The organism is Bacillus sp. D7-8 (assembly GCF_052055895.1).
GTDB classification, from domain to species: Bacteria; Bacillota; Bacilli; order Bacillales; family Bacillaceae; genus Bacillus; species Bacillus velezensis.
In genome coordinates this window covers 2,079,942-2,192,508 of record NZ_CP179922.1, presented here as the reverse complement: position 1 = coordinate 2,192,508, position 112,567 = coordinate 2,079,942, and the positions used below count along the sequence as shown (strand labels likewise).

The 112,567-nt window shown below is 45.0% G+C and carries 123 protein-coding genes, 1 other RNA gene, 11 pseudogenes and 1 riboswitch (2 of these 136 only partly in view); of the genes and pseudogenes, 108 read left to right on the top strand and 27 right to left on the bottom strand.

Annotated features, from left to right (window positions below; all coding sequences use genetic code 11):
* From ACKTRM_RS10700 to ACKTRM_RS10540, 33 genes are all read left to right on the top strand, one after another.
* On the top strand, positions 1–242 hold the 3' end of the coding sequence (locus ACKTRM_RS10700) for an NAD(P)H-dependent glycerol-3-phosphate dehydrogenase (RefSeq protein WP_003153434.1). 796 nt of this gene lie to the left of the window's left edge; only the last 242 of its 1,038 coding nucleotides appear in the window; its start codon lies off the left edge, out of view; the stop codon is at positions 240–242.
* Between the two features lie 320 nt (positions 243–562).
* A complete protein-coding gene (locus ACKTRM_RS10695; RefSeq protein ID WP_003153435.1) occupies positions 563–766 on the top strand; it encodes a DUF2768 domain-containing protein in 204 nt (67 codons plus the stop codon).
* A gap of 19 nt (positions 767–785) precedes the next feature.
* On the top strand, positions 786–1,520 hold the full coding sequence (locus tag ACKTRM_RS10690) for a hypothetical protein (protein ID WP_012117868.1): 735 nt from the start codon (positions 786–788) through the stop codon (positions 1,518–1,520).
* A gap of 185 nt (positions 1,521–1,705) precedes the next feature.
* Positions 1,706–3,184: a stage IV sporulation protein A gene (gene spoIVA / locus ACKTRM_RS10685; RefSeq protein WP_007409454.1), complete on the top strand. Its 1,479-nt coding sequence runs from the start codon at positions 1,706–1,708 to the stop codon at positions 3,182–3,184.
* Between the two features lie 374 nt (positions 3,185–3,558).
* Positions 3,559–3,837, top strand: coding sequence for a non-specific DNA-binding protein Hbs (hbs, locus tag ACKTRM_RS10680; RefSeq protein ID WP_003153447.1), 279 nt, complete (start codon positions 3,559–3,561; stop codon positions 3,835–3,837).
* 186 nt (positions 3,838–4,023) lie between these two features.
* On the top strand, positions 4,024–4,596 hold the full coding sequence (gene folE / locus ACKTRM_RS10675; RefSeq protein ID WP_003153448.1) for a GTP cyclohydrolase I FolE: 573 nt from the start codon (positions 4,024–4,026) through the stop codon (positions 4,594–4,596).
* A gap of 20 nt (positions 4,597–4,616) precedes the next feature.
* Positions 4,617–4,844, top strand: a complete 228-nt coding sequence (mtrB, locus tag ACKTRM_RS10670) for a trp RNA-binding attenuation protein MtrB (protein WP_003153449.1) — start codon at positions 4,617–4,619, stop codon at positions 4,842–4,844.
* A gap of 156 nt (positions 4,845–5,000) precedes the next feature.
* Entirely contained in the window at positions 5,001–5,756 is a 756-nt protein-coding gene (hepS, locus tag ACKTRM_RS10665) for a heptaprenyl diphosphate synthase component 1 (RefSeq protein ID WP_015240105.1), read from the top strand.
* Positions 5,757–5,761: 5 nt separating this feature from the next.
* Entirely contained in the window at positions 5,762–6,463 is a 702-nt protein-coding gene (gene menG, locus ACKTRM_RS10660; protein WP_003153453.1) for a demethylmenaquinone methyltransferase, read from the top strand.
* Between the two features lie 28 nt (positions 6,464–6,491).
* The gene (gene hepT / locus ACKTRM_RS10655; protein ID WP_003153454.1) at positions 6,492–7,454 is read left to right on the top strand and encodes a heptaprenyl diphosphate synthase component II; all 963 of its coding nucleotides are present in this window, start codon (positions 6,492–6,494) and stop codon (positions 7,452–7,454) included.
* Positions 7,455–7,575: 121 nt separating this feature from the next.
* Complete coding sequence (ndk, locus tag ACKTRM_RS10650) at positions 7,576–8,022, top strand: nucleoside-diphosphate kinase (protein WP_012117865.1); 447 nt, start codon at positions 7,576–7,578, stop codon at positions 8,020–8,022.
* Positions 8,023–8,211: 189 nt separating this feature from the next.
* Positions 8,212–8,982: a protein-glutamate O-methyltransferase gene (locus ACKTRM_RS10645; RefSeq protein ID WP_012117864.1), complete on the top strand. Its 771-nt coding sequence runs from the start codon at positions 8,212–8,214 to the stop codon at positions 8,980–8,982.
* Positions 8,983–9,053: 71 nt separating this feature from the next.
* A complete protein-coding gene (gene aroC / locus ACKTRM_RS10640; protein ID WP_003153459.1) occupies positions 9,054–10,226 on the top strand; it encodes a chorismate synthase in 1,173 nt (390 codons plus the stop codon).
* Entirely contained in the window at positions 10,226–11,314 is a 1,089-nt protein-coding gene (aroB, locus tag ACKTRM_RS10635) for a 3-dehydroquinate synthase (RefSeq protein WP_012117863.1), read from the top strand. The genes aroC and aroB overlap by 1 nt, the downstream gene beginning before the upstream one ends.
* Positions 11,311–11,694, top strand: coding sequence for a chorismate mutase (aroH, locus tag ACKTRM_RS10630; RefSeq protein WP_003153463.1), 384 nt, complete (start codon positions 11,311–11,313; stop codon positions 11,692–11,694). The genes aroB and aroH overlap by 4 nt, the downstream gene beginning before the upstream one ends.
* 223 nt (positions 11,695–11,917) lie before the next feature.
* The gene (gene trpE / locus ACKTRM_RS10625) at positions 11,918–13,465 is read left to right on the top strand and encodes an anthranilate synthase component I (protein ID WP_012117861.1); all 1,548 of its coding nucleotides are present in this window, start codon (positions 11,918–11,920) and stop codon (positions 13,463–13,465) included.
* Positions 13,437–14,453, top strand: a complete 1,017-nt coding sequence (gene trpD, locus ACKTRM_RS10620; protein ID WP_012117860.1) for an anthranilate phosphoribosyltransferase — start codon at positions 13,437–13,439, stop codon at positions 14,451–14,453. Before trpE ends, trpD begins: the two co-directional genes overlap by 29 nt.
* Positions 14,446–15,198 carry an indole-3-glycerol phosphate synthase TrpC gene (gene trpC, locus ACKTRM_RS10615; protein WP_012117859.1) on the top strand — a complete coding sequence of 251 codons (753 nt, stop codon included), beginning with the start codon at positions 14,446–14,448 and terminating at the stop codon, positions 15,196–15,198. Before trpD ends, trpC begins: the two co-directional genes overlap by 8 nt.
* A gap of 4 nt (positions 15,199–15,202) precedes the next feature.
* Positions 15,203–15,856 carry a phosphoribosylanthranilate isomerase gene (locus ACKTRM_RS10610; protein ID WP_012117858.1) on the top strand — a complete coding sequence of 218 codons (654 nt, stop codon included), beginning with the start codon at positions 15,203–15,205 and terminating at the stop codon, positions 15,854–15,856.
* Positions 15,837–17,039 (top strand): tryptophan synthase subunit beta, encoded by a 1,203-nt coding sequence (gene trpB / locus ACKTRM_RS10605; RefSeq protein ID WP_012117857.1) that lies wholly within the window; start codon positions 15,837–15,839, stop codon positions 17,037–17,039. The genes ACKTRM_RS10610 and trpB overlap by 20 nt, the downstream gene beginning before the upstream one ends.
* A complete protein-coding gene (trpA, locus tag ACKTRM_RS10600) occupies positions 17,032–17,829 on the top strand; it encodes a tryptophan synthase subunit alpha (protein WP_012117856.1) in 798 nt (265 codons plus the stop codon). Before trpB ends, trpA begins: the two co-directional genes overlap by 8 nt.
* 11 nt (positions 17,830–17,840) lie before the next feature.
* The gene (hisC, locus tag ACKTRM_RS10595) at positions 17,841–18,923 is read left to right on the top strand and encodes a histidinol-phosphate transaminase (protein WP_007409465.1); all 1,083 of its coding nucleotides are present in this window, start codon (positions 17,841–17,843) and stop codon (positions 18,921–18,923) included.
* Positions 18,924–18,974: 51 nt separating this feature from the next.
* The gene (locus ACKTRM_RS10590; RefSeq protein WP_041482260.1) at positions 18,975–20,090 is read left to right on the top strand and encodes a prephenate dehydrogenase; all 1,116 of its coding nucleotides are present in this window, start codon (positions 18,975–18,977) and stop codon (positions 20,088–20,090) included.
* 11 nt (positions 20,091–20,101) lie between these two features.
* Positions 20,102–21,388 (top strand): 3-phosphoshikimate 1-carboxyvinyltransferase, encoded by a 1,287-nt coding sequence (gene aroA, locus ACKTRM_RS10585; RefSeq protein WP_012117854.1) that lies wholly within the window; start codon positions 20,102–20,104, stop codon positions 21,386–21,388.
* 315 nt (positions 21,389–21,703) lie between these two features.
* A complete protein-coding gene (locus ACKTRM_RS10580; RefSeq protein WP_012117853.1) occupies positions 21,704–22,975 on the top strand; it encodes a tetratricopeptide repeat protein in 1,272 nt (423 codons plus the stop codon).
* A 73-nt stretch (positions 22,976–23,048) separates the two neighbouring features.
* Positions 23,049–23,588, top strand: coding sequence for a ReoY family proteolytic degradation factor (locus tag ACKTRM_RS10575; protein ID WP_003153482.1), 540 nt, complete (start codon positions 23,049–23,051; stop codon positions 23,586–23,588).
* Positions 23,589–23,642: 54 nt separating this feature from the next.
* Entirely contained in the window at positions 23,643–24,089 is a 447-nt protein-coding gene (locus ACKTRM_RS10570) for a YpiF family protein (protein WP_012117852.1), read from the top strand.
* A gap of 137 nt (positions 24,090–24,226) precedes the next feature.
* Positions 24,227–24,730: a ubiquinol-cytochrome c reductase iron-sulfur subunit gene (locus ACKTRM_RS10565; RefSeq protein WP_003153484.1), complete on the top strand. Its 504-nt coding sequence runs from the start codon at positions 24,227–24,229 to the stop codon at positions 24,728–24,730.
* A gap of 1 nt (position 24,731) precedes the next feature.
* Complete coding sequence (gene qcrB / locus ACKTRM_RS10560) at positions 24,732–25,406, top strand: menaquinol-cytochrome c reductase cytochrome b subunit (RefSeq protein WP_003153485.1); 675 nt, start codon at positions 24,732–24,734, stop codon at positions 25,404–25,406.
* A gap of 31 nt (positions 25,407–25,437) precedes the next feature.
* Positions 25,438–26,205, top strand: a complete 768-nt coding sequence (locus ACKTRM_RS10555; protein ID WP_007409471.1) for a menaquinol-cytochrome c reductase cytochrome b/c subunit — start codon at positions 25,438–25,440, stop codon at positions 26,203–26,205.
* Positions 26,206–26,312: 107 nt separating this feature from the next.
* Entirely contained in the window at positions 26,313–26,906 is a 594-nt protein-coding gene (locus ACKTRM_RS10550; RefSeq protein WP_015240097.1) for a DUF1405 domain-containing protein, read from the top strand.
* 67 nt (positions 26,907–26,973) lie between these two features.
* Positions 26,974–27,756, top strand: a complete 783-nt coding sequence (ypjB, locus tag ACKTRM_RS10545; RefSeq protein ID WP_007612217.1) for a sporulation protein YpjB — start codon at positions 26,974–26,976, stop codon at positions 27,754–27,756.
* Positions 27,757–27,785: 29 nt separating this feature from the next.
* Positions 27,786–28,961, top strand: a complete 1,176-nt coding sequence (locus ACKTRM_RS10540) for an oxalate decarboxylase family bicupin (protein ID WP_012117850.1) — start codon at positions 27,786–27,788, stop codon at positions 28,959–28,961.
* Between the two features lie 23 nt (positions 28,962–28,984).
* Here ACKTRM_RS10540 and ACKTRM_RS10535 read toward each other — a convergent pair whose 3' ends face one another.
* Positions 28,985–29,857, bottom strand: a complete 873-nt coding sequence (locus tag ACKTRM_RS10535) for a YitT family protein (protein WP_003153493.1) — start codon at positions 29,855–29,857, stop codon at positions 28,985–28,987.
* A 142-nt stretch (positions 29,858–29,999) separates the two neighbouring features.
* Between ACKTRM_RS10535 and ACKTRM_RS10530 the strand changes: the two genes are divergently transcribed.
* The 18 genes from ACKTRM_RS10530 to ACKTRM_RS10445 all read left to right on the top strand — a co-directional run bounded on the left by ACKTRM_RS10530 (position 30,000) and on the right by ACKTRM_RS10445 (position 46,215).
* On the top strand, positions 30,000–30,335 hold the full coding sequence (locus tag ACKTRM_RS10530; RefSeq protein ID WP_003153495.1) for a nucleotide pyrophosphohydrolase: 336 nt from the start codon (positions 30,000–30,002) through the stop codon (positions 30,333–30,335).
* 8 nt (positions 30,336–30,343) lie between these two features.
* The gene (gene dapB / locus ACKTRM_RS10525; protein WP_003153497.1) at positions 30,344–31,147 is read left to right on the top strand and encodes a 4-hydroxy-tetrahydrodipicolinate reductase; all 804 of its coding nucleotides are present in this window, start codon (positions 30,344–30,346) and stop codon (positions 31,145–31,147) included.
* 23 nt (positions 31,148–31,170) lie between these two features.
* Complete coding sequence (gene mgsA / locus ACKTRM_RS10520) at positions 31,171–31,584, top strand: methylglyoxal synthase (protein WP_003153499.1); 414 nt, start codon at positions 31,171–31,173, stop codon at positions 31,582–31,584.
* On the top strand, positions 31,577–32,290 hold the full coding sequence (bshB1, locus tag ACKTRM_RS10515) for a bacillithiol biosynthesis deacetylase BshB1 (protein ID WP_012117849.1): 714 nt from the start codon (positions 31,577–31,579) through the stop codon (positions 32,288–32,290). The genes mgsA and bshB1 overlap by 8 nt, the downstream gene beginning before the upstream one ends.
* Positions 32,287–33,420, top strand: a complete 1,134-nt coding sequence (gene bshA, locus ACKTRM_RS10510; protein ID WP_012117848.1) for an N-acetyl-alpha-D-glucosaminyl L-malate synthase BshA — start codon at positions 32,287–32,289, stop codon at positions 33,418–33,420. The genes bshB1 and bshA overlap by 4 nt, the downstream gene beginning before the upstream one ends.
* A gap of 4 nt (positions 33,421–33,424) precedes the next feature.
* Positions 33,425–34,615, top strand: coding sequence for a CCA tRNA nucleotidyltransferase (locus ACKTRM_RS10505; protein ID WP_012117847.1), 1,191 nt, complete (start codon positions 33,425–33,427; stop codon positions 34,613–34,615).
* Positions 34,600–35,577: a bifunctional biotin--[acetyl-CoA-carboxylase] synthetase/biotin operon repressor gene (locus ACKTRM_RS10500; RefSeq protein ID WP_012117846.1), complete on the top strand. Its 978-nt coding sequence runs from the start codon at positions 34,600–34,602 to the stop codon at positions 35,575–35,577. Before ACKTRM_RS10505 ends, ACKTRM_RS10500 begins: the two co-directional genes overlap by 16 nt.
* A gap of 244 nt (positions 35,578–35,821) precedes the next feature.
* Positions 35,822–36,655 (top strand): 3-methyl-2-oxobutanoate hydroxymethyltransferase, encoded by an 834-nt coding sequence (gene panB / locus ACKTRM_RS10495; RefSeq protein ID WP_012117845.1) that lies wholly within the window; start codon positions 35,822–35,824, stop codon positions 36,653–36,655.
* 3 nt (positions 36,656–36,658) lie between these two features.
* Positions 36,659–37,519: a pantoate--beta-alanine ligase gene (gene panC / locus ACKTRM_RS10490; protein ID WP_012117844.1), complete on the top strand. Its 861-nt coding sequence runs from the start codon at positions 36,659–36,661 to the stop codon at positions 37,517–37,519.
* 1 nt (position 37,520) lies between these two features.
* Positions 37,521–37,904 carry an aspartate 1-decarboxylase gene (gene panD / locus ACKTRM_RS10485; RefSeq protein ID WP_003153510.1) on the top strand — a complete coding sequence of 128 codons (384 nt, stop codon included), beginning with the start codon at positions 37,521–37,523 and terminating at the stop codon, positions 37,902–37,904.
* 121 nt (positions 37,905–38,025) lie between these two features.
* Complete coding sequence (dinG, locus tag ACKTRM_RS10480) at positions 38,026–40,812, top strand: ATP-dependent DNA helicase DinG (protein ID WP_012117843.1); 2,787 nt, start codon at positions 38,026–38,028, stop codon at positions 40,810–40,812.
* Between the two features lie 147 nt (positions 40,813–40,959).
* Entirely contained in the window at positions 40,960–41,130 is a 171-nt protein-coding gene (locus ACKTRM_RS10475; protein WP_003153512.1) for a YpmA family protein, read from the top strand.
* Between the two features lie 9 nt (positions 41,131–41,139).
* Positions 41,140–41,625 (top strand): cell wall elongation/penicillin-binding protein regulator TseB, encoded by a 486-nt coding sequence (gene tseB / locus ACKTRM_RS10470; protein WP_012117842.1) that lies wholly within the window; start codon positions 41,140–41,142, stop codon positions 41,623–41,625.
* Between the two features lie 22 nt (positions 41,626–41,647).
* Positions 41,648–42,829, top strand: coding sequence for a pyridoxal phosphate-dependent aminotransferase (locus ACKTRM_RS10465; protein WP_012117841.1), 1,182 nt, complete (start codon positions 41,648–41,650; stop codon positions 42,827–42,829).
* A gap of 134 nt (positions 42,830–42,963) precedes the next feature.
* Positions 42,964–44,256, top strand: coding sequence for an asparagine--tRNA ligase (gene asnS, locus ACKTRM_RS10460; protein ID WP_012117840.1), 1,293 nt, complete (start codon positions 42,964–42,966; stop codon positions 44,254–44,256).
* A 94-nt stretch (positions 44,257–44,350) separates the two neighbouring features.
* The gene (gene dnaD / locus ACKTRM_RS10455; protein ID WP_003153516.1) at positions 44,351–45,049 is read left to right on the top strand and encodes a DNA replication protein DnaD; all 699 of its coding nucleotides are present in this window, start codon (positions 44,351–44,353) and stop codon (positions 45,047–45,049) included.
* 18 nt (positions 45,050–45,067) lie between these two features.
* Positions 45,068–45,727, top strand: a complete 660-nt coding sequence (gene nth, locus ACKTRM_RS10450) for an endonuclease III (RefSeq protein WP_007612187.1) — start codon at positions 45,068–45,070, stop codon at positions 45,725–45,727.
* Positions 45,724–46,215: a YpoC family protein gene (locus ACKTRM_RS10445; protein ID WP_012117839.1), complete on the top strand. Its 492-nt coding sequence runs from the start codon at positions 45,724–45,726 to the stop codon at positions 46,213–46,215. Before nth ends, ACKTRM_RS10445 begins: the two co-directional genes overlap by 4 nt.
* Positions 46,216–46,292: 77 nt before the next feature.
* Here the strand turns inward: ACKTRM_RS10445 and ACKTRM_RS10440 are convergent, their stop codons facing one another.
* Both ACKTRM_RS10440 and recU read right to left on the bottom strand, forming a co-directional pair.
* Complete coding sequence (locus ACKTRM_RS10440) at positions 46,293–49,076, bottom strand: PBP1A family penicillin-binding protein (protein ID WP_023356988.1); 2,784 nt, start codon at positions 49,074–49,076, stop codon at positions 46,293–46,295.
* Positions 49,077–49,114: 38 nt separating this feature from the next.
* Positions 49,115–49,723: a Holliday junction resolvase RecU gene (gene recU / locus ACKTRM_RS10435; protein ID WP_012117837.1), complete on the bottom strand. Its 609-nt coding sequence runs from the start codon at positions 49,721–49,723 to the stop codon at positions 49,115–49,117.
* Positions 49,724–49,764: 41 nt separating this feature from the next.
* Between recU and ACKTRM_RS10430 the strand changes: the two genes are divergently transcribed.
* A complete protein-coding gene (locus ACKTRM_RS10430) occupies positions 49,765–50,727 on the top strand; it encodes a DUF2515 domain-containing protein (protein ID WP_014305287.1) in 963 nt (320 codons plus the stop codon).
* A 43-nt stretch (positions 50,728–50,770) separates the two neighbouring features.
* On the opposite strand, the gene sspM is transcribed toward ACKTRM_RS10430, so the two are convergent.
* Positions 50,771–50,875, bottom strand: a complete 105-nt coding sequence (sspM, locus tag ACKTRM_RS10425) for an acid-soluble spore protein SspM (protein ID WP_003153525.1) — start codon at positions 50,873–50,875, stop codon at positions 50,771–50,773.
* Between the two features lie 205 nt (positions 50,876–51,080).
* Between sspM and ACKTRM_RS10420 the strand changes: the two genes are divergently transcribed.
* Positions 51,081–51,326 carry a DUF5446 family protein gene (locus ACKTRM_RS10420; protein ID WP_440898455.1) on the top strand — a complete coding sequence of 82 codons (246 nt, stop codon included), beginning with the start codon at positions 51,081–51,083 and terminating at the stop codon, positions 51,324–51,326.
* Between the two features lie 45 nt (positions 51,327–51,371).
* Positions 51,372–51,740 (top strand): YppE family protein, encoded by a 369-nt coding sequence (locus tag ACKTRM_RS10415; RefSeq protein ID WP_007409492.1) that lies wholly within the window; start codon positions 51,372–51,374, stop codon positions 51,738–51,740.
* A gap of 38 nt (positions 51,741–51,778) precedes the next feature.
* On the opposite strand, the gene ACKTRM_RS10410 is transcribed toward ACKTRM_RS10415, so the two are convergent.
* Positions 51,779–51,961: a YppF family protein gene (locus ACKTRM_RS10410; protein WP_003153532.1), complete on the bottom strand. Its 183-nt coding sequence runs from the start codon at positions 51,959–51,961 to the stop codon at positions 51,779–51,781.
* A gap of 186 nt (positions 51,962–52,147) precedes the next feature.
* Between ACKTRM_RS10410 and ACKTRM_RS10405 the strand changes: the two genes are divergently transcribed.
* Positions 52,148–52,582, top strand: coding sequence for a YppG family protein (locus ACKTRM_RS10405; protein ID WP_012117835.1), 435 nt, complete (start codon positions 52,148–52,150; stop codon positions 52,580–52,582).
* A 29-nt stretch (positions 52,583–52,611) separates the two neighbouring features.
* Here the strand turns inward: ACKTRM_RS10405 and ACKTRM_RS10400 are convergent, their stop codons facing one another.
* Positions 52,612–53,025 (bottom strand): Hsp20/alpha crystallin family protein, encoded by a 414-nt coding sequence (locus ACKTRM_RS10400; protein ID WP_012117834.1) that lies wholly within the window; start codon positions 53,023–53,025, stop codon positions 52,612–52,614.
* Between the two features lie 138 nt (positions 53,026–53,163).
* Here ACKTRM_RS10400 and ACKTRM_RS10395 point away from each other — a divergent pair, with 138 nt between their 5' ends.
* The 10 genes and pseudogenes from ACKTRM_RS10395 to ACKTRM_RS10350 all read left to right on the top strand — a co-directional run bounded on the left by ACKTRM_RS10395 (position 53,164) and on the right by ACKTRM_RS10350 (position 61,299).
* Positions 53,164–53,670: a PTS sugar transporter subunit IIA gene (locus ACKTRM_RS10395; RefSeq protein WP_012117833.1), complete on the top strand. Its 507-nt coding sequence runs from the start codon at positions 53,164–53,166 to the stop codon at positions 53,668–53,670.
* A 98-nt stretch (positions 53,671–53,768) separates the two neighbouring features.
* Positions 53,769–56,015 carry a DEAD/DEAH box helicase gene (locus ACKTRM_RS10390; protein WP_012117832.1) on the top strand — a complete coding sequence of 749 codons (2,247 nt, stop codon included), beginning with the start codon at positions 53,769–53,771 and terminating at the stop codon, positions 56,013–56,015.
* Positions 56,016–56,034: 19 nt separating this feature from the next.
* Positions 56,035–57,273: a ribonuclease H-like domain-containing protein gene (locus ACKTRM_RS10385; RefSeq protein WP_012117831.1), complete on the top strand. Its 1,239-nt coding sequence runs from the start codon at positions 56,035–56,037 to the stop codon at positions 57,271–57,273.
* A 121-nt stretch (positions 57,274–57,394) separates the two neighbouring features.
* Positions 57,395–57,502: pseudogene (locus ACKTRM_RS10380) on the top strand (hypothetical protein); the annotation flags it as partial.
* An 83-nt stretch (positions 57,503–57,585) separates the two neighbouring features.
* Positions 57,586–57,822 (top strand): spore coat protein CotD, encoded by a 237-nt coding sequence (gene cotD, locus ACKTRM_RS10375; RefSeq protein WP_003153539.1) that lies wholly within the window; start codon positions 57,586–57,588, stop codon positions 57,820–57,822.
* Between the two features lie 88 nt (positions 57,823–57,910).
* Positions 57,911–58,459 (top strand): DUF1273 domain-containing protein, encoded by a 549-nt coding sequence (locus ACKTRM_RS10370; protein ID WP_012117830.1) that lies wholly within the window; start codon positions 57,911–57,913, stop codon positions 58,457–58,459.
* Positions 58,460–58,538: 79 nt separating this feature from the next.
* Positions 58,539–58,838: a cell division regulator GpsB gene (gene gpsB / locus ACKTRM_RS10365; protein WP_003153541.1), complete on the top strand. Its 300-nt coding sequence runs from the start codon at positions 58,539–58,541 to the stop codon at positions 58,836–58,838.
* 55 nt (positions 58,839–58,893) lie between these two features.
* Positions 58,894–59,275: RNase P RNA component class B (rnpB, locus tag ACKTRM_RS10360), an RNA gene on the top strand.
* 96 nt (positions 59,276–59,371) lie between these two features.
* The gene (locus ACKTRM_RS10355; protein WP_012117829.1) at positions 59,372–60,520 is read left to right on the top strand and encodes a THUMP domain-containing class I SAM-dependent RNA methyltransferase; all 1,149 of its coding nucleotides are present in this window, start codon (positions 59,372–59,374) and stop codon (positions 60,518–60,520) included.
* A gap of 332 nt (positions 60,521–60,852) precedes the next feature.
* On the top strand, positions 60,853–61,299 hold the full coding sequence (locus tag ACKTRM_RS10350; protein ID WP_041482202.1) for a hypothetical protein: 447 nt from the start codon (positions 60,853–60,855) through the stop codon (positions 61,297–61,299).
* A gap of 84 nt (positions 61,300–61,383) precedes the next feature.
* Here ACKTRM_RS10350 and ACKTRM_RS10345 read toward each other — a convergent pair whose 3' ends face one another.
* Positions 61,384–61,536, bottom strand: coding sequence for a YpzG family protein (locus tag ACKTRM_RS10345; protein WP_003153548.1), 153 nt, complete (start codon positions 61,534–61,536; stop codon positions 61,384–61,386).
* A gap of 165 nt (positions 61,537–61,701) precedes the next feature.
* On the opposite strand from ACKTRM_RS10345, the gene ACKTRM_RS10340 reads away from it, so the two are divergent.
* The 5 genes from ACKTRM_RS10340 (at position 61,702) to pbuX (ending at position 67,747) form a co-directional block, all read left to right on the top strand.
* Positions 61,702–61,893, top strand: coding sequence for a hypothetical protein (locus ACKTRM_RS10340; protein WP_003153550.1), 192 nt, complete (start codon positions 61,702–61,704; stop codon positions 61,891–61,893).
* Between the two features lie 103 nt (positions 61,894–61,996).
* Positions 61,997–63,916 carry an ATP-dependent DNA helicase gene (locus ACKTRM_RS10335; RefSeq protein ID WP_012117827.1) on the top strand — a complete coding sequence of 640 codons (1,920 nt, stop codon included), beginning with the start codon at positions 61,997–61,999 and terminating at the stop codon, positions 63,914–63,916.
* A gap of 111 nt (positions 63,917–64,027) precedes the next feature.
* Positions 64,028–65,530: a carboxypeptidase M32 gene (locus ACKTRM_RS10330; protein WP_012117826.1), complete on the top strand. Its 1,503-nt coding sequence runs from the start codon at positions 64,028–64,030 to the stop codon at positions 65,528–65,530.
* Between the two features lie 132 nt (positions 65,531–65,662).
* Positions 65,663–65,762, top strand: a riboswitch (purine riboswitch).
* A gap of 99 nt (positions 65,763–65,861) precedes the next feature.
* Entirely contained in the window at positions 65,862–66,446 is a 585-nt protein-coding gene (gene xpt, locus ACKTRM_RS10325) for a xanthine phosphoribosyltransferase (protein WP_012117825.1), read from the top strand.
* A complete protein-coding gene (pbuX, locus tag ACKTRM_RS10320) occupies positions 66,443–67,747 on the top strand; it encodes a xanthine permease PbuX (RefSeq protein WP_012117824.1) in 1,305 nt (434 codons plus the stop codon). Before xpt ends, pbuX begins: the two co-directional genes overlap by 4 nt.
* Before the next feature lie 244 nt (positions 67,748–67,991).
* On the opposite strand, the gene ACKTRM_RS10315 is transcribed toward pbuX, so the two are convergent.
* A complete protein-coding gene (locus ACKTRM_RS10315) occupies positions 67,992–68,267 on the bottom strand; it encodes a hypothetical protein (RefSeq protein ID WP_007612144.1) in 276 nt (91 codons plus the stop codon).
* 365 nt (positions 68,268–68,632) lie between these two features.
* On the opposite strand from ACKTRM_RS10315, the gene ACKTRM_RS10310 reads away from it, so the two are divergent.
* Positions 68,633–69,199, top strand: a complete 567-nt coding sequence (locus ACKTRM_RS10310; RefSeq protein ID WP_012117823.1) for a cysteine hydrolase family protein — start codon at positions 68,633–68,635, stop codon at positions 69,197–69,199.
* 250 nt (positions 69,200–69,449) lie between these two features.
* Here ACKTRM_RS10310 and ACKTRM_RS10305 read toward each other — a convergent pair whose 3' ends face one another.
* Positions 69,450–70,034, bottom strand: coding sequence for a DUF421 domain-containing protein (locus ACKTRM_RS10305; protein ID WP_012117822.1), 585 nt, complete (start codon positions 70,032–70,034; stop codon positions 69,450–69,452).
* Positions 70,035–70,546: 512 nt separating this feature from the next.
* The gene (locus ACKTRM_RS10300; protein WP_015240073.1) at positions 70,547–70,816 is read right to left on the bottom strand and encodes a hypothetical protein; all 270 of its coding nucleotides are present in this window, start codon (positions 70,814–70,816) and stop codon (positions 70,547–70,549) included.
* Between the two features lie 230 nt (positions 70,817–71,046).
* On the opposite strand from ACKTRM_RS10300, the gene ACKTRM_RS10295 reads away from it, so the two are divergent.
* A complete protein-coding gene (locus ACKTRM_RS10295) occupies positions 71,047–71,355 on the top strand; it encodes an MGMT family protein (RefSeq protein ID WP_007612133.1) in 309 nt (102 codons plus the stop codon).
* A gap of 27 nt (positions 71,356–71,382) precedes the next feature.
* Here ACKTRM_RS10295 and ACKTRM_RS10290 read toward each other — a convergent pair whose 3' ends face one another.
* Complete coding sequence (locus ACKTRM_RS10290; RefSeq protein WP_012117821.1) at positions 71,383–71,991, bottom strand: GNAT family N-acetyltransferase; 609 nt, start codon at positions 71,989–71,991, stop codon at positions 71,383–71,385.
* A gap of 163 nt (positions 71,992–72,154) precedes the next feature.
* Here ACKTRM_RS10290 and ACKTRM_RS10285 point away from each other — a divergent pair, with 163 nt between their 5' ends.
* The 7 genes from ACKTRM_RS10285 to ACKTRM_RS10255 all read left to right on the top strand — a co-directional run bounded on the left by ACKTRM_RS10285 (position 72,155) and on the right by ACKTRM_RS10255 (position 79,219).
* Entirely contained in the window at positions 72,155–73,255 is a 1,101-nt protein-coding gene (locus ACKTRM_RS10285; RefSeq protein ID WP_012117820.1) for a type III polyketide synthase, read from the top strand.
* Positions 73,255–73,761, top strand: a complete 507-nt coding sequence (locus ACKTRM_RS10280) for an isoprenylcysteine carboxyl methyltransferase family protein (protein ID WP_003153565.1) — start codon at positions 73,255–73,257, stop codon at positions 73,759–73,761. The genes ACKTRM_RS10285 and ACKTRM_RS10280 overlap by 1 nt, the downstream gene beginning before the upstream one ends.
* Before the next feature lie 72 nt (positions 73,762–73,833).
* Positions 73,834–73,929 (top strand): Fur-regulated basic protein FbpC, encoded by a 96-nt coding sequence (gene fbpC / locus ACKTRM_RS10275; protein WP_025284905.1) that lies wholly within the window; start codon positions 73,834–73,836, stop codon positions 73,927–73,929.
* Between the two features lie 183 nt (positions 73,930–74,112).
* Positions 74,113–77,691: a dynamin family protein gene (locus ACKTRM_RS10270; RefSeq protein ID WP_012117819.1), complete on the top strand. Its 3,579-nt coding sequence runs from the start codon at positions 74,113–74,115 to the stop codon at positions 77,689–77,691.
* A gap of 68 nt (positions 77,692–77,759) precedes the next feature.
* Positions 77,760–78,017 (top strand): YpbS family protein, encoded by a 258-nt coding sequence (locus ACKTRM_RS10265; protein WP_012117818.1) that lies wholly within the window; start codon positions 77,760–77,762, stop codon positions 78,015–78,017.
* A gap of 76 nt (positions 78,018–78,093) precedes the next feature.
* Positions 78,094–78,237, top strand: coding sequence for a hypothetical protein (locus ACKTRM_RS10260; RefSeq protein ID WP_003153570.1), 144 nt, complete (start codon positions 78,094–78,096; stop codon positions 78,235–78,237).
* Positions 78,238–78,331: 94 nt separating this feature from the next.
* A complete protein-coding gene (locus tag ACKTRM_RS10255) occupies positions 78,332–79,219 on the top strand; it encodes a 5'-3' exonuclease (RefSeq protein WP_012117817.1) in 888 nt (295 codons plus the stop codon).
* A 5-nt stretch (positions 79,220–79,224) separates the two neighbouring features.
* Here ACKTRM_RS10255 and sspL read toward each other — a convergent pair whose 3' ends face one another.
* The 3 genes from sspL to ACKTRM_RS10240 are packed head-to-tail and all read right to left on the bottom strand — an operon-like array spanning position 79,225 to position 80,484.
* On the bottom strand, positions 79,225–79,353 hold the full coding sequence (gene sspL, locus ACKTRM_RS10250; protein ID WP_003153575.1) for a small, acid-soluble spore protein L: 129 nt from the start codon (positions 79,351–79,353) through the stop codon (positions 79,225–79,227).
* 51 nt (positions 79,354–79,404) lie between these two features.
* Positions 79,405–79,797 carry a reverse transcriptase-like protein gene (locus ACKTRM_RS10245; protein ID WP_032873511.1) on the bottom strand — a complete coding sequence of 131 codons (393 nt, stop codon included), beginning with the start codon at positions 79,795–79,797 and terminating at the stop codon, positions 79,405–79,407.
* Positions 79,798–79,803: 6 nt separating this feature from the next.
* Entirely contained in the window at positions 79,804–80,484 is a 681-nt protein-coding gene (locus tag ACKTRM_RS10240) for a queuosine precursor transporter (RefSeq protein WP_012117815.1), read from the bottom strand.
* An 81-nt stretch (positions 80,485–80,565) separates the two neighbouring features.
* On the opposite strand from ACKTRM_RS10240, the gene ACKTRM_RS10235 reads away from it, so the two are divergent.
* Positions 80,566–81,237, top strand: coding sequence for a ribonuclease H family protein (locus ACKTRM_RS10235; RefSeq protein WP_012117814.1), 672 nt, complete (start codon positions 80,566–80,568; stop codon positions 81,235–81,237).
* A gap of 2 nt (positions 81,238–81,239) precedes the next feature.
* Entirely contained in the window at positions 81,240–81,422 is a 183-nt protein-coding gene (locus tag ACKTRM_RS10230) for a zinc-finger domain-containing protein (RefSeq protein WP_003153581.1), read from the top strand.
* A 26-nt stretch (positions 81,423–81,448) separates the two neighbouring features.
* Here ACKTRM_RS10230 and ACKTRM_RS10225 read toward each other — a convergent pair whose 3' ends face one another.
* Positions 81,449–81,706, bottom strand: coding sequence for a DUF2564 family protein (locus tag ACKTRM_RS10225; RefSeq protein ID WP_012117813.1), 258 nt, complete (start codon positions 81,704–81,706; stop codon positions 81,449–81,451).
* A gap of 162 nt (positions 81,707–81,868) precedes the next feature.
* Between ACKTRM_RS10225 and ACKTRM_RS10220 the strand changes: the two genes are divergently transcribed.
* Positions 81,869–82,051 (top strand): hypothetical protein, encoded by a 183-nt coding sequence (locus ACKTRM_RS10220; protein ID WP_012117812.1) that lies wholly within the window; start codon positions 81,869–81,871, stop codon positions 82,049–82,051.
* Between the two features lie 51 nt (positions 82,052–82,102).
* Here ACKTRM_RS10220 and cspD read toward each other — a convergent pair whose 3' ends face one another.
* The 4 genes and pseudogenes from cspD to metA form a co-directional block, all read right to left on the bottom strand.
* A complete protein-coding gene (gene cspD, locus ACKTRM_RS10215; RefSeq protein WP_003153604.1) occupies positions 82,103–82,303 on the bottom strand; it encodes a cold-shock protein CspD in 201 nt (66 codons plus the stop codon).
* A 15-nt stretch (positions 82,304–82,318) separates the two neighbouring features.
* Positions 82,319–82,430: pseudogene (locus tag ACKTRM_RS10210) on the bottom strand (hypothetical protein); the annotation flags it as partial.
* Positions 82,431–82,523: 93 nt separating this feature from the next.
* Positions 82,524–83,666, bottom strand: a complete 1,143-nt coding sequence (locus ACKTRM_RS10205) for a diglucosyl diacylglycerol synthase (protein ID WP_007409520.1) — start codon at positions 83,664–83,666, stop codon at positions 82,524–82,526.
* Between the two features lie 224 nt (positions 83,667–83,890).
* Positions 83,891–84,796: a homoserine O-acetyltransferase MetA gene (gene metA, locus ACKTRM_RS10200; protein WP_003153608.1), complete on the bottom strand. Its 906-nt coding sequence runs from the start codon at positions 84,794–84,796 to the stop codon at positions 83,891–83,893.
* Positions 84,797–85,079: 283 nt separating this feature from the next.
* Between metA and ACKTRM_RS10195 the strand changes: the two genes are divergently transcribed.
* The 10 genes from ACKTRM_RS10195 to ACKTRM_RS10150 all read left to right on the top strand — a co-directional run bounded on the left by ACKTRM_RS10195 (position 85,080) and on the right by ACKTRM_RS10150 (position 93,529).
* Entirely contained in the window at positions 85,080–85,568 is a 489-nt protein-coding gene (locus tag ACKTRM_RS10195) for a glutathione peroxidase (RefSeq protein ID WP_012117811.1), read from the top strand.
* Positions 85,569–85,572: 4 nt separating this feature from the next.
* Positions 85,573–86,181: an HD domain-containing protein gene (locus ACKTRM_RS10190; protein ID WP_023356977.1), complete on the top strand. Its 609-nt coding sequence runs from the start codon at positions 85,573–85,575 to the stop codon at positions 86,179–86,181.
* Between the two features lie 68 nt (positions 86,182–86,249).
* Positions 86,250–87,383 carry a conserved virulence factor C family protein gene (locus ACKTRM_RS10185; protein ID WP_012117809.1) on the top strand — a complete coding sequence of 378 codons (1,134 nt, stop codon included), beginning with the start codon at positions 86,250–86,252 and terminating at the stop codon, positions 87,381–87,383.
* 252 nt (positions 87,384–87,635) lie between these two features.
* Positions 87,636–89,312 (top strand): dihydroxy-acid dehydratase, encoded by a 1,677-nt coding sequence (ilvD, locus tag ACKTRM_RS10180; RefSeq protein ID WP_007409524.1) that lies wholly within the window; start codon positions 87,636–87,638, stop codon positions 89,310–89,312.
* Positions 89,313–89,393: 81 nt separating this feature from the next.
* The gene (locus ACKTRM_RS10175; protein WP_003153619.1) at positions 89,394–89,828 is read left to right on the top strand and encodes a BrxA/BrxB family bacilliredoxin; all 435 of its coding nucleotides are present in this window, start codon (positions 89,394–89,396) and stop codon (positions 89,826–89,828) included.
* Between the two features lie 38 nt (positions 89,829–89,866).
* Positions 89,867–90,637 carry a class I SAM-dependent methyltransferase gene (locus ACKTRM_RS10170; RefSeq protein WP_012117808.1) on the top strand — a complete coding sequence of 257 codons (771 nt, stop codon included), beginning with the start codon at positions 89,867–89,869 and terminating at the stop codon, positions 90,635–90,637.
* Between the two features lie 262 nt (positions 90,638–90,899).
* Positions 90,900–91,508 (top strand): YpjP family protein, encoded by a 609-nt coding sequence (locus ACKTRM_RS10165; protein ID WP_007409526.1) that lies wholly within the window; start codon positions 90,900–90,902, stop codon positions 91,506–91,508.
* A gap of 99 nt (positions 91,509–91,607) precedes the next feature.
* Positions 91,608–92,402: a thymidylate synthase gene (locus tag ACKTRM_RS10160; RefSeq protein ID WP_003153622.1), complete on the top strand. Its 795-nt coding sequence runs from the start codon at positions 91,608–91,610 to the stop codon at positions 92,400–92,402.
* On the top strand, positions 92,399–92,884 hold the full coding sequence (locus tag ACKTRM_RS10155; RefSeq protein WP_012117807.1) for a dihydrofolate reductase: 486 nt from the start codon (positions 92,399–92,401) through the stop codon (positions 92,882–92,884). The genes ACKTRM_RS10160 and ACKTRM_RS10155 overlap by 4 nt, the downstream gene beginning before the upstream one ends.
* Positions 92,885–92,905: 21 nt before the next feature.
* Positions 92,906–93,529, top strand: a complete 624-nt coding sequence (locus ACKTRM_RS10150; protein ID WP_012117806.1) for a lysophospholipid acyltransferase family protein — start codon at positions 92,906–92,908, stop codon at positions 93,527–93,529.
* 40 nt (positions 93,530–93,569) lie between these two features.
* On the opposite strand, the gene trhA is transcribed toward ACKTRM_RS10150, so the two are convergent.
* Both trhA and ACKTRM_RS10140 read right to left on the bottom strand, forming a co-directional pair.
* A complete protein-coding gene (gene trhA, locus ACKTRM_RS10145; RefSeq protein WP_007409529.1) occupies positions 93,570–94,208 on the bottom strand; it encodes a PAQR family membrane homeostasis protein TrhA in 639 nt (212 codons plus the stop codon).
* 16 nt (positions 94,209–94,224) lie between these two features.
* Positions 94,225–95,217: a sigma-54-dependent transcriptional regulator gene (locus ACKTRM_RS10140; RefSeq protein WP_012117805.1), complete on the bottom strand. Its 993-nt coding sequence runs from the start codon at positions 95,215–95,217 to the stop codon at positions 94,225–94,227.
* Between the two features lie 184 nt (positions 95,218–95,401).
* Between ACKTRM_RS10140 and ilvA the strand changes: the two genes are divergently transcribed.
* The 5 genes from ilvA (at position 95,402) to ACKTRM_RS10115 (ending at position 99,099) form a co-directional block, all read left to right on the top strand.
* Positions 95,402–96,670 (top strand): threonine ammonia-lyase IlvA, encoded by a 1,269-nt coding sequence (gene ilvA, locus ACKTRM_RS10135; protein ID WP_007612085.1) that lies wholly within the window; start codon positions 95,402–95,404, stop codon positions 96,668–96,670.
* 91 nt (positions 96,671–96,761) lie between these two features.
* Positions 96,762–97,013 carry a DUF2535 family protein gene (locus ACKTRM_RS10130; RefSeq protein ID WP_007409532.1) on the top strand — a complete coding sequence of 84 codons (252 nt, stop codon included), beginning with the start codon at positions 96,762–96,764 and terminating at the stop codon, positions 97,011–97,013.
* Between the two features lie 98 nt (positions 97,014–97,111).
* Entirely contained in the window at positions 97,112–97,693 is a 582-nt protein-coding gene (locus ACKTRM_RS10125; protein ID WP_041482259.1) for an SCO family protein, read from the top strand.
* A gap of 77 nt (positions 97,694–97,770) precedes the next feature.
* The gene (locus ACKTRM_RS10120) at positions 97,771–98,526 is read left to right on the top strand and encodes an SGNH/GDSL hydrolase family protein (protein WP_003153635.1); all 756 of its coding nucleotides are present in this window, start codon (positions 97,771–97,773) and stop codon (positions 98,524–98,526) included.
* Positions 98,527–98,535: 9 nt separating this feature from the next.
* Positions 98,536–99,099 carry a YpmS family protein gene (locus tag ACKTRM_RS10115; RefSeq protein ID WP_007409535.1) on the top strand — a complete coding sequence of 188 codons (564 nt, stop codon included), beginning with the start codon at positions 98,536–98,538 and terminating at the stop codon, positions 99,097–99,099.
* 50 nt (positions 99,100–99,149) lie between these two features.
* Here ACKTRM_RS10115 and ACKTRM_RS10110 read toward each other — a convergent pair whose 3' ends face one another.
* On the bottom strand, positions 99,150–99,575 hold the full coding sequence (locus ACKTRM_RS10110) for a MarR family transcriptional regulator (RefSeq protein WP_012117803.1): 426 nt from the start codon (positions 99,573–99,575) through the stop codon (positions 99,150–99,152).
* A gap of 128 nt (positions 99,576–99,703) precedes the next feature.
* Between ACKTRM_RS10110 and msrA the strand changes: the two genes are divergently transcribed.
* The gene (gene msrA, locus ACKTRM_RS10105) at positions 99,704–100,237 is read left to right on the top strand and encodes a peptide-methionine (S)-S-oxide reductase MsrA (RefSeq protein ID WP_003153641.1); all 534 of its coding nucleotides are present in this window, start codon (positions 99,704–99,706) and stop codon (positions 100,235–100,237) included.
* Between the two features lies 1 nt (position 100,238).
* On the top strand, positions 100,239–100,673 hold the full coding sequence (msrB, locus tag ACKTRM_RS10100) for a peptide-methionine (R)-S-oxide reductase MsrB (RefSeq protein ID WP_007409536.1): 435 nt from the start codon (positions 100,239–100,241) through the stop codon (positions 100,671–100,673).
* A gap of 40 nt (positions 100,674–100,713) precedes the next feature.
* Here msrB and ACKTRM_RS10095 read toward each other — a convergent pair.
* From ACKTRM_RS10095 to ACKTRM_RS10085, 3 pseudogenes are all read right to left on the bottom strand, one after another.
* Positions 100,714–101,334, bottom strand: a pseudogene (locus ACKTRM_RS10095) (polysaccharide biosynthesis protein); the annotation flags it as partial.
* Positions 101,310–102,994 (bottom strand): annotated as a pseudogene (locus ACKTRM_RS10090) (recombinase family protein). The pseudogenes ACKTRM_RS10095 and ACKTRM_RS10090, both read right to left, overlap by 25 nt.
* A gap of 215 nt (positions 102,995–103,209) precedes the next feature.
* Positions 103,210–103,353 (bottom strand): annotated as a pseudogene (locus tag ACKTRM_RS10085) (excalibur calcium-binding domain-containing protein); the annotation flags it as partial.
* Between the two features lie 94 nt (positions 103,354–103,447).
* Between ACKTRM_RS10085 and ACKTRM_RS10080 the strand changes: the two are divergent.
* Both ACKTRM_RS10080 and ACKTRM_RS10075 read left to right on the top strand, forming a co-directional pair.
* A pseudogene (locus ACKTRM_RS10080) lies at positions 103,448–104,299 on the top strand (HNH endonuclease); the annotation flags it as partial.
* On the top strand, positions 104,300–104,860 hold the full coding sequence (locus tag ACKTRM_RS10075) for an SMI1/KNR4 family protein (protein WP_012117799.1): 561 nt from the start codon (positions 104,300–104,302) through the stop codon (positions 104,858–104,860). It abuts the pseudogene before it with no gap.
* 308 nt (positions 104,861–105,168) lie between these two features.
* On the opposite strand, the gene ACKTRM_RS10070 is transcribed toward ACKTRM_RS10075, so the two are convergent.
* On the bottom strand, positions 105,169–105,252 hold the full coding sequence (locus ACKTRM_RS10070) for a putative holin-like toxin (RefSeq protein WP_082786706.1): 84 nt from the start codon (positions 105,250–105,252) through the stop codon (positions 105,169–105,171).
* 331 nt (positions 105,253–105,583) lie between these two features.
* On the opposite strand from ACKTRM_RS10070, the pseudogene ACKTRM_RS10065 reads away from it, so the two are divergent.
* Positions 105,584–105,866 (top strand): annotated as a pseudogene (locus tag ACKTRM_RS10065) (hypothetical protein).
* Between the two features lie 576 nt (positions 105,867–106,442).
* On the opposite strand, the pseudogene ACKTRM_RS10060 reads toward ACKTRM_RS10065, so the two are convergent.
* Positions 106,443–106,574: pseudogene (locus ACKTRM_RS10060) on the bottom strand (hypothetical protein); the annotation flags it as partial.
* Between ACKTRM_RS10060 and ACKTRM_RS10055 the strand changes: the two are divergent.
* The 6 genes and pseudogenes from ACKTRM_RS10055 to ACKTRM_RS10030 all read left to right on the top strand — a co-directional run.
* Positions 106,547–107,161: pseudogene (locus ACKTRM_RS10055) on the top strand (sulfite exporter TauE/SafE family protein); the annotation flags it as partial. The pseudogenes ACKTRM_RS10060 and ACKTRM_RS10055 overlap by 28 nt on opposite strands.
* A gap of 446 nt (positions 107,162–107,607) precedes the next feature.
* On the top strand, positions 107,608–108,681 hold the full coding sequence (locus ACKTRM_RS10050; RefSeq protein ID WP_012117796.1) for a sensor histidine kinase: 1,074 nt from the start codon (positions 107,608–107,610) through the stop codon (positions 108,679–108,681).
* Positions 108,674–109,320 (top strand): annotated as a pseudogene (locus tag ACKTRM_RS10045) (response regulator). Before ACKTRM_RS10050 ends, ACKTRM_RS10045 begins: the two are co-directional and overlap by 8 nt.
* 178 nt (positions 109,321–109,498) lie before the next feature.
* Positions 109,499–110,698 carry an FAD/NAD(P)-binding oxidoreductase gene (locus tag ACKTRM_RS10040; RefSeq protein ID WP_012117794.1) on the top strand — a complete coding sequence of 400 codons (1,200 nt, stop codon included), beginning with the start codon at positions 109,499–109,501 and terminating at the stop codon, positions 110,696–110,698.
* Positions 110,699–110,856: 158 nt separating this feature from the next.
* The gene (locus ACKTRM_RS10035) at positions 110,857–112,269 is read left to right on the top strand and encodes an MBL fold metallo-hydrolase (protein WP_012117793.1); all 1,413 of its coding nucleotides are present in this window, start codon (positions 110,857–110,859) and stop codon (positions 112,267–112,269) included.
* A 62-nt stretch (positions 112,270–112,331) separates the two neighbouring features.
* Positions 112,332–112,567, top strand: a pseudogene (locus ACKTRM_RS10030) (DinB/UmuC family translesion DNA polymerase); its annotated part runs 394 nt beyond the window's last position; the annotation flags it as partial.

Sequence of the window (112,567 nt, the reverse complement as noted above, 5' to 3'; positions counted from 1 at the left end):
AAGGATATAAGCTGGAAGCTGTCCTGGATAAGATGGGGATGGTTGTTGAAGGCGTGCGGACGACGAAAGCTGCGTATCAGCTGTCTCAAAAATACCAAGTGAAAATGCCGATCACAGAGGCGCTTCACCAAGTATTATTTAACGGGCAGAAGGTAGAAACGGCCGTAGAATCCTTAATGGCCAGAGTGAAAACCCATGAGATGGAAGACTTGGTCAACACATTCGAAAACCGGGTGAAGTGACAATAACATGCCGTCAGCATATTCTGAAGTGACGAAAGTCCAAAACGCAGAACTCTCCGGCTGAAATCGCTTAAAACATTTGCTGATTTAGGCAGAAGAGGATGCAGACGTATGCATCTGCGCATACTATAGCATCGAAGTCCAAGAGAGTGTATCTCAGACGTACAGGTGAATATAGTCAACTTGACTGAAGCAAAGTCCCCCTCTTTGCTTCAGTTTTTTTTTGTTTTTTCAATAGATGGAAAACCTGTTGATCTTTTCAACATTTGTATATTAAAATGAAATATAACGCTTACAATGATGGGACGGGGGGCACGAACGTGAGTGTGGCATTGATGAAAATGTGGTTTGCGCTTGGTGCTATGGGATTAATGTTTGTTGCGGTGGCCTCTATTTATGTCAGCAGGTACAAAGTGAAAAACAAACTGATAAAAGCAGCGGTTTCTTCACTCGCTTATGCCTGCATGGTCATCTCGGGATTGATCGTGTTAATGGTCGTTTTCAGCGGGCCTGTCAATGAATAAAGCAAAAAGGGGGCGCGGAATGCATAAGTTAAAAATGGCCGTCATAACGGCAATGGCGGTGCTCCTGCTGTCCGGCTGTCTGTACCCTGAAGCGGAAAAAACTGAAAATAAAGTATCTTACAAACATCAGCTTCAGCAGGTGCAAGCGGCAGTGGATGAATTTAAAAAGGCGAACGGCGGACTTCTGCCGATTCAGACAAAAGATATGAAAACACCGCTCTATCAAAAATATCCGATAGATTTTAAGCGGCTCGCGCCCAGATACATAGAGGAGCCGCCGGCCTCAGCTTATGAAAGCGGGGGAATGTACCAATACGTGCTTGTCGATGTGGAACATAAGCCGACCGTCAAGCTGGTCGATCTCCAAATGGCGGAAGCAATCCGCGACATGAAGCTGCGTGTCAAAATGTATCAGGAAAAGCATACATATCCTCCCTATGAGGACGCCGTTTCAAAAGGGCTGTTCACTTTAAATAAAAAAAAGCTCGGCATGAAAGACTCTCCTTCAGTCAAAAGTCCGGTTTCAGGCACGTCTCTGCCGCTTTTAATCGGTGCTGACGGAGAAATCTATGCCGACTATCGCGTCGATCTCGCCCGCTGCCTGAAGGAAAACAAAAAGAAAATCAAACCGGGCGCGGAAATTCAAGATATTTTATGGAAAGAGACTCCTTTCGTCCCGGCCTTTTCAGTCACATACACCGTAAATGAAAAACAGGAACCCGTTTTTTTAGAAAGTCAAACGAAACAGGAATGAACCTTTTTCCCGCGCATACAAATAGGGAGAAAGGTTTTTTTGATTTTGATAGAAAAGACTGCCTGAAAATTTTCTAAAGATGTCATATTGAAATAGGACAACGTCATACACATATAGTGTCCTGTATTTGATTGGAGAATGGTGAATGAAAAATGATAAGGATAGGAAGTCCGGGAGGGGATCACTTGGAAAAGGTCGATATTTTCAAGGATATCGCTGAACGAACAGGGGGCGATATATACTTAGGAGTCGTTGGCGCTGTCCGTACAGGGAAATCTACATTCATTAAAAAATTTATGGAGCTCGTGGTGCTCCCGAATATCAGCAATGAGGCCGATCGAGCGCGGGCGCAGGATGAGCTTCCGCAAAGCGCAGCAGGAAAAACGATAATGACCACAGAACCAAAATTTGTCCCGAATCAAGCCATGTCCGTTCATGTCGCGGAAGGACTTGATGTCAACATCCGTCTTGTGGATTGTGTGGGATATACGGTTCCCGGGGCGAAGGGATATGAGGATGAAAACGGCCCGAGAATGATCAATACACCTTGGTACGAAGAACCGATTCCCTTTCATGAGGCAGCGGAAATCGGTACGAGAAAAGTCATCCAGGAACACTCCACAATCGGGGTCGTCATTACGACAGACGGCTCAATCGGCGATATTGCGCGGGGCGATTACGTGGAAGCGGAAGAAAGAGTCATCGACGAGCTGAAGGAAGTCGGCAAACCGTTTATTATGGTCATCAACTCGGTAAAACCGTACCACCCGGAAACAGAAGCGCTCAGAGCTGAATTAAGCGCGAAATATGATATTCCCGTCCTCGCCATGAGTGTTGAAAGCATGCGGGAAACAGATGTGTTAAGCGTCCTCAGAGAAGCGCTTTACGAGTTCCCTGTGCTGGAAGTCAATGTCAACCTTCCGAGCTGGGTCATGGTGCTGAAAGAAAATCACTGGCTCAGAGAGAGCTACCAGGAATCAGTGAAAGAAACCGTAAAAGATATTAAACGCCTGCGCGATGTCGACCGGGTTGTCGGCCACTTCAGTGAATTTGAGTTTATTGAAAGCGCCGGTCTGGCCGGAATCGAACTTGGCCAGGGTGTCGCAGAAATTGATTTGTATGCGCCGGATCATTTATATGACCAGATTTTAAAAGAAGTTGTCGGTGTTGAAATCCGCGGGAAAGACCACCTGCTTGAATTAATGCAGGACTTCGCCCACGCGAAAAAAGAATATGATCAGGTATCAGATGCGCTGAAAATGGTGAAACAGACCGGCTACGGCATTGCCGCCCCGGCCTTAGCCGATATGAGCCTTGATGAACCGGAAATCATCAGACAGGGATCAAGGTTCGGAGTAAGGCTCAAAGCGGTCGCTCCGTCCATTCATATGATCAAAGTGGATGTGGAAAGTGAATTCGCGCCGATCATCGGGACGGAAAAACAAAGTGAAGAACTTGTCCGTTACTTAATGCAGGACTTTGAAGATGATCCGCTTTCTATCTGGAACTCCGATATTTTCGGCAGATCATTGAGCTCTATCGTAAGAGAAGGAATCTCCGCAAAACTGTCACTCATGCCGGAAAATGCGAGATATAAACTGAAAGAAACGCTGGAGAGAATTATTAACGAAGGCTCAGGCGGCCTGATCGCCATTATTTTGTAAGCTGAAGGACCTCTTCCTGAAACGGGGGGTCTTTTTTTATTCTTTTTAGATACTGGAAATCAATCAAGGATTAGGAGGAAAAAAGCAAAAAAAGGAATATTTGTTCGGTAAAACACGTGAAAACCTTGACGAGCAAGGGATTGAGGCTTTAAAATGCTTGATATGGCTTTTTATATGTGTTACTCTACATACAGAAAATCTTCACTTTGTTGGACAAACATTCCTCAAAGTGTCTGTTTTCTTTTGAAAAGCCGTTTACTTGTCTGTTCTTCCCTGCTTTGATTTTTTATCAGACAGGTTTAGAATCAGGCTGAACTGTGAAGAAATGATAATAAACTGCTGATTTGATACCCTTTTGGGAGGAGGTGAAAGGCATGAACAAGACAGAACTAATCAATGCGGTTGCTGAAGCAAGCGAATTGTCTAAAAAAGACGCTACAAAAGCAGTTGATTCTGTTTTTGATACGATTTTAGATGCACTTAAAAACGGTGATAAAATCCAACTGATCGGTTTCGGTAACTTTGAGGTGCGCGAGCGCTCTGCACGTAAAGGACGTAACCCGCAAACAGGTGAAGAAATCGAAATCCCTGCAAGCAAGGTACCTGCTTTCAAACCAGGTAAAGCTCTTAAAGACGCTGTTGCAGGAAAATAATTGTGAATATAGATCGTGTATGCATCTGATACATACACTTTGTTTCTTCACAGAAAAGCCCCTTGATAAAGGGGCTTTTCATATTTAAGCAGCCTCGGTCACCGGGCAGGACTTTCGTTTTGCTTTTGGCGCGGCAAATGTGCTAGAATCGAAATTAAATGTATTCAATGGTGGAGGACACAGACAATGAAAGAAGTTAATAAAGAACAGATTGAACAGGCGGTTCGCCAGATTTTAGAGGCGATTGGAGAAGACCCGGACCGGGAAGGGCTTTTAGATACGCCGAAACGCGTGGCAAAAATGTACGCGGAAGTATTCTCGGGATTAAATGAAGACCCGAAAGAACACTTTAAAACCGTTTTCGGAGAAGACCATGAGGAGCTTGTTCTTGTAAAAGATATCGCGTTTCATTCCATGTGTGAACATCACCTTGTTCCTTTTTACGGAAAAGCGCATATTGCCTACATTCCGCGCGGCGGAAAAGTGACGGGCCTGAGTAAATTGGCGCGGGCGGTGGAAGCCGTCTCAAAACGCCCGCAGCTGCAGGAGCGCATCACTTCAACGATTGCAGAAAGCATCGTAGAGACCTTAGATCCCCACGGCGTCATGGTTGTCGTCGAAGCTGAGCATATGTGCATGACGATGAGGGGCGTAAGAAAGCCGGGTGCAAAAACAGTGACTTCCGCTGTAAGAGGTATTTTTAAAGATGACGCAGCGGCGCGTTCCGAAGTGTTAGAACATATTAAACGTGCGGATTAATAATGATAGAGGGTGCAGATATGAATTCAAAGCATTCAAGTGATTTTGTCGTCATTAAAGCGGTCGAGGACGGCGTGAACGTCATCGGTTTAACGAGAGGAACGGATACGAAATTTCACCATTCCGAAAAACTGGACAAAGGCGAAGTGATTATCGCTCAGTTTACTGAGCATACCTCTGCCATCAAAGTGAGAGGCAACGCCCTCATCCAGACCGCTTACGGAGAAATGAACAGCGAAAAAAAATAAGCCGGCTGTTTCCCGCTTTTGCCAAATGCCCGCAAACGGCGGGAGAATACAGCCAATTTCTTTTTTTTATGCTATAATGATACCTGCGTATAATAATGACGAGTAAATCTCATACATATTAGAATAAATGTGAATTTGGGGACAAGGGTGATATTTTTGCAAGACATCTACGGAACTTTAGCGAATCTAAATATGAAATTAAAACAAAAGCTGTCTCATCCTTATTTAGCGAAACATATTTCTGCGCCTAAAATCGATGAGGATAAGCTTCTTCTTTTTCACGCTTTGTTTGAAGAGGCGGACATTAAGAACAACGACAGAGAAAATTACATAGTAACTGCGATGCTTGTCCAAAGCGCCCTTGATACCCACGATGAAGTGACAACAGCCAGAGCGTTAAAGCGAGACGAAAATAAAAACCGGCAGCTCACCGTGCTTGCCGGCGACTATTTCAGCGGACTGTATTATTCGCTTTTATCTGAAATGAAGGATATCTATATGATTCGGACGCTCGCTACGGCAATTAAAGAAATCAATGAGCATAAAATCCGTCTGTACGATCGGTCTGTTAATGACTTGAATCAATTGATCGAAAGCATGGCGATTGTGGAAGCGGCCCTGTTTCACAGAGTGTCAGACCACTTTAATCTTCCGCGCTGGAAAGAGCTGGCGAGTGATTTTTTTGTATATAAGCGGCTGATGAACGGCAATGCTATATTTCTCGATGTCATCGGCAATATTGTAAAGTCAGGGAAATCAAAGGCTGACATAATGGAAGATAGCTTCCGAAAGGCAAAGCAAAGCATTGAAACGCTGCTGCCGCTCAATTCACCAATCCAAAACCTAATGCTGAACCGGCTTAAAGCGATCAGCCAGGACAAAACATATCATCAGAAAGTGGAAGAAGGGTAATCAACATGCAGGAGTCAAAAGAACAGCGCGTACACGGCGTGTTTGAAAAAATCTATAAAAATTATGACCAAATGAACTCTGTTATCAGTTTTCAGCAGCATAAAAAATGGCGCGATAAAACGATGCAGATCATGAATGTAAAAGAAGGCGCAAAAGCGCTTGATGTCTGCTGCGGAACGGCTGACTGGACGATTGCCCTCGCAGAAGCGGCCGGAAAAAGCGGCGAAATCAAAGGACTGGATTTCAGCAAAAATATGCTGAGCATCGGTGAGAAAAAAGTGAAAGAGGGCGGTTACAGCCAAATTGAGCTTTTGCACGGAAATGCGATGGAGCTTCCTTTCGCTGATGATTCTTTTGATTTTGTCACCATCGGCTTCGGGCTGCGGAACGTTCCCGACTATCTGACCGTGCTGAAAGAAATGCGGCGGGTCGTCAAACCGGGCGGGCAGGTTGTATGTCTGGAAACATCCCAGCCGGAAATGTTCGGATTCAGACAGGCATATTTTCTTTATTTTAAATACATCATGCCTTTCTTCGGAAAAATGTTTGCGAAGAGCTATAAAGAATATTCTTGGCTTCAAGAATCGGCAAGAGAATTTCCCGGTATGAAAGAGCTTGCGCGTCTGTTTGAAGAAGCGGGCCTGACGAATGTCAAATACCATTCGTTTACCGGCGGAGTGGCCGCTACGCATATCGGTTGGAAATGATGAATATACAGATGTTTGGGTGAATGATATGAAATTTAAAATGGCCTATTCTTTTTTAAATGACGATATTGATGTGATCGAAAGGGAGCTTGAGCAAACGGTGCGGTCAGACTATCCTTTGCTGAGTGAAGCCGGGCTCCATCTGCTCCAGGCGGGCGGCAAGCGGATCCGCCCTGTTTTCGTATTGCTTTCCGGCATGTTCGGCGACTATGACATTAATAAAATAAAATATGTTGCGGTGACGCTGGAAATGATTCATATGGCGTCCCTCGTGCATGACGACGTCATTGATGACGCCGAGCTGCGGAGGGGAAAACCGACCATCAAAGCCAAGTGGGACAACCGCATCGCCATGTATACCGGTGATTATATGCTTGCGGGCTCACTTGAGATGATGACGAGATTGGATGAGCCGAAAGCCCACCGGATCCTGTCCAAAACCATCGTAGAAGTATGCCTCGGAGAAATTGAACAGATCAGAGATAAATACAATATGGAACAAAACCTCAGAACCTATTTGCGCCGCATCAAACGGAAAACGGCTCTTCTCATTGCCGTCAGCTGCCAGCTCGGCGCCATCGCTTCGGGAGCTGATGAGAAGATTCACAAAGCATTATATTGGTTCGGTTATTACGTGGGCATGTCCTATCAGATTATTGACGACATTCTTGATTTCACTTCAACGGAAGAGGAACTGGGAAAACCGGTCGGAGGGGATCTGCTGCAAGGAAATGTCACTCTGCCCGTTTTGTACGCGCTCCGTCAGCCTGAATTGAAAAATCAGCTGAAATTAATTAACAGTGAAACAACACAGGAGCAGCTCGCCCCCATTATTGAAAATATTAAACGCACAGACGCGATTGAAAAATCAATGGCCGTCAGTGACAGGTACTTAAAAAAAGCGTTTGAAAAACTGAATACACTGCCGAGAGGACGTGCGCGCTCATCATTGGCCGCCATCGCCAAATATATCGGCAAACGGAAATTTTAAATTCCTTTTTACGAACAAGATGTGAACATTCTCCGCCCTGGATTGATTAATTGTCAGAAAGATGTTACGATTTCGGTGTGCAACTTGAAAGCCTATACATAATGATGGGGTGGAGAATCTTATGGAAAAAACTTTTATCATGGTAAAACCGGACGGCGTACAGCGCCAGCTGATCGGAGAGATTTTATCCAGATTTGAGCGTAAGGGCTTACAATTGGCAGGAGCCAAGCTAATGCAAGTTTCAGAACAGATGGCTGAAACCCATTATGCTGAACATAAAGGGAAGCCGTTTTTCGGCGAGCTTGTGGAATTCATTACATCAGGACCCGTATTTGCAATGGTATGGGAAGGGGAAAATGTAGTAGAGATCACAAGACAGCTGATCGGAAAAACGAACCCGAAAGATGCACTGCCGGGCACAATCCGCGGTGACTACGGCATGTTTGTCGGCAAAAATATCATTCACGGTTCAGACTCCTTAGAAAGCGCTGAGCGGGAAATTCACATTTTCTTTAAACAGGAAGAGCTTGTACCGTATCAAAAATTAATGGCCGACTGGGTGTACTAAGCCGTCAGCCTTTCTTTTTCTCGTATTATGAAAAGGTTTACATCATTTATGAAAGACAGAGGCTGCGCTGCCCTGTCTTTTCGTTTCTCACAAATCAGCCCGCGGGCTGATTTTTTTATTGAAATCGTACAATTTCGACAGAAAACAGGCTATACTAGGACAAAAGACAGCGAGATTGGGAGAGAAGCAATGGAGCCTTACGACATTTTTATCACCAAGTGGAAACAAATAACCGGCGTTGATTTATCTTTATACAAAGAAGCACAGATGAAAAGGCGGCTGACGTCCCTTTATGAAAAGAAGGGGTTCAGAGATTTTCAGGAATTTGCCGCCGCTTTGGAAAAGGACAAGCTTTTATTAAATGAAACATTGGACAGAATGACGATCAATGTTTCTGAATTTTACCGAAATTATAAACGGTGGGAAGTTCTTGAAACCTCAATTCTCCCATTAATAAAGCATAACAAACCGTTAAAAATATGGAGTGCGGCCTGTTCAACGGGAGAGGAGCCCTATACTTTGGCGATGATTCTCAATCAGCAGACGGGACTGGCCGGATTTGATATATTGGCGACAGATATTGATGAAAAGGCGCTGAGCAAAGCCAAGCGGGGCATCTATCAGGAACGCTCGCTTCAAGAGGTGCCGGCTTCCGTGAAAAGCCGTTATTTCACTAAGCAGGCTGACAACAGTTATCAAGTAAAACAAGAGATTCAGAACAACATCCGGTTTAAGCGGCACAACCTGCTTGCCGACAGCTATGAACAGGATTTTGATCTGATCGTCTGCCGCAACGTCTTTATTTATTTTACTGAAAAAGCAAAAGAAGAGCTGTATGTGAAAATGGCGGGCAGTCTGAAAAAGAACGGAATTCTGTTTGTCGGCAGTACAGAACAAATTTTCAGCCCGGAAAAATTCGGCCTTGAGAGCACTGATACATTTTTTTATCAAAAAAGATAGAAGACATTTAATGAAAACTTGTGGTATAGTTTTACTTAAAAGCGTTAATGCGATGAAGGGAGAAGAAAGAAATGAGATACTTAACAGCCGGAGAATCACACGGTCCGCAGCTGACGACAATTATAGAAGGTGTGCCTGCGGGGCTTTATATAACTGAAGAAGACATTAATTTTGAGCTTGCCAGACGTCAAAAAGGGCACGGCCGCGGACGCCGCATGCAGATTGAAACGGACAGAGCGAAGATCACAAGCGGCGTGCGGCATGCCCGGACACTCGGTTCACCGATCGCGCTCGTTGTAGAAAATAAAGACTGGACTCACTGGACAAAAATCATGGGCGCCGCACCGATTACAGAAGAAGAAGAAAGTGAAATGAAACGCCAGATTTCAAGACCGAGACCGGGACACGCAGATTTGAACGGTGCTATTAAGTATAATCACCGTGATATGAGAAATGTGTTAGAACGATCTTCCGCGCGTGAGACAACGGTTCGCGTGGCTGCCGGAGCCGTCGCTAAAAAGATTTTAGCTGAGCTTGGCATTAAAGTCGCCGGACATGTCCTGCAAATCGGCAGCGTAAAAGCAGAGAAAACCGATTACACATCCATTGAGGATCTCAAACGGGTAACGGAAGAATCACCGGTCAGATGCTACGATGAAGAAGCAGGCCGTCAAATGATGGCAGCCATTGATGAAGCGAAGGCAAACGGCGACTCGATCGGCGGAATCGTTGAAGTGATCGTCGAAGGTATGCCGGTCGGTGTCGGAAGCTATGTCCACTATGACCGTAAGCTGGACAGCAAGCTCGCTGCTGCCGTTCTGTCGATTAACGCGTTTAAAGGCGTAGAGTTCGGCATCGGTTTTGAAGCGGCCGGCAAAAACGGCAGTGAAGTTCATGATGAAATCGTATGGGATGAAGAGAAAGGCTATACACGCGCCACAAACAGGCTCGGAGGATTAGAAGGCGGTATGACGACGGGAATGCCGATTGTCGTCCGCGGCGTTATGAAACCGATCCCTACTTTGTACAAGCCGCTGAAAAGCGTCGACATTGAAACGAAAGAACCGTTTACAGCGAGCATTGAACGTTCAGACAGCTGTGCGGTTCCGGCAGCAAGTGTAGTGGCTGAAGCAGCAGTGGCCTGGGAAATCGCAAATGCCGTCGTAGAACAATTCGGGCTTGACCAGATCGACCGAATTAAAGAAAATGTTGAAAACATGAAAAAATTATCGAGGGAATTCTGATGAAAGAGCTTGAGGTTCGGACAGCTTCCTCCGCATATCCCGTGTATATCGGTGAAGGTATAAGGAAACAGGCCGCTGCCCTTTTGTCTTCACTGAACAGGCCGCTGACAAAGATCCTTCTCATCATCGATGCTGAAGTTGACCGGCTTTACGGTGATGAGATGTTCCGGCTTTTAAACGAAACATGGCCCGTGAAAAAAGTGATCGTTCCAAGCGGAGAAGAAGCGAAATCTCTAAAAGAGTATGAACGGATTCAAACGGAAGCGATCGCTTTCCATATGGACCGCTCCTCATGTATGATCGCCTTCGGAGGCGGCGTGACGGGTGATTTGGCCGGCTTTTGCGCAGCAACTTTTATGCGCGGAATTGATTTCATTCAAATGCCGACAACACTGCTTGCCCATGACAGCGCGGTCGGCGGCAAGGTGGCCGTCAACCATAAACTCGGAAAGAACTTAATCGGCGCGTTTTATCAGCCGAAAGCGGTGATTTACGATACGGAGCTTCTGAAAACCCTGCCGGAACAAGAGCTGAGATCGGGCATGGCTGAAGTGATCAAACACGCGTTTATCGCCGATCATGCTTTTTTAGAAAAACTTCTCACGTTTGACACGTTGCAAGGACTGACAAGCGCTGAGCTGAATGAAATGATTTATAAAGGAATTTCAATCAAATCGGCCGTCGTGCGTGAGGACGAAAAGGAAGAGGGGATAAGAGCTTTTCTGAATTTCGGCCATACGCTCGGCCATGCCGTTGAGGCGGAATACGGCTACGGACGGATTACACATGGAGATGCGGTCGCCCTCGGCATGCAGTTTGCCCTTTACGTGAGTGAACAGGTTGCACGTTGCAAGATGAACAGGAAAGAACTCACACAATGGCTGATTGGGCTCGGCTACCCGGGAAGCATCAGACAAGATATTGAAACGCCGGTTCTCTCCGCCCGGATGATGAATGATAAAAAAACGCGCGGAGGCATGACACAGTTCATCGTGTTAAAGGAATTAGGCGAAGCGCGGGACTGCATGCTTTCAAAAGATGAGCTCGAAAATTTGCTGAACAAATGGCGAATGGAGGAAACAGCATGATGATACGCGGCATTCGCGGAGCAACAACGGTGGAACAAGACACCGAACAAGAAATTTTAGAAAAAACACAGCAGCTGCTTGAAAAAATCATTGAACAAAATGGATGCAAGCCGGAAGACGTTGTACAGATCCTGTTATCCGCCACGCCTGATATCCATTCCGTATTTCCGGCAAAAGCGGTCCGCCGCCTTTCCGGGTGGCAGTACGTCCCGGTGACGTGCATGCAGGAAATGGATGTCACCGGCGCTCTGCAAAAGTGTATCCGTGTCCTGATGACGGTTCAGACGGATACGCCTCAGGATGAAATCAAGCATGTCTATTTAGAAAAAGCCGTTGTGTTAAGGCCGGATTTATCATTGACAAAAAATACTGACATGTAATACGATAAACAAAGCTTAGAAATACACAAGAGTGTGTATAGAGCTGGTAAGTAAGATATTGAACAGTTGAGTTTAGAATAGGGTAGCAGAGAATGAGTTTAGCTGAGCTGAGATAAACACGTTTTTATTCTGCCCAAAAGAAGCCTTTCTTTTGGGTTTATTTCTTATACGCAAGACTCCTCTCACTCTTCATCTCATTCTCCTTACCGTAAGGAGGAGAATCATGAATTTACAATCGGATGTTTCTTTATTTTTAAAGGACAGTCTGACACACCGCACCATTCCAATCGCAGAGACTTTTACGGTCGACACGATCACACCCATTCAGATGGTTGAAAAACTGGACAGAAACATTACGTATCTTTTAGAAAGCAAGGATGAGTCGTCAAGCTGGTCGAGATACTCTTTTATCGGCCTCGATCCTTTTATCACGATTAAAGAGAGTCATAACACATTCACTGCCGCTGATCCAAACGGGCATACGCTGTTTGAAGCCGGAGAATTAAAAGCCGTGCTTGACTGGATGAATGAGAGCTTCCGCATTAAAACACCCGAGCTTGATATCCCATTTTCGGGAGGGGCGGTCGGTTATCTGAGCTATGACATGATTCCTTTGATTGAGCCTTCCGTGCCAAGCCACGCGAAAGTAACAGATTTCGAAAAATGCATGCTGTTTGTCTGCCGGAAAATCATCGCGTACGACCACGAAACGAAACAAGTGCATTTCATTCAATATGCGGAGCTTAACGGCCGGGAGACGGAGGAAGAAAAGCGGGCCGTTTTTAAAGAAAATTGCGCGGAGCTTCGTAAGCTTATCGGTATTTTGACAGAATCGAAAGATATGAAAGAGCCGTTTTTTTCTAAAGAAACGTTTGACACGCCAAGTTTTGCCGCTGTGACATCAAATTATACGAAAGAAGAGTTTATGGCCGGCGTTAATAAACTGAAAGAATATATAAAAGCGGGAGACATTTTTCAAGGGGTGCTTTCGCAAAAGTTTGACATTCCGGTATCCAGACATTCATTTGAGCTGTACAGGGTGCTCCGCATCGTCAATCCTTCACCTTATATGTACTATATCAAACTGCCTGACAGAGACATTGTCGGGAGTTCGCCTGAACGTCTGATCCGCGTGCATGACAGGCACCTGGAAATTCATCCGATTGCCGGAACGAGAAGAAGGGGCGCCGGAAAAGAAGAGGACGAACGCCTGAAAAAAGAGCTGATGAATGACGAAAAAGAAAAAGCTGAACATTACATGCTCGTCGATCTTGCGCGCAATGACATCGGCAGAGTTGCGGAGTACGGTTCCGTAGCCGTTCCGGAATTCACAAAGGTCGTTTCTTTTTCACATGTGATGCACATCATCTCTGTTGTAACCGGCCGTTTAAAGCAGGGCATCCATCCCGTTGACGCGCTGATGTCGGCATTCCCGGCAGGAACACTCACGGGCGCTCCGAAAATCCGCGCGATGCAGCTTTTAAATGAATTAGAACCGACTTCCAGAGAAACCTACGGCGGATGTATCGCTTATATCGGATTTGACGGGTCAATTGATTCGTGTATTACCATCCGCACCATGAGTGTCAAAAACGGTACGGCATCGGTGCAGGCGGGCGCGGGAATAGTCGCCGATTCCGTCCCGGAAGCCGAATATGAAGAAAGCTGTAACAAAGCGGGGGCGCTTTTAAAAACGATTCAAATCGCAGAAGACATCTTTTCTGGCGGGGAGGAGAAGACGGATGAACAAATTTCTGCAATCGTGCGTTAATGGCCGTACGCTGAAAACCGGAGAAGCCGAAAAGCTGATGGAGATGATGATGAACGGGGACATGTCGCAGTCTGAGATCGGCGGGATTTTATCGGTGTTAGCCCACCGAGGTGAAACGGCGGAGGAGCTTGCCGGATTTGTAAAAGTGATGCGGGCGCGGGCACAGACATCAGGTGGCTTGGCGGATGTCGTTGATACGTGCGGAACAGGCGGAGACGGGATTTCTACGTTTAACATATCCACGGCAGCGGCGATTACAGCTTCTGCTGCCGGAGCTAAAGTTGCCAAGCACGGAAATCGCTCCGTTTCGTCTAAAAGCGGCAGCGCGGATGTGCTGGAAAAACTGGGGGTTTCCATTCAAGCCACTCCAGAAAGCGTTAAACGCAGCATTGAAATGAAACAAATGGGGTTTTTGTTTGCGCCGCTGTTTCATTCGTCAATGAAGCACGTCGCCGCCGCAAGAAAAGAGCTTGGCTTCCGAACCGTATTTAATCTGCTGGGCCCGCTCAGCAACCCGCTGCAGGTGAAGCGGCAGGTGATCGGCGTCTATTCATTTGATAAAGCGCGCCTGATGGCAAGCGCGTTGGAACAATTTGATGTCAGACACGTCATGCTTGTGTCGGCCCGTGACGGATTAGATGAACTGTCCATCACAGCACCGACCGATATTATTGAACTGAAAAACGGTGAACGTCTGGAATATTCCGTTTCACCTGAACAATTCGGTTTTGCAGAAGGTTCACTAAAGGATATTCAAGTGAGTTCATCGGAAGAAAGCGCGCTCCTCATTCAGAATATTTTTGCAAATAAAGCTCCGTCATCCGCTCTGCATATTACCGCCTTAAATGCGGGCGCGGCCATTTATACGGCAGGTCTTGCAAACGATCTGAAAGAAGGAACGAAAACCGCCTTAGAAGCGATTCAAAACGGAGATGCCAAAAGGCAGCTCGAACGTCTGAAACAGAAAGAGGAAGAAATGTATGCTTGATCAAATCATTCAGCAGAAAAAAGAAGAAATCAAATCCATCGTGCTGCCGGAAACCTGTCAAATTGAACGGAGATCCTTTAAAAAAGCGCTCCAGAACCCGAACCGTTTTATCGGGCTGATTGCCGAAGTGAAAAAAGCTTCGCCGTCTAAAGGATTGATTAAAGAGCATTTTGTTCCGGAAACGATTGCGGCGGATTATGAAGCGGCTAAAGCCGACGCCCTTTCAGTTCTCACGGATACCCGTTTTTTTCAGGGGAGAAATCAATTTCTGACAGATGTTAAACAAACCGTGTCTCTTCCCGTGCTGAGAAAAGATTTTATTATTGATTCCCTTCAGGTGGAGGAATCGTTCAGGATCGGCGCCGATGCCATTTTGCTGATCGGGGAAGCGCTGGAACCTTCAGAGCTTCATGAGCTTTATCTGGAAGCCCGCGAGAAGGGCATGGACGTTCTCGTTGAAGTCCATGATGAAACTGTGCTTGAACGGATTTTACAAGTGTTTCAGCCGGACATTCTCGGCATAAACAACCGGGACTTAAAAACGTTCCGTACTTCTGTTTCGCAAACGGAAAAAATAGCGCAGCTTGTACCGGACGGCTGTCTGCTGGTCAGCGAAAGCGGCATCGGTTCTTTGGCTGACCTGCAATTCGTCAACAAGCACGGGGCGCAGGCTGTATTGGTCGGAGAATCCTTAATGAGAGAGGATTCGCAGCAAAAGGCGATCCGCGGACTGTTCGGGGAGTGACGATATGAAAAAGCCTGAGGTAAAGTACTGCGGAATACGATCGAAGCGTGATTACGAACTTGCGGCAGCTTCAGGAGCGGATTATCTGGGATTTATTTTTGCCGCAAGCAAACGGAGAGTAACGCCGGGTGAGGTCAGGAAATGGAAAGAGAAGGTCCTGACAGACAAGAAACATGTCGGTGTATTTGTAAATGAAACGATAGAAAACATCGCGCAAATCGCCTCTGATCTGGCACTTGACGTCATCCAGCTTCACGGTGATGAATCGCCTGAGGATGCCCGCCGCCTCCGTCCGCTTGTGCGCTCGGAAATATGGAAAGCGCTCCATCACGGGGAAGGGACGCTTCGTCAGATGGCTCAATTTGCACCTGCTGTCGACGGCTATGTCATTGATTCTTCAGTAAAAGGAATGAGAGGCGGCACGGGAATCGCGTTTTCATGGGCTCGTGTCCCCTTGTACCGAAAGCAGGCTCAAAATGCAAACAAGCGCTGTTTTATCGCGGGCGGCGTTAATCCTGAAACGATTACCGGCTTACTGAGATCGCGTCCGTGCGGTATAGATCTTGCCAGCGGAATTGAAAAAAACGGACAAAAGGATCAAACACTGATCCGGCTTTTAGAAGAAAGGATGAACCACTATGTATCCATATCCAAATGAAATCGGAAGATACGGCGAATTCGGCGGCAAATTTGTCCCTGAAACATTGATGCGGCCCCTTGAGGAAATCGAAACGGCTTTCAAAGAATTAAAGAATGATCCCGTTTTTCATGCCGAATATAAAAAGCTATTGTTTGATTACTCCGGAAGACCGACCGCATTAACGTTCGCAGACAGGGTGTCAGAGTATTTGGGAGGGGCGAAAATCTATCTGAAAAGAGAAGATTTAAACCATACCGGCTCTCATAAAATTAACAACGCGTTAGGCCAGATTCTGCTTGCCAAAAAGATGGGCAAAACGAAAATCATCGCCGAAACCGGTGCGGGACAGCACGGTGTGGCTGCCGCAACAGCCGCTGCAAAATTCGGTTTTAAGTGTACGGTTTTTATGGGTGAAGAAGACGTTGCGCGTCAGTCGCTGAACGTATTCCGGATGAAACTGCTCGGCGCGGAAGTGGTGCCGGTCACAAGCGGCAACGGCACGCTGAAAGATGCGACGAATGAGGCGATCAGGTATTGGGTCCAGCATTGTGAAGATCATTTCTACCTTATCGGTTCTGTAGTGGGGCCGCATCCGTATCCGTATATCGTTCGCGAATTTCAGAAAATCATCGGCGAGGAAGCGAAAGAACAGCTCCGCCGGGTTGAAGGAACACTCCCGGACAAGGTTGTTGCATGTGTCGGCGGCGGAAGCAATGCGATGGGCATTTTTCAGGCCTTTTTAGACGAAGATACTGAGCTGATCGGCGCCGAGGCTGCCGGAAAAGGAATTGATACACCGCTGCATGCGGCAACGATCGCAAAAGGGACGCTCGGGGTGATTCACGGTTCAATGACCTATTTAATACAAGATCAATACGGGCAGATTATCGAACCGTATTCCATTTCAGCAGGCCTTGATTACCCGGGGATCGGTCCTGAGCATGCCTATCTGCATAAAAGCGGCCGTGTAACGTACGAAAGCGTGACAGACGATGAAGCGATTGCCGCGTTACGTCTGCTTTCTGAAACAGAAGGTATTCTTCCGGCTATTGAATCTGCCCACGCTCTGGCCAAAGCGTTTGAAATGGCAAAAGACATGGATAAAGACAAAATCATTCTCGTCAGTTTGTCGGGAAGAGGAGATAAAGATGTTCATACGCTGATGAATGTTTTGGAAAACGGGGTGGGGACACATGTTTAATCTGCGAGATTCTGAAAAATTATTTATCCCTTTTATTACGGCTGGCGATCCGCTTCCTGACATTTCTGTTGAGCTGGCAATATCATTGCAGAATGCAGGCGCCTCTGCCCTTGAAATCGGCGTTCCTTACACAGATCCGCTTGCGGACGGACCCGTCATACAACGGGCTTCAAAACGGGCTCTGGAAAACGGAATGAATATCGTAAAAGCAATTGAACTTGGCGGCAAAATGAAAAAAAACGGCGTTCATATTCCAATTATCCTCTTTACGTATTATAATCCTGTGTTACAATTAGAAAAAGAATACTTTTTCGCTTTACTGCGGGAAAACGACATAGACGGTCTGCTTGTACCCGACCTTCCATTAGAGGAAAGCGCCCTTTTGCAAATGACATGCAAAAAGGAGAACATCGCTTATATCTCACTGGTTGCGCCGACAAGTGAAGACCGTTTGAAAATAATTACTGAACAGGCCTGCGGCTTTGTGTATTGTGTATCCTCTTTAGGAGTGACGGGCGTACGCAGCGAATTCGATCCGTCTGTATACTCTTTCATACGTAAGGTGAAAGAATTCAGCTCTGTTCCGGTGGCGGTCGGTTTTGGCATTTCAAACCGCAAACAGGTTGACGGGATGAATGAAATATCTGACGGTGTCGTTGTCGGCAGCGCGCTTGTCAAAAAAATTGAAGAGCTTAAAACAAAGCTTGTGAATCCCGGAACAAGAGCTGATGCGCTTCTTGAATTTGAAGAATACGCAAAGACGTTCGGACGACTGTACAGTGTAAAATGAGGTGACTGGATTTGCAGATTAAAGAACAGCTGCGGCAGCTGAAACCGTATCAGCCGGGCAAACCAATAGAAGAAGTGAAAATGGAATACGGGCTTGAGAAAGTAGTAAAACTCGCTTCTAACGAAAATCCGTTCGGCTGTTCACAGGCCGCTAAAGATGCGCTGCATCAGGAGATTGAGCAGCTTGCGCTGTATCCCGACGGTTACAGTGCCGCTTTGAGAACACGGCTCAGTGAGCATCTGCAGGTCAGTGAATCTTCGATCATTTTCGGCAACGGCTCTGATGAGCTTGTGCAGATTATCTGCCGTTCTTTATTAAATGATCAGGCAAACACGATTACCGCCGCCCCGACTTTCCCGCAATACAGACACAATGCGGTGATTGAAGGCGCTGAGGTGCGCGAGGTTCCGCTCCGCAGTGACGGCGCTCATGATTTGGACCGGATGCTGGAAGCAATTGACGGCGAGACGAAAATCATATGGGTATGCAACCCCAATAATCCGACGGGGACATATACTTCTGAGCAAGAGCTAATTGCCTTTTTAAACAGAGTTCCCGAGCATATACTCGTTGTACTTGATGAAGCGTACTACGAGTATGTTACGGCGGAAGATTACCCAGAAAGCATTCCGCTTTTAAAGCAATATCCGAATGTTATGATCCTCCGCACCTTCTCTAAAGCGTACGGACTTGCCGCGCTGCGCGTCGGATACGGCATTGCGGACGAAGCGCTGATCCGCCAGATTGAACCGGCGAGAGAGCCGTTCAATACGAGCAGAATCGGTCAGGCTTCGGCACTGGCAGCGCTTGATGACCAGACATTTATTCAGGAATGCGTCGAGAAAAATAAAGCAGGCCTTAAGCAGTATTATGATTTTGCAGAAACTCACGGATTAACTTGTTATCCTTCACAAACCAACTTTGTGCTCATTGATTTTAACCGCCCGGCGGATGAACTGTTCCAAGCCCTGTTGGAAAAAGGATATATCGTCCGCTCAGGACAGGCGCTCGGATTTCCGACAGCGTTAAGGATTACGGTCGGTACGAAAGAGCAGAATGAGGAAATTCTCACAATTTTAGCTGAAATATTATAAGAGGTGATCAGGCATCACCTCTTTGCTCTATTAAAATAGTTGAAAAAGGAAATGAGTGAAATGAAGGATACTATATTGCTTGCGGGGATCGGGCTGATCGGCGGATCGATCGCACTGGCCATCAAAAAGGAGCATCCGCATAAACGGATTATCGGTGTGGATATTTCGGAAGAACAGCTCACTGCCGCGCTGAAGCTCGGAATTATTGACGAGCGGGCCGGCTCATTTACGGAAGGTGTGCAGCAAGCGTCTGTTGTCATTATCGCCACGCCTGTCGCCCAAACGCTGAAAATGCTCGATGTGCTGGCCGCATCAGACATCACCCATGAACTCCTGATTACGGATGTGGGCAGCACGAAACAGAAAGTCGTCAGCTACGCCGACAAAGTGCTTCCGGCTCACTATCAATTTGTCGGCGGCCATCCGATGGCGGGATCTCATAAATCCGGGGCCGCTGCCGCGAAAGAATTTTTATTCGAAAATGCGTTTTACATTTTAACACCCGGAAAATCAACTTCTAAAGAGTCAGTAATGCATCTGAAGGAACTCTTGAAAGCGGCAAACGCCCACTTTGTGGAGATGACTCCCGAGGAGCATGACGGCGTAACGAGCGTCATCAGCCATTTCCCTCATATCGTTGCTGCAAGCCTCGTACATCAGGCTCATCATGCTGAAGAAGATTATCCGTTTTTGAAACGTTTTGCAGCCGGCGGTTTTCGGGACATCACCAGGATCGCCTCAAGCAGTCCGGCGATGTGGAGGGACATACTTCTTCATAACAAAGATAAACTGCTTGACCGCTTCAAAGAATGGAAACGGGAGATTGACACGATCGAATCTTATGTAGAAAATGAAGATGCGGACAGCCTGTTCGGATATTTTAAAAAAGCGAAAGATTATCGCGACGGTCTGCCGCTCCGTCAAAAAGGAGCGATCCCGTCCTTTTATGATCTTTATGTCGATGTTCCCGATCATCCGGGGGTCATTTCGGAAATTACGGCGATATTGGCAGAAGAAAAAATCAGTATCACCAACATCCGCATTATCGAAACAAGAGAAGATATTAACGGAATTCTCAGAATCAGTTTCCAGACTGATGATGACCGGAAGCGTGCGGAAACCTGCATTCAATCCCGCGCCAAATATGACACATTTTACGCTGACTGAGGTGGAAAACATTGAAAAGAGAAAAAGTGACGTCTTTAAACGGTGAAATTCATATTCCGGGGGATAAATCCATCTCCCACCGTTCTGTTATGTTCGGAGCGCTTGCGGAAGGAACCACAACGGTAAAAAACTTTTTGCCCGGAGCCGATTGTCTGAGCACCATTGCCTGCTTCAGAAAAATGGGTGTCTCCATTGAACAAAACGGAAGTGATGTAACGATATACGGGAAGGGCATTGACGCACTTTGTGAGCCTGACAGCCTTCTTGATGTCGGAAATTCCGGCACGACCATCCGTCTGATGCTCGGCATTTTAGCCGGACGCCCATTTCACAGTACGGTAGCGGGCGACGAAAGTATTGCAAAGCGCCCGATGAAGAGGGTGACGGAGCCTTTAAAACAGATGGGAGCCGCGATTGACGGAAGAGCGGACGGAGGATTTACGCCTTTATCCGTAAGAGGCGGACAATTGAAAGGCATTGATTACGTCTCCCCTGTTGCAAGCGCGCAGATCAAATCCGCCGTGCTGCTTGCCGGATTGCAGGCTGAAGGGACGACGACCGTCACTGAGCCTCATAAATCAAGAGACCATACGGAACGGATGCTGAACGCTTTTGGCGCCGAGCTTGCGGAAACGGAGACGAGCGCTTCCGTAACGGGCGGTCAGAAGCTCCGGGGAGCTGATATTTTCGTGCCCGGCGATATTTCTTCAGCGGCCTTTTTCCTCGCGGCAGGCGCTGTCGTTCCCGGAAGCCGGATTGTGCTGAAAAACGTCGGCCTGAACCCGACACGCACGGGAATGATTGATGTCTTAAAGCAAATGGGGGCTTCACTTGAAGTGATTCCTTCAGAAGCGGACAGCGCAGAGCCTTACGGAGACCTGGTTATTGAAACCTCAGCTCTGAAAGCGGCAGAAATCGGCGGAGAAATCATTCCCCGTTTAATTGACGAGATCCCGATTATCGCCCTTTTGGCAACGCAGGCTGAAGGCACAACTGTCATTAAAGACGCTGCGGAGCTGAAGGTGAAGGAAACGAACCGGATCGACACCGTCGTATCAGAGCTCCGGAAAATCGGCGCAGACATTGAACCGACTGAAGACGGCATGAAAATACACGGCAAAAAAACGCTTGCGGGCGGAGCCGATGTGTCAAGCCACGGTGACCACCGCATCGGCATGATGCTTGGTGTCGCTTCATGCCTGACAGAAGAGCCGATTGACATCCGTGATACTGAGGCAATCCATGTCTCATATCCGACATTTTTTGAGCATTTAGATCAATTAGCCAAAAAAGCCTGAAGAGATTCTTCGGGCTTTTTTCTTCATGTGTCATAAAACTTTGGGCTTTGACATAGCTTGTCTTAAACAGAAAATAACAGAAAGGGGGAATGCGTTTTCGTTACAGAAACAGCCGGAACAAATTGCGCTGTTTGCGTATAAAGATGCCGTCCCCTTTTTTGCCGTTTTCCTCTTAACTATTTTCTGATAAACTATAATGCCGGGTGAAGCATCTTATTTGCGGGCAGGCCCTGTCTGAATTATGATAAGAATAACCCGAATAAAAACCCTTTTCATTGGTTGATGAGGTATAGGAAAAGAAAGGACCGGTCTGATTTGAATACATTGATCCAAGAAGCCATAAAATTAGTTGAAGCAGGTGAAACCGAAAAGGGACTCAAAGCGCTTTCAAAAGCTGAAACGCAGCTTCATGACGAAGACAAAGCCATTGCAGCCCAGCTCTACTATGAATGGGGAAACGCCGAAAAAGCGTTAGCGCTGATCAGTGATCTGCATGACCTTTATCCGGATGAGTCTGAGCTGACGAATTTTTACGCCGAATTGTTAATAGATATTGATGAAGAAGAAAAAGCTCTAGAGGTGCTGGAGACGATTTCTCCGGAAGACCCGTCTTACGCGGAAAGCCTTCTTTTAATGGCTGATCTGTATCAGATGCAGGGCTTATTTGAAGTAAGTGAGCAAAAGCTGTTACAGGCGAAATCGATGTTACAAGATGAACCTGTTATTGATTTCGCTCTGGGGGAATTATACTTCACTCAGGGATCATACGCAAAAGCCGTACCTTACTATGAAGAGACGGCAAAAGAACGGCACGAAATCGGCGGCGTAAATGTTCATCAGAGGCTTGCTGAGTCATTGAGCGCGGCGGGTGAATTTGAGGAAGCGATTTCATGGTATGAAAAAGCGGCGGCAGAACATACAGAACCGAATACGATTTTCGGGTACGGGTTCACAGCCTATCAGGCGGGAATGGTCAAAACAGCCATCAAGCAGCTGTCTGATTTAAAAGGGCTTGATCCTTCCTATTCATCGCTTTATATGCCGCTTGCAAAAAGCTACGAGGCAGAAGGCATGTATGAAGATGCATTAAAAACCGCTAAAGAAGGTATTACTTACGATGAATACAATAAAGAGCTTTTTCTCTATGCGGCGAAAATGGCGTTAAAGCTCGGCAGCGAAGAGGAAGGCAAAAAGCTTCTTCAGGAAGCGCTGGCGCTCGATCCGGGTTACGTGGAAGCGCTCCATACGCTTTTAGCCGTCTATCATAAAGAAGAAAGCTTTGAAGAGATTATTGATCTGATTCAGGAAGTCCGCGGCTACGGAGAAGAAGATCCGAAATACAATTGGTATTTGGCGGGTGCTTATACAGGCCTTGAGCAATACGCTGAAGCGAAAAAAAGCTTCGAAGCTGCGTATCTCCATTATCAGGATGATCGGGATTTCTTATATGAATACGCTCACTTCTTATTGGAAGAGGGTCTCCAGAAAGAAGCGCTGCCGCTTTTAAAACAAGTGCTTTCAATGGATGGAACAAACGAAGAGCTTGAAGAAACAATCTTACGGATAGAGGATGAATTTTTAAGATAAGCAGGATTTTGGACCATGCTTGCTGAATGTATAAGTGATGTCAGATTATACGATCGATAGAGGAGGGAATTACATGCAGACCCCTGTTTCTGTCAATGAAAAAAAGGATTTTATCCGTTGGTTTTTAAATCATTATCAGCTTAAACGCCGGGAGTGCGTCTGGATTTTAAATTATTTAATGAGTCATGATTCTTTAATGGAAAAAGTCCATTTTGTAGAACAAGCCGAATTTTGCCCGCGAGGCATTATCATGTCTACTCATTGCGTTGATGAGGTGCCGTTTAGGTTTTACAAAGAAAATGTCATGACTACGGACGCGGAAAAATCTTTTCACGACATCCGGTTAAATAAACAGCAGGATTTATTTATCCAGCTGAATTTCCGTTCGGCCTACAGCTCACCGGAATATGCCGCTGTTCTTGAATCAAATCCGCATCTGCCGAAAGACCTGTTTGAAAATAAACAGGATCAGGGGATGGCCGAAAAAATATTAGAACACGCCATTTCCACTTTCCAGCGGGAAAAGCTGCTTAAAGATATCGACGAGGCGCTGGACCGCCACGACAAAGAAACATTTGAAAAGCTTTCCCGCCAATTGAATCAGCTCACATAAATGACAGCCTTGCAGAATATGCAAGGCTTGTTGCGTAAAGAGGAGGAACGAGACATGAGATGGAGGGCCGCTGATGCCGATGCCTATTTACAATCTGCGGATTACATTGATACCGCTGTCATTCCGTTAATTTCCATAACATCTTCAGGAGGCTTAAAAGAGGCCGTTGAACAGGGGGAAAGCACCCAATTGCTTTCTGAAGAGCTTGAGCGCCAATTGAAGGGACGGGTATATTTATTCCCCTCTTATACATATGTTGATATAGACCAATCACAAATCGCCCTGCTTCAAAAACTCAAAGACGAGGTGATGACCAACTTTCGGCACGTCTTGTTCCTGACGGCAGACGAAAAATGGAAGGATTCTGAAATAGGTTCTGATGTCATATACATACCTGCCGTTCCGTTTGAACATATGAAAGACTCTTTAAAGAGAAAAATTGCGGATGACAAGTGCGGAGAAATTTTGAACGTTTTGTTACAGAAGTGGAACAATTCATAAAAACTGCAGGCATCCCGCAAAACACCCGTTTTGCCTCTGTTGACCTTGCTGAAAGATTCATATATTATGAGGGTGTCAAATCTCAGAATTATTTTCTATTTTAGTTAATTTTTGGTCAATCTTTAGGGGGGGAAGAGATGGGCGGAAAACAAGATATATCAAGAAGACAATTTTTAAACTATGCGCTCACCGGCGTGGGGGGATTTATGGCCGCCAGTGCGCTTATGCCCATGGTCCGTTTTGCGCTGGACCCGGTATTAAAACCGACGGGAGATCAAAAAATGGTGCAGGTTGTCAGTGTGGATGAGCTGACGAAGGAGCCGAAGCGGTTTGACTTTAAAATTCATCAAGTCGACGCCTGGTACGAATCGGAAGAATCCAGGTCAGCCTGGGTTTACAAGCATGGGGATGAAATTATAGCGCTTTCTCCGATCTGTAAGCATTTGGGCTGCACTGTAAACTGGAACAATGATCCTAAAAATCCGAACAAGTTCTTTTGTCCCTGCCATTACGGGCTGTATGAAAAAGACGGCACGAACGTTCCGGGCACGCCGCCGCTCGCGCCTCTTGACCGTTATGAGCAAAAAGTAAAGGACGGCTTTTTGTATCTTGGAAAAGCAAAGCCTAGGGGGGAAGGGTGACATGCTGAACAAAATTTATGACTGGGTGGATGAACGTCTCGATATTACGCCGATGTGGCGGGATATCGCCGACCATGAAGTGCCGGAACATGTAAATCCCGCTCACCATTTCTCGGCTTTTGTCTATTGTTTCGGCGGTTTGACGTTTTTTGTAACCGTTATCCAAGTGTTGTCCGGGATGTTTTTAACGATGTATTATGTGCCGGATATAAAAAACGCGTGGGAATCTGTGTATTATTTGCAGAATGAAGTCGCTTTCGGGCAGATTGTAAGGGGGATGCACCATTGGGGCGCAAGTTTAGTCATTGTGATGATGTTTTTACATACGCTGCGGGTTTTCTTTCAGGGAGCTTATAAAAAGCCTCGGGAATTGAACTGGATCGTCGGTGTTCTGATCTTTTTTGTGATGCTCGGTCTCGGTTTTACAGGGTATCTGCTTCCATGGGATATGAAGGCGCTGTTTGCGACAAAGGTAGGTCTTCAGATTGCGGAGGCGACGCCATTGATCGGAGCGCAGGTGAAAACTCTTCTTGCCGGCCACCACGATATTGTCGGCGCACAAACGCTGACGAGATTTTTTGCGATTCACGTATTTTTTCTCCCTGCCGCTTTGTTTGCGCTCATGGGCGCCCACTTTGTCATGATCCGCAAGCAGGGAATTTCAGGACCGCTTTAATACAAATCTGATATAAAAGGGAGGGGATGACATGCACCGGGGGAAAGGAATGAAGTTTGTAGGAGATTCAAGGATACCGGCTGAAAAAAAACCGAATATACCGAAAGACTATTCAGAGTATCCTGGAAAGACAGAGGCGTTTTGGCCGAACTTCCTGCTGAAAGAATGGATGGTCGGGGCCGTTTTCCTCGTCGGATTTCTCGTTTTAACGATTGTGCACGAGCCGCCTTTGGAACGGGTGGCGGACCCGACGGATACAGGGTATATTCCGCTGCCGGATTGGTATTTTCTATTTTTATACCAGCTATTAAAATATGAATATGCCGCAGGGAGCTACACCGTTATCGGCGCGATGATTATACCGGGTCTTGCCTTCGGGTCGCTGCTTTTGGCTCCGTTTCTCGACAGGGGGTCTGAAAGAAGGCCGTGGAAGCGTCCGGTTGCGGTCGGCATGATGCTTTTGGCGCTTTGCGCTACGGTCTTTTTAACGTGGCAGTCAGTCGCGACGCATGACTGGGCGAAGGCGGAGGAGCAAGGGAAAATCAAAAAAGAAGCCGCCATTGATACTGAATCAGACGGTTATAAGGTATTTAAAGAACAAGGCTGTATTTCCTGTCACGGGGATAATCTTCAAGGCGGAAGCGCCGGTCCGTCCCTGGTCGATAACGGGCTGAGCCCGGAAGAAATTAAAAAAATCGCCGTCAAAGGGAAAGGGCAGATGCCAGCCGGTATTTTTAAAGGGAATGACAAACAGCTTGATCAGCTGGCGAAGTTCATTTCTGAAACGACAGCGAAATAACGTATTGTGAAGTAGACAATAGCAGGATATACTTTTATGAAAAGAGCTGACCGGATGTCAGCTTTTTTTGCATGATACATACTTTTTACGGACTGAGAGTTGATGGTATGAGGTGGATTTCTTATCTTTTAGGGTTGCGCGGCATGCTTCTGCTTGTTCTTGCCGTTAATTTTATCGGTACGGTGTACGGCTATTATTGGTATGTGCCTCAGCTTGCGGACACGCCGTTCCGATTTCTGATATTTGTGCCTGACAGCCCGACGGCGACGTTTTTCTTCCTGTTCGTGCTTCTGGCATTTCTCATGGGAAGAAACGCGCCGCTGTTTGAAGCGCTGGCTCTTGTAACCCTTGTAAAATACGGGCTGTGGGCGGTCGGAATGAATGTCTTTGTGCTGGTCAAAATGGGGCAGATGCCTTGGGAAGGGTACATGCTGATTGCTTCACATTTTGCCATGGCCGTTCAAGGCGTTTTATACAGCCCGTATTTTCGGTTCCGGTTAAGGCATCTTGCCGTTGCCGCTGTTTGGACGCTTCATAATGATGTCATTGATTATCTTTTCGGCATGATGCCCCGCTACTCAATGCTCAATGACTATATGCAAGAGATCGGCTATGCTACATTCTGGCTGAGCATATTTTCACTCGGCCTTGCATACTATTTGGTGATTTCTAAAAGACGGATAAAGCTTGACTTACACTGATAGAATCTTGGTCTAACCTTGTCCCGCTCCTCATATTCTGTAAAGAGAAGGAGTGGGAGGGACCTCTATGAAACGAAAGCTGACGATCTGTCTTTTACTTGCTCTTATGTGTTTCATCACAACTGCCAAAGCTGAAGATGAGGGCGGTCTCAAGGAACTGAACGACCTTTCGGATACCGTTTTCCAAATGACGCGGCATTCGCAGTATGATGAGGCTCTGCAAGTGCTTGGCTACTTTAAGAAAAAAATGACACACGTAAACTCACTGAGCGGCGCCGAAGTCAGGCAGGTGACTCTGGGTTTCAATGATTTAGTGCGCGTTCTGAAACAGGCAGACGCCTCAGATACCGAAAAAATCCGGGCAGCCGCCCAGTTCAGGTTGGTAATGGATGCGATGGAAGACCACTCCGATCCGCTGTGGGGTTCGCTTGAAAGACCGATTATGGCGACATTCAGCGCCTTAAAAGAAGATGTCAGCGGAAACGGAAGTGAAAATTTCAATGAAAAGTGGAATGAATTTATATCATTATATGATTTAATTTATCCCAGCCTGACAATGGATGTGTCGGCCGGCCAGCTTGATACGGTGGCGAAACATATCGAGGTGATTGAGCAGGACGGGTTTCAGCAGATGACAAAAGGAACAAAGCTTGAGCGTCTGACGCTCCTGCAGCAGGATTTAAAGCGGGTTTTTGACAAGGTGGAGCGGGATGACGCTGACCCTTCGCTGCTCTGGGTCATTCTGACAACAGGCGGTATCATTATTACTGCGCTGACATATGTCGGCTACCGAAAATACAGAGCGGAAAAAAAGAAAGAGAAAAAGCGTGAGTATCCTAAGTCTAAATAAACACAAATTGCTGTAAAGGAGCTAAGGCAGTGAAAAAACTCATCCAGCAATTGGCTTCAAAACACCTCCCGCAGCCGATCAGAGGCAGAAAAGGGGCGACTGACGAAGGACCGCGAAACCTCGCGCGTGACTTCCAGAATCCTGACATGCTCGTTCCGCCTTCAACGGATGCAGGAACGGTTCAAAACTTGAAATTCTCATTTTCTGATACGCATATGAGGCTTGAAGACGGCGGATGGTCCAGAGAGGTGACGGTCAGGGAACTGCCGGTATCCAAAAACATCGCGGCGGTGAACATGAGACTGAAGCCGGGAGCTGTGCGGGAGCTTCATTGGCATAAAGAAGCCGAATGGGGATATGTGATTAACGGAGGAGTCCGTTTAACTGCGGTCGATCAAAATGGAAGGAATTTTATTGACAACGTAAGTGAAGGGGATCTGTGGTATTTTCCTTCCGGCATTCCTCATTCCATTCAAGGATTAGAGCAGGGCAGTGAGTTTTTGCTCGTCTTTGATGACGGCTCTTTTTCAGAAAACAGCACCTTTTCAGTAACGGACTGGTTTGCCCATACCCCGCGCAGCGTGCTGGAGGCGAACTTCGGTGTTTCCGGATATGACTTGGCCTACATTCACAAGAAAGAGCGTTACATGTTCCAGCTGGAACCGCCTCCCCCGATTGAGCGGGCAGCAGTTTCTTCCCCGGAAGGCACCGTTTTGGAGCCGTTCAGCTACAAGCTTTCCCGGCAGGAGCCTCTTGTTACCAGCGGGGGAAGAGTAAAGATTGTCGATTCAAAAACGTTTAAGGTGTCAAAAACGATTGCCGCAGCTCTCGTGGAAGTCGAACCCGGAGGCATGAGAGAATTGCATTGGCATCCGAATACGGACGAGTGGCAGTATTATCTTTCAGGAGAAGCGAAAATGACGGTGTTTGCGGCGGAGGGAAGAGCGCGGACATTTAACTATCAAGCAAGTGACGTAGGATATGTTCCTATTGCAATGGGACATTATGTTCAGAATACCGGTGACACCGTACTTCGCTTTCTGGAAATTTTCAAAAGCGACCGTTTCGAAGACGTCTCCTTAAACCAATGGCTGGCACTGACGCCGCAGCGCTTCGTCGAACAGACGCTCAATGTCAGTCCGGCATTCGCCCGCCGATTGAAAAAGAAAAAATCACCGGTTGTCAAATGGAAACACAAACAGTAAAGGCGGCAAAAGCCGCCTTTTTATTATCGTCTGATCGGATTTTTATTTTCATCAAGCGTAAATCCTTCGCCGAGCACATCATGAACGTCGCTTACTGCAACAAAGGCGTGCGGGTCAACGGAAGTGATGACGCTTTTCAAAAGCACAATTTCGTTTTTCGGAACGACGCAGTAAAGAACGTCCCTGTCTTCTTTTGTATAGGATCCCTGTCCTTTTAAAACAGTGACGCCGCGCTCCATCTCTTCAATGATTTTTTGCTGGATCAAATCGTTTTTCGAAGAAATAATCGTTGCCCCTTTTGCGGCATAGCCGCCTTCCTGTATAAAATCAATCAATCTCGCAGCGACAAAAACGGCTACAAGCGTGTACATTGCTTCCTTGTAAGAAAGATACGTAAACAAAGAAAGCAAAATGACACAGGCGTCAAAGGCAAACATCGTCCGGCCCATCGGGATTCCGAAAAATTTGTTGATCAGCCTGGCGATGATATCGACCCCGCCCGTCGTGCCGCCGTATTTAAAAATAATGCCGAGACCCGCGCCGATAAATACACCGGCGAATAAGGCGGCCAGCGCTAAATCATGCGACAGCGGCATATGAATTTCGTAACGCTGAAAAACACTCAGAAAAACAGAAAGAGAGACGGTGCCGATCAGGGTATAGACAAACATCGTCCGGCCGAGCATACGCCAGCCGATGAAAAAGATAGGAATGTTCAATACCAGGTTGGAAATAGAAGGGCTGATGTGGAATAACGCATATAAAAGCAGCGTAATGCCGGTAAATCCGCCTTCCGCCAAATTGTTCTGCATATTAAAGTGAACCAGTCCGAATGAAAAAACAGCGGCGCCGATTAAAATAAAGCAAATGTTTTTGATTCTGATTTCTCCAAGCATTGCATCAAACCCCTTTTCCTTCCATAAGATTGCGTAAATATTATAGTGGATACAAAAGAAAACAGCAAACTGCCGTTTTTAACATTTGTCAAATGTACTTGAATTAGCTAACATGGAAGAGATGACAGGAGGTATTCGCACAGTGAGTGACAAAACGATGAAAGACTTACAAGCTGAGGTCGATGAATATATCGGCCAATTCAAAGAAGGCTATTTCAGCCCGCTTGCCATGATGGCCCGTCTCACGGAAGAGCTGGGCGAACTTGCAAGAGAAGTCAACCATTATTATGGGGAAAAGCCGAAGAAAACGACGGAAAATGAGAAAAGCATGGAAGAGGAAATGGGCGATGTGCTGTTCGTCCTGATCTGCCTCGCCAACTCCCTTGATATTTCATTGGAGGAAGCTCATAACCGCGTCATGCATAAATTTAATACACGTGATAAAGACCGCTGGACTAGAAAAGAAGAAGGAAAGTAGGAGAAACCATGTCAAATGAAACCATTAAAGTCGTCATTGCCGGACCGAGAGGCAGAATGGGCCAGGAGGCCGTAAAACTTGCCGTCCGCACGCCTCATTTTGAGCTTGTCGGCGCCATTGACCATACATACGATCAGCAAACATTGCGGGAAGTGATGTCAGCTGATTCAGACGCTCTTATTTATACGGATATCCGCGCATGTTTCCAAGAAACAAAACCGGATGTGCTGATCGATTTGACAACGCCTGAAATCGGCAAAAAACATACGAAAGCCGCTCTTGAACACGGCGTCCGCCCCGTTGTGGGAACGACCGGATTTTCTGAAGCGGATTTAGAGGAGCTTCAAGCCTTGACTGAAGAAAAAGGAATCGGCGCCATCATCGCTCCGAACTTTGCATTGGGCGCGGTGCTGATGATGAAGTTCTCACAAATGGCCGCCAACTATTTTGAAGATGTAGAAATCATTGAACTTCATCATGATCAAAAGCTGGATGCCCCGAGCGGAACGGCGCTGAAAACAGCGGAAATGATCTCAAGCGTCCGTACAGAAAAGCAGCAGGGCCATCCTGATGAAAAAGAAATTCTGCCAGGCGCCCGCGGTGCTGAATTAAACGGCATCCGCCTTCACAGCGTGCGTCTGCCGGGCCTTATCGCCCACCAGGAAGTCATGTTCGGCATGGACGGCCAGACGCTGAAACTGCGCCATGACTCCTATAACCGGGCTTCCTTTATGTCAGGAGTAAAGCTGTCAGTGGAGCAAGTGATGAAAATCGACCAGCTTGTATACGGACTCGAAAATATTATCGACTGAATCGGCAAGGGGGAGAACATCAAATGAAAATCGCTTTGATTGCTCACGATAAGAAAAAGCAGGATATGGTTCAGTTTACGACCGCATATAAAGATATACTGAGCCATCACGAGTTATACGCGACAGGTACGACAGGCCTGAAAATCCAGGAAGCGACCGGATTGTCTGTTGAACGTTTTCAATCCGGCCCGCTCGGCGGAGATCAGCAAATCGGCGCATTGATTGCGGCAAATGCCCTGGATCTCGTCATTTTTCTGCGCGATCCGTTAACTGCGCAGCCTCACGAACCGGATGTCTCGGCGCTGATCCGGCTGTGTGACGTATACGCGATCCCGCTCGCCACAAATATGGGGACAGCGGAAATCCTCGTCCGGACGCTGGACGGCGGGGCATTTGATTTCCGCAATCTTGTGCGCGGAGGAGAGCCGAATGTCTGAACACGTTGATATTCTGGCGTTCGGCGCCCATAGTGATGATGTCGAGATCGGTATGGGCGGCACGATCGCAAAATTTACGGCTCAAGGGAAAACCGCGGTGATATGCGATTTGACCCAGGCCGAACTATCATCTAACGGAACGGTAGGGATAAGAAAAGAAGAAGCGGCAGAGGCGGCACGAATTCTCGGCGTAAAAGAGAGAATCCAGCTTACGCTTCCCGACCGCGGGCTTTTGAAAAGTGAGGACGGCATCCGCCGGATTGTCAGTGTCATCAGAGCCTGCCGGCCGAAAACCGTTTTCATGCCTTATCCGAAAGACCGCCATCCTGACCACGGCAATGCGGCGGCTTTGGTCGAAGAAGCGGTGTTCTCGGCGGGAATTCATAAATACAGAGATCACCAGGAACTGCCGGCTCATAAGGCTCAGCGCGTATACTATTATATGATCAACGGGTTTCACCGTCCGGACTTTGTAATCGACATAACGGAAACCATCGATCTGAAAAAAGAAAGCCTGCACGCCTATCAAAGCCAGTTTATTCCTACGGCGCAGTCAGTGAACACACCGCTGACCAACGGTTATATCGAAATGGTGGAAGCGCGGGAAAGACTGTATGGCAAAGAAGCCGGGACGGGGTATGCCGAGGGTTTCTTTTCAAAACAGCTTCCCGTTTTGAATGATGATGTTTTTGGGGGCGGACAATGAGACCATTAAAAATAGGGATTACATGCTACCCGAGTGTCGGAGGCTCGGGTATTATTGCGACGGAACTCGGCAAGCTGCTTGCGGAAAAAGGGCACCAGGTTCATTTCATCACATCAAGCATCCCGTTCAGATTAAATACATATCATCCGAATATTCATTTTCATGAGGTGGAAGTCAACCAATACGCGGTATTTAAATATCCGCCTTATGACCTTACGCTGGCGAGCAAAATCGCCGAGGTTGCCGCGAGGGAAAATCTTGATATCATTCACGCGCATTATGCGCTGCCGCATGCGGTATGCGCTTATCTTGCCAAACAGATGCTCAAACGCGACATCGGCATCGTGACGACGCTTCACGGTACGGACATCACCGTTTTAGGATATGATCCGTCATTAAAAGATTTAATCCGTTTTGCCATCGAAGCGTCCGACAGAGTGACGGCGGTATCAACCGCGCTTGCCGGAGAAACATATGACTTAATCAAGCCGGATAAAAAAATTGAGACCATCTACAACTTTATTGATGAACGTGTTTATCTTAAGAAAAATACAGAGAGTATAAAAGAGAAACATGGCATTTTGCCGGATGAAAAAGTCGTCATCCATGTCTCGAACTTCAGAAAGGTAAAACGTGTTAAAGATGTCATCCGCGTTTTCCGTAATATCGCAGCCAACACAAAGGCGAAGCTCCTGCTTGTCGGCGACGGGCCGGAAAAGTGCGTCGCTTGGCAGCTTGTCGAAAAATACGGTCTGCAGGATCAAGTGCTGCTCCTCGGAAACCAGGACAGGGTGGAAGAGCTGTATTCCATCAGTGACCTTAAGCTCCTTCTTTCTGAAAAAGAAAGTTTCGGACTCGTACTTCTGGAGGCGATGGCCTGCGGCGTGCCGTGCATCGGAACAAATATCGGCGGAATACCGGAAGTGATTAAAGATCAAGTAAGCGGTTTTCTGGTGGAAGTCGGCGATATTCAGGCGGCATCTGAAAAAGCGCTTGCCGTTTTAGAAGATACACAGCTCAGCAAACGATTGACTGATCATGCGCTGAAAATGGTGGAGACCGCCTTTTCTTCGCAAAGAATCGTCAGTCAGTATGAACGGATTTATGACGAATTGGCAGGACCGGAGTGATCTTATGGAACAGGAATTTGTCAAAGCCCTCCCCATCCTTCATCACCTGATGAAGGCGGGCCATCAGGCGTACTTTGTCGGGGGAGCCGTCAGAGACAGCTATATGAAACGAAAAATAGGTGATGTGGACATCGCAACCAGCGCTTCGCCGAATGAGGTGGAGCGTCTCTTTAAGCGGACTGTCGATGTAGGAAAAGAGCACGGCACCGTCATCGTCCTGTGGGAAGATGAAACCTATGAAGTCACCACTTTTCGTGCCGAATCAGAATATAAGGACTACCGGCGCCCTGAAGCTGTGCGGTTCATTACTTCTTTATCAGAAGACTTAAAGCGGAGAGACTTAACGATTAATGCGATGGCGATGTCTGCCGAAGGAGAGCTGCTTGATTATTTCGGAGGCGCGCATGATATCGGACAAAAGCTGATCCGTACGGTGGGTAACCCTGAAGACCGTTTTCGGGAAGACGCTCTGCGGATGATGAGAGCCGTCCGCTTTATGAGTCAGCTCGGCTTTCTGTTAGAAAAAGAAACAAGAGAGGCCGTCATAAAAGACAGGGAGCTTTTGGCACATGTATCAGTAGAACGAAAGACCGTCGAGTTTGAAAAGCTGCTGCAGGGCGCTTCCTCACAAGAAGCGATTCAAACGATGGTGCAAACAGGTTTGATACAAGAGCTGCCCGGCCTTTCCGGTTATGAGCAGCAAATGCTGGAAGCGAGCGGCTTTCCGTTTTCTTCTTTAGATGCACGCGAAGAACGCTGGGCAGCGCTGTTATTGTTTCTCGGTCTTTGTCCGAAAAGCGCCGAGGCGTTTTTAAAACAATGGAAACTGCCGGGAAAAGTCATAAAAAAAGCGATGCAGATCATAAGCGTTTATCCGGCGCAGCTGGAAGCGGAAGCGATGTACCGGGCGGGAGAGGCGCTGTTTTCAGCCGTTAAAATCGGGATGCTGAAAAAGCATAAGACGATTGATGAACAAAAGCTGAAAGAGGTTCAGAGCCTGTATGAGCAGCTGCCGATCAAAAGCCTTCGAGACCTCGACATTTCAGGCGCTGATCTGATGGAGCTCAGAAACCGCCGCGCGGGTAAATGGGTGGCCGAAGAACTTCGCCGGATCGAAGAAGCGGTATTGGCAGGGAAGCTCCCTAACCGAAAACATGACATAAAGGAGTGGCTCGCATCATGGGATCAACATTAAGAACCCGATTAATTGATTTATTTTCTGAGGCGGGTGACGGCTTTATCTCCGGGCAGAAAATAAGTGACGCGCTCGGCTGCTCGAGAACCGCCGTTTGGAAACATATAGAGGAGCTCCGCAAAGAGGGCTATGAGGTTGAGGCGGTCAGGCGAAAAGGGTACAGGCTCATTAAAAAACCGGGGAAACTCAGTGAATCCGAAATCCGTTTCGGGCTGAAAACAGAGGTTTTGGGCAAACAGCTTCATTACCGGGACGTCCTGCCGTCCACCCAAAAAACCGCTCATGAACTTGCCAATGACGGCGCGCCGGAAGGGACGCTCGTAGTCGCCGATAAACAAACGGCAGGCAGAGGAAGAATGGCCAGAGTATGGCATTCACAGGAGGGAAACGGGATTTGGATGAGCCTCATTCTGAGACCCGACGTTCCTTTGCAAAAAACGCCGCAGCTCACCCTGTTATCTGCCGTTGCGGTCGTTCAGGCCATCGAGGCTTTTACAGGTGTACAGCCCGCCATTAAATGGCCGAATGATTTAATGATTCACGGCAAAAAAGCCGTCGGGATTTTAACTGAGCTGCAGGCAGAAGAAGACCGTGTCCGTTCGGTTATTCTCGGGATCGGCATCAACGTGAACCAGCAGGAAACCGATTTTCCCGGCGAGCTTCAGGACATTGCGACAAGCCTCAGCATGGAAGCCGGCGAGAAAATTGACAGAGCGGGTCTGATACAAGAGATTCTGCTGACTTTTGAAAAACGCTATCAGGATTACTTGAACCACGGCTTTACACCGATCAAGCTGCTATGGGAAAGCTATGCGGTCGGACTGGGGAACGAGCTCAGAGCGAGAACGCTGCAAGGGACGTTTTACGGGAAATCGCTCGGCATTGATGATGAGGGAGTTCTTCTCTTGGAAACGAGAGATGGTATAAAGAAGATCTATTCTGCCGATATTGAGCTCAATTAATCTTAGTTGGTACAAGCCTCGTGAATTTGGTATACTTCCTATGGGCAGTATCATAATGAACTGCACCCGATCAGCAGAACAGAGATTACGAAAAGTCTGCCTTGATCCAAAAAAGGACTGGGACAGAGGGATGACATTCGCCGAACGTTAAACAAGTGGGAATCCTTCTTATTTTACAGAAGGCTTTTTTGCTTGCGAAGAATTGGCGGCTCATCTCCTCACCGTTTAGAGGAGGAGAAACAGAATGAAAACAAAACTGGATTTCGTGAAAATGAAGGAAAACGGAGAGCCGATCGTAATGCTGACCGCTTACGATTATCCGCAGGCAAAGCTTGCGGAGCAGGCGGGAGTCGACATGATTTTAGTCGGGGATTCGCTCGGAATGGTCGTGCTCGGACTCGATTCAACAGTCGGCGTAACGGTCAGTGACATGATTCACCATACAAAAGCGGTAAAACGCGGTGCGAAAAATACGTTTATCGTAACTGACATGCCGTTTATGTCTTACCACCTTTCAAAAGAGGATACATTGAAAAACGCCGCGGCCATTATTCAGGAAAGCGGCGCGGACGCGTTAAAGCTGGAAGGCGGAGACGGCGTTTTCGAATCCATCCGCGCGCTGACTCTCGGCGGAATTCCCGTCGTCAGCCATTTAGGCCTCACACCGCAGTCTGTCGGCGTATTAGGCGGATATAAAGTACAGGGAAAAGATGAGCAAAGCGCGAAAAAGCTCATTGAAGACAGCATCAAATGCGAGCAGGCGGGAGCGATGATGCTCGTGCTTGAATGCGTGCCTGCTGAACTGACTGCTAAAATAAAAGAAGAAGTATCTATTCCCGTCATCGGAATCGGAGCCGGTTCAAAAGCGGACGGCCAAGTCCTTGTCTATCATGACGTCGTCGGCCACGGCGTGGACAGAACCCCGAAGTTCGTGAAGCAATACGCCAAAATCGACGGCACGATTGAGTCGGCCCTCAGCGGTTATGTCCGTGATGTGAAAGAACGGGTTTTCCCGGAAGAAAAGCATTCCTTTCAGATAAACCAAACTGTGCTGCAAGGCTTGTACGGAGGAAAGTAAGCGATGAAACAACTGACAGAAACTCAACAGCTGAAAGAATTGATTGCACAATACCGCTCAGAAGGCCGGACGATCGGATTCGTCCCGACAATGGGTTTTCTTCATGAAGGACATCTGACGCTGGTTGAAAAAGCAAGCAAAGAAAACGATATTGTCGTGATGAGCATCTTTGTCAATCCGACTCAATTCGGACCGGGCGAGGATTACGAAGCATATCCGCGAGATTTAAAGCGCGATGCCCGGCTTGCAGAACAGGCGGGGGCAGATGTTTTGTTTACGCCGTCTCCAAGTGATATGTACAAAGGCGAGCAAAATGTTGCCGTGCAAGTGAAAAGGAGAACTGACGTGTTGTGCGGCGCCTCCCGCGTCGGCCATTTTGACGGAGTGGCCACTGTGCTGACGAAGTTTTTCAATCTCGTTAAACCGACCCGCGCCTACTTCGGCCTGAAAGATGCCCAGCAGGCAGCGGTTGTGGACGGATTGATTGAGGATTTCTTTATGGATATCGAATTGGTTGCAGTGGACACGGTCAGAGAAGAAGACGGACTTGCCAAAAGCTCTCGCAACGTCTATCTGACTGAGCAGGAACGCAAAGAAGCGCCGATGATCTATAAAGCATTGCAGCAAGGTGCCGAACTGATTAGAGACGGTGAAAGAAATCCGGAAACCGTTATAAAAACCGTCACCGATATCATCGAAAACACAAGCGGCGTCATTGATTATGCCGAACTGTACGCTTATCCGGAGCTGACTCCGCTTAAAACATTAAACGGCAAGGTCATTCTGGCCTGTGCCGTCCAATTTTCTAAAGCCAGACTGATTGATAATATCATTATTGATATTGATGAATGGGAGAGATCATAATATGTACCGCACTATGATGGCCGGAAAACTGCACCGCGCTACCGTGACGGAAGCCAATTTAAACTATGTCGGCAGCATTACGATTGATGAAGATCTTTTAGATGCCGTCGGAATGCTCGCTAATGAAAAAGTTCAGATTGTGAATAATAATAACGGAGCGAGACTTGAAACGTATATTATTCCCGGTAAGCGGGGGAGCGGCGTCATCTGTTTAAACGGAGCAGCCGCCCGTCTCGTCCAAGAAGGAGATAAAGTCATTATTATTTCTTATCAAATGATGTCTGATCAGGAAGCAAAAAGCCATCAGCCGAAGGTGGCCGTTCTGGATGATCAGAATAAAATCGAGCAGATGCTGGGCCAGGAGCCGGCACACACGATTTTGTAAAAGAGCCCCCTTCATGGGGGTTTTCTTTTAAGATTTAGGGGCAAAAGCTGTTTTTCCGCTCCATTTCTCAACAAAACGTGTTACACTTTTCTCGTATGCAAGAATTGAGGTGTCCATTTTAATGAACAAACAACGGTTCGTTGTCATAGATGTCGAAACAACAGGAAATTCGCCGAAAAAGGGCGATAAAATCATTCAAATCGCAGCGGTTGTCATTGAAAATGGACAAATAACTGAGCGGTTTTCAAAATATATCAATCCGAATCAGGCCATCCCGCCGTTTATTGAACAGCTGACCGGAATATCGTCCGGAATGGTTGAAAATGAACTGCCGTTTGAAGCGGTCGCGGAGGAGATTTTTCATCTGCTTGACGGCGCGTATTTTGTTGCCCACAATATTCATTTCGACCTCGGATTTGTCCGGCATGAACTGAGCGAAGCGGGCTATGAGCTGCCGGATTGTGAAGTGCTTGATACGGTTGAGCTTTCGCGTATTGTTTTCCCGGGGTTTGAAGGATATAAGCTCGGTGAGTTGTGTGCGGAGCTGAATATTGTTCATGACCGCCCTCACCGCGCAGACAGCGATGCGGAGGTTACGGGACTGGTCTTTTTAGACATTTTACATAAACTGAAACATTTGCCTTTACCGACATTAAAGCAGCTTAGAAGGCTTTCACAGCATTTTATCAGCGATTTGACGCTGCTTTTGGATTCTTTTATACATGAAAGCAGGCCGGCGGAAGAAAAAAGCTGCATTCCATACGCCTCTTTTTCAATTAAAGAGCCCGATCACATTCCGGTTTCCCGTCCGGTGAATGCGGCCATTGACCTTGAAAAGTGGAACGAAGAAAAAGAACAGATCTTATCCGGCATCATCCCCCGCTATGAAAAGCGGAAAGGGCAGCTTTCGATGATGGATGAAGTGCTTGGCGCCTTCCGCAATCGGGAGCATGCGCTGATTGAAGCGGCACCCGGCATCGGAAAAACGATCGGTTATCTCGTTCCGGCTGTTTTATTTGCCAAAGCGGAGCAGACTCCCGTCATTATCAGCACGTACTCTACTCTTTTGCAGCAGCAGATCATGTCTAAAGATCTTCCGCTTTTGGAGCGTATGTTTCCTTGGCCGGTCAAAGCCGCTATTTTAAAAGGGAAATCACATTATCTGTGCCTGCCTAAGTTTGAACATATTCTGCATGAGGAAGATGACAACTATGATGCGGTTTTGACGAAAGCGCAGCTTCTCGTCTGGCTGACGGAGACTGAAACGGGCGACGCCGCTGAGCTGAATCTTCCATCAGGCGGCAGATTGCTGTGGGAGCGCATGGCTTACGATGAGAATTCTTTTTTTAAAAAAGGGAAGGACTCGGCTGCCGGGTTTTATGAACGGGCTAAAGAAAAAGCGCAGGCCGCAGATCTGATTATCACAAACCATGCTTTGCTGTTTTCAGATCAAAGCAGTGAAACGAAAAAACTGCCTGCAAGCGGAACAATCATCATTGATGAAGCGCATCATTTCGAACGCGCCGCCAGCGAGCACCTGGGGAAGAGAGCTTCATACATCGGACTGCACACAAAGCTCAGCCGAATCGGAACCTTAAAGGAACACGGACTGTTAAAGCGGATGAGAAAACTGTTTTATACGTATGAACTGCCGGCGGAAAGTTTTTTTGACGCCGATGAGTGGATGAAGCATATTCAATCGGAAAGCGACGCATTTTTCAGTTCAGTGCATTCTTTTGTCAAACGAAGAAAACCTAAAGACGATCTGAACCGTCTCGTTTATAGTCTCAATCATAAAAGCCAGGATAAAGGGTTTCACATGATAACGGACGGAGCGGAGCGGCTTTGTGCGATGCTGGATCAGCTGCTTGACATGTTTTCAGTACAGGAGAAACTGTTACATCAAAAGCTTGATCAGATGAAAAGCGGAGCGGCTTTTTTAGCGGCCGAATATGTAAAGTGTATCAGGGGGCTGAAAGAATATCGCGATACGTTCAGCAGGCTGCTGTTTGAAAATGATGAGAAAGAAGCCGTTTGGGTTGAAATTGACGCGAAGGGCGCAAAAAATGCCGTCAGTATCTATGCGCAGCCTTTGGAGCCCGGTGAAATGCTGGCAGACCAGTTTTTCGCCCGCAAAAAAAGCGTTGTGCTCACATCAGCGACCTTAATGGTGGAGCATTCTTTTCAATTTATGATTGAAAGGCTTGGACTTGCGGATTTTTATCCGCGCACCAAAAGCATCCCGTCTCCTTTTTCTTATGATGATCAGATGAACGTCATCATTCCGAAAGAGATGAAATCCGTTAAATATGACGGAGAGCGGGAAGTCATTGAGCATATTGCCAAGTATGCAGAAATCATGTCAAAGGGAAAACAGCCGAAGATCCTTGTCCTGTTTACGTCTCATGATATGCTGAAAAAAGTGTATCAGGAACTGAAACTCAGTATGGAGATATCAGGCATTCAGCTTCTCGCCCAAGGTATTTCGGGCGGGAGTCCCGGTAAATTAATGAAAACCTTTAAAACGGCAAGCCGGGCGATTTTGCTTGGGACGAATCATTTCTGGGAAGGCGTTGATTTTCCGGGGGATGAATTGTCAACCGTCATGATCGCAAGACTTCCTTTCAGGGCGCCTGACAATCCGCTTCATGCCGCAAAATGCGAATTTGCCAAGAAGCAGGGGAAAAATCCGTTTCAGACGATTTCCCTGCCTGAGGCTGTGTTAACGTTAAGACAGGGGATCGGGCGCCTGCTCCGTACGGCGGGAGACAAGGGAACAATCGTTCTTTTAGATCAGCGTGTAAAGACGGCGGGATACGGACGGCTGTTTCTTGAAGCGCTCCCGACTTCATCCCTTTTGGAGCTGACGGATGCCGAACTCGGGGCTTATGTCAGCCAAACGGAATAAAAGCCGCATAAACGCGGCTTTCGTGGTGTGGGATGAGGAATTGTTTTTATAGTAAAAGCGGGTTCATGCCGCCTTGTGATTTTATTATGCCGCGGGCGCATCCCGTTATGACTAACAAAATTTGTTCGACCGATGGAGGGTATAAAAATGGAAAGCAAAATTGAAATTCTGTCAACGATTAATGTGGAGCATTCAGATGATTTATATAAAATCGTCGATACATTAAACCGGACTTTGAAACGGGACAATCTGATGTTCGGCCTTGCGCTCGACGAAGAAAATCAAAATGAAGCGGTCTTCACCATTTATCGCACATAGGTGAAAAAGATGAGAAAAAAAGCATTAATATTTACAGCCGTATTTGGTATTATTTTTTTAGCAGTTCTTTTATTTTCGGCCAGCATTTTTAAATCTGCAATGGCCCAAAAAGAAGAAGGCCACGAAACAGCTGCCGCAGCCGCTAAAGAAAAAACGGATCTGACAGATGCTGAGAAAGTGGAGACCTTTGTCGGCAAACAGAAATATTATGTTGTTACCGGAACGGATAAACATGGAAAATATATGTATGTATGGGTTCCTGCCGACAAAAAAGCAAAAATTCTCTCAAAAAAAGCCAGTGACGGCATTTCAAGCGGCAAGGCTGCCAAGATCGTTCGGGACGAAGGGCTTGTTTCCAAGCTGAATGGTGTTCACCCGGCGAGAGAAAACAATGTTCCGTTATGGGAAGTGACCTATATCAACAAAAGCGGGCAGTATAGCTTTAGCTATGTGGACTTTACAAGCGGCAAGATTCTCAAAAACATCACACCGTGAGACGTATTAGGGGGAGTTCAAGTTGAAATTGGCAAAAAGAGTATCCGCATTAACACCGTCTGCAACACTTGCAATTACTGCAAAAGCGAAAGAGCTGAAAGCAGAAGGCCATGATGTCATCGGCCTCGGAGCAGGAGAACCGGATTTTAATACGCCTCAGCACATTATAGATGCCGCGGTGCGTTCCATGAATGAAGGCCATACGAAATATACGCCTTCAGGCGGTCTGCCGGCGCTGAAAGACAGTATCGCAAAAAAATTCAAAAACGACCAGGGGATTGAATATAAGCCGTCAGAAATCATTGTCTGCACCGGAGCGAAACACGCTCTGTATACATTATTTCAGGTTATTCTCGATGAAGGGGACGAAGTGATTATACCGACTCCTTACTGGGTCAGCTACCCTGAGCAGGTGAAACTGGCAGGGGGGCGTCCCGTCTATGCAGAAGGGCTGGAATCCAATCAGTTTAAAATTTCACCGGAGCAGCTGAAGCAGGCTATCACGGAGAAAACAAAAGCGCTCATTATCAATTCACCGAGCAACCCGACAGGTGTTATGTATACGAAAGAAGAGCTTGCGGAACTCGGAAAAGTGTGTCTGGAGCATGGCATTCTGATCGTTTCTGACGAGATTTATGAGAAGCTTACATACGGAGGAAAAAAACACGTCTCAATCGCACAGCTTTCAGGTGAATTGAAAGAGCAGACGATCATCATTAACGGCGTGTCGAAATCTCACAGCATGACGGGCTGGAGGATCGGCTATGCGGCGGGTTCGGAGACGATTATTAAAGCGATGACGAGCCTTGCGAGCCACAGCACATCAAATCCGACGTCCATCGCTCAATACGGCGCTATTGCGGCCTATAACGGGCCGGCTGAGCCGCTGGAAGAGATGAGACAGGCATTTGAGCACAGACTGAACACCATTTACGCTCAGCTCAGTGAGATTCCCGGATTCACCTGTGTCAAGCCTGAAGGGGCGTTTTACTTGTTCCCTAACGCCAAAGCGGCCGCAGAAAACTGTGGATTCAAAGATGTCGATGAATACGTCAAGGCGCTTCTGGAAGAAGAAAAAGTCGCCGTCGTGCCGGGCTCGGGTTTCGGTTCACCGGACAACGTCCGCTTATCTTACGCAACGTCACTCGATCTTTTAGAAGAAGCGGTCGAAAGAATCCGCCGCTTCACGGAAAAACACAGCTGATTCTGAAAAAGCGGCTTTTAAAGCCGCTTTTCACTTGCATTGACCCCGTTAGAGTAGAACGGGTATAATAAAGTGATGAAAAAAGAGATTCAGGCAGATTCCTGAATGTCTTTCTTGTTCTGGAGGGAAAGAGTTTGAAAACAACAATCAACCAAGTGTATAAACACACAGGCGAGGAAGTAATGATTGGAGCTTGGGTCGCTAATAAACGCTCAAGCGGTAAAATCGCATTTTTACAGCTGAGAGACGGTACCGGCTTCATTCAGGGAGTTGTCGTCAAAGCTGAAGTAGAAGAAGACATCTTCCAAATCGCGAAATCAGTGACGCAGGAAACGTCACTTTATGTAAAAGGAATTGTGAAAGAGGACGAGCGTTCACCGCTTGGCTATGAGCTTGCTGTTACATCCATTGAAGTCATTCACGAAGCGACTGATTATCCGATTACGCCTAAAGAGCACGGTACGGAATTCTTAATGGATCACAGACATTTATGGCTCCGTTCGAAACGCCAGCACGCAATTATGAAAATCCGCAACGAAATCATCCGTGCGACTTATGAATTTTTCAACAAAGAAGGCTTCGTGAAAGTTGATCCGCCGATTTTGACGGGAAGCGCTCCGGAAGGCACGACTGAGCTGTTCGCGACGAAATATTTTGATGAAGACGCCTTCTTGTCTCAAAGCGGCCAGCTGTATATGGAAGCAGCTGCAATGGCGCTCGGAAAAGTATTCTCTTTCGGACCGACGTTCAGAGCGGAAAAATCGAAAACGAAACGCCATCTCATCGAATTCTGGATGATTGAGCCTGAAATGGCATTTGTTGAATTTGAAGAAAACCTTGAAGTTCAGGAGAATTATGTTGCATACATCGTACAAAGTGTGCTGGAACATTGTAAGATCGAGCTGAACACATTAGGGAGAGACACATCGAAGCTTGAGCAAATCAAAGCGCCATTCCCGCGCATTACGTACGATAAAGCGATCGAATTCCTGAAAGAAAAAGGCTTTGACGATATTGAGTGGGGAGATGACTTCGGTGCGCCGCATGAAACAGCGATCGCAGAAAGCTATGACAAACCGGTGTTTATCACTCATTACCCGACGTCATTAAAACCGTTTTATATGCAGCCTGCCAAAGATCGTGACGATGTCGTGTTATGTGCCGACTTAATCGCTCCGGAAGGCTACGGGGAAATCATCGGCGGTTCAGAACGCGTTCATGATATGGATTTATTGGAAGAAAGATTAAAAGAACACGGTCTGGATTCAGATGCTTACAAATGGTATGCTGAACTCAGACAATACGGTTCTGTTCCGCACTCCGGCTTCGGCCTCGGACTTGAGCGGACAGTGGCTTGGATCAGCGGAGCGCCTCACGTGCGTGAAACAATTCCGTTCCCGAGACTTCTGAACCGTCTGTATCCGTAATAGTTTTAAAAAACGAAGTCTCCTGCAAGGGAGACTTTTTCTAAGTAAAGGGGAAAGCTCCCGGAGATAACCTTTTACAGTAAGAGGTGTAAGGATGAAAAAACAGCAATTTATAGATATGCAGGAACTCGGCATTTCAAGCATTCCAAACCTGCTGCTGACACATTACCGGCAGCTTGGGCTGAATGAAACCGAATTGATCCTGCTTTTGAAGATTAAAATGCATTTGGAAAAGGGCTCTTATTTTCCGACGCCGTTTGAACTTCAGTCAGGCATGTCCATCTCTGCTGAAGAATGTACAAGCTGCCTGAGAATGTTTATTCAAAAAGGTTTTCTGTTTATTGAAGAATGTGAAGACCATAACGGCATAAAGTTTGAAAAATATTCTCTGCAGCCGTTATGGGCGAAGCTGTATGATTACATGCAGCATTCACAAAACGAAACGCAGGAAAGAACGTCAGAAAGAGAACAAAAAAGCCTGTATACCATCTTTGAAGAAGAGTTCGGAAGACCGCTGTCGCCGCTTGAATGCGAGACGCTGGCCATATGGCAGGACCAGGATCAGCATGATGCGATTCTGATTAAACACGCCTTAAAAGAAGCCGTTTTATCGGGAAAACTCAGTTTTCGCTATATTGACCGGATTTTATTTGAATGGAAAAAGAACGGCTTCAAAACGGTTGAACAGGCGAAGGCGCACAGCCAAAAATTCCGGCGTGTTCAAACAAAACAAAATGATCCGCAAAAAGAGTATACGAGGCAGGTGCCTTTTTACAATTGGCTGGAACAATAACATGAGAAGGGGAGAAACGTGTTAAATTTAAAGCAGATTGAATATTGTCTTGAAAAAATCGGCGATATGTTTCCGCACGCAGAATGTGAACTTGTCCATTCAAATCCTTTCGAATTGGTTGTGGCAGTCGCATTATCCGCGCAATGTACGGATGCTCTCGTCAACAGAGTGACAAAAACGCTATTTCAAAAATATAAACGGCCCGAAGATTATCTTGCCGTATCGCTGGAAGAACTCCAGCAGGATATTAAATCAATCGGCCTGTACCGTAATAAAGCCAAAAATATTCAAAAGCTGAGCAAAATGATCATCGAAGAGTACGGCGGAGAAGTGCCGAAAGACCGGGATGAGCTTGTGAATCTGCCGGGTGTCGGACGGAAAACGGCAAATGTGGTCGTGTCTGTTGCTTTCGGCGTACCTGCGATTGCAGTAGACACTCATGTGGAGCGGGTCTCTAAACGGCTCGGTATCTGCCGCTGGAAGGACTCTGTTTTGGAAGTAGAGAAAACATTAATGAAAAAAGTGCCGAAAGAGGATTGGTCTGTTACGCATCACAGATTAATATTTTTCGGCAGGTATCATTGTAAAGCGCAATCTCCCCGCTGTGCGGAATGTCCTTTGCTTCCGCTGTGCAGAGAAGGGCAGAAGCGTGACAAAAAAGGGCTGGTGAAACGGTGACGGCGATTGACATTCTGGCAGGCTATGAAACATACCTGCGCAGCCTTACGGACTTGGAAAGCCTCGAGATCAAAACGGCGCTGCGCCGCCATCCGCTGTATATGGATTTCAGCGGTCAGCCAACCGTGCAGCCATGGAGGGAAAGGGGCGAATATGTCCCGTTTCTGTTTCAGATTTGGAACGAAACGAAAGAAACGCTGCTTCCCGTTTTTCAAACAAGAAAATCGAGATGTGATCAAAATGACATGCTGAAGGGAATTGCCTGTCTGATTGCCGCTTTTCACTGGACGGCAGGGGAGCGGGTTACATCACTCGACTGGACTGTGCTTGAAACAAAGCATTTTCCCGCCGAACCGATCAATTGGGCGGAGCGAATGGCGTTTATTTTAACGAAACCGACTCAATTTCACTCGTTTATTCAGCTGGATGAATTGATGACGGAGATGAAGAAACAATATCATAAATATGAAGCCATGAACAAATGTTAAGAACCTCCTTTTCTCATAAGGAGGTTTTTTTGTATGAAAAAAATCCTTCACCTGTTTGAGGTGAAGGATTTCGTCCGCTAATGAGCGGGATTTGACTGGATGGTTGACGAATTGGACTGCCCGTTGATATTTGAAGATGAGTCTTGGTTTTTGTCCGTTTGACCGCTGTCAGGTTTATTTGAGCCGTCTGAACCGGAATCGGAATCATTATCAGAGCCGTTATCTTGCTGTCCATTGTTATCGGTCCCGTTACCGGGCTGATTCTGATTGTTGTTATCTGTTTGATCCTTATCGGATTGATCCTGATTTTTATCCGGGTCATCAGTTGGTGTTTGATCCGATCCGTCAGACGTATCTGTTTGATTGTCATCTGTGTTTGAATCATCGGTTTGCGTCTTGTCTTTGTCTTTATCTTCATCAGACTTCTGTTCATCGTCAGTCGCTTTATCTTTATCCGCATCGTCTTCTTCATCTTTCGGGACTTTGAAAGATGCTGATGCCGTATCGCTTTTTCCGTCATCGTTTTCCGCTGTCACCTGGAAGCTGTATGTGGAGCCTGGTGTGACATCTGAGACGACGGCTTCTTTTGCCGAACTGTTTTGAATGTCACTGTAGCTTCCGCCGTCAACGGATTGTTTGACATTGAATGTTGCATCACCGTCATAATTCCAGCTTAAGGTTAATGATTTTTTATCTTTGTCGTATTTCACTTGCAATCCTGTCGGTTTATCGGCTTTTTCTTTCGTGTACGTTTTAGAAACGGCAGTTGGCTGCGTTCCTTTCACGAAGTACTCCGTCACTTTTTTATCATCCGGCGTATTTGGTCCGGCTAAAGCGGCAGGATTTGAGCCTTTCTCAACTGTTTCTTTTACGACGCTGTCAGGCTGCTTAAAGCTTCCTTTACCGTCATCAACGTATGAGATCAGCTTTTGAAAAATCCGTTTTGCGACTTGCTGGTCTGCATAAGATAATGATTTTTTACCTGCTTTATTACCAGATTCTACACCAGTCCAAACCGCCGCAGTATATTGAGGGGTGTATCCGACAAACCATGAGTCTGGGACTCCGCCTTGTGCGATATTATATTTTTGAATATCACCTTTAGTAAAGTTGGTCGTACCCGTTTTACCGGCCACTTCCACGTTCGGTACTTGGGCCAGTTTACCTGTTCCTGATTCGACAGCTGATTTGAGCATATCTGTAACCATGAACGCCGTGTAGTCGCTCATAGCACTTTTCGGCTTTGGTGTTAAATCAAGCTTAGTGCCGTCATTAAATTCAATCGATGTGACCGCGTGCGGTTCATTGTACGTACCGTTATTTCCGAAAGCACTGTAGGCGCCCGCCATTGTCATTGGAGAAACCCCCGGATTATCAGCTCCAAAACCGCCGATCGAATAAGATTCCGTTACACTATCTTTGTTTAATCCCAATCCTAAGTCATTTGCGAAGTCGACGGCATTATCTTTCCCTGCTGCTTGGTATGCTTTTAAAGCAGGAATATTACGTGAGTCCGCGAGGGCCTCTCGCATTGATATCATATTTCTGTATTTATTGTCCCAATCATGTATCGGAGTGCCATCAGAGTACGTGTAAGCGGAATCGTCAATCTGCTCATACGTCGACCATTTTTTGTTTTCAATGACAGGCCCGTAATCAAGAATCGGTTTAATCGTCGAACCTGGCTGGCGTTGAGTATCTGTCGCGTAGTTAAACCCGCCTGCAGTTCTATTCCGTCCCGGTCCGATGGCGCGGATTTCCCCGTTTGTCGTATCAAGGAGCGTGACGCCTCCCTGCATGCCTTCCGAAAAGCCGACCGTGTCTCCGTTCATCAATTGATCTAGATAATCTTGTGCCTTCGTATCAAGAGTCGTGTAAATTTTCAGTCCGTCAGTTGAAATATTGACGTCTTTCTTTTCTTTTGTCTCAATTTCTTTCATAACTTCTTCGACAAAAGCGCTGTATTTATTTGTGTCCTTTTTATCGTATTCCTTTTGGCTGACGACGCCTTCATCTTTCATGGACACTTTCTTTGCTTTTTGGTAGTCAGAATTTGAAATGAATCCTTGTTTTTCCATTAAACTGAGAACAATGTTCCGGCGTTTTTCGGAAGCCTTCGGATTTTTAACCGGGTTATATCCGGTCGGGCTTTGCGGCATTCCGGCAAGCGTTGCCGCCTGTTCAACCGTAAGCTTGCTCAAGTCTTTTACGCCGAAGAATTCTTCAGCCGCTTTACCGACGCCGTAGGCGCGCGGTGAGAAATAAATTCTGTTTAAATACATTTCTAAGATTTCATCTTTAGAATAATGGCGCTCCAGCTGCAGTGAAAGCCACACTTCCTGTGCTTTCCGTTTAATCGTTTTCTGATGGGTCAAAAGCGAGTTTTTCACAACCTGCTGGGTGATTGTGCTTCCTCCCTCTGAACCGAATCCATCCGTAAAGTTGGCGACCAAGGCGCCTCCGATCCGGATCGGGTCTATACCGTGGTGCTTATAAAAACGGGCGTCTTCAGTTGCGATAAATGCTTCTTTCACAACATCGGGTATATCCTTAATCGGGACGTAGGTTCGTTTTTCACCGCCCACTTCCGCGATTTCTTTGCCGTTTTTATCGTAAATCGTTGAAGAGTAAGGCGTTTTCAGCTTGGCTTCGTCCAAAGACGGCGCGCCGGAAACCAAAACGGCAAATGCCGCCGCTCCGCCGACTATGCCAAGGACAAACAGAATAACCAAGGACAGCACAATCTTTTTGAATAAACCGCCTTTACGCTGTTTCTTGCCTTTTTTCGGTGAAGAGGGCTTAGTGCTTTTCGTCTGCCTTGCCTTACGGCGTTCTTCACGGCTCGTAAATTGATCTGACATAACATCTCAACCTTTCGTTTATCAACCTTTCGCTCAGTCTACTGTTCCTGCGAAAAATAAAGCTGTTCAATAATACTAATATAATCAATTCTCGGTGAGTATCCAAGGGAAATCGGAAAGGAAGCATCTTCTAATTCGTCTTTGCGAATTGATTTTCTGCCATTGTTCTCCTTTCTCTCCCAAAAGACAAACAGCTTGTCGGCTTCGAGGAAATAAACCTTTCCGAAAGCGGATATAATAACAAAACAAATGCCGTCTTGTCTGACCACCTGCTTCATATGCTCAATTTGATGATCATGAAAATTCTGCAGGGGAAATGCCGTTTTGTTTTTTGTTTCTTTTGCCTCAAAATCAATGTAGCGCCCTTTATAAATGCCGTTGTAGTCAGTTGTGGAAGACTGTTTAAAATAAGCTTCCTTAATGACTGCGGCGCTTCTTTTCGGATAGTGGACGTTTACAATCTGGACGGGTGTCGGCTTTTTGTGAATGACAGCAATTTGGTTAGCCAGATAATACTTATTCGTTTCATTCAGGTCGTCTTCGAGGGTCATGCCGCGATTACTGTATGAATGAGACCGTTTCTGGCTGTTTTGGGATGAAACCGTTTTGTTCGGCTGAAAAGTTTTTCCATTCGGGTACCGAATCACTTTTTCCATCCTCCTTATCAAACTAATAGTGACGGAAGTGAATGAACGTGCATAAACGACAGACCGTAACCGCCATTCTTCGCCTGATCGAAAAAGAGACGAAAATAAAAAATGCCGATAATATTTCCCGGACGAATGCCTATAAAGCATATTATGACCGCCATCCTGAGATCAAGTGGCCGCTTTTGGCATCGTTTGTGTCCCGCAATGCGGGCTGGTCGATGACTGATTTAAGAGGCGTCCTTTATCAGGAGGGCCTTGACAGCAGTCAGAAAAACTGGTTTTTCCTTTCGTATGAAAGGGCGAATTGGCTGATTTTTTCTGATGCCTATCCTCAGCTTCTGGTCTACCAGTGGTCAAAACAAATCGGCGAACCTCTTTTCCGTCATCTTCCTTATTTCCGCGTCTCGGCTTTTATGCAGGAAGAATGGTTCCGCTTTTGGCGTGACGGAGATACGGAACGGCTCATGTATGCTCTTATTATAAATGAACAAAACACTATCCAAGCACCTATTATACAAAATCCTTCGTTTAAAAAGAATGTTTTTGGCACGATTCCTTTTTATTTAAGTGATTGGTTTCACTTTAATACGGTGATATTCCCTTCATTTGACGGACATTTATACGGAATTTCCGTCAAACGGTTTTCAAAAACCGAAGAGAGAATTACGCTCGGAAAACAGCTGGCCCGCCTACTGTTCAGCCCTGATCTTCACGCTTCTTTTTACCGTTTTCTTGATACCGTTCCTCATACCGGTTCACGCTTTGATATGGAGAAAATGATCGGCATCAAAAAAAGAACATCACCGATGCTGAGGACAACCTATCCCATTGTTGCCCACCCATTAGACGGCGAAAGGGCGGATTGGTTTCAAAAAAGGTTAAGAAAAGGGGCTTTCTTACAGGAGAAAATGCCGAAACAGCTTGAACTGACGGACTGGTACTTCCAGAAAAGACGGGAGCTCCATGCGCTCTTCGCGGTTAAAGAGTGGCTGAAGAAATGAAAAAGCCCGAAACCGTTCGCTGGGGTTTCGGGCTGCTGATGTGTTACGTGGAAGGGCGGTTTGGGCCGCCTAATTTTTTATCAAGCGTATCAGTCGTTTTTGCTTCGGTTTTTTGCTGTTTACCTGCATTTTTCGGTCTCGTTTTCATACGGCACCTCCTCAACTGTATCGTTTGCATTAACGTGCCGGTTCATACAAAGTTTGCGGCACTTTTTTGTCGAAAGGCACGCCTTTTAGGATAATCTCTGTTTGTTTGCCGAACTGCTTCTAGTTTTGTCATGTGCAAAGGAGAGCGGTATGAAAACGAGAATTATATTCTAAAGAAACGCAAGTGATAAAAGGGAGGAACATGAATGTCTGTTTACACGAGCAAGGCTGATATTCTCCGTCTGCTTTCTGATATCGAATTCCGGATTTCTGCTGCTGAAAAGACGCTTACCCAAGCAGTCAGATCCTGTCAGGCGGAAGCTGAAGAAATCAGACAGGAGAAACTTTTCCGCCTTGAGGAAGAGGCGCGGGAGCTTCATGTTTGTATTGATGACCTGTTTTTGACTGACCGACGTAAAAAGGATTTGCCGAGAGCCTGCCGGATCAGCTGATTTTATGCAAAAACTTTGGTACCATATGTACTGAGGTGAGTCCGTTTGCAGACACAGTCGTTATTGGAGCTGACAGAACAAATGATAGAGGCGGTTCTGGAAGCCGAAAAAAGGTATCAGGATGGAAAAGAGTCAGGCCGTTCATATGATTTTTTTGAGATTATTAAACCCGATGTTGAAAAAAGAGACCGGCTTTGCGCGCTTTGGACAGAAGCAGCGCTTGCGTTTATTCAGGAAAACCGTCCGAAATATGTTCATCACGCACAAATTCAGGCCGTTACAGAAAATTTCGGAGAGCTGATGCTCCAATCATATGTTCATCATATTCATAAAAAAAGATACAGGGATTTAACTGAATCTGTTTTATATACGCTTCGTATATTAAGGGATGAAATTGAAAAAGAAGGCAGCTGAAAACGGCTGCCTTCTTTTATATAAAGGGGTCGGGTATGTTATTCATACGCCGGGTTTTCTGCTCCACTTGCTTCGAGAACCTTCATACTGTTTCGAAATTCGGTTGCGGTGAGATGGCCTTGAATATAGAGGAATTTTGCAAAGTCCATCAGTTTATCTGCACAATCTGTTTCATATTTTTTCACTTCAGCAAAACGCTTTCTTAAGTATGATACGTTCATAATGGTGCATCCCCTCTCATGTATGTTGAGATTATGGTAACATAACGATTCGACTTTTTTCTGTTTTTAAAAAATTAAGACTTTCGACAGCATTTGACAAAGATCAGAATCACCGAAAGCACATAACCAAGGCGGAATTCATACATATATAGCAGAAACTTAGTGAGAGACAAGGGGGAATGTCATATGCAATGGAGAGCAGAGCCATATCAAAATATGTACCAGCAGCCGGCGGGATATTTCTACCCGCAGCAGATACAGCCATTACAGCAGCCGTATCCGCAGCAGATACAGCCATTGCAGCAGCCGCCATATCATCAGCAAGGGCAGTACCCGCAGCAATTTTATCCGAATCAGGAATACGGTCATATGCAGCCGCCGTTTGCTCCCTCTCCTCCTCAGGCAGGCATGCCCGGGGGGCAGCCGGGGTTTGTGAATCCTTACCCCGTTCCCAGACCGAATCAGCAGCAGTCTTCCCAATTCTCAGGCATACTCTCCCAGTTTAAAAAAACGAACGGACAGTTTGACTTTAATAAAATGATAGATACAACGGGGCAGATGGTAAGCGCCGTAAATCAGGTCGGATCGCTGGTGAAAGGCTTCACCAGTATCTTCAAATAAAAAGCATGAATGATATCCATCATTCATGCTTATTTTTTAGGGAAAAAGAGGGTAAGCGTCTGTTCATTCCAGGATGTTTCCATATCTTCTTCACTCACCTTATACGGGAGGACAACGGTTCTTGTCATGCTTGAAGACACATGGGATGAATGAGCCTGTTTATGATCGTAGCGGATTGTAACGTGAAGGTAGCACCCCTTCGTTTCCACCAGCATATCACCGTCACGGAATGTCTCGGGAACGCTGATATCAACCGCGAGGCCCGTCGGCTCTTCTCTGACGTCAATCGTCACTTGCGCTTCAGTAAAAGCCGAATTGACAAGGTGCTGAAAACCCTGCATCAATTCTGCGAAGGGACCTGAGTGAAAAAATTGGTCCATCGCATGGCTGATGATGTCCTCATTTCTTTGCGGTTCAAGTTTATCGTTTTGTGATTGATCCATATGACCACCGCCTTTTTACAAACAGACTATGCGATGTTATGCCGTATGGTTAAGAATTGAAGGAAAAAAGAAAGTATGGTTAAATAGTGGAGAATAAACTGGTAACGGATTCACATTTAGGAAGGGGAGCACAACACATTGCTGAAAAAATTATTCGGATTGGGAGACAGCCGGAAAAAGCCGGCCGAGGAAGTGATTTTTTCTCCGGCTGACGGAGCGGTGATGGATTTGGCTTCAGTGCCGGATCCCGTATTTTCACAAAAAATGATGGGGGACGGGATCGCCGTCGAGCCTGCAAACGGAGACATTGTTTCACCGGTTGAGGGAGAAGTGATTCAGCTGTTCCATACAAAACATGCTGTCGGCATCCGCACCCTTTCCGGAGCGGAACTTTTGATACATGTCGGTTTGGATACCGTCAATATGAACGGCGAAGGCTTTGAAGCGCATGTAAAAGAAGGAGACAAAGTGAAAACAGGCGATCTGCTTTTAACGTGCCGGCTGGATTTAATAAAAGAAAAAGCAAGCAGCACCGTCATCCCTATGGTGATTATGAATGGCGATGCCGCAGAACCTTTGCAATTTGCAGGCGCAAATGAAGCGAAAAAAGGACAAACAGAGCTTTTTACGATAAAAATGAAGTAGGCAGGGGCTGATTCCCTGCTTTTTTTCTTGTGCAGGATTTTCATCTAGCCAGGCAAACAAATATTCGGTAAACTGTACCTCATAAAGAGGTGTGAACGATGAAGAAAAAATCACTGAGCGAACTGATTCAGGAATTAAAAAATCATGAAAATATTGTGCATTGGCATGAAGAGGAACCGCGGGAGGCGAAAACCATGCCGATGCCGGAGCAAGTAGATCCGAACATTCGGGCGGCTCTCGAAAAGAGGGGGATCGAGCGGCTCTTTACACATCAATACTCCGCTTTTCAGACGGTTCAAAACGGAGAAAGCATTGTGGCTGTCACACCGACGGCCTCCGGAAAAACACTGTGCTATAATCTTCCGGTTCTTCAGTCTATCGCGGAAGATGCCTCAAGCCGCGCGCTTTATTTATTTCCGACAAAGGCGCTCGCGCAGGATCAAAAAAGCGAGCTGAACGAAATCATAGACGAGACGGGCATGGACATTAAAAGCTTCACCTATGACGGAGATACGTCTCCGGCCATCAGGCAGAAAGTCAGAAAAGCCGGGCATATTGTGATCACAAATCCCGATATGCTTCATTCAGCTATTCTTCCCCACCATACAAAATGGGTGAGTCTGTTTGAAAACCTGAAATATATCGTCATTGATGAATTACATACGTACCGCGGCGTATTCGGCAGCCATGTGGCGAACGTCATCCGCCGTTTAATGAGAATCTGCGCTTTTTACGGAAGTACGCCGTCATTTATCTGTACATCCGCCACAATCGCCAATCCGAGGGAATTGGCGGAGCAGCTGACGGGAAAATCAGTGCGCCTGATTGACGATAACGGCGCCCCGGCCGGAAGAAAGCACTTTGCTTTTTACAATCCTCCGATTGTAAATAAACCGCTGCATATTCGAAAAAGCGCCACCGTGGAAGTGAACGAACTTGCCAAAACTTTTTTAAAAAATAAGATCCAGACGATTGTTTTTGCCAGAAGCCGTGTCCGGGTTGAAATTATTTTAAGCCACATTCAGGAGATCGTAAAAAAAGAAATCGGGTCGAAGTCTGTCAGAGGCTATCGCGGCGGATATCTTCCGAAAGAAAGAAGAGAAATAGAGCGGGGGTTAAGAGACGGAAGCATTCTCGGCGTTGTCAGCACAAACGCGCTGGAGCTCGGCGTTGATATCGGCCAGCTTCAGGTCTGCGTGATGACGGGGTACCCGGGCAGTGTCGCGAGCGCATGGCAGCAGGCGGGCCGGGCCGGGCGGCGGCAGGGAGAGGCGCTTATCGTGATGGTGGCGAACTCTGATCCGATTGACCAATATATTGTCCGCCATCCTGATTATTTCTTTAAACGCTCGCCTGAATCTGCAAGGATTAATCCTGATAATCTCATTATATTGGTCGATCACCTGAAATGCGCCGCGTATGAGCTGCCTTTCAGAGCCGATGAAACATTCGGAGAAAATGATGCAAGAGACATTCTCGAGTATTTAGAAGAAGAAGGGGTGCTTCACGAAAACCGCGAACGCTATCACTGGGCAAGCGAATCTTTTCCCGCCTCCAACATCAGTCTCCGTTCGGCGTCACAGGAAAACGTGGTCATCGTTGACCGGTCAGAGACGGCTGATGTAAAAATCATCGGAGAAATGGACCGCTTCAGCGCGATGACGCTTCTTCATGATGAAGCGATTTATCTTCATGAAGGGGTGCAGTACCAGGTTGAAAAGCTTGATTGGGACCATAAAAAAGCGTACGTGCGAAAGGTCGATGTCGAATATTATACAGATGCCAATTTAGCGGTGCAGCTGAAAGTGCTGGACATTGACAGAACGGACAGCAGAAAGAAAACAGCCTTACATTTCGGCGATGTAACCGTGAACGCACTTCCGACAATATTTAAAAAAATTAAAATGACGACATTTGAAAATATAGGATCAGGGCCGATTCATCTTCCAGAAGAAGAACTGCATACCAGTGCTGCCTGGCTTGAATTGAAAGAGACGGATTCGGAGATCGGCGAAAAAACGCTTGAACAGCTGCTTTTAGGCATTGCCCACGTCCTGCAGCATATCGTGCCTGTATACGTCATGTGCGACCGAAATGACGTGCATGTCGTGCCGCAAATCAAAGCCGCACATACCGGACTTCCGACAATCTTTCTGTATGATCATTATCCGGGCGGAATCGGACTTGCCGATGAAGTATATAAGCGATTTGATGAAATCAATGAAGGGGCTGAGCGCCTGATCAGACAATGTCCATGTCAAGACGGATGTCCTTCCTGCATCGGCTCCGAAATAGAAGGAATAGATGCAAAGAAAGCGATACTCCGGCTCTTGAATTACGTGTAAAAGAAAAGGGGGACGAAAGATGTCCTTGAAAAATAAATTAAAGCGGATGAAAAACCACCTGAATGTGCCGGAAGCTGAAAAAAAGCCGGCAGCTTCACAACTTTCGGTCCCGGATATTCAAGTCCCATTTAGAGAAGAATGGGAGGCATTCGGAGTGAAGCCTTTCTTTTTTGAGGATGAATACTGTCTTATCCGCGAAACCGTCTATCCGCTTTCGCACCGCCACGGACGGTACAGCTTCAGTGAGCTTGATGACGTCATGGCATTATGGAATAAAGGCGGTTTGACACATACTTTATCAGCAGAAGGATACGAAAAAAGCCAGCTGTTCTTCTTTGATACTGAAACGACCGGCCTCGGCGGCGGGGCCGGCAATATGATCTTTTTGCTCGGTCATGCAAGAGTGTATGAAGACCGTGTCGCGGTTAAACAGCATCTGCTTCCTAAACCGGGAAACGAGACGGCTCTTTACAAAAGCTTTTTAAGTGAGGTTGACATTACGTCTCTTGTTACGTATAACGGAAAAGCCTTTGACTGGCCGCAGGTAAAAACTAGGCATACATTGCTCCGGGACAGGCTTCCGAAACTTCCTGACTTCGGTCACTTTGATCTTCTGCACGGGGCGAGACGGCTTTGGAAACATAAATTAGAGCGTGTATCGCTTTCGGCGGTTGAAAATGAAGAGCTTGCTTTTAAAAGGGACGAAGACACCCCTGGTTATTTGGCGCCGATGCTGTATTTTCAATTTTTAAAGGCGGAGGATCCGGCTCTTTTAAAGGGAGTGCTCTCGCATAATGAACAAGATGTGCTTTCCCTCATCGCTCTTTACATCCATATGTCAAAAAAGATTTTTGCATCTTCTGATCAGACGTCAGAACGTCAGGAAGCATACGCCATGGCGAAATGGTTTATCGCTCATAAAGAAACCGATCGGGCTGTTTCACAGCTGGAAGCGCTGCAAGGCAAAGCCTTTGAAGATTCAGATCGGGCCCTTTTTGACTTAGCAATGCTTTATAAAAAACAAAACCGCAGGCAAGACGCCGTGCCCCTTTGGGAGAAACTGACGGGCTCTGATCTTCACATATGCAGACACCAATCAGCGGTAGAGCTGGCGATCTATTTTGAGCATCACGCAAAAGATTACAAAAAAGCTCTGCAGGCCGCGCAGCAGGCGGCAGAAGACGGGGAAATTTCGGAAAAAGAAGCTGAGAAGCTCCATGTGAGAATTGCCCGGCTTAAGAGGAAATATTCCTCTTGAAATATTGCCCGGGAAAGCGCAAAAGCCGAGCTGTTTCGCCAAAAATATTTTTTTCTGAATCCGCATCGATTTTGTTGTAGAATGGTGCCGCATCTTGTAAAATAGCGTTAGTTATTTATAGGGGAGAGTTGGTATGTATAAAGGTGTTTTTTACTTGTTCTTTGTCGTGGTTTTTTTGATTGCGTTTGTATTTTCGAATTTTAAAGACAGCTTGCTGACGCACTTTTAAATTGGGTGATTGAATTAGAACATGCACCCTCTTTTCTTCATAACCTAACAGTGTAATAAAAGTTAATGGAGAGGGGATTTAGCATGTTTCATCATCATTGTTGCAGACCAAACGTGATGCCGCCGATTGTCCATCCGACTCATTGCTGTGAACACCATTGTTTTTCTAACACAGTTGTGCCGCATATTCATCCGCAACATACAACTAACGTAAATCACCACAACTTTGAGCACGTTCATTACTATCCGCACACTTTTTCAAATGTTGACCCGACAACTCACCAGCATTTTCAGTGCGGAAGCCCTTGCTGCGATCATTAGTATTGAACGCTTAAGCAAGATCGGTTAGGATATCAGCAAATCAAAATGGGGCCCGATGGGGAGCCCCATTTTTTAAGCAGGTGATCAATTGAAAGTATTAGCCGTAACAGGATACAAGCCGTTTGAACTCGGAATTTTTAAACAGGATGACCAGGCCCTTGTTTATATAAAAAAGGCGATAGAAACCAGACTCAGAAGCTTTATTGACGAAGGCTTGGAATGGATTCTCATATCCGGACAGCTGGGGACTGAGCTTTGGGCGGCAGAAACGGCGTACGATCTCAGAGAAGAGTATCCGGAATTAAAGGTTGCCGTTATCACGCCTTTCTACGGCCAGGAGGAAAAGTGGAAGGAACCGAATAAAGAAATGTATGAAGCGGTGCTTGCTCAGGCAGATTATGAGGAGAGCCTGACGCATCGGCCGTACGAAAGTCCGCTCCAATTCCGGCAGAAAAACGCGTTCTTTATTGAAAAGTCAGATGCGCTTTTGCTTTTATATGATCCTGAAATGGAAGGATCGCCGAAATATATGCTGCAGCAGGCAGAAAAACGCCGTGAAACAGACGGATATCCAATTTATTCGATCACGATGGATGATCTCCGTGCCGCCGTTGAAGAAGAAGATTTCTTTACATAACACGTCAGAGAATATTTGACAACGGGACGTGTTTCTGAATAAAATATAACATGATGATTCACGATATGAGGTGAAAAAGATGCTTGCTGATAAAGTAAAGCTTTCTGCGAAAGACATTTTGGAAAAAGAATTTAAAACAGGCGTTAGAGGTTACAGACAAGAAGACGTTGACAAATTTTTAGATATGATTATTAAGGATTATGAAACCTTTCATCAAGAAATTGAAGAATTGCAGCAAGAAAATCTGCAGCTGAAAAAACAGCTTGAAGAAGCAAGCAAAAAACAGCCGGTGCAGTCCAATACGACCAACTTTGACATTCTGAAAAGGCTGTCCAACCTTGAGAAACATGTATTCGGCAGCAAACTTTATGACGAATAGGGCAGATGCACTTGTCAAATGAGACAAGTTGCTTTATAATGAACAAGTGTTCTTAACGTTCGGGTAATCGCTGCAGATCTTTGAATCTGTAGAGGAAAGTCCATGCTCGCACGGTGCTGAGATGCCCGTAGTGTTCGTGCCTAGCGAAGAAATAAGCTAGGGCAGCCTTGATAGGCTGACGGCAGGAAAAAAGCCTACGTCTCCGGATATGGCTGAGTATCCTTGAAAGTGCCACAGTGACGAAGTCTCATCAGAAATGGTGAGAGTGGAACGCGGTAAACCCCTCGAGCGAGAAACCCAAATTTTGGTAGGGGAACCTTCTTGAAGGAATTGAACAGATAGAAGGACAGAATGCTTTCTGTAGATAGATGATTGCCGCCTGAGTACGAGGTGATGAGCCGATTGCAGTACGACGGAACAAAACATGGCTTACAGAACGTTAAACATTATTGATATGACAAATTAGAGCTCTCCTTTAAAGGGGAGCTTTTATCTTGAATGAAACGAAAGCTTAAAAGAGACAGGGTGATACGATGAAGAAGTACACACTAATAGCGACGGCGCCGATGGGAATCGAAGCGATCGTCGCCAAAGAAGTGCGTGATTTAGGTTATGAATGCAAAGTAGACAACGGAAAAGTCATTTTTGAAGGAGATGCGCTTGCGATCTGCCGCGCTAACTTATGGCTGCGGACGGCTGACCGCATTAAAGTACAGGTCGCCGAGTTTCAGGCGAAAACGTTTGATGAGCTGTTTGAAAAAACAAAAGCGATTGACTGGCGCGCGTACATTCCGGAAAACGCAAAGTTCCCCGTTATCGGAAAGTCCGTGAAATCAGTGCTTGCCAGTGTGCCTGACTGCCAGCGGATCGTCAAAAAGGCGATAGCGGAAAAGCTGAAACTGCAATCAGGAAAACAAAATGAATGGATTGAAGAAACGGGCCCCGAGTATAAGGTGGAGATTTCCCTTTTAAAAGATAAAGCCGTGCTTACACTGGATTCATCAGGAACAGGCCTTCACAAACGGGGATACAGGGTTGATCAGGGAGGAGCTCCGATTAAAGAGACGCTCGCTGCCGCGTTAATTCAGTTAACCAACTGGACGCCTGACCGTCCGTTCGTCGATCCGTTCTGCGGTTCCGGCACGATCGCCATTGAAGCCGCTTTAATCGGACAAAACATTGCTCCCGGTTTTAACCGTGATTTTGTTTCAGAAGACTGGGAATGGATCGGAAAAGAACTGTGGGACAAGGCGCGTCTTGAAGTGGAAGAAAAGGCGAACTATGATCAGCCGCTGCAGATCTTTGCCAGTGACGTAGATCACCGGATGGTAAACATCGCCAAAGAAAACGCAGAAGAAGCGGGACTTGGTGACCTGATCGAATGCAAGCAAATGCGGGTGCAGGATTTTACGACGAAGCTCGAATACGGCGTAATCGTCGGAAACCCTCCGTACGGCGAACGGCTCGGCGAAAAAAGGGAAGTCGAGCAGATGTATAAAGAAATGGGCCGGGCATTTGAATCTCTTGATACATGGTCTGTCTACATGTTAACGTCAAATGAACAATTTGAAGAGGTCTACGGAAGAAAAGCAACCAAAAAACGGAAGCTCTTTAACGGTTTTATCAAAACGGATTATTATCAGTACTGGGCTAAAAAGAAAAAAACAATTTCAAAAATATAGTACCTTTTATAGTGGATTTTTGTGGTAATATTGATTTTGAAAATAGGCTATGAATAGATTTTCAAGTTGGAGCCGAAAAACAGGGACTTAAGTTCCTGTTTTTCGGCTATTTAGTATAAATATCTTTGGAGTATATTGGGGAATAAAGTTTTTATGAACGATTTATTATACATACGTAAATTTCTCTTAATAAATGCAAATTCTTAACGAATTCGCCTTTTATATTAAGTAGCCATAGATTAATAATTTTATAAAATTTACCTACTAGTCTTGATATATATATTATATCGATTTATAATATTTTATGTAAAAATATGAAGGAGTTGGAATTAATGAAGAAAACTTCGAAAATCTTGATGGGTGCTTCTGCATTACTGATAGCAGGCTCTACATTTATTTGCAGTCCTAAAGCAGAAGCAGCAATGAGTTCATGGCAAACAGTTCAAGGAATTAAAGGTTGTGAAGCTAGGGTTTGGACTGATGCAACAACATATACAAGAAAAGCTACTTCTATTGATGTATATGCTCAAACAAACGGAAAATGTGGGACATTGAACTATCGAATGGGTGTTACCACCTTAGATGGGGAATACAACATCGGAAATTTTTCCCATAAGGGTTCATTCTCGAATAAAACACCTGTTAAAAAGTTTTATTTCAGTAAACTACTAAAACCTACATTTAAAGAGAGATGGCAGGTTAATGTTGAGTTATACAAAGGCGGGAAAATGAAAGACGCAGTTCAATCCAAAACTATTTATGTAGAGAAAAGAAAATAGTCAGAAAAATTTTTCTGTAGATATAATTTTAACAGGCTGTCGATATTCGACAGCCTGTAAGCATCTTTACGTTTTATTCTGCCATTACCAGCGGTGCGCTTTTGCGTTGCTCCGTAAAATAATGTTGGTCTGGGACATTTCGGTGTGGCCGTTCACTTGCGATTTAGAGCGTTTCGGCCGCGTCCAATTGTGATGAAACAATTCAGAATGCTGATCTAATCGATCTTTATAACTCATGTAACCATCACTCCCGGATAGAATAATTTTGTGCAGATGGATATTCGATCGAATATCTGTTGTAGTTTGTGCAGGTCAGGTGCGGATCATTCAGAATGGCATGTATAGAAAGTGAAGCATCGGCATAGAATGATGATTATTTCTATTTGAGAGGTGATCTATTTTATGCTGAACAGCGAGCACTTCAGTAAAATACAAAAGGCGTTAGACGCAACTGCTTTCCGGCTGGAGGAAGCCGGAGCGGAGTTCGGTCCTTCCGCCATGACACACGCACAGGAAGAACTTGAAAATGCGGTAAAACATACACATTCAACAGACCATCCGTTCCTATGTACACATATCATTAACCGGAAATGATAATGGCAAAAACTTGGCGAGGCCAAGTTTTTTTGTTGTATTGAAAAGGGTTAAATGATATTATAGATGGTCTGAATGCCGAATAGTTAGGGGTTGGAGTTGGGTGACAACATCACGTTTGCCTTTTGCTTTAACAAAAGAAAAGAATTTTTACGAAGAATTGAACAATTGGATTGGTGACGTGTTTTACGATATCCTTCCCGAGAAAGGCTTTGACCTTCGGGATGAGCAGGTATTTATGGCGTTTCAGCTTGAACGGGCATTTAAAGAGAAAAAAGTCATGTTCGCTGAGGCAGGAGTCGGTACGGGGAAAACGCTGGTGTATCTGCTGTTTGCCATCAGCTATGCCAGATATACGGGTAAACCGGCCATTATCGCATGCGCCGATGAAACGTTAATTGAACAGCTTGTCAAAAAAGAAGGCGACATTTCCAAGCTGACAGAACATTTGGATCTGCAGATTGATACACGGCTGTCCAAATCCCATGAGCAGTATCTGTGTCTGAAAAAGCTTGAGAAAACGATGCAGCGTTCTGATGATGAAAAGTGGCTGGATCTTTATGAGTCGCTGCCTTCATTCGTACACGAATCACAAGCGATGCAGCGCTTTTATCCGTACGGTGACCGCAAACAGTACGCTGATTTGACGAATGAAGAGTGGGCAGGCGTCAGCTATGATTCCTTCCAAGATTGTTTAACTTGTGATATGAGACATAGATGCGGTTTAACACTTTCGAGAGATCATTACAGAAAATCAACGGATCTGATTGTTTGCTCCCATGATTTCTACATGGAGCATGTATGGACGGAAGAATCACGCAAAAGGGAAGGACAGCTGCCGCTTTTGCCTGATCACAGCGCCGTCGTGTTTGATGAAGGACATCTGCTGGAATTCGCCGCGCAAAAAGCGTTAACGTATCGCGTGAAGCAGTCGACGCTTGAGCTGTTTTTAGAGCGTCTGCTTCAAAATGATATCAGAGAGGAATTCGCCGAACTGATTGAAGATGCCCTTGCCGCAAACGATGAGTTTTTCTATGTGCTGTCAGAGGAATCGAAGGAAATCGCAGGCTCTCACCGATTGGACATCCAAAACGATCAGCGTGTTAAGCGTGCGGCTGACGAACTGTGCCGTCTGCTCGATAAAATCGGCGAGGCGCTCGTATTTGAATCGGAAATGTATACGATCGATAAGTACGAGCTGTCAGTTGTAGAAGAATACGTCGAACAAATGGCATATTCGCTGTCGCTGTATCAAAAGGATGCCATCAGCTGGCTTGAAACGAGGGATACAGACTCAACGTTTGTTGTTATGCCGAGAACTGTAGCCGAAGTTTTGGGAGAAAAGGTCTTTTCTAAAAAGATTCCTTATATCTTCTCATCGGCCACTCTTTCTGAGGGCGGTTCATTTGATTATATCGCTGACAGCCTCGGAATCCGTGATCCTTTATCATTCACCGTTGAATCTCCGTACGATTACGAGGAGCAAATGTCTGTTGCGCTTCACGGTGACATGACGTCTGAGCAGAAAACAGCCGAAACGATTGAAACCATTAAGAAGAATGAAGGACGCACCCTCGTTCTTTTCCCTTCCTTTGAAGACATGAAGGAATTTAAAGAACAGGCTGCCGCGTGGGAGCTGCCGTATCCGATATACTACGAAGGTGACGAAGAGATCTCCAGTCTGGTCGAAAAATTCCAGCGGGATGAAGAATCCGTGCTTTGTTCCGTCCACTTATGGGAAGGTCTTGACATTCCCGGTGACTCGCTCCGGAATGTGACCATTTGGGCGTTGCCGTATCCGCCTCATGATCCCGTGTTTACCGCAAAGCGGAACGGAGCGAAAAAAGATCCGTTTGAGGAAGTTGATCTTCCGTACATGCTCTTGAGAGTCCGGCAGGGAATCGGCCGCCTCATCCGTTCTAATCAGGACAGCGGAACCATATCCATTTATGCGGGCGGAGAAAGTGAACGGGTCTTGGCCGAAGTCAAAAAGATCTTGCCTGTTACACCGAAAATCGTATAAAAACAAAAGCTGCAGGATTCTTATCCTGCGGCTTTTTTAAATCCGGGAAGTTGACTTTATCACGGCATTCCATTAGCCTGTAATTGATAGTGAAAAGGGAGGGGAACGGATATGGATTTACATACATATGAAAAAGAGTTTTTTGATCTGTTAAAAAGAGTATCCCACTATGTCGAAGCCATTGCACTTATGCATTGGGACTTAAGAACGGGAGCCCCAAAAAAAGGCTCTGATGACCGGGCGGAAAGCATCGGACAGCTGTCGGCTGACGTTTTTCAAATCCAGACATCCGACCGGATGAAAGAGCTGATCGACATCCTTCTCGCGCATGCAGAAGAGCTGCCTGAAGATACAGTGAAAGCGGCGGAACTTGCGAAAAAAGATTATGATCATAATAAAAAAATTCCTGAAGATGAGTATAAAGAATATGTCATTTTAACATCGAAAGCTGAAACGGCTTGGGAGGATGCAAAGGCTGCCTCTGATTTTTCTATGTTTGCTCCGTACCTTGAGAAGCTGATTGATTTTAATAAGCGGTTTATTTCGTATTGGGGCTATGAAGATCATCCATACAACGCATTGCTCGATATTTTCGAACCGGGTGTTACGGTAAAGGTGCTGGATCAGCTGTTTTCTGAATTGAAGGAAGCGATTATTCCGCTTATCAAAAAAGTGACGGAATCCGGCAATAAACCGGACACTTCCTTTATAACGAAAACGTTTTCGAAAGAACAACAAAGAGCCCTCTCCTTGTATTTCTTAAAAGAGTTCGGGTATGATTTTGACGGCGGCCGCCTGGACGAGACGGTGCATCCGTTTGCGACGACAATCAACCGGGGCGATGTGCGGGTAACGACCAGATATGACGAAAACGATTTCCGCACGGCGATTTTCGGAACGATTCATGAATGCGGGCATGCGATCTACGAGCAGAATATTGACGAAGCGTTGAGCGGAACGAACTTATCTGACGGTGCATCCATGGGAATTCATGAATCCCAATCGTTATTTTATGAAAACTTTATCGCCAGAAATCAACATTTCTGGACCGCCTATTATGAAAAAATGGTTGAGGCTTCACCTGATCAATTTCAAGATGTGAAAAGAGAGGACTTTGTACGCGCCGTAAATGAGGCGAAACCAACCTTTATCCGAATTGAAGCCGATGAGCTGACATATCCGCTTCACATTATTATCCGTTATGAAATTGAAAAAGCGATTTTCAGCAATGAAGTGACAGTGGAAGAACTGCCTGCATTGTGGAATCAAAAATATCATGATTATTTAGGCATTACGCCGCCATCTGACGCAAAAGGCATTTTGCAGGACGTACATTGGGCGGGCGGCGATTTCGGCTATTTCCCTTCCTATGCGCTCGGATATATGTATGCGGCACAGCTGAAGCATACCATGCTTGACGATCTGCCTGAATTTGACCAATTAATAGAACGGGGCGATTTTGAGCCGATTAAACAATGGCTGACAGAAAAGGTTCATCAGCACGGAAGACGCAAAATGCCGCTTGACATCATAAAAGATGCAACGGGAGAAGAGCTGAACGTTCAATATCTCATTGAGTATCTCGTCGGCAAATATTCAAATTTATATTTATAAACGAAACGCCCGGCATACACCGGGCGTTTTTCTAAAAATTCTAAAAACACGAATAATCGAAACCGATTCTTTGTAAAAGTTCGGAAATATTCAAATTTCACTATGCAAAAGAAGTGTATCTTGTTATAATTTGATTAATATCATACGAACACTCATATAATCGCGTGGATATGGCACGCAAGTTTCTACCGGTCACCGTAAATGTCCGACTATGAGTGAGCAATGGAACGGCTTTATTCGGCCGTTACGTGTAGATCATTCGGCATTGCTTGCTCTTTTTTTGGAGAGCGGGCGATGCTTTTTTTATTTTTTATAAGCGGGGGTAATCATTGTGGAAGCGTTAAAACGAAAAATAGCAGAAGACGGAATCGTTCTTTCTGATCAAGTGCTGAAAGTGGATTCTTTTTTAAACCATCAAATTGATCCGGTTCTCATGCAGCAGATCGGCCGGGAATTTGCGCGCCGTTTTGAAAAAGACGAGATAACCAAAATCGTCACAATTGAATCTTCCGGCATTGCCCCTGCGGTGATGGCCGGCCTTGAACTCGGCGTTCCCGTCATCTTTGCGAGAAAAAGGAAGTCTCTCACATTAACGGATGATCTGCTGACGGCATCCGTCTATTCTTTCACGAAAAAAACAGAAAGTCAGATTGCAATCTCCGGAAATCATCTGTCGAAAGATGACCGCGTGTTAATCATTGACGACTTTTTAGCGAACGGACAGGCGGCAGAAGGACTTTTATCCATCGTAAAACAAGCAGGTGCAGCGGTTTGCGGGATCGGAATCGTCATTGAAAAGTCATTTCAGCCGGGAAGAGATGAGCTGGTGAAAAAAGGATGCCGGGTCGAATCACTGGCGAGAATCCAATCGCTTGAAGACGGAAAAGTGACATTTGTACAGGAGGTCCGTTCATGAAAAACGGCTATGCCAAAACACTTTCCCTCGGTATCCAGCACGTGCTTGCCATGTATGCCGGCGCCGTCGTCGTTCCCTTAATTGTAGGAGCGGCATTGGGACTGAACGCAGAACAGCTGACATATCTCGTATCAATTGACATTTTTATGTGCGGGGCGGCTACGCTGCTTCAAGTATGGAGGAATAAATGTTTCGGCATCGGCTTGCCCGTTGTGCTCGGCTGTACGTTCACCGCGGTAGCGCCGATTATTTCCATCGGTAAGGAGTACGGGATTTCAGCCATTTACGGAAGCATTTTGGCATCGGGTCTGCTTGTCATTCTGCTGTCGTTTTTCTTCGGCAAGCTCGTATCCTTTTTCCCGCCTGTCGTAACCGGATCTGTCGTGACGATTATCGGGATGACCTTAATGCCGGTCGCGATGAATCATATTGCCGGCGGGGAAGGCAGCAAGGATTTCGGTGATCCGGCTAACCTTGCCCTCGGATTTACGGTGCTCGTCATCATCGTGCTGCTTTATCGGTTTACAAAAGGATTTTTGAAATCCATTTCGATTTTAATCGGCATTGTCATCGGGACGGCCATCGCATATTTTATGGGAAAAGTGCAATTTGACAATGTGGCGAATGCTGACGCAATTCAAATGATTAAACCGTTTTACTTCGGGACGCCGACATTTCATGCGGCACCGATTATTACGATGTCCATCGTTGCCATTGTCAGCCTTGTTGAGTCAACCGGCGTCTATTTCGCTCTCGGTGACCTGACAAACCGGCGCCTGTCTGAACGTGATTTAGCAAAAGGCTACCGCGCGGAAGGCCTGGCGGTATTCATCAGCGGCATTTTTAATGCTTTTCCGTACACGGCTTATTCCCAAAACGTCGGCCTCGTGCAGCTGACAGGAATTAAGAAAAACGCGGTTATCGGTGTCACGGGCGCACTTTTAATGCTCTTCGGCCTTTTTCCGAAAATCGCAGCCTTCACGACCATCATCCCGTCTTCCGTACTGGGAGGCGCGATGGTGGCCATGTTCGGCATGGTCATCTCCTACGGCATTAAAATGCTCAGTCAAATTGACTTTAAAAAGCAGGAAAACCTTCTGATTGTCGCGTGTTCGGTCGGATTGGGACTCGGTGTAACCGTCGTTCCCGATATGTTTAAGCACCTGCCGTCTTACTTAAATCTGCTGACCACAAACGGAATCGTCGCCGGAAGCTTTACCGCCGTGCTTTTGAACATTATTTATAATATGATTCCTAAAACGAAAAAAACCCTTGATGTAACAAGGGTTCAAGAGGGTTAGTTATCCGTTTTCTTTAAAATAACATCTTATTTTATCCAGATCGAGGATGCTTCCGAAAGTTGCTGAACTTTTTGTGAGGCATCCTCTTTTTTTATTAGTTTCATTGTTTGAAAAGAAACAAATTGAGTGATGAGGCATCCGCCTTATTTCGCCGAAAAACCGTCCCGGACTATATGTACGTGAACGAGTATCTTGTGCACGGATCCTTACAAATGAGAGTGAAAAGAAGGGAAAGCCCCTTCTTTTAATTAATCCATCCTTCAAAAGTTGCGCGATAGAACCCTTCGATTATCTCTACTTTCTTAAGGTAATATGTAACACCATTCTTAACAGTTGTATTTGGGATATCCCATCTATGAAGGTAATCCATTGTAAAAGAATCTTTGGTCGCTTGTGTCGAAATTTTTGTTTGAGTTGAGTCGATATTTGTATTACCAGGGCTAGATGCAAAAGCAGGGGCAGCGGAAACGAGTAAAGCGAGAGACAAGGCAGAACCAGTTAAAACTTTTTTTAATTTCATTTTTAACACTCCTTTGTTTTTTTAATACAATTGTATTATTACATACAATACAAAAATAACCAAGGGTTTTTTTGTTAATATTTTGTGAGCGAATTTAGTTAGGGGAGTGGATGGCGATAGGAGCGATGCTTTCATTCACTGTTGCGGCTTATTTCAGAATATTGATAAGTTTATAGAGAAAAAGAGTTGAATATTGCTGGCTTCTGGTGAGCTGCAGCCTTTTAGTCAGTGTTTGCTTTAGCTATTCCAGCGCTTTTCCAACGGGGAAGGTGCGATATGAAATTTAACACTGAAACAATTGTACAAAAGTAAAATCTTTATTTAAAATGTTATAAATACGAATTTTCAATATAGGAGGTTATCTGATGGCAGAAAAGAAAAAAGCTTTAATCATTGTGGATGTACAAAAAGCCTTTGATGATAAAAAGTGGGGAGAACGAAATAACGTAAAGGCGGAAGAAAATATCAGCAAAATACTGAAATTATGGAGAGAAAAAGGATGGACAGTCATATACATACAACATACTTCTGATAAACCTGGTTCTTTATTTTATCCAAAAAATGAGGGGGTTGCTATAAAGGAAATCGTTAAACCTATGGAAAAAGAAGTCATTATAACCAAAAAAGTAAACAGCAGCTTTATTGGGACTAATCTAGAAGAGCTTTTAAAAGCAAATGATATAACAACTGTCGTAATCACTGGCTTGACTACGCCGCACTGTGTTTCAACAACCACAAGGATGAGCGGTAATTTAGGATTTGATACATATCTGATTTCAGATGCAACAGCAGCCTTCGGAATGAGAGACCAAAATGATACATATTATGATGCAGAGACTATTCACAATATATCTCTGGCTACGTTGCATGATGAATTTGCCACAATATTAACGACTGATCAATTAATCAACGATTTTATAAAAACAAACTGATTAACATTATGGCTAAGGCCGGCGATGGGTATAGGCGGCTGAAAAGCATATTCAGGCGCATACAAGGGCCTCGTCGGAAAATACGGGGTTGCCGACTCTTTTCATCGTCGCAATATCGAGTGAAAAAAGGCATCTGCTTCAGATGCTTTTTTTGTTTCTTGTAAACCGGTTTCGGTAAAAAATGATTGGCGGTTAACGGTCTGATTTCGGCTTCGGTTTTGAATAACAAAAGGTTTTACTAATCAGCGAATTATTCAAGATTTTTTGGCTTGTGCTGAGTCTGGTGTTTTTTGATTTCCTCGAATATATTGGCTTGATCATCTTTTTGAGGCTGAGGCTCTTTGTTAAGACATTTTGGATCGATCACATTTTTAAGATCTTTGATGGTTAAAGGCTTACAATCATCTTTTAATTCGTAGCCTAATTGTCCATTAGCTTCTAAAGTGGCATATTTAATTGTGTTTATATTTGAAATGCCAAGAAGCCTTAAACGCATTTCGAGTTGATCTGCTGTCAGCCTCAGCTTCTTTAAGTTTTCTATATTGAGTTGGCCGTCTTCTATAACGAATTTAGATTTTCCGGTTAAAAAAGATTCAATCCAGTTTACTTTTACTTGAAACCACTCCATTAAAATCAAAGCGCTAAAAAGGATAGACGCAGCGATTAATGTTTTCAATAAACTGGTTTCTAAAATGGGGTGAACGATAATCGTACCGATTGAAATCATGACCATTGTCTGTGCAATGGTCATTTGTGCAATGGATTTTCTCCCTGAAATTCTCAGTAAAATCATTCCGAATGCAATTATAATTAATTCTTCCCAAGCAAATCTCATGTTATCACCCTGGATTGTGTTTTATCAAAAATAAAAGAGCAAGTAAGAGGTTTTATGTGTACTTGCTCACGAAAAATTATTGCCCTTACATTTAATTTTATTCATTTTAGGTGTTTTCCTAACTGGAGAAACTATTCTGCGAGGGTGAATTCATTTCGGAATCTCCAATACAAGAGGCGGCGGTGAATATTGGTGGCTGAAAAGCAAACCAAGGAGTATAAGGAGTGCGTAAGGCAGAAATAGAAGAACCTTGCCAAGAAATACGAGTTGTCAATTAACACAATTAAGTCATAGGAAAAGCGGCATGGTTGGGAACAAAAAAGGATGCATACTGAGACATTCTGCTAAAATGCATTGAGGAACAACGGTCTGCTGCTGAGACAGAGCTTGACATACGGTTGCTTGGGATCGCCGCACAACGCTCTTCGTTGATCATGGTTTTTAGGAGGTTAGTAGGGAAAACAACTATGAAAAAAGGGATGAGAGAAAAATCTCTTATCCCTTAGATAATCTTAAAACCAACCTTGGTATTCACCAGTCCATGTACCATCACTGTTCTGCTTGGCATCTTTTAAATAGTATTTAACTCCAGCAAATACTGTTACATTAAGAAGTTCTCCACGTGTATTAGCATTGATATATATAGTTTTTAACACTGCCTGAGGAGCTGCAGTTTTATGACTCCCGCCATCTGCAGCCGGGCTTGCTGCAAAAGCAGGAGCAGCAGAAACAAGTAAAGCAAGCGATAGAGCTGAACCGGTTAAAACTTTTTTAAATTTCATTTAAAACACTCCCTTTTTTATTTGATACAACTGTATTATATAACTGTATGTAAAATTTGTCCATATAAACTTATGTTAACTTTTTGTGAATATAAGAAAGTATTTTCCCCCATGAGTTTTATTAACTCGTACCATCTTATTTTATGACTCCAGAGTAAGGCATCATCATATGACGTCAAAACTGTTGTATGATACTAGGGAAATCATTTTTAGTCGAAATGAGGAGTTGCATGACATTTACGGAACGGGCGGTAGCCATTATCAAACAGATTCCTGAAGGAAAAGTGATGACGTATGGTCAAATTGCCGATCTTGCGGGAAGTCCGCGGGGAGCGAGGCAGGTTGTGAGGATTCTTCACTCCATGAGTAAAAAGCATCGTCTTCCTTGGCACAGGGTCATCAATGCAAAGGGCGAAATCGGATTGAGAGACGAAGAGATGTTTTCTGTACAGAAGCTGTCTCTTGAAGCTGAGGGGGTAGCGGTCACGTCAGACGGACGGATCGATCTCAATTTATACGTCCATGATCCGAATATGTGAAAAACCTGCCATATACCGGCAGGTTTTTCAGTTATATGCTTTGAGCCGGCCAGAAAGGTTTTGCCGTATATAAGGCCATTCCTCCCGAAGGATGGAGTAGTAGGCGGTATCTCTGAGACCGCCGTCGACAGCCGGAATGTGTGCGCGGCGGATCCCTTCAAATTGGGCTCCGATCCGCAAAATCGCAGTCCGTGAGCGCTGGTTGCGAACGTCGGTTTTCAGCGTCACCCTGACAGCTTGCCACACGTCAAACGCATGAGTCAGCATCAGAAGTTTACATTCCGTATTGACACCGGTCCGCTGCACGGCAGAGGCATACCATGTGCTGCCGATCTCACACACTTCCGGAGCTGCGTCCGCCGGCCGCGTAAACACTTCCGCATCCATAAACCGCGTGCTTCCGACGATTCGGTCTGTTTCAAGACTCCGTACTGCAAAAGGCAATGCAAGTCCTTTTTCATAATCGGAAAGCGCGCGCTCAATATAACGCTTTGTTTCTTCGATTCCGTCAGGGACATGGGTGTAAGCGTAAGTCGTCCTATTTTCTGAAGCTGCTTCGCAAAGTGCCTGAGAGTGATCAATCGTCAGCAGCTCTAACTGAACGAGTGACCCTTTAAGAATGACAGGTGTCAGCATCCCAATCACAACCTTTTTTTATGAATGGGTCAAGTATAGCCGAATGGTTTCTTATTCAAAAGGGCCAATTTCCTATTAAAATGGCGGGTCAGGCAAATGCCCAGCCCGAATTTATGCATACATTCAGGAAAAAAGCGGAAACTTATGTAAAGAGGTGATGGGTATGGCATATGTGTTATCTGTCGGAACCAGCATTCCGAAGTATCATGTCTCGCAAGAAACGGCGGCGGATTTTGCGAGAGGGATGTTTGCCGATTCATTTAAGGATATTGACCGGCTGTTAAAAGCCTTTCAAAACGGCGAAATTGAATCAAGGCAGTTTGTCCGGCCGATTGAATGGTATAAAACGGCACGGGGTTTTTCAGAAAAAAACCGGCTGTATACGGAAGAAACCGTCAAGCACAGTGCGGATGCGGCACTTGATTGTTTAACAAACCCGGATTGTTTAACAAATCCCTTTCCATATGAAAAAGTCGATGCGATCTTTTTTATTTCCAGCACCGGGCTTTCGACACCCAGCATTGAAGCGAAAGTGATGAATCAGCTTCCGTTTTCTGCGAAAACAAAACGGATACCGATCTGGGGTTTAGGATGCGCGGGCGGAGCGGCCGGCCTGTCCAGGGCGTACGAATACTGCCGCGCGTATCCTGAAGCATACGTGCTTGTCATCGCGGCTGAACTCTGCAGCTTAACGTTTCAGCCGAACGACAAGTCAAAAAGCAACTTAATCGGAACTTCCCTGTTTGCGGACGGAATTGCCGCAGTACTAATCGGAGGAGAAAAGGCGAACCGAAACGATGTCAAACAGCCGCTTCTTCCGCGGATATTCGCCACCCAATCGGTGATGATGCCGGATGCGGAAGATGTGATGGGCTGGGAATTCACGGACAGCGGTTTTCAAGTCATTTTTTCAAGAGATATTCCCACCCTGGTTTCACAGTGGCTGAAGGACAATGTTGATGAATTTTTATTTGCATATGGTATCAGTCCTCACGACATTAAAACCTTTCTTGCCCATCCAGGCGGGAAAAAGGTCATTGACGCCTATTTAACGAGTCTTTCAATGGACACCGGTCAGCTTGCGGCATCTCGGAAGGTGCTGCAAAAACACGGGAACATGTCTTCCGCAACTATTTTTCATGTGATAAAAGAACAGTTGCTCCACGGACGGCAGAAGGAAAACGAAAAAGGGCTGATCGGCGCTCTCGGGCCGGGATTTTCGTCTGAGCTTTTGCTGTTCAGCTGGGAAAAGGGGGCTTCTTAATGTTTTGGCTGTTTATCATGCTGCTTGCGGCCCAGCGGATTGCGGAGATGATCGTGGCCCGGCGCAATGAGCAAAAGGTGAAAAAGCAAGGCGCAGTCGAATACGGAGAAGGACATTATCCCTTTCTCGTCCTGATGCACGTGCTCTTTTTTGTCTCTCTTACAGCTGAGGTGGCGGCGTTTCAAAAAACGCTTTCTCCAAGGTGGGCCGCCATTATATGTATTATTTTATTTGTACAGGGGATCAGGTATTGGGCGCTATTATCATTAGGGCGGTATTGGAATACGAAAATTCTTGTCGTGCCGGATGCGGAGCTTGTCAGAAAGGGGCCGTACAGGTGGATGAAGCACCCGAACTACGCGGTCGTCATCTTAGAATTTATTTTTCTGCCGCTGTTATACGGAGCGTATTGGACACTGTTTCTCTTTTCGATTCTCAATGCCTGCATGCTCACTGTGAGGATTCGCGCCGAAGAGAAAGCGCTAGAAGAAAACACCGCAAAATAGAGATTGAAAATCATTCTCAATCATGATAAGATATAAATATGAAAATGATTCTCATTCAAGGTGGTGCCGAAAATGACAATGTTATTTTTATTTGCAGCCGTTTGTACATACAGTGTTTTAATTGGTTTCGTATTGAAAAAAGTTTCGAATAAATCGATGTCTTCTTAAACATCTGCGGTTTTTCCTGCCGCGGGTGTTTTTTCTTTATCAGCTGCCGATATCGGCGGCTTTTTTGCGTTTCCTGAAGAAAAGTGAGCCATTCTTGTGTAAAATGGGGGAGAGGTTTTTTTCAGAGCTTTCTAAAAATGAAAAACGTCATTTGATGCGACAGACACAAAGGGGTAAAGACACATGACAGAAGAAGAACGCCATAACAGGGAGATTTTCAGCAGAACGGGTGCCTTATACGCACAATTTTTGGATCATCAGGATGAAAAACGGGCCGATCAGCTCGCGGCTATTATGAAAAAAGCGGCTGATGAAGAGGTTTATATCGCGTTTACCGGGCATTATTCGGCCGGAAAGTCCTCTTTATTAAACACATTGCTCGGTGAAGACATACTGCCGACAAGCCCGATTCCCACAAGCGCCAACCTCGTCGTCATCCGGCACGGTGCAGATAAAGTCGTGCTTCATACGACGGACGGGGCTTATGCAGAAATTAAAGGAAGTTACGATAAAGAACAAGTGCAGCAATTCTGTAAAGACGGTGAGCAAATTGAAACGGTGGAAGTCTATGCCGGCTTTAAGGAGTCAGAGCCCTATGCGGCCTACATCGACACACCGGGAATTGATTCGACGGACGAAGCGCATTTTTTATCAGCCGCTTCGGTTCTGCATCAGGCTGACGCTTTATTTTACGTCGTTCATTATAATCACGTCCATTCAGAAGAAAATATGCTGTTTCTCAGCTCCATCAAAGACCGTATTTCGAATTTGTTTCTGATCGTCAACCAAATTGACAGACATAATGAAACTGAAACGAAGTTTGAAGAGTACCGCAGGCAGGTGGAAGACATGCTTGAAGGCGCGGGAATACCGAAAGAATCGCTTTTCTTTACGTCTGTCACTGAGCCTGACCATCCTTTAAACGGCATGGAACAGCTGAAAAAACATTTGCAGAAGCTGAAACAGCAGGCAAAAACAAATTTATGGTCCTTAACGGAGAGAAAAGTTGCACACTTAGTCAAAGAGCATACAGAGATGCTCGTAAAAGATGATAAAAACGGCAGCGGAGAGCAGTTTGACAAACAAGAAGCACTTGTCCGTTCTGTTGAAGGTGAGCTTAAAAAAGCCGTTCAACAGGCTGAAACAGCAGAGAAAGACATCAGAAAAGACGTGCAGAACATACTGCAAAACGCTAATCTGACACCCTTTGAGATGAGGGAGCTTGCATCTGCTTATATTGAATCACAGCAGCCCTCATTTAAAACCGGATTATTCTTTTCAAAAGCGAAAACAGCTTTGGAAAAAGAAAGAAGGCATGCTGAATTTTTTGCCGATATTAAAAAAAGAACGGAAGGGGAAGCGGATTGGCATATTATCGACACATTTACGAAAGCGGCCAAGCGGTATGAAGCGGATTCGGACGAACTGATCAAGAAAATCCAGGCGTACCGCACACCGCTTTCTGATGATATCACCGCTCAGGCCCTTAAGCAGGGAGCGGCCTTTTCATCTGAATACGTATTAACTTATACGAAAGACCTCGCTGAAATGATCAGAAGGGAAGCCAAAAGACAGACAGCGGAACTCATTGAGGAGCTGACCGCTTATGTTCAGACAAAAAACGGACCGCTCATTGAGAACTTGAAAAACCGGCTCGAAAAAGAAAAGAAAATAAGGGATGAGCTCGCGCAATCGGCCAAAGAAGAACGCAATGCCTTGGAAAAAGCAGCCCGCGTCCGCGCTTTGTGGGAAGAAGAATTGACCTGTGATACGGGAAGCGGCGACTGGTATACGCGAAAAAAACGCCTTGCAAAAGCGCCCGTCCAAAAGAAACCAAAAGAGGCTGTACAGCATGAAGTAAGCAAGCCCGAAAAAAATGCGATGAAGGAACTTCCTATAAAAGAGCAGACTGATCGGTTCTATGAGCTTGCCGGGATTCTTGAATCCTCGAGCATATTAGGAAAACAGGCAGAAGCCTTTCGAAGCAGGATTGAGCGGCTTGAAAACCGCCAGTTTACCTTGGCGTTATTCGGCGGATTCAGTTCCGGTAAATCATCATTTGCAAATGCGCTTGTCGGTGAATTCGTGCTTCCATCATCACCGACGCCCACAACGGCTACGATCAACAAAATAACGAAACCGCAAGACGGCAAACCGCATAAATCTGCGGAGATCGTTTTTAAAACGGAGGAGGAGCTGGACGCTGAAATGCTTCAGCTGACTGAGCTGAAAGATGCTGATGTAAAGGGGCGTTCACTGAAAGAGAGATGGAATTATGCCATTAAAAAGGGAAAAATTCCGGATGAACTCATCCCGGTGATTCAGACGATGCTGCAGGCGTTTGATACGTATGAAGAACAGATCCGTCAAAGGCTGACACTGACGGTGCCGATTGAAGATTTAAAACCGTACGCAGCCGAAGAAAAAACGGCCTGCTGCGTAAAAGAAGTCACCGTGTATTATGATTCGCCTCTCACGCAAAAAGGCATCACCATTGTTGATACGCCGGGAGCAAGCAGTATAAACAAGCGTCATACGGAACTTGCCTTTCAATATATAAAAGATGCTGACGCGTTCTTTTATATGACGTACTATCAGCATTCTTTTTCAAAAGGAGACAGGTCTTTTCTGAAGAAACTCGGCCTCGTCAAAGAAACATTCGGCATGGATAAAATGTTTTTTGTCATTAACGCCGCCGATCTGGCCAAAACCGAAAGCGAGCTGGAAACCGTCAAAGACTATGTCCGCTCAGAACTCTCAAAAGAGGGAATTAACCGGCCGAAATTATATCATGTCTCAAGTAAAGAAGAGCTTGCGGGTAAAAAAGAAGCTTTTTATAACAGGTTCTCTGATGTAAGAACCGGGCTTGAGCACTTTATTGAGGAAGATGTAATGAGGGCCAGCTGCGCCCAGCTGAAAACAGAGGCGGACAAATTGTGCGATATGGTGGAACAGCTTCACGAATCTCTTCACCAGTCGGCAGAAGAAAAAGAGAAAAAGAAACAGCGTCTGGAGTCTTCCTATGAAAAAGCTCTCGCTGACATTTCAAAGCGCCGTACGTCTGAGGTCATCATTCGAAAAGTGATGAAAGATACAGAAGAACAGCTCTATCACATTAAACATCGCCTGACGTTTTATGCGAATGATATGCTGAAAACCGCCTTCCATCCGGGTCTTCAAAACGGTGATTGGAAACAAAATATATCAGCGGCGCTGAATGAAGCGCTCAAGGAATTCCGTTTTGAATATATTCAAGAGCTGAAAACGCTCGATATCCGAATGACCGGTTTTATTGAGCGCCATATGACTGAGGAATGGATGGAAAACTGTCAGAAGAAGCTTATGGAAGACGGAGATTTCTCCATTTATGTCAGCGGTGAAAACGAATTTGCCGTTCAGCTGAAAGAGGTCGCTCCGGTCATTGACGTCACGGCATTCTCACATCACGTAAAGGAAGTTAAATCACCGAAGCAGTTTTTTGAACAGAACGGAAAAGCAGCGTTTGTAGAAGGGCTCAGGCTCAGCCTGCAAAAAGTGACAGAAAAGTGGCTTGAGCAGGAGAAAGAAAGCCTTTCAGAGCGATATGCTGAGCAGGTGCGCCGTCTGCAAGAAGACATGGCGGATAAAAGCCTGTCCCAGATCCGCGAGCAGCGGGACACTTATTTACAAGGTCTTGCGGAAAATACGAGTGCAAGGGAAATTGAACACCTTTACGAAGCCGAAAAAGCATGGAAAAAGAAAGATGAAATGCTGAAAATTTAAAAATCCGGTTGGCGGGCAGATAACAGTCGTGGTAGACTAAAATGAAAAAAAGCGAGATGAAACCTTTTATGTCAGAAGTCCATAAAGCAATTTCAGCACATTCCGCAAAACAGCATCAGCATGTCAAAACATTTGTACAGCTTGATTATGAGCGTGAACAGGCCATTGAAGAAGCCATTGTAAAATGCAGACAGAATAAACCGTTCACGACAGATGCCATCAATGGCATCACCGCAAAAATGAACCAGCTGGCGAAAAAGGGCATCGTGCCGCAAAGACGATTCGTAAGTGAAGAGATGGTGAAAGAATTCGTCAGCAGACAGTAATGGATGAACCTGCCGCGTGTGTCATCAGCGCTTGCTGTACATACTATCCGTATCTTCTCTAAAGGGGGATATGACCATGGGCAGAACAAAACTGGGAAACAGAAATGCTCAGCAGAATAACAATGCCAAAAAGAAAAACGGCTTCGGACAGAAATTTGATTCTTATGCCGGCCGTGAAGCTGAAAAGCTGATGGCAAGCAATAAAAGACACGGTGAATAAACGTGACGGCAGCATCTTCCAAATGGGGGGATGCTGTTTTTTTACCGCCTTCTTTGGTAAAATAGGAACATTGAATAAAAAGGAGTTTCGATATATGAATAATAAATTACTGCTCGTTGACGGCATGGCGCTTTTGTTCCGCTCGTTTTTCGCGACGGCCGTTCATCGCAATTTTATGATAAATGAAAACGGAATTCCCACAAACGGCGTCAACGGTTTTTTAAAGCATCTTATTACGGCGGTTGATACGTTTCAGCCCACACATGTCGTCTGCTGCTGGGATATGGGAAGCAAAACGTACCGCAATGATTTGTTTCAAGATTATAAGGCCAACAGAAGTGAACCGCCGCTAGAGCTGATTCCGCAATTTGATCTAGCGAAAGAAGCAGCGCGAGAGCTCGGTTTTTTAAACATCGGCATAAAAGGCTATGAGGCGGATGACTGTATCGGTACGCTTTCTGCCCTATATTCCGGGGAAGCGGAAATTACGATTGTAACGGGTGATAAAGATCTGCTTCAATTGCTGAATCATCAAGTTCAAGTAGCGCTGCTGCAAAAGGGTATCGGCAATTATAAGGTATATACAGATGAGATATTTAGAGAAGAAACGGGAGTTCCGCCAAAAGCGCTGATTGACATTAAGGCGCTGATGGGAGACACGAGCGATAACTATCCCGGCGTTAAAGGGATCGGGGAAAAAACGGCGTACAAGCTGATCCGTGAATACCAAAACATAGACCGGTTATTAGAAAGCCTCGCTCTCTTGCCGAAGGGCCAGCAAACGAAAATTCAGCAAAGCTTGAAAGAATTGGAGCTGTCAAGGCAGCTTGCTGAAATACATTGCGAGGTGCCGTTAGTCTGTACGCTTGAAGAAGCGCTTTTTTCATTGAAGATGGAAGAGGCGGCATTAATGCTCAGACGCCATCAGATAAAAGGAATTGAAAGGATGCTCGAAAAGCTGAACGCCAGAGAGATCAGCTGATCCCTCTAGCGTTTTGTATTGCTTTTTTTTGCGTTGTTTTCAAGGGCTGATTTCGGGTCTTTGTGCGCATTTCCTTCCATATTTCCCTGAGGATTCACGCCCCCGGTCAGCCTGCCTTTATTTTCTTTTCTCATAGCTGTTCACCTCATTTGTAGGATGAACAGTGAGACGCAATTTCATTCCGGTTATTTATTCAGCCGAATCGCTTTTTTTGCGAGCTGATCGGCTGTTTGGTTTTGTCTGCCGGGAATCCACTTAATGAAAAACAATGGAAATCCGGCCTTTAACTGGATGATTTCGTCCACAAACGGCTGGAAAGCCTTGTTTTTAACCGCTTCAAGATCTGCGGCCCGCTCCACGATATCCGAATCCGTCCGGAATGACACGGACTCAAATCCGCGGGCGGCACACAGCTTCATTCCTTCAATTAAAGCGAGAAATTCAGCTTCCTGATTTGAATGGTCGCCGATCGGAATTGAGAAAGATTCTGTTTTCCCGTCATGTTTAATAAAAATACCGATACCGGACGGGCCCGGGTTTCCGGCGCTTGCACCGTCTACATAAATTTCAGCGGGCATCATCCGTCACTCTCCATTCGGTGTCATTCGTTTTGCCGCATACGCATAAGGGACAGAAATGAGTGATACCGCAAATTTAATCAGGTAAGTTGAAATGAAGATGCTGAACCATACTCCCGCGGAATAAACGCCGATAAAGGCCACGGCAGTGAAGATAAATGTATCCAGCAGTTGGCTGAGCGCCGTGCTTCCGCTGTTTCTGAGCCAGAGAAGCCTGTCTGAAGGAAAGATTCTCCGAATGGCTGAATATACATAAACATCTATCGTTTGGCTGAAAATAAAAGCCAAGAGGCTTCCGAGCGCAACACGCGGCAGAAAACCGAAAATCGTCTCAAGGGCCGGCTGTGCGATATCTGACGCAGCCGGTTTATATAAAAGAGCTCCCTGCATGGCGCATGTCAAAGCGAGCAGAGTGGAAAACCCGAGCCAGACGGCTTTGCGCGCTTCTCTGGGACCGTATTTTTCATTCAGCACATCCGTTGCGAAGAAAACGGTGCCGTACATGATATTTCCCAGTGTCGCCGTAAGCCCGAACAGCTCGACTGTTTTGACAACCTGCAAGTTGGCGCACACCGTGGCGAAACCGATCCATACGAATAGGCCCGTTTTGCCAAATCCTTTATAAAACAGAAGAACAATGATAAAATGAATGACCGCAAATAAGATCCATAACACATCGTTAAACAAAACCTGCTGACTTCCTTTCAATTTGAGAATGGTTTGATTATAGCACACGCCCGTCAACTAATGAATGGTAAGGTGATTTCAATGAATCTTAAGCCGTATATCGAAATAGAAGCAAAAGGAACAGGCCCTGTCGCATTTTTTTCCGAAGATTGGCTGACCGTTCCGAAAGCGCGCATGCTTGCAAGAGAAGTCAGCCGCTTTCCTTATATAAAAGACATTTATTTTGAGGATGAAAAAGGCGTGAGCTGGACGCTTAAAGAATTAGAAAAGCTTACTGAAGAGCTTGCGCACGAACCTGACGACATTACAGTGTATTTCGACGGCGGCTTTGACAAAACAAGCGGACGCGCCGGACTCGGAATTGTCGTGTATTATTCTCTCGGCGGCAAGCGGCACCGCATACGGAAAAACAAAAGCTTAACGCTTCAGACGAACAATGAGGCCGAATATGCCGCTTTATACGAAGCGCTTAAGGAAGTGCAGGAACTTGGCGCAAGCAGAAATTCAATCACGATAAGAGGGGATTCCCTCGTCGTTTTGCATCAGCTTGACGGCAGCTGGCCGTGTTATGATGAAACGCAAAACGAATGGCTGGATAAAATTGAAGCGCTGCTCGAATCCTTAAAGCTGACACCGACATATGAAGCCGTAAACCGAAAGGAAAATCAAGAAGCGGATGACCTTGCCAGAAAAATTCTCTCGGACCGGCAGATTGAAAGCCGCATAACATTAGAAGGTAACGGAGATGACTGATATTGGATAAAAAAAGCATTTATAAAGAATTGACAGAGCTTCAGGATGAATATTGCAAAGACTGTTTCGTAAAAAAGCATTTCCGCAAAGAGTTTGGAAAAACGCACGCTCATTCTTTCTGCATCAACCAATGCACGGTGGGGGAGAAGCTGAAAGCCTACGGCAAGGTGCTGACAAATCAATAAAAAATAAAACCGCAGCTTCTGCGGTTTTATTTTTCGAATTCATCAAGCTGATGCTGGCAATCGTCGAGAAGCATTCGCTGCTTTTGCAGAAAATCCTGGTCGAGAGCTTGCAGTTCACTGGATTGTGACATCGTTCTGGCATCCTGAATCGCCTGGTATGCAGATTCCACCAAAGTTGAATTTTGGCTTCGGGTAGCCGCTCCCGTTGTTTTCTGGGCTGTTTCCACTGCTAATTCAAGCTGGCGTTTATCCGTCAGTCCGTTTGGAAAAAATTCAGAGTCCATTAAAAAACACCTCCGCAAATAGTTTGGAGATTTTTTTTTAGAAATATGTACGGAAAATAGAAAAAAATATAGAAAATAAGCCGATATAACTATTGAACCTGATTAATTAGGGCTTATTTACTATTATTCAGGGTATCTTGGGAGAGAAGGGAAAAACCAGCCGTGAATGATAAAGATTTAAAAACAATCCTTCAGCAGACATTTAAAGAGATATACGGTGATTTGGGAAGTTTAGCGGAAATGGCAAAAAAAGGAATGCCGTCAATGGAGAAACAAATTGAAGAAATCGAGCAGCGCTGCAAGCAGAATCTTGTCGCAATTGAGATTCAGACGGCAATCAAATAGGAGAGGCATACGCCTCTCCTCTATTTGTCATCTGATCAACATGTATTGAGTTTAGAGTTTTACAACATTAGAAGCTTGAGGTCCACGATTACCTTCGACAATTTCAAAAGAAACTTCTTGTCCTTCTTCTAATGATTTGTATCCTTCTCCTTCGATAGCAGTGAAGTGAACAAATACGTCGTCTCCGCCTTCAACTTCGATGAAGCCGAATCCTTTTTCGTTATTGAACCATTTTACTTTACCGTTTTGCATATTGCTTAATTCCTCCTAGTACTGTAGCACCTTCGTGCTAAAAAAAATTTTGTCATCATCCAACCGTACGTATGTAAACGTTGTTAAATGATGGTTCAACTATACACCATATGGGAGCGGACGTCAAGCGGCCGCTCCCTATTTTTTATCTTTATTTTTCCAGTCACAAAGCTTAACCGAAAAAAACAAAAAGCACACGAATCGTTCGTGTGCTTTTCTTTTACGATAATGCCATATCCGCCTTCCCGGCCATCATTTCAGATTCTTTTATAATGTCCTGCAAAATGACCTCAGAAGAGTTGGGGAGGTGAAGGCTTTTAATATTGTCCTTCATCCGGTTCAGCTTCTCCTCATCCGCAAGAAGGGAGGTGACAGACTCTAAAATTTCTTCGTGGCGGTTGACCACGACAGCCGCACCGCGATCTTCAAAGAAAATGGCGTTTTCTTTTTCCTGCCCGGGAACCGGTTTGTACAAAATAACGGGTACTCCGATCGCCGTCGCTTCCGTCAGTGTGATGCCGCCCGGTTTCGTGATCATGCAGTCCGTAATACGGAACAGCTCGTCAATTCTTTCTACATAGCCCAGAACTTTCAGCCGGTCGGCATTGTCACCTTCTAAGCTGCTGAGGGATTCTTTCAGCGAGCTGTTTTTGCCGCATACCACCACAACCTGCACCTGATCGTCATGAACGAGATTTTCGCACAGTTCTTTTACGTTTTTCAGCACACCATGCGCTCCCGCCATAATAAGAAGAACTTTTTTGTCGGGAGAGAGATTGTATTTTTTATAAATCGGCTCTTTCGGCATCGATTCCTCGAATTGAGGTCTGATGGGAATGCCCGTGATCTTTACGTTGTTCGGGTGAGTGCCGATTTCAATCAGTTTTTCCTTCACGTAATCTGTGGCGACATAATATTTATCAACATTTTCATGAACCCAGATTTTGTGAAGGCAGAAATCGGTCATAACGTTGAACGTCGGGATCACTTTTCCGGTTCTCCGTCTGTATTCCGGTACGACAATCATCGGAAATGTATTGATAATAATGTCCGGCTTATGCTCTTCAACGAGCTGGCCTAAACGTTTATTTCCCATTTTAAAATAAATATTGAATTTGCGTTTATTATAGATTTTGTCAACTCCGTAATAAAACAAACGATAAAACTGTTTCCCGATTGAGAAGCTTTTTAAATAAAGGTATTGAGTAACCTCTGAAACAATCGGATTTGACTCTTGATACAAATTGGAAACCGTCACATCTAAGCCGAGACGCAGACACTGTTCGTAGAGCGTTTTGGCCACTTGAACATGCCCGTTTCCGTAATTTGCAGTCAAAATTAATACTTTTTTATTGGTATTCAAGTAAATTCACCTCAATGTAATCAACAACAAGCAAGCTTCATGCATCGTAAGGAGTTATTGTCTATAGATAAACATAACACAAGTGCATCATTTTATAATAAGTGCGGCAACATATTTAAACTAAATTTAATTGATATGTTCCATTATTTTAAAGTTTTGTTATACGCATACTGAATCAAGAGTATTTTATCATATTTTTGTCACCGTATCACTCAAAACAAAAATTAATCCCATTCATACGGGGTTTCCTGATATACGTAATAATTCAGCCAATTCATAAACAATAACGTTGCATGAGCTTTCCAGCGGTTAACAGGTTCTTTCCCGCCGGGCGCAAAATAGTGCTTAGGAGCTTCTACGTTTGAAAGATTTCTCTCTATGTCTCTCTCATACTCCTGAAGTAGCGTATCGGTATCATATTCCGGATGACCCGTTAAGAAAATCTGTTTTTCGTCTTTTGAAACGATTAAACAGACCCCCGCTTCCTCTGAAACGCTGAGCACATCCAGATCCGAAGCCGATTGCAGCTGCTCCGTATTAATATCTGTATGCCGTGAGTGGGGCACATAGTATAGCTCGTCAAATCCTCTTACCAATCTCTCATGTTTTTTAAGAACGGTATGCTCAAACACACCGAAGATTTTTTTCGGCAGCTCCACTTTCTCAATGCCGTAATGATAGTATAAACCGGCTTGAGCGCCCCAGCAGATATGGAGGGTTGAAGTGACATTCGTTTTGCTCCATTCCATGATTTCCTTCAATTCTTCCCAGTAAGAAACATCTTCAAACGGCAGGTGCTCAATCGGAGCCCCGGTAATAATCATTCCGTCAAACCGTTTGTGGCGGATGCTGGAAAAATCCGTATAAAACTCATCCAGATGCTGCCTTGCCGTATTTTTTGGAGTATGTGTGCTCGGAATTAAGAACGTAAAGTGAACTTGTAAAGGTGAATTCCCAAGCATCCTGAGGAGCTGGGTTTCCGTTTGGATTTTTTTCGGCATCAGATTTAAAATCACGATCTTCTGCGGCCGGATATCCTGATGAAAAGCCCGGCTTTCATCCATTACAAAGATGTGTTCACTTTCAAGCACCTGCTTAGCGGGCAGGTGATTTGGTATATTAATAGGCAACATGCCACCTCCGTTATTCCCCGTTAATTTTCTTCATTATAGAAATTTTTAAGCCATTTTTCAATCCATCCCGGCGTAATAAACCGCATTTAACGCATAATGACAGGGATAAAAGCGGCAAATGGGCATAAATTCGGAGCGGCTCTTTATTATGACGGGTAAAGAGCCGTTTGGTTCCTCGAAAAAAACGTTTTCCGTTAAGTGGAAGGAAAAAGCGGTTGCCGTTTGTTTTGCAGTGTAAAACAGGTAAAATAAATGAAGAATGTAAAAAGGAGGGCCGCAGATGACAATTTACGATATAAACGTACGGACCATAACAGGCGAAGACATGACGCTATCGGCTTACAGAGGCAAGGTGATGATCATTGTGAATACAGCAAGCAAATGCGGATTCACATCCCAGCTCAAGCAGCTTCAGGAGCTCTATGATACATATCGGGAGGAAGGTCTTGAAATATTGGGATTTCCCTGCAACCAATTCATGAACCAAGAACCTGGAAACGAAGCGGAAATTCAAGAGTTCTGTGTGAAAAACTACGGAGTCACATTCCCGATGTTTGCGAAAGTTGATGTCAATGGAGCAGACGCTCATCCTCTCTTCACATATCTGACGGAACAGGCGAAGGGGATGCTCGGCACAAAAGCGGTCAAATGGAATTTCACTAAGTTTATCGTGGACCGAAACGGTAAAGTCACCGGGCGTTTTTCACCGAACGTCAACCCAAAAGAGCTTGAAGATACGGTACAGAGGCTTTTGGCCGATAAGAGGTGATACGGTGAACGAAAAAGAGCAGCTGGAAAGCGTCAGGAATTGGGTCAAAGAAAAGCTTATCAATGAACGAACGGGCCATGACTGGCTTCATATTTCCCGGGTCGCAACACTTTCTGTTTATATGGCAAAAGAAGAAGGCGCCGACTTATTTATCACTGAGACGGCCGCGCTGGTTCATGATCTAATTGACGCCAAGCTCGAAAAAAGCGAAAGGCTGACGGCGGGCGAAGTGACAGAACGGCTGGCTGCTTTCAACATCGCGGCTGACTCCATTCAGGAGATCACGGATATTATCACGAGAATGTCATTCAGACACAGGGAACTGCTGATAAAGCGGCCGCTTTCATTGGAGGGGAAAGTTGTTCAGGATGCAGACATGCTTGATGCGATCGGCGCAGCGGGCATCGGCAGGGCTTTTATGTTTGCCGGGGCGAAGGGTCATCCGATGTACGGTGCTCAAACAAGTGTGCTGGCCCATATAGAGGATAAATTAATCAAGCTTAAAGGCTTAATGAATACAAAAGCGGGGGCCGGTTTAGCAGAGGAGCGGCATCAATTTCTTTTACAGTTCGCCGCCCGTATCCAAAAAGAGGCCGGCATTTGCAAAAGCTAAGCGGCGCAATAGAACGCTTGTGCCGACTATGTTAGAATAAGTGTCAGATTGCGCATAGGAGGACCAATATGAAGATTAAATCAATAGAACCGACGCCGAGTCCGAACACGATGAAAGTGATTTTGACTGAAGAGCTTCCGGCAGGGAAAAGCAACAATTACAAGCCCGATCAGGCAGATGATGCTCCGGTTGTCGTACGTGATATTTTAAACATTGAAGGAGTAAAGGGCGTTTATCACGTTGCCGATTTCCTGGCTGTGGAGAGAAACGCACGTTTTGACTGGAAGGAAATTCTGCCTCAGGTCCGTTCCGCTTTCGGAATGGAACATACGGAGCAGTCTGAGAGCCGTTCTGAACAGGAATCGTTCGGTGAAGTGAAGGTTTTCGTACAAATGTTCAGCGGAATCCCGATGCAGGTCAAATTGACGGACGGCGAACGTGAAGAACGCTTCGGCCTTCCGGAACGTTTCCAAGAAGCCATTTTAAAGCTGCGTTCCGAAGCTTCAAATGTTGTATTTGAGCGGACTTGGAAAGAACAAGGCGTGCGCTTCGGGGATTTTACCGAAATCGGACACGATGTCACAGAAGAGCTTCAGGCCGCCTACAGTGATGAGCGGCTCAAACGTCTGACAGAAGCAGCCGCACAGCAAAAGGGTGAGGCCAGACCGGCAGTGCAGCGGAAAGCTTATAAAGTGACACTGGACATGCTTGATGATGAAGACTGGAAACAGCGCTATGCCCATCTTGAGCAAATGGATCCGGGTGAAGACGATTTACCAGTATTGGAAAAGGCGCTGCATGATCCGAAGACTTCGATCAGAAGACAAGCCGTCGTTTATTTGGGAATGATCGAAAAGCCGTCTGTGCTTCCGCTGTTATACAAAGCGCTTGAAGACAAAACGGTGACGGTCAGAAGGACGGCGGGTGACTGTCTGTCGGATCTCGGCGATGCGAGCGCCATCCCGGCCATGATGAAATCGCTCAGTGACTCAAGCAAGCTCGTGCGCTGGCGCGCGGCCATGTTTTTATATGAAGTCGGCGATGAAAGCGCGCTGGAAGCATTAAAAGCGGCGGAAGACGATCCGGAATTCGAAGTCAGCCTGCAAGTCAAAATGGCGATTGAACGGATTGAGCACGGAGAAGAGGCGAAAGGTTCAGTCTGGAAACAGATGACTGAAAGCAGAAAAAAAGAACAGTTATAACAAAAAGGTGCGCCATGCACCTTTTTTATTTGAATTCACTTTTTATAAAAATTATTTAGAATATTGTTGAAAAATGATTCAAAACTCTATATAGTAAGTACAATATTAATTGTTGGAGGGTTTTTATCGAAATACAGAAAGAATAGAAAAGCGAGACAGGGCAAAGACACTGTAAAATTTGCAGAACACGCCCTAGAATAAACTGAAAATTTTAAAAATAGTGCACAGTCTAAAAACAGTAGGGGGATCACCATGGCAGAATTACGCAGCAACATGATCACACAGGGAATTGACAGAGCGCCGCACCGCAGCCTTCTTCGCGCTGCCGGCGTAAAAGAAGAAGACTTCGGCAAGCCGTTTATCGCGGTCTGTAATTCATACATCGATATCGTTCCCGGGCATGTTCACCTGCAGGAATTTGGAAAAATCGTAAAAGAAGCAATCAGGGAAGCGGGCGGTGTGCCTTTTGAATTTAACACGATCGGAGTAGATGACGGAATCGCGATGGGGCATATCGGCATGAGATATTCGCTGCCGAGCCGCGAAATCATTGCCGATTCAGTTGAAACGGTCGTCTCGGCGCACTGGTTTGACGGAATGGTCTGCATTCCGAACTGCGACAAAATTACGCCGGGAATGCTGATGGCGGCTATGCGGATTAATATTCCGACCATTTTTGTCAGCGGGGGGCCGATGGCAGCCGGCCGTACAAGCGACGGCCGCAAAATTTCGCTTTCTTCAGTATTTGAAGGCGTCGGCGCATATCAAGCCGGGAAAATCGGTGAAAGCGACCTGCAGGAGCTGGAACAGTTCGGCTGCCCGACGTGCGGATCTTGTTCGGGCATGTTTACGGCAAACTCCATGAACTGTCTGTCTGAAGCGCTCGGTCTGGCGCTTCCGGGCAACGGAACAATTCTTGCAACTTCACCGGAAAGAAGAGAGTTTGTGAGAAAATCAGCGGCCCAATTGATGGAGACCATCAAAAAAGACATTAAGCCGCGCGATATCGTCACCGAAAAAGCGATTGACAACGCATTTGCGTTAGACATGGCTCTCGGCGGCTCAACCAACACAGTGCTACATACGCTTGCGCTTGCCAATGAAGCTGGGGTTGAGTACTCTTTAGAACGCATTAACGAAGTGGCTGAACGAGTGCCTCACTTATCGAAATTGGCGCCGGCCTCGGACGTCTTCATTGAAGATCTGCACGAAGCGGGCGGAGTCTCGGCGGCCCTTAATGAATTAGCGAAAAAAGAAGGGGCGCTTCATCTTGACGCGCTGACTGTAACAGGCCGCACACTCGGAGAAACAATTGCGGGTCATGAAGTAAAGGATTATGACGTGATTCATCCGCTTGACAATCCGTTTACCGAAAAAGGCGGTTTGGCCGTCCTGTTTGGGAATCTGGCTCCGGACGGCGCCATTATCAAAACAGGCGGCGTGCAGGACGGGATTACAAGACATGAAGGTCCCGCTGTCGTCTTTGATTCCCAGGATGCCGCGCTTGAAGGCATTATAAACCGCAAAGTAAAAGAAGGAGATGTTGTCATTATCCGTTATGAAGGGCCAAAGGGCGGCCCGGGCATGCCGGAGATGCTCGCTCCGACGTCTCAGATTGTCGGAATGGGGCTTGGCCCGAAAGTGGCGCTTATTACAGACGGCCGTTTTTCAGGAGCGTCCCGGGGCCTTTCAATCGGGCACGTATCGCCTGAAGCGGCTGAAGGCGGCCCGCTCGCATTCGTAGAAAACGGCGACCATGTCATCGTTGACATAGAAAAACGGATTTTGGACGTACAAGTGCCTGAAGAAGAATGGGAAAAACGCAAGGCCGAATGGAAAGGCTTCGAGCCGAAAGTAAAAACAGGATATCTAGCCCGGTATTCCAAACTCGTAACAAGCGCCAATACGGGCGGAATCATGAAAATATAAAACAGAGGCCTGAACAATTGAATTCCGGCCCCCTCTATAGTATCCTTGACTTCATATAAGGATTTTAGAGGGGGCTTTTTTATGTCAATGGCTTATGAAGAATATATGCGACAGCTGGTCGTGCCGATGCGCCGTGAGCTGACGGGTGCGGGTTTTCAGGAATTAACGACTGCTGAAGAAGTAGAAAGCTTTATGGAACAGGCAGAGGGCACGACATTGGTCGTTGTCAACTCCGTGTGCGGCTGTGCAGCCGGTCTTGCCCGTCCGGCTGCGACTCAGGCTGTTTTACAGCATGAAAAAGCGCCTGATCATACGGTTACCGTATTTGCCGGTCAAGATAAAGACGCAACGGCAAAAATGCGTGAATATTTTACGGGGCAGGAACCTTCCTCGCCTTCAATGGCGCTGTTAAAAGGGAAAGAGGTCGTTCATTTTATTCCCCGCCACGAAATCGAAGGGCATGACATGGAGGAAATTATGAAAAATCTGACGGATGCCTTCGATGCGCACTGCTGAAATGCCCGAATTCCGGGCATTTTCTTTTTGGAGAAAAAATGATCACAACGAGTTACCGACCAAGCGAATATACGATACACACAGCGCAGTCGCTCAGTGTCAAGCTGGGTGACACTTACTGCAGCCGCAATAAACAGCCCATTGAAAAAATGCTGGAACGAGCGGCTAGCGATCTTTTAGTCATCGGAAAGGAACGGTTCGAACTTTACACGAAGCAAGGGGAGAAGTTCTTTTTTCACCCGAATACAGCGATGTTCCGCGCTAAGCGGTTTTTGAGAGGGGAAGCCGAGCCGTTGTTAAAAGCAGCCGGATTACGCGAAGGGGATTCCTTTTTAGATTGTACGCTCGGCCTGGCATCCGATGCGATTTTGGCAAGCCTGGCAGTCGGAAAAAGCGGACAAGTCATCGGCCTGGAGAAAAACAAGCTTGTCTCATTGCTTGTTGAAACAGGACTTCAAACGTGGGAAACCGGAATGGAGCAGCTCCAAACCGCCATGAAACGCATTCAGGTCAAACATGCTGACTGCGCCGATTATTTGCTGGAGCTTCCTGATTCATCGGTAGATGTCATTTATTTTGACCCGATGTTTCACGAACCTGTTGAAATGTCAGACGGCATTGCACCGCTCCGCGCGCTGGCAGAAGAGGGTTTTAACGAAGAGTGCATCACGCAAGCCGTCCGCGCGGCGAAAAAATGCGTAGTGCTTAAAGACCATTGGAAAAGCCCGCGGTTTGAACGATACGGCTTCAAGGTGCTGAAAAGAAAGACGGCGCTTTTCCACTTCGGTGTCATCCATGTGAGCTCATGATATCATGGGCTTCTTTTTCGTTAATCAGTGATTTCCATAACGACAAAATAAAGCAGCGTGAGAAGTGATACAGTCGCAAATAAAGCGTTAATCATCTCATCCCCTCCTTTTTCTCCTTCTTATTGTAAGCGGTTTATCCGCTCAGTCACAGTTACCAATTTCCCATATTGCATGATAATACGCTGCCGGACATGACGCCGCGCTTTCATCTATGCTAAAATAAAGGAAAAGAGGACAATAAAACAGAGGGGAACAATCTGTCATGAAATTGTGGATGAAAAAGACCCTTGTGGTTCTGTTTACCATTGTAACGTTCGGACTCGTGTCTCCTCCGGCTGCTTTGATGACAGACAAGCCTTCAGGACAGTCGAGCAGTCTTGAGCAGAATGATTACACCGCTTTTTATGATGAACACGCCCTCCCGGGAGAAGAGAAGGCAGGGCGGGAGCCTGAATTACTGTTTCAATCGTATCAGCAGCAGCTTCTCGGTGATGCTGAAAATCAATCATTTTTAAAATTCGGCAGCAAAATCTCTCCGGTCATTGAAGATGACTACAGAAGTGAAATTCTGCCGAAAATCGAAGATGTGATCACAGGACATTTAGCCAAGTTTCAAGATGATGAAGCGTATCAGGATGTGGTTATTTCCAGCAAACCGTCGGCCGGAAAAACTGAAAAAATTTTTCATGTGTATAACAGGCTGACGGGTGAAGATCTTTTAAGGTTCCACGTCCGCCGGGATCATCCTCCGCAAGACGGCTACTGGTTTAATTTTCATTACCATACCGCTGAAGACGGATTTCAATCACATCATGAGCTCGGCAGCATTTACTGGGACCGCAATACGCCGCCTGACTGGATGAGCGTGTAATAGCGAGAAGAAATAAAAAAATCATTTCTGAGAAATTTTGCAGAAATGATTTTTTATTGTGTTACACTACTAAAAGACTACTTTAAAAGGATGAAAAAAATGAAACAATATAAAGATTTGTGCCGTCATGTGTTAGAAAACGGAGAAAAAAAAGGAGACCGTACGGGAACGGGTACGATCAGCACGTTCGGCTACCAAATGCGGTTTAACCTTCAGGAAGGTTTCCCGATGCTTACGACGAAAAAGCTCCATTTTAAATCCATCGCGCATGAGCTGCTTTGGTTTTTAAAAGGAGATACGAATGTCCGCTACCTTCAGGAAAACGGAGTCCGCATCTGGAACGAATGGGCGGATGAAAACGGAGAACTCGGACCGGTTTACGGTTCTCAATGGCGTTCATGGCGCGGAGCGGACGGCGAGACCATTGATCAAATCTCCCGACTGATTCATGACATCAAGACAAACCCGAATTCCAGACGTTTAATCGTCAGCGCCTGGAATGTCGGCGAAATTGATCATATGGCGCTTCCGCCTTGCCACTGCCTGTTTCAGTTTTATGTCGCGGACGGAAAACTCTCGTGTCAGCTTTATCAGCGCTCAGCGGATGTCTTTCTCGGCGTGCCGTTTAATATTGCGTCTTATGCGCTTTTAACAATGATGATCGCGCATGTGACGGGGCTTGAACCGGGTGAGTTTGTTCATACATTCGGAGACGTCCACATTTACCAAAACCATGTGGAGCAGGTGAATTTGCAGCTGACAAGGGATGTCCGTCCGCTGCCGAAACTGCGGTTTGCGCGAAATGTTGATTCTATTTTTGATTTTACGTTTGAAGACTTTATCATTGAGGATTATGACCCGCATCCGCACATAAAAGGAGCTGTCAGCGTATGATTTCGTTTATTTTTGCGATGGATGAAAACCGGCTGATCGGAAAAGATAACGATCTGCCTTGGCACCTTCCCGATGATCTCGCATATTTCAAAAAAGTGACGACAGGCCACACCATTGTAATGGGGCGGAAAACGTTTGAATCAATCGGACGCCCGCTTCCGAACCGGCGTAACATCGTTGTAACCTCACGGGACGAATCTTCATTCCCGGGCTGTATTACCGCTGACTCGGCTGAGGAAGTGCTCAAGCTGATCCCGGCGGATGAAGAATGCTTTGTAATCGGCGGCGCCCAGCTGTACAGTGCGCTCTTTCCTTACGCGGACAGACTCTACATGACAAAAATTCACCATGTCTTTGAAGGAGACCGTTTTTTTCCGGAATTTAATGAAGCTGAATGGGAATTGACATCCCGCAAACAGGGAGTAAAAGATGAAAAAAACCCTTACGATTATGAGTACCTTGTATACGAGAAAAAGAATTGAGTTTAAGCAGGGGGACAAGAATTGATTCGTTACGGCTGCCTTGTGATGTACGTTGTATTTATGTTCATGAAAAATATTCAGGAATATATCAATCAAAAAGAGCTTGACCCGCGGCTTTCTTTTCAAAAACAGATGAGGCTGGTGTATGAGCGGCCGAAAGCCTTTATGAGAGGCTGCATTGACGTGTCGGGATCGGTAATCGGCATTCATCATGATCAGCCGATACCGGACGGCCCCGTATTGTATGTGCATCCCAGATTGCGCCCGGCTGATCTTCTGCTGCTTGCGGGACATCTTGAAGAGCCGGCTGGTTTTATCGCTGGCGAGAAAGCTTTCCGGATGCCGTTTCTCGGAAATTGGCTGCGGCTGATGGGTGTCATTTGTGACGGAGACAGCCGGGATGCCGTGTTTCAGGAGGCAGAAGTCCGTCTGCAAAAAGGGCAAAGCCTGATTCTGTCCGAAGACGGAAAAATCAATCCGGAGGAACTGGCCCTTCGTTTCGATCTCCCGATTGTGCCTGTCAGCACTTCGGGAACAGACCGGCTGCTGCGGGGCAGATTACTGAAACGGCTGAAACCGGCTGACATTGAATTACATATAAAGCCCGCTTATTATCCGGCCGGTCAGAAACGGCTCCGTGCATAAAAAAAGCACAGTCTCTATAGAGAGGCTGTGCTTTTTTATTTCAGATAAAGGGGACTTTGACGCAATAAAATAAAATACAGAAAAACATCGAGGCGCTGCCGCCTAAAACAAAACTGTGCCAAATGGCGTGATGATACGGAACCTTTCTCCAAATATAAAATATTGTGCCGGCGGAATACAATAAGCCGCCGAAAAGAAGAAGGCCGAAACCGGGGCCTGACAGCGAAGCGTACAGCGGTTTAATGGCGACGATGATCAGCCAGCCCATCATTAAATAGACAAGCGTTGAAAAAATGATAAACCGCTTCACGAAAAAGATTTTAAACACGATGCCTCCGATGGCAAGCGACCAAACAATAATTAAAAGGGTCAGACCGAGCGCCCCTTTAAGGGGTCCTAATAAAAATGGCGTATATGTTCCGGCTATTAATACGTATATCGCGGAATGATCCACAATCTCAAGAATGTCTTTCGTTTTTTTATGCTGAATGCTGTGCAAAAGAGTCGAGCTGAGATACAGCAGCAGCATTGAAGCGCCGAAGATTGAAAAGCTGACGATGTCTGTCGGCGAGCCGTATTTCACCGCGAAGATAATGAGAAAAATAAGCGCCGGAATCGACAGCAATACACCGATTCCGTGTGTGACGGCATTTGCGATTTCTTCTTTTATTGTGAACAATCAAATGTCCTCCTTTTTAAAGGATTTGTTTTTGCAGTGACTGCAAAAAGCTCAACCCTTCTAATGTAATTTTTGTTCCAGCGCGTCCTCGGCCTTTTGTCACATAGTTCATCTTTTCTAAGTAATCAAGCCTGTTTCTGACCTGCTGGGGCGATAATGTCATTGTGCTGTTTTCGCTTAATTCGGATATGCTCCGTCTGCTGGCGGGTTCGCCTTTTGTATTTAAGTCTTTAATTGATTCCAAAATAAACAAAAACTCTTCTTTCTCCATCAATGTCAGCCGTTTTTCTTTTTTCTTAGCTGTTTTCGCTTTCTGGCTGTTTTTGATATACAGCGGGACATCATCGGGATAAATCGTGCTGCCGGATGCTGCCGCGGCCATATAGTACGCCGCATTTTGAAGTTCTCTGATGTTGCCGTTAAAGGTGTGCCGCTCAAACAGCGGATAAACGGACGGATCGATATGAATATGCTGCCCCGAGGCTGTCAGCATATGCTGCAGAAGAAGCGGTATATCGCTTTTTCGTTCAGATAAAGCAGGGAGCGGAAGGCATAACACGTGAAGCCTGTAAAATAAATCTTGGCTGAACGTATTTTCTGCGCCGGTATCGCCAAGATCCGCCGTGCTGCTTGCAATGATGCGGGCGGAAAGCCCGGCATCCAGCTTGGAAAGAAGGCGGGCCTGTACCGAGAGCGGCATGTCTCCGATTTCATATAAGAATAATGTTCCGCGGCTGGCCCTGTTTAATGCGCCTTCAGCGCCGAACAGTTCATATTCGAGCCGCTCTTCGCTTTGGCTGCAGTGAACGGTAATAAATAGTTCGCTGTTTCTGCGGGATTTATGGTGAATCGCTTTGGCCATTTGTTTTTTTCCGGTTCCGACTTCACCCGTTATGAAGACCGGCAAATCAGATAAGGCAAATTGCGAGGCCAATCGTTTCGCTTCTGAAAAGGTGTGGTGTTCGCCGGCCAGCTGATAAAAAGGATCAGTTTGTTCAATTACACTCATGAATTGGCTCCTTTTGGTTCTAATTGGTTTAAGTATAACACGTTTATGCGATCGAAAATATCTTTTTCTCTTGTATCGGTTCATTTAATTTTATTTACAAAATTAAAATAATTGTCTTATTATTTGAATATTCATGTTATAATGGCATATTAAATAGGGATTTAAATAAGAAAGGACTCTGTAAATGAAACCGTTGCTTAAAGAAGACTCTCTCATCCAGGTAAAAGACATTTTAAAAGCGCACCAAAATGTAAAGGACGTTGTGATACATACGCCTTTGCAGAGGAATGACAGACTTTCTGAGAGGTATGGCTGCAATATCTATTTGAAAAGAGAAGACCTGCAGGTGGTCAGATCATTTAAGCTCAGAGGGGCTTATAATAAAATGAGGCAGCTCTCAAAAGAGCAGACTGAAAACGGAATTGTATGCGCAAGTGCGGGAAACCATGCGCAGGGGGTTGCGTTTTCATGCAAACACCTCGGCATTCACGGCAAGATTTTTATGCCGTCAACCACACCGAGACAGAAAGTATCCCAAGTGGAACTGTTCGGAAAAGAATTTGTTGAAATCATATTGACGGGTGACACTTTCGATGATGCGTATAAGAGTTCTGCGGAATGCTGTGAAAAAGAAAACCGCACGTTTATTCATCCGTTTGACGATCCCGATGTCATGGCCGGACAGGGAACGGCTGCCATCGAAATTTTAAATGACATTGACGTTGAACCGCATTTTCTTTTTGCAAGCGTAGGGGGAGGTGGACTCCTGTCCGGGCTCGGCACGTACATGAAAAACATCTCGCCGGATACAAAAATCATAGCGGTAGAGCCGAAGGGCGCAGCCTCCTATTTTGAATCGAAAAAAGCCGGACAAGTGGTTGAACTTGAGAAAATCGATAAATTTGTCGATGGGGCGGCCGTAAAAAAAATCGGCGCGGAAACCTTTCAAACGCTCGAAACCGTCGTCGATGACGTTGTGCTTGTCCCGGAAGGAAAAGTGTGCAGCACGATTCTCGAATTATATAATCAATGCGCCATCGTAGCGGAGCCGGCGGGGGCATTGTCCGTGTCAGCACTTGATTTGTATAAGGAAGAGATTAAAGGGAAAAACGTCATCTGCATGGTCAGCGGAGGGAATAACGACATCGGCAGAATGCAGGAGATGAAGGAGCGCTCCATGATTTATGAGGGGCTGCAGCATTATTTTATCGTTAATTTCCCGCAAAGGGCGGGAGCGCTTCGCGAATACCTAGATGAAGTGCTTGGGCCTGATGATGACATCACCCGGTTTGAATACACGAAAAAAAATAACAAAAGCAGCGGCCCCGCATTGGTCGGCATTGAGCTTAAGCATCGGGAAGATTACGGCGCGCTCATTGCCCGGATGAATCAAAAAGGATTTCATTACGTAGAGGTGAATAAAGATCAGGATCTGTTCCACCTGTTAATCTGACTTTTTTTAGAACGACGCGCAAAATGACAGACACGCTTTCTCAGATTGTATATAATAAAAAGAAAACAATCGAAAAAGAAGGATTGATATCTTGTTACTCAAAAGCCTAGAGTTCAAACGACAGGACGGGATTCAGGTAAAAGTGACAGAAATACCGGTTGTCACGGAAGGTGAACATTATTTTTTTCAAATTCATCAGCACCTTGAGCTTTATTTGAGAGAGGTTTTTGCTTCACAAAGTGTGAGAACAGTGTATTCATTCCGACAATATGTCAAGCGCCGTATGAAGTGGAAAGATTACGAGGCCGTTTTCAACCAAGAGATTTTAAAACATAACGCATAACGGTGCATATTCCTTAGCGCCTTCCTTTTGATAAGGGAGGGTGCGGGAATTTTTTTATGATGAATGCTGTAAGCGTTTTATCCATGGGGGGAATGGAAATGAAAAAAATGAAAATCTTCGCTGCCGTCTTTTGTTTGCTGCTCTTGTGCGCCTGCGGGGGGAAAACGATAAAAGACCCGCTGAACTATCAGATTGAACCGTTTTCATACCAGAACCAAGACGGGAAAACAGTGTCACTGAATAGCCTGAAGGGGCATGTCTGGATTGCCGACTTTATGTTTACAAATTGTAATACGGTCTGTCCGCCGATGACGGCCCACATGACCGAACTGCAAAAAAAACTGAAGGCTGAGAATCTGGACGTGCGGATTGTGTCGTTCAGTGTAGATCCTGAAAAGGATACGCCGAAACAGCTGAAAGCATTTGCTGCCAAATACCCGCTCTCACTTCGCAACTGGGATTTTCTGACCGGTTACAGCCAAAAGGACATTGAAGATTTTGCGCTGAACAGCTTTAAAGCAATCGTCAAAAAGCCGGAGGGAGAGGACCAGGTCATACATCAAACCTCTTTTTATTTAGTCGGACCTGATGGCAAGGTGCTTAAAGATTATGACGGCGTGCAGAAAGTTCCGTATGATGACATCCTCTCAGATGTCAGAGCGGCTGAGGAGCTCAAGTAAACTGGCAGATTAGACATTTTCAAATCTGAAAAAACATGTTACACTTTCCACTAGTAGAAGGGGAAGGAGCAACCAGATTGAAGCTGCGAATGTTCTCATTGATCGCCGGACTGGCTTTGCTTTTATCAGCTTGTTCTGTCCAGCGCACCGGTTCTGACGCTGAAGAACCGAAAACGAAAGATCATATTGTCATAGCTGCGGTCGGTGATTCATTGACTGAAGGAGTAGGAGATCCTGACGGTTCAGGATACGTCGGCAGGGCAGCGGAGTCTCTTAAGAAAAAGGGACATGTGAAAACGGTAGATATTAAAAATTATGCGGTGCAGGGTGACAAAACGTCGGACCTGCTGGAAAAGCTTGATAATAAAAAAGTTCAGAAATCATTAAAGAGCGCCGACTATATCTTTTTTACCATCGGCGGTAATGACTTAATGAAGGTGCTCCGCCAGAATATGATGCAGCTGACGGTTCAGCCGTTCCAAAAGGAAGAGAAACCTTTTGAAAAACGATTCAAGGCGATCGTTTCAAAAATCCGCAAATATAATGAAAACGCAGAGCTGGTGTATGTCAGCATGTATAATCCATTCACGTTTACGCTGCCTGAATTAAAAGAAATTAATGGGGTTGTGACGGATTGGAACAAGATCGCCGCAAAAGAGCTGGAAAAAGATCCCCACGCCGCTGCGGTGAATGTTGAAGACTTGTTCAGTCAAAAAAGCGGCAGCAGACGGATTTCAAAGGATGATGATTTTCATCCGAACGCAAAAGGGTATGCACTCATCGCCGATCGATTGTACGGCATCATTGAAAAACAAGGGTTACCAGCAGAATAGGGTGAAATGATGAAAAAGTGGAAATCGCTGTTTTTTGTTCTTCTCGCACTCAATGTGATTGCCGCCGCGGTAATTGTGACATTATTGGTTATGCCGGGAGAGCAGGCGAAAATACAAGATCAGACAAAAAGTGAGTACGGCTTTCATATCACGAGCTCGAAAGAATCTCTTGCCAGGTTTGTGAATGCGTACTTAAAAGAGAAGGCATCGAATCAGCTTGACTACAAAGTGGACATCAATAACGATGTGCACGTGGCAGGTAAAATCAAAGCATTCTCAACCTCCATTAACGCGGTCGTCACATTTGAACCGTCCGTACAGGAGAACGGAGATGTGATGTTGAAAGTGACGAAGTTTTCATTAGGCGAATTAAGCCTGCCGATCAGCTTTGTGCTGAATTATATGGACAGCTTTTATGAACTCCCGTCATTTGTGCACGTTCATTCCGGGGATAAAAGCATCGAGATCCGTCTGTCGGAAATGCCTTTAGACAACGGCATGTATGTAAAAGCGGATAAAATCAATCTCGACACGGATGAAATTGAATTTTCCTATTATCATCCGAAACAATAAGTTTTCATAAAAAAAACACAGATCCTTTCAGGGATTTGTGTTTTTTCGTGTCAGCGTTTTTTATCCAGCTTGCTGAACAGTTTGATTAACGTTGCGAGCTCTTCATCAGAGTAGCAGTCAAACCGTTTAAAAAAGTATTCTGTTTTTTTCTGGTTGAAATGATCGACAATTTTCTCCCCGGCTTCCGTAATATGGATTCTGATAATTCGTCTGTCCTCTTTGGAACGGATGCGGGTGATCCATTCCTTTTCTACTAAAGCGTCGGTCACTGCGGTAATGTGGCTTGCGGAGACCTCAAGAATGGGGGCGAATTCCGTTACTTTTTTAGGTCCTTGTTCACTGAGAATCCGCAAAATGATAAATTCATTCCTGGACAGCTCTTTATCTAGAATTTCATTAACTTCATTTCTGATTTGTTTAAACACTTTTCGAAGCAAAGCTTCCATATCATACATCATTTGTGTCCTTACTTTCAAATCATGAACCTCCAATATGTAGTCAGCGTGGCATTCGTTTAGCTTCCCCTGAAAGCAGAATTATTTTTATTCTGTTTATACATGCTATAATATAATAATACCACGTATGAACAAAGGAGGGCACCCGTATGTCAGAAAAAAAAGAAATCGCCACATTTGCAGGCGGCTGTTTTTGGTGCATGGTGAAGCCGTTTGACGAACAGCCCGGGATTGAAAAGGTGGTGTCCGGCTATACAGGAGGTCATACTGAGAATCCGACTTACGAAGAAGTGTGCAGTGAAACGACCGGACACAGAGAAGCCGTTCAAATCACATTTCAACCTGACATTTATCCGTATGAAAAGCTTGTCGAGCTGTTTTGGCAGCAGATCGACCCGACTGATGCAGGCGGCCAGTTTGCAGACCGCGGAAGTTCATATCGGGCGGCGATATATTACCATAATGATGAACAAAAACAAATCGCTGAAGCCTCAAAAAAACAGCTTGAAGAAAGCGGCATATTTAAAAAGCCGATCGTGACAGACATCTTGAAGGCTGAGCCTTTTTATGAAGCGGAAGGCTATCATCAGCACTTTTATAAGAAAAATCCTGATCACTACGGGCGCTACCGTGTAGGTTCCGGACGTCAAGGCTTTCTGGATGAGCATTGGAGGGACAGATAAGATGGCTTTTAATAAAGAAGAAAAAATCAAATCATTAAACCGCATGCAATATGAAGTCACACAAAATAACGGAACGGAGCCGCCGTTTCAAAATGAATTCTGGGATCACAAAGAAGAGGGGCTGTATGTTGATATCGTATCGGGAAAGCCCTTGTTTACTTCTCTGGATAAATTCGATTCTCATTGCGGCTGGCCCAGTTTTACAAAACCGATTGAGGAAGAAGAGGTTGACGAAAAACTGGACACAAGCCACGGGATGATCCGGACGGAAGTGAGAAGCAAAACAGCTGATTCCCACTTAGGCCACGTATTTAATGACGGTCCGGGGCCAAGCGGTCTCCGTTATTGCATTAACTCTGCGGCACTCCGGTTTATTCCGAAAGACAAGCTGAAGGAAGAGGGCTATGAAGCCTGCCTGCATTTATTTGAAAAATAGAGCTCAGCAATGAGGCCTGCCTATCAGACAGGCCTTTTTTCTATGTTTTTTTTTCTTCATGTAATCGTTCAATAATCTTTACGATTGTGTCTTTTGTGATGAGCGGCGCCTGATCGGATTGATATCTGGGGAGATTGACCTTCCGAAATTCCGGATGTTTGGCGGGTTCCGGCAATATTGCGTAAAGATTGCCCCATTCATATAAAGATTCCGTCTCATGAGGAGAGGTCAGTTCTTCATGAAGCTTCTCACCGGGGCGTTTTCCCACTTCAACAGCGGCTGGCCGCGGCAGTCCGTGCCGGAACGCATATTCTTCAAATCCGTGAAGCAGTTCTTCAAGCCTCAGGGACTCCATTTTAAAAATAAACGTTTCTCCGCCCTTTGTAATCGCCGCAGATTGCAGGGTGAGCGTTGCGGCATCATCAATCGACATAAAAAACCTCGTCATGTTTTTATCCGTAATGGTGAGCGGGCCGCCAGCCATTAACTGCTCAAATAAAATAGGAATAACGGAACCGCGTGAACCTAGAACATTGCCGAAGCGGACCGAACAAAATACCGTACCGCGGTTTTGAACATGATGATTCGCCTGATGAAACAGCTTTTCGGACAACAGCTTCGTAGCTCCCATTGTGTTTACCGGGGAAACGGCTTTATCGGTTTTTTAAGATATTTACTGCATTTTGAGGGACTATCAGTGACGGTGAGGTCGAAAACGAAAAATTAAACCTTAGGATAGGGGTAATTTCAAACTGAGCCGGAATTGGCCCTTTTCTTTTTTGTGTCATCGTAACGATAACTTCTTTGAAGACCATTCTTAATAGCGCGTTCTTTTTCTCTGTGCTTGATTCATTGTGATATTGATCAATTATCTTATTTATGTTGTTTCTGACTGTATTACTGTCTATTTCTGATTGCGCTTCTTGGGTTCCATTGAGCTCATACTTGGCAATCTGGAGTTCTTTAAATTCTTCATCTAAAACAGCTTTTCTTTTCAAAAAAAGTTCATCAGTGTAAATGCCGCTCTCATATTTCTCGAAGATAAAATTCTCTTTGTTTTTTAACTCTTGTTCTTTTTGTGAAAGATGTTCAGACATTTGCTTTTTTGTTTTCACATTACTATTTATGTCTTCGTATTTAGAAATCATTGAAATGATATGTTTTGTTAAAGTCTTATTATCTAAGTTGCTTAAAGAAGAGAGGTAATCCAAAATGGCATTTTCAACATCGTTATATCTTACATAAGTGCATTTATTCTTTTTGCAAGTGAGTGATTTAACGTGATACACACTTTTCGTGCCGTTTTTGTTTTCTCGCGTTCGTCTAGTTTCGTATTTAGATAATGGTTCACCGCACTTAGAACAAGTGCATACGCCTGCCAATTCACTTAATTCCAATGCATTTTTATTAGGCAGCAGGGGGACTTTGTTTGCAATTTTATCTTGTGATTGTTGAAATTGTTCTTGATCTATTATAGGGGCATGTGCATCCGATACTACAATTTGTTCCTTTTCAGGTCTAATTGTTCGTTTACCGTCTTTTGTTTTTTCCCTAACCTTATATTTAACAGTTCCGATATACGCTTCGTTTTGCAGAATTGCTTTAATTGTGTATTGATTCCAGCGCTTTTTTCCTGATGGAGTCGGTATTTGTAATTTTGTTAAGTGAGAAGCAATCGCTGTATAACTATAATCTTTTCCATTCAACCCATTTAAAAAGATGTTAAAGATGAATTGAACGACTTTTGCTTTTTCTTCGACTGGGACTAGTTTGGATGTTTTTTTGTTTAACCGGTATCCATAAGGCGCTAGTCCGGAAATCCATTTCCCTTGTGCCGCATATGTGTATTTAGCGCCTGTCATACGCTCTCTGGTCATTTCAAATTCTTCTCTGGCCATAAACAATTCAAAACGAATCTGACGCATGTCTGCAGGATTTCGAGGGTCATAAACTTTATATGGTGTAATGATAATCAATCGCTTGCTTTGAAGAAGGTTAACAATTTGTCCCGCATCACTGTAGCTCCCGCGGCTGAGTCTTGTTATTTCTTTAACAGCAATTGCCTGGTACTTACCTTCCTCGAGGTCTTTAAGACATTCTTTAAAAACAGGGCGGCCCTCAATGCTTTCTCCTGACCCGATTTCCATTTTTAATTCATAGGGGATTTCAATCGACTTCAGTATTTTATTCATGAGTTCTTTTTGTTCTGTTAGCGTATCTTCGCCTGTTCTTTTTTCTCGCTCCATATCCTGACGAGAGCGTCTAAGATAACCCAAAATATTTGTAATGTTGTAAGAATGAACGATGTTTTTTAATTCCAAAAAAACAGCACCTCCTCTTTATTGTATTTACTGTAAAAACAGTAGTATTCGTACAATATTCTGTCTGACATTGAACACGAAAATAACCTAATAAATATTGTAGGGGCTGTATTCTTTAAGTGTTGGGCTAAAGAGCTCCCTCATACGCTCTATGTTTTTTGTTAGCCTGAGAAAATACCCAAATAAAAAAGAAGCCTCAGAGGACTTCAAAATAGTTAATTCTTCTCACATGCAAAGTTGTCATTATCCCGATCCATTTTAGATGTATAAGCAGGGTGAGTGCTTGGTACACCATGCGGATATTTCTTTCTCAGCTCTGTGCAGTTTGCAAAGTGTTCTGTTCCTCCAGCAGAAGGGGAGGCTTGAGCAGAGTTAGAAGAGCTGCTTGATGCTGAACCGCTTGAGTTCGATTTATGTGTCTCGGATTGATGTGTTGCAACTGACTTTTGAGCCGGCGTCGGTCTATATGATGTCGGGAAAGACACGGTAACCGGTTTATGGCAGCTGATCAGCAAACCTGATGAAGTTGTCGAAGGTATCATAGGGGCAGTTGCTCATCCAATTAACACGTATAATTCCATTTCAACAGCTATTGAGGAATCGTATCAAAAGGATATGGTAAATGGAGATGCGTATTCCAGATCAAGATGGGTGACATATGCGATAGGTACAGTAGTTACCTCTGTAGTAGGCACAAAGGGAGCCGGTTCACTTACAAAAGCAGATGTAGCAGGAAAAGTCACCTCTAAAGTCAGTAAAGCAAGCCAGAAGCTGAAAGATGTCTCAATTGCTGATTTATTGCCATATAATCCTCGTTATGATGTTGTTCCGGCTGGAGGAGTTCCTTATAATGTAGTTAACAGTGAAAATTTAAAGAATCGTCTACTTCAATTAATAAAGTCAGCCAATCCTAGAACAAGGTTGCCCAGAAATCATGGGAAATGGGAAGGGACTCCTGGTAACGGTAAATGGCACTCAGATAGACCAGACGTTAATGCAGTTACTAAAGGAGAACCAGTCACTTTTATAGATGGCAGACCGATTTTTACACCGTGGAGCAAAGGGACGATTAAGTTTAAACCAGGAGAACTGAAAGGTACTAAAAAGGATTTTCCAGCAGTTTATAAACGTATTCAAAAAATGAAAGGCTTTAAAACCCAAAAAGAAGCTGAAAAATGGCTGAAAGAAGTAGTTAGATTAACACCGCATCATTTAGACAATAACACCATCCAATTAATCCCTATGGATTTACATGGTAATATACCACACGTGGGTTCAGCATCTGATTTAAGAGGAGGATTTTAAATGGGCTTACAGGTAATCAAGAAAAAAATGAGTGAATTTAATTTAGATATAAGACTTGATAAGAACATAAATTCTCATCAAGTTCTTAAAAAGTTTGAGGACGAAAATTCTTTCGACATATCAGATGATTATAAAGAGTTTCTCAATTTATACGGGGAATGCTGGATAGAGGAAGATAATGTGTTTTTTCCTGTTTTAGAGGACAATCCACTAGCAGATAACGGTAATCTCCGGTTGGGATATTTCTACGGTCTTAATAACAATGATGCTAATATTATCAAATTAAAAGAGGATCTTTCAGAACAAATGCCGGACTGGATTATACCGATTGCTGATGGTGACGGAGGAGATCAAATTTGTCTTGGTGTGAAAGGGGAGGCAGCAGGGAAAGTTTATTTTTGGGATCATGAATTGACAAATGGAGTAAAAGACACGTTTTTGGTGGCAAATTCTTTCTCTGACTTCATTCAAAGTCTGTTTATAGAAGAGACAGCAGATGAGGACGATGAAGACGATGGTATTTTATCTATTGAGCTAGATGATGATTTATTAAACAGTTAAGCAAAAGTATTGCAATTGTATGAGATGATGCAAAAGTAAGCATTCGCAATCAAAATAAAATAATGGTTTTATCCATAAAACAAAAGTTTTGCAAATTATTTCAATCGTTTTACTTAATGTGTTATAATCAGAACTGTAAGACATTTGATTGGTTATAGCGTATTTCTTTAATGAGAAATGCATAAAATAAAAAAGGCCGGGGTGCTACCAACACCCCGGCTCTGTACAAAAAGTTGCCCATCAAAGGGCTTGCTCGATGTGGTTTCTAGGTAGACCTATCCCTTCAGGTTCTGAGGCTCAAGGGAGGTCTATTTTTTATTTATATACGTCAACAGGGCAATTATAAACGACCCGAATGCAAGCATTAGCATTAATGCCTGGAATGTTGACATAGCATCACCCCCTTTCATTAGGGGATGAGCAAGACTCCCTCGAGTGAGCAAAACTTACTGTACAGGAAATACTATACTATACGTAAATGACCTTGCCGTTAAAAATTCACAATATATCGGCAACGTGAAAGGAACTTGCAAAATGCAGGTTCTTTTTTTGTATTCTGTTATTAAATCATTTGGGTGATTGTCGATATTTAACACGTGTAAAAATGGAAAAGGTGCTACAATTATAAAAAGCTCTGAGAGGATTGTGATTATGTGATTATTGGTGGTGAAAATAAACTCAAGCGATCTTATTTAAGATCCAAAATTCTTAGCATTTTGCAGCTTGGGTACAGAAGGATTGGAGGGGGTAATCCTACTCCTTCATCAATTAGTTTTAGTGAATTCTGTGATAAGCTTGAGAAAAATGAAGTAGTCAAACCCGAGAACCAAAAAAGCTCACTTGATCAAAATAAGTCTTTAGATTATTGGAACCAGGAGGCAATCTTTCTGCGCTAGATTCGCAGGTATTAGATATTATTAAAAAAGCTTATAACTTAGGCATGGTTAATAAAGATAATATGCTATTGCGAAACGAAGCTATTAATGCTTATAAAAATTCTATTTAAATAATGAAAACAATGCCCAGCTTAATAAAAGTTGGACACTGTTTTTTATTGATCATCTTTTTCTTCTTGAAGTTACTTTTCATTTCCTTCGTTCTTTATTATTGACAAATATATGTAAAATGCACAAAGCTTAAAAGGGAAAGATTATTAAGATAGAGCAAGTGGTCTTACTTTGATTATCTTAGGACGTTATGAAGGACAATCAACATGAAGAGGCTTTAGAATTGCTTATAAAGAAATCTAAGTCAAAGAGAAAATGAGAAAACGGGAGAGGATTTGATGAAGAAGTTTATCCGAGGACAATCTTAGTGGTAACAGCCCTTGGATTATCAAGTTTTGGTATTTACGCTAATAGTAGTACAGCAGCTGATAAGGATGCACTGTAAGAAATTTATTAAAAAAAGCTGATGCCAAAATTGAGTTTCAAGGAGAAATCTAAAGAAATCAGGTTGCATTTTTCTGTTCCCCACTTTTATTGGAAGTCAAGTGTCATGAGTTGCTTAAAGATACAGAAGAAAATGGTATATTAAAGTTTGGGATTAAAAAAGGGTAAATTAAAGGAAAGCAATTCTCCACAATACCTGAAACCTGGTGAGCATTAAAGCCTGTAAACCCAAATAAAACAGGTATGTATAATAACAAAGGATAATTAATAATTGCTCCCCCAACACCAAGCATCCCAGACAGTCCAGGTTTTTTTTGCAACATTATCCGGTGTATGGGCTTACCGGAAAGGTGGTTACTTAAATAAAGAGCTTATCACCATCATGGGATTAAGTATTTTGATTGGAAGTCTAATGGGTGGTTATGGGTCACATTTTTTCTCTGAAGATATCATAAACCTGGTCTACGGAATATTGGTGATAATTGCCGCAGTCATGATGTTTATTCCAAAGACAGGAACAGAAGATAATCAAAGTGATCACATTCGCCCTCCAAAGATATTGACCTCAATAATGACTTTTGTTATCGGTTTGGCTTCAGGTATAGTCGGTGCTGGCGGCGCTTTTCTACTTTTTCCACTAATGTTAGTCGTTTTAAAAATCCCTACAAAAATCACAATCGCAACATCACTCGCAGTTACATTTATTTCATCGATTGGAACAACAGTTACAAAGCTCGTAATTGGACAGGTGCCTTTTATGCCAGCTTTAGTAATAGTGGCTGCCAGCCTGATTGCATCTCCGATAGGTGTTTTAATTGGCAAGAAAATGAATGCTAACATTCTTCAAGGTATTTTGATATTCGTTATTTTGATTACAACAGTAAAAATTTGGTTTGATATCTTACATTAATTGTTGAAGATGTTCTATATTAAGACATAATTTTTAGAGAAATCAAAAAATCCGCTTTGAAGGAGGAATTAGATGAAAGAGGTTGCAGAGCTAACTTCACTGGTTCCAATTGGAAATTCATAAACGATCATAAATTAAGTTATATATATCAAGGTATCAATGCACGGTATGTCACGCTGCTTAGAAAGTACTGTTGGCTCGATTTCCAAGGATCAAAATGGAATACATAAATGCTGACATAGTGGAGGGGAAGGTTTTCTCAGTTCCGTGCTTTTTTTGTTTATTAAGGAAACTGGTTTCTAAGAGTAGCACATGTTTTTCGATTTGAACAGATTGAATAGAAGTTAAGTCTATCAATTGTGTGAGGAATTATAAGACCTTCGAATCTCAACTCTTTAATTTCTATAGGATAGCTGTCTTAAAATCATTATGTTGGAGGGTGCATTATGTGTCAAAACCCAACTTTTTTTGAACGGCATAAAGAAGAAAAGTCAATGGAAAGCGGCTATTTAAGGCAAATCTTCTACTATTTGCAGGATGGAATCATTATTATGGATCAGGAACGTAGAATTTTGGTGATGAATCCGTCCGCAGAGAAAATGACGGGATGGAAATTAGATGATAAGGTTCCATACTGTTCCTACTGTCAAAAGAGAAAACTGGAAGCGGGAGAAGAGCGTTGTTACTTGTTGGCCAAGCGTGAAGTCCCTTATTTTCTTTCTGCAATGCCGACCTATGAGGGACGATTCGTCGACATGGAGATGAGCACGGCTGTTATATATGAAAACGACGAACAAAAGAAACAAGAAGTACTTTTGGTTCTGAAAGATATAACAATAAAGAAAGCAGAAGAGGAAGCTAGGATCTCCAAGCTGGTTCTGCAAAAAACATTGGAGGCACAGGAAAACGAACACAAACGATTGGCTCAAGAACTCCACGATGGAGTAGGACAATCGCTTTATTCAATTTCAGTAGGCATTCAAGCAATTCAATCTCGTATTCATCAGGAGGAAAAATTTAAAGAATACATGCAGGAGATCGTTGATGAACTGGAAAATGCGATACAAGACATCAAGCTCTATACTCTTCAGTTGCGTCCGCATAGTCTCGATCGGTTGGGGCTGGTCCCTACTGCTAAGTACTTAGTTTCTAGCTTGAATAAAACTCATAAGGATTTTTCTATTACGTTTACCTGCAGCAATGTCAGCGATCGCATGCACCCAGTTTTGGAAATCAATTTATATCGCATCATTCAGGAGGCGCTGCATAATGCTCTGAAATATTCGCAAGCGACATTTATTGAAGTCATATTGCAAAAAGAAGCCAATAAGCTAACTTTGATGATTCGGGACAACGGCATTGGTTTTGATCGTGACCTAATAGCGGAAGGTCTGGGGCTCAAACATATGAAAGAGAGAGTAGATCAAATGGAAGGAAGTCTTCGAATTCACTCCGTTCCTTATAAAGGTACGTCTATTAAAGTGGAAGTACAGTATAAGGAGGGGAAGGAGAGTGATTAGGGTATTGTTGGTCGATGACCATACAATGATTCGAAAGGGTCTCCGTGTGCTTTTGGAAGGCTATCCTGAAATCAAAATTGTTGGGGAAAGCCATAATGGGAATGATGCGATCCTTAAGACAAGACAGTTGAAACCGGATGTGGTGTTGATGGATTTGTCGATGCCAACTGGATTGGATGGATTTACAGCAAGCAGTGAAATCCTTAAATTGAGTCTACCGGTTAAAATCATCATTTTAACTATGTATGATGAAGAGATATTTGTCCAAAAAGCAATCGAAGTAGGGGCTTATGGATACATTTTAAAGAACAGCCATTACGAACTGCTTTATAAAGCGATAGTCGAGGTTTCCTTAGGGAAACTCTTTTACAAGACATCTGTATCACAAGAGATTCTCTCTCAATGGATGACATCAGAATCTAAAAAGATTTTTTCTGTTTTAACAGTTCGAGAAAAGGAGATTGTTAGATTAATAGTACTGGGCTATACAAATAAAGAGATTGCTAATGAGCTATCGATTAGCTTCAAAACCGTGGAAAACCATAAGACGAATATTATGCACAGAAGTTAGAACTGGATTCGAAACATGAATTGATTCAATATGCGATCAATAACAACTATCTGGATCTTACATTGTAACGCACTGTTCCATGAACTGCCTATCATAAACTCATGGGATTTTTTTTGAAAAGAACTGGATTTCAGAAAAATAGGGGAGTCCCCCTATTTAGAAAAATTGATATGAAACTAAACTTAAAAATAGAGCTACTCCTCTATAAAAAAACAACAAATTTTTAAAAAGAAAAAGGGGATATCTATGGCAAAACAAGTTCATTATTCCATTGTAATTGTAGGAGCTGGAACTGCTGGTGTTTCTGTAGCTGCACGTCTCGTCCGAACTTCCAAAAACCTCAAAGGACAAGTTGCTATCATCGACCCAAAGTCCAAGCATTACTATCAGCCTTTGTGGACGCTAGTTGGAGCTGGCGCAGCGAAGAAGGAAGAGTCGGAGCGTGATCTAGCTTCACTGATTCCTGCTGGGGTTGATTTGATTAGCGATGCTGTAACGGTGTTTCGGCCGAGTCAGAACACGCTCCTTACAAAACAAGGAACGACCGTTTCCTATGATTATCTCGTTGTATCAGCCGGTTTGCAAATCGATTGGGATGGGGTAAAAGGCTTGAAGAACACTGTCGGAAAGAATGGCGTTTGCAGCAACTACTCGTATCATACGGTAGACAGTACTTGGGAAAACATCCGCAACTTTAAAGGCGGAACCGCCATTTTTACTCATCCGGATTCTCCTGTGAAATGCGGGGGAGCTCCACAGAAAATCATGTACTTAGCAGACGATTATTTCCGTAAGTCGAATGTACGCAATCAATCCGAAATCATATTTGCCTCCGCAAAATCAACTATTTTTGATGTCGCGAAATATGCTAGTTCGCTCGAGAAAGTCGTCCAGCGCAAGGGCATCCAAACAATGTATAAAAGAAACCTGACCGAAATTCGACCGAATTCAAGAGAAGCCGTGGTCAAGAATCTGGAGACCAAGGAGCTGGAGATCATGAAATACGATATTCTTCATGTTACTCCTCCGATGATAGCTCCAAAATTTATTAAAGAGAGTACATTGGCGGATGACAGCGGATGGGTGGACGTTGATCCGTACACTTTAAAGCATAAAAAGTTTAACAATGTTTTTGGAATCGGGGACTGCGCAAACTTGCCAACTTCTAAAACAGGAGCAGCCATTCGCAAACAAGCTCCGGTAGTGGCTAAAAATTTGATTTCTTTGATGACTGGCTCGTCACTAGGTGCGAAGTATAATGGTTATTCCTCTTGTCCGCTGGTAACAGGGTACAACAAAGTGGTGCTTGCTGAGTTTGACTATAACAAGGATCCGCAAGAAACATTTCCGTTTGATCAGTCAAAAGAAAGATTCAGCATGTACTTGTTGAAAAGAAGGTTGCTTCCCATCATATATTGGAATGGCATGTTAAAAGGATTGATGTAAGGAGAGGTCAGGAAGACAAGGACAAAGGTTTTGGTAAATATATAGATTGATATGTATGATAAAAAGTTCGAAAATCCTAAACATATTCCGCTTAAACTCGCTTCTCTATCCGATAAACTTTTTGTGGAATATGTAATGATGTAAGAGGAGGAAACAACATGTTATTGCGCTACTTTTACGATGAAAAGCTGGCCCATGCATCCTATCTTGTTGGTTGCCAGAAAACGGGAGACGCAATTGTGATTGATCCCAGCCGCAATATAAAACCATATTTGCAATTTGCAAAAGAAGAAGGACTAAACATCGTAGCGGCTGCAGAAACTCATATTCATGCCGATTTTGTTTCCGGTGCTCGCGAAATCGGCGTTACGCATCAAGCAAAGCTGTTTCTTTCCGATGAAGGTGATGCAGATTGGAAGTATCAATATGTCGATGAAATAAAACATCAACTTGTGAAAGACGGTGATCGCTTTTCCATCGGAAAGTTGATTTTTGAGGTTATGCATACCCCCGGCCATACCCCGGAGAGCATTTCCTTTCTGTTGACGGATCGCGGAAGTAATGCGGATCGTCCAATCGGCATCTTTACAGGAGATTTTGTCTTTGTAAGCGACGTCGGAAGACCCGACTTGCTGGAGAAAGCGGCTGGCATCAAGGGTACGGCAGATTGTGGCGCAAGAGCAATGTTCAAGTCCCTATTGAAATTCAAACAACTGCCAGATTATCTGCAGGTCTGGCCGGCTCATGGTGCAGGAAGCTCTTGTGGTAAGGCATTGGGGGCGATTCCTTCTTCCACTGTTGGTTACGAAAAGCTATTCAACTGGTCAATGACTTACACCAACGAAAAAGATTTTGTAAAAGCCTTGCTTGAAGGGCAACCAGAACCGCCAAAATATTTCTCTGTGATGAAACAAATTAATAAAAAAGGCCCTGCGTTGCTTAAAGATTTACCTGTAGTGTCAGAGATCACCTCAATGGAACAAGTGAGAGGCTTGCTGGATAGCGAACAAATTGTAGATACCCGTCCCTCTCAAGAATTTGCTAAAGGGCATGTGAAAGGTGCAATAAACATCCCATTTAACAAAGCTTTTTCTAACTGGGCGGGTTGGATTATTGATTACAATCGCCCTGTGTATTTTATTACGAACCCGCATGAAGCAGATAAACTTCTGAAAGCACTTCACTCCATAGGTATAGAAAATGTGGCAGGATTCATGGACAGTGGAAAAATCATTGCAAGCGGTATGTTTTCGCTCGAATCATACACGGAGGTAACATCGTTAGAAATAGCAAATGCGGTGGAGAACGGACTCGTACAAGTGGTTGATGTTCGCAATCTGACTGAATGGCAAGAAGGTCACATTCCGAACGCACAACATATCATGCTAGGAACGCTTCAAGGACGGCTAAATGAAATCAAAAGTGACAAACCGATTCTTGTTCAATGTCTTTCCGGAGCTAGGTCTGCTATTGGTGCCAGCATCCTCCAAGCTAATAACGATTTTAAACAAGTATTGAAATTGGATGGTGGAATTTCCCAGTGGCAGAAAGCTGGTCTTCCAATCGTGTGACAAGGACCAATCCCTTGTCTCTGTTCAAGTTTTCTCTTCAATGCAACTGAGTACACTAACTTATGTCAACTGTAGGGCAGTTAGCTAAGTTCTCTTTAGAGTTGCTTGAGAAGAAGTTCGGCATAATGGGGAACCAGTTGTATTATCATGCACATGGAATTGATTTATCTGAAATAGGAGCTCCGTTAATGCAAGGGCAGATTAGTTTTGGTAAGAGTCAGATTTTACTGAGGGATTACACAAGGAGAGAAGAGATTAAGGCTGTTCTTCTGGAGATTTGCGAAGAAGTCGCAAGAAG

Excerpts from the sequence above, each read along its gene's own strand:
- ACKTRM_RS10690 (WP_012117868.1), top strand. The coding sequence starts at position 786 with ATGCATAAGTTAAAAATGGCCGTCATAACGGCAATGGCGGTGCTCCTG.
- hbs (WP_003153447.1), top strand. The coding sequence starts at position 3,559 with ATGAACAAGACAGAACTAATCAATGCGGTTGCTGAAGCAAGCGAATTG.
- folE (WP_003153448.1), top strand. The coding sequence starts at position 4,024 with ATGAAAGAAGTTAATAAAGAACAGATTGAACAGGCGGTTCGCCAGATT.
- mtrB (WP_003153449.1), top strand. The coding sequence starts at position 4,617 with ATGAATTCAAAGCATTCAAGTGATTTTGTCGTCATTAAAGCGGTCGAG.
- menG (WP_003153453.1), top strand. The coding sequence starts at position 5,762 with ATGCAGGAGTCAAAAGAACAGCGCGTACACGGCGTGTTTGAAAAAATC.
- hepT (WP_003153454.1), top strand. The coding sequence starts at position 6,492 with ATGAAATTTAAAATGGCCTATTCTTTTTTAAATGACGATATTGATGTG.
- ndk (WP_012117865.1), top strand. The coding sequence starts at position 7,576 with ATGGAAAAAACTTTTATCATGGTAAAACCGGACGGCGTACAGCGCCAG.
- ACKTRM_RS10645 (WP_012117864.1), top strand. The coding sequence starts at position 8,212 with ATGGAGCCTTACGACATTTTTATCACCAAGTGGAAACAAATAACCGGC.
- aroC (WP_003153459.1), top strand. The coding sequence starts at position 9,054 with ATGAGATACTTAACAGCCGGAGAATCACACGGTCCGCAGCTGACGACA.
- aroB (WP_012117863.1), top strand. The coding sequence starts at position 10,226 with ATGAAAGAGCTTGAGGTTCGGACAGCTTCCTCCGCATATCCCGTGTAT.
- aroH (WP_003153463.1), top strand. The coding sequence starts at position 11,311 with ATGATGATACGCGGCATTCGCGGAGCAACAACGGTGGAACAAGACACC.
- trpE (WP_012117861.1), top strand. The coding sequence starts at position 11,918 with ATGAATTTACAATCGGATGTTTCTTTATTTTTAAAGGACAGTCTGACA.
- trpD (WP_012117860.1), top strand. The coding sequence starts at position 13,437 with ATGAACAAATTTCTGCAATCGTGCGTTAATGGCCGTACGCTGAAAACC.
- trpC (WP_012117859.1), top strand. The coding sequence starts at position 14,446 with ATGCTTGATCAAATCATTCAGCAGAAAAAAGAAGAAATCAAATCCATC.
- ACKTRM_RS10610 (WP_012117858.1), top strand. The coding sequence starts at position 15,203 with ATGAAAAAGCCTGAGGTAAAGTACTGCGGAATACGATCGAAGCGTGAT.
- trpB (WP_012117857.1), top strand. The coding sequence starts at position 15,837 with ATGTATCCATATCCAAATGAAATCGGAAGATACGGCGAATTCGGCGGC.
- trpA (WP_012117856.1), top strand. The coding sequence starts at position 17,032 with ATGTTTAATCTGCGAGATTCTGAAAAATTATTTATCCCTTTTATTACG.
- ACKTRM_RS10590 (WP_041482260.1), top strand. The coding sequence starts at position 18,975 with ATGAGTGAAATGAAGGATACTATATTGCTTGCGGGGATCGGGCTGATC.
- ACKTRM_RS10575 (WP_003153482.1), top strand. The coding sequence starts at position 23,049 with ATGCAGACCCCTGTTTCTGTCAATGAAAAAAAGGATTTTATCCGTTGG.
- ACKTRM_RS10570 (WP_012117852.1), top strand. The coding sequence starts at position 23,643 with ATGAGATGGAGGGCCGCTGATGCCGATGCCTATTTACAATCTGCGGAT.
- ACKTRM_RS10565 (WP_003153484.1), top strand. The coding sequence starts at position 24,227 with ATGGGCGGAAAACAAGATATATCAAGAAGACAATTTTTAAACTATGCG.
- qcrB (WP_003153485.1), top strand. The coding sequence starts at position 24,732 with ATGCTGAACAAAATTTATGACTGGGTGGATGAACGTCTCGATATTACG.
- ACKTRM_RS10555 (WP_007409471.1), top strand. The coding sequence starts at position 25,438 with ATGCACCGGGGGAAAGGAATGAAGTTTGTAGGAGATTCAAGGATACCG.
- ACKTRM_RS10550 (WP_015240097.1), top strand. The coding sequence starts at position 26,313 with ATGAGGTGGATTTCTTATCTTTTAGGGTTGCGCGGCATGCTTCTGCTT.
- ypjB (WP_007612217.1), top strand. The coding sequence starts at position 26,974 with ATGAAACGAAAGCTGACGATCTGTCTTTTACTTGCTCTTATGTGTTTC.
- ACKTRM_RS10535 (WP_003153493.1), bottom strand. The coding sequence starts at position 29,857 with ATGCTTGGAGAAATCAGAATCAAAAACATTTGCTTTATTTTAATCGGC.
- dapB (WP_003153497.1), top strand. The coding sequence starts at position 30,344 with ATGTCAAATGAAACCATTAAAGTCGTCATTGCCGGACCGAGAGGCAGA.
- mgsA (WP_003153499.1), top strand. The coding sequence starts at position 31,171 with ATGAAAATCGCTTTGATTGCTCACGATAAGAAAAAGCAGGATATGGTT.
- bshB1 (WP_012117849.1), top strand. The coding sequence starts at position 31,577 with ATGTCTGAACACGTTGATATTCTGGCGTTCGGCGCCCATAGTGATGAT.
- bshA (WP_012117848.1), top strand. The coding sequence starts at position 32,287 with ATGAGACCATTAAAAATAGGGATTACATGCTACCCGAGTGTCGGAGGC.
- ACKTRM_RS10505 (WP_012117847.1), top strand. The coding sequence starts at position 33,425 with ATGGAACAGGAATTTGTCAAAGCCCTCCCCATCCTTCATCACCTGATG.
- ACKTRM_RS10500 (WP_012117846.1), top strand. The coding sequence starts at position 34,600 with ATGGGATCAACATTAAGAACCCGATTAATTGATTTATTTTCTGAGGCG.
- panB (WP_012117845.1), top strand. The coding sequence starts at position 35,822 with ATGAAAACAAAACTGGATTTCGTGAAAATGAAGGAAAACGGAGAGCCG.
- panC (WP_012117844.1), top strand. The coding sequence starts at position 36,659 with ATGAAACAACTGACAGAAACTCAACAGCTGAAAGAATTGATTGCACAA.
- panD (WP_003153510.1), top strand. The coding sequence starts at position 37,521 with ATGTACCGCACTATGATGGCCGGAAAACTGCACCGCGCTACCGTGACG.
- dinG (WP_012117843.1), top strand. The coding sequence starts at position 38,026 with ATGAACAAACAACGGTTCGTTGTCATAGATGTCGAAACAACAGGAAAT.
- ACKTRM_RS10475 (WP_003153512.1), top strand. The coding sequence starts at position 40,960 with ATGGAAAGCAAAATTGAAATTCTGTCAACGATTAATGTGGAGCATTCA.
- tseB (WP_012117842.1), top strand. The coding sequence starts at position 41,140 with ATGAGAAAAAAAGCATTAATATTTACAGCCGTATTTGGTATTATTTTT.
- dnaD (WP_003153516.1), top strand. The coding sequence starts at position 44,351 with ATGAAAAAACAGCAATTTATAGATATGCAGGAACTCGGCATTTCAAGC.
- ACKTRM_RS10440 (WP_023356988.1), bottom strand. The coding sequence starts at position 49,076 with ATGTCAGATCAATTTACGAGCCGTGAAGAACGCCGTAAGGCAAGGCAG.
- ACKTRM_RS10430 (WP_014305287.1), top strand. The coding sequence starts at position 49,765 with ATGAACGTGCATAAACGACAGACCGTAACCGCCATTCTTCGCCTGATC.
- sspM (WP_003153525.1), bottom strand. The coding sequence starts at position 50,875 with ATGAAAACGAGACCGAAAAATGCAGGTAAACAGCAAAAAACCGAAGCA.
- ACKTRM_RS10420 (WP_440898455.1), top strand. The coding sequence starts at position 51,081 with ATGTCTGTTTACACGAGCAAGGCTGATATTCTCCGTCTGCTTTCTGAT.
- ACKTRM_RS10410 (WP_003153532.1), bottom strand. The coding sequence starts at position 51,961 with ATGAACGTATCATACTTAAGAAAGCGTTTTGCTGAAGTGAAAAAATAT.
- ACKTRM_RS10405 (WP_012117835.1), top strand. The coding sequence starts at position 52,148 with ATGCAATGGAGAGCAGAGCCATATCAAAATATGTACCAGCAGCCGGCG.
- ACKTRM_RS10400 (WP_012117834.1), bottom strand. The coding sequence starts at position 53,025 with ATGGATCAATCACAAAACGATAAACTTGAACCGCAAAGAAATGAGGAC.
- ACKTRM_RS10390 (WP_012117832.1), top strand. The coding sequence starts at position 53,769 with ATGAAGAAAAAATCACTGAGCGAACTGATTCAGGAATTAAAAAATCAT.
- ACKTRM_RS10385 (WP_012117831.1), top strand. The coding sequence starts at position 56,035 with ATGTCCTTGAAAAATAAATTAAAGCGGATGAAAAACCACCTGAATGTG.
- cotD (WP_003153539.1), top strand. The coding sequence starts at position 57,586 with ATGTTTCATCATCATTGTTGCAGACCAAACGTGATGCCGCCGATTGTC.
- gpsB (WP_003153541.1), top strand. The coding sequence starts at position 58,539 with ATGCTTGCTGATAAAGTAAAGCTTTCTGCGAAAGACATTTTGGAAAAA.
- ACKTRM_RS10355 (WP_012117829.1), top strand. The coding sequence starts at position 59,372 with ATGAAGAAGTACACACTAATAGCGACGGCGCCGATGGGAATCGAAGCG.
- ACKTRM_RS10350 (WP_041482202.1), top strand. The coding sequence starts at position 60,853 with ATGAAGAAAACTTCGAAAATCTTGATGGGTGCTTCTGCATTACTGATA.
- ACKTRM_RS10345 (WP_003153548.1), bottom strand. The coding sequence starts at position 61,536 with ATGAGTTATAAAGATCGATTAGATCAGCATTCTGAATTGTTTCATCAC.
- ACKTRM_RS10340 (WP_003153550.1), top strand. The coding sequence starts at position 61,702 with ATGCTGAACAGCGAGCACTTCAGTAAAATACAAAAGGCGTTAGACGCA.
- ACKTRM_RS10330 (WP_012117826.1), top strand. The coding sequence starts at position 64,028 with ATGGATTTACATACATATGAAAAAGAGTTTTTTGATCTGTTAAAAAGA.
- pbuX (WP_012117824.1), top strand. The coding sequence starts at position 66,443 with ATGAAAAACGGCTATGCCAAAACACTTTCCCTCGGTATCCAGCACGTG.
- ACKTRM_RS10315 (WP_007612144.1), bottom strand. The coding sequence starts at position 68,267 with ATGAAATTAAAAAAAGTTTTAACTGGTTCTGCCTTGTCTCTCGCTTTA.
- ACKTRM_RS10310 (WP_012117823.1), top strand. The coding sequence starts at position 68,633 with ATGGCAGAAAAGAAAAAAGCTTTAATCATTGTGGATGTACAAAAAGCC.
- ACKTRM_RS10305 (WP_012117822.1), bottom strand. The coding sequence starts at position 70,034 with ATGAGATTTGCTTGGGAAGAATTAATTATAATTGCATTCGGAATGATT.
- ACKTRM_RS10300 (WP_015240073.1), bottom strand. The coding sequence starts at position 70,816 with ATGAAATTTAAAAAAGTTTTAACCGGTTCAGCTCTATCGCTTGCTTTA.
- ACKTRM_RS10295 (WP_007612133.1), top strand. The coding sequence starts at position 71,047 with ATGACATTTACGGAACGGGCGGTAGCCATTATCAAACAGATTCCTGAA.
- ACKTRM_RS10290 (WP_012117821.1), bottom strand. The coding sequence starts at position 71,991 with ATGCTGACACCTGTCATTCTTAAAGGGTCACTCGTTCAGTTAGAGCTG.
- ACKTRM_RS10285 (WP_012117820.1), top strand. The coding sequence starts at position 72,155 with ATGGCATATGTGTTATCTGTCGGAACCAGCATTCCGAAGTATCATGTC.
- ACKTRM_RS10280 (WP_003153565.1), top strand. The coding sequence starts at position 73,255 with ATGTTTTGGCTGTTTATCATGCTGCTTGCGGCCCAGCGGATTGCGGAG.
- fbpC (WP_025284905.1), top strand. The coding sequence starts at position 73,834 with ATGACAATGTTATTTTTATTTGCAGCCGTTTGTACATACAGTGTTTTA.
- ACKTRM_RS10270 (WP_012117819.1), top strand. The coding sequence starts at position 74,113 with ATGACAGAAGAAGAACGCCATAACAGGGAGATTTTCAGCAGAACGGGT.
- ACKTRM_RS10265 (WP_012117818.1), top strand. The coding sequence starts at position 77,760 with ATGTCAGAAGTCCATAAAGCAATTTCAGCACATTCCGCAAAACAGCAT.
- ACKTRM_RS10260 (WP_003153570.1), top strand. The coding sequence starts at position 78,094 with ATGGGCAGAACAAAACTGGGAAACAGAAATGCTCAGCAGAATAACAAT.
- ACKTRM_RS10255 (WP_012117817.1), top strand. The coding sequence starts at position 78,332 with ATGAATAATAAATTACTGCTCGTTGACGGCATGGCGCTTTTGTTCCGC.
- sspL (WP_003153575.1), bottom strand. The coding sequence starts at position 79,353 with ATGAGAAAAGAAAATAAAGGCAGGCTGACCGGGGGCGTGAATCCTCAG.
- ACKTRM_RS10245 (WP_032873511.1), bottom strand. The coding sequence starts at position 79,797 with ATGCCCGCTGAAATTTATGTAGACGGTGCAAGCGCCGGAAACCCGGGC.
- ACKTRM_RS10235 (WP_012117814.1), top strand. The coding sequence starts at position 80,566 with ATGAATCTTAAGCCGTATATCGAAATAGAAGCAAAAGGAACAGGCCCT.
- ACKTRM_RS10225 (WP_012117813.1), bottom strand. The coding sequence starts at position 81,706 with ATGGACTCTGAATTTTTTCCAAACGGACTGACGGATAAACGCCAGCTT.
- cspD (WP_003153604.1), bottom strand. The coding sequence starts at position 82,303 with ATGCAAAACGGTAAAGTAAAATGGTTCAATAACGAAAAAGGATTCGGC.
- ACKTRM_RS10195 (WP_012117811.1), top strand. The coding sequence starts at position 85,080 with ATGACAATTTACGATATAAACGTACGGACCATAACAGGCGAAGACATG.
- ACKTRM_RS10185 (WP_012117809.1), top strand. The coding sequence starts at position 86,250 with ATGAAGATTAAATCAATAGAACCGACGCCGAGTCCGAACACGATGAAA.
- ilvD (WP_007409524.1), top strand. The coding sequence starts at position 87,636 with ATGGCAGAATTACGCAGCAACATGATCACACAGGGAATTGACAGAGCG.
- ACKTRM_RS10175 (WP_003153619.1), top strand. The coding sequence starts at position 89,394 with ATGTCAATGGCTTATGAAGAATATATGCGACAGCTGGTCGTGCCGATG.
- ACKTRM_RS10170 (WP_012117808.1), top strand. The coding sequence starts at position 89,867 with ATGATCACAACGAGTTACCGACCAAGCGAATATACGATACACACAGCG.
- ACKTRM_RS10165 (WP_007409526.1), top strand. The coding sequence starts at position 90,900 with ATGAAATTGTGGATGAAAAAGACCCTTGTGGTTCTGTTTACCATTGTA.
- ACKTRM_RS10160 (WP_003153622.1), top strand. The coding sequence starts at position 91,608 with ATGAAACAATATAAAGATTTGTGCCGTCATGTGTTAGAAAACGGAGAA.
- ACKTRM_RS10155 (WP_012117807.1), top strand. The coding sequence starts at position 92,399 with ATGATTTCGTTTATTTTTGCGATGGATGAAAACCGGCTGATCGGAAAA.
- ACKTRM_RS10140 (WP_012117805.1), bottom strand. The coding sequence starts at position 95,217 with ATGAGTGTAATTGAACAAACTGATCCTTTTTATCAGCTGGCCGGCGAA.
- ilvA (WP_007612085.1), top strand. The coding sequence starts at position 95,402 with ATGAAACCGTTGCTTAAAGAAGACTCTCTCATCCAGGTAAAAGACATT.
- ACKTRM_RS10125 (WP_041482259.1), top strand. The coding sequence starts at position 97,112 with ATGAAAAAAATGAAAATCTTCGCTGCCGTCTTTTGTTTGCTGCTCTTG.
- ACKTRM_RS10115 (WP_007409535.1), top strand. The coding sequence starts at position 98,536 with ATGAAAAAGTGGAAATCGCTGTTTTTTGTTCTTCTCGCACTCAATGTG.
- msrA (WP_003153641.1), top strand. The coding sequence starts at position 99,704 with ATGTCAGAAAAAAAAGAAATCGCCACATTTGCAGGCGGCTGTTTTTGG.
- msrB (WP_007409536.1), top strand. The coding sequence starts at position 100,239 with ATGGCTTTTAATAAAGAAGAAAAAATCAAATCATTAAACCGCATGCAA.
- ACKTRM_RS10075 (WP_012117799.1), top strand. The coding sequence starts at position 104,300 with ATGGGCTTACAGGTAATCAAGAAAAAAATGAGTGAATTTAATTTAGAT.
- ACKTRM_RS10070 (WP_082786706.1), bottom strand. The coding sequence starts at position 105,252 with ATGTCAACATTCCAGGCATTAATGCTAATGCTTGCATTCGGGTCGTTT.
- ACKTRM_RS10050 (WP_012117796.1), top strand. The coding sequence starts at position 107,608 with ATGTGTCAAAACCCAACTTTTTTTGAACGGCATAAAGAAGAAAAGTCA.
- ACKTRM_RS10040 (WP_012117794.1), top strand. The coding sequence starts at position 109,499 with ATGGCAAAACAAGTTCATTATTCCATTGTAATTGTAGGAGCTGGAACT.
- ACKTRM_RS10035 (WP_012117793.1), top strand. The coding sequence starts at position 110,857 with ATGTTATTGCGCTACTTTTACGATGAAAAGCTGGCCCATGCATCCTAT.